Source organism: Micromonospora sp. NPDC126480 (genome assembly GCF_040302465.1).
In the GTDB taxonomy this organism is placed as follows: domain Bacteria; phylum Actinomycetota; class Actinomycetes; order Mycobacteriales; family Micromonosporaceae; genus Micromonospora.
In genome coordinates, this window is the sequence record NZ_JBEORU010000015.1 from 56,795 (window position 1) to 154,978 (window position 98,184).

A 98,184-nucleotide genomic window follows, 5' to 3' on the forward strand; every position below is an offset into this window, starting at 1 on the left:
CCGCAACCGCCGCGGCGGGCCACCGCGCTGATCCGGCCTCCGCCGGGCGTGCCGCGGCCGGCGGCTCCGGCCGGCCTCCGCGGTGGACCACCGGCGCGGGCCGTACGCGGGCCGCGTGGTGTACTAGGGCGCGTGGAACTTCTGCACTCGGGCAAGGTCCGGGACGTCTACGCCGACGGCGACGACCTGATCCTGGTCGCCTCCGACCGCATCTCGATCTATGACGTGGTGCTGCCGACGCCGATCCCGGACAAGGGCAAGCTGCTCACCGCGCTCTCGCTGTGGTGGTTCGAGCAGCTCGCCGATCTGGTGCCGAACCACGTGATCTCGGGGACCGACGTGCCGGCCGAGTTCGCCGGCCGGGCGATCCGCTGCCGGCGGTTGGAGATGGTCCCGGTGGAGTGCGTCGCCCGGGGTTTCCTGGCCGGCGGTGGCCTCGTCGAGTACCAGCACACCGGCACCGTCTCCGGCGTGGAGTTGCCCCGCGGTCTGGTCGAGGCGTCGATCCTGCCCGAGCCGATCTTCACGCCGTCCACCAAGGCGCCGGTGGGGGAGCACGACCAGCCGATGACCTTCGCCGAGGTGGTGGACAAGGTGGGGCTGGAGACCGCCGAGCGGCTGCGCCGGATCACCCTGGACCTCTACCGGCGGGGCGCCGAGCTGGCCGCCGACCGGGGCATCCTGATCGCCGACACCAAGATCGAGCTGGGCTGGGCGGCCGACGGCACCCTTATGGTCGGGGACGAGCTGCTGACGTCCGACTCGTCCCGGTTCTGGCCGGCCGAGTCGTACCAGCCGGGGCGTGCCCAGTTCTCCTACGACAAGCAGTACGTCCGGGACTGGGCCACCGCGAGCGGATGGGACCGGCAGGGGCCGGCGCCGGAGGTGCCGGCCGAAGTGGTCGAGGCCACCCGCGCCCGCTACGTCGGCGTGTACGAGAAGCTCACCGGCAACCGCTGGGCTTGACGTAGTGCGCCGACCGGGCGTCCGCTGATCCGTACGATGTCCAGACGTGCGTGACATCGCCGTCTTCAGTGGAACCGCCCATCCCGAACTCGCCGCCGAGATCTGCACCCACCTCGGCGTGCCGCTGTACCCGGTCCGCGTCTCCCGGTTCGCCAACGACTGCCTCGAGGTGCAGCTACAGGCCAACTGCCGGGAGCGGGACGTCTTCCTGATCCAGCCGCTGGTGCCGCCGGTGCAGGAGACCCTGGTCGAACTCCTGCTCATGATCGACGCGGCCCGGGGCGCGTCGGCCGGCCGGATCACGGTGGTGCTGCCGCACTACGCGTACGCCCGGTCGGACAAGAAGGACGCGCCGCGGATCTCGATCGGCGGCCGCCTGGTCGCGGACCTGCTCACGTCGGCCGGCGCGGACCGGGTGCTGACGATGACCCTGCACGCGCCGCAGGTTCACGGTTTCTTCAGCGTTCCGGTCGACCACCTGCACGCGCTGCGCGAGCTGGCCGACCACTTCCGGGGTCAGGATCTGGGCAACAGCGTGGTGGTCTCGCCGGACCTGGGCTACGTCAAGGAGGCGGCGGCGTTCGCCCGGCGACTCGGTACCCCGGTGGCGGCCGGGACCAAGCAGCGCCTGGGTGACGACCGGGTGCGGATCAGCGCGGTCATCGGCGAGGTGCGGGGCCGCGACGTGATCGTGCTGGACGACGAGATCGTCAAGGGCAGCACGGTGGTCGAGCTGATGGGGCACCTGCGCGAGCAGGACGTGCGCTCGATCCGACTGGCCTGCACGCACGGCCTCTTCTCCGGCGACGCGTTGCAGCGGCTGAGCGGTCAGGAGGAGGTGCTGGAGATCGTCTGTACGGACACCGTGCCGATCCCGCCGGAGAAGCGTGTCGAGAAGCTCAAGGTCCTCTCGGTGGCGCCCGCCCTCGCCGAAGCCGTGCGGCGCATCCACAACGGCGAGTCGGTCAGCGCCCTCTTCAGCTGACCCCCGGTCCCATCCCCAGCGCTTAGTCGTGGGTGGGGGTGGGGTGAGGGGTCAGGGCTGTCGTGATGCGGACGACGGTGCCGGCGGTGCTGGTCTCGACGTCCATGGCGTCGCTGAGTTCGCGGGCCAGCCACAGGCCCCAGCCGCCGGCCGTGTCCGGCGCCGGGCGGCTGCGGTCGGTGAGCCGTTGGGCGCTGATCCCGTGCCCGTGATCGGAGACCTCACAGACCAGCCCGCCCCGCTGCCGCCACATCCGCAGGGAGCCCCGGCCGCCCCCGTGCCGGACCGCGTTGGTGATCAGCTCGTTGACCGCCAGCACGAAGTCGTCCAGCCGCTGCCCCCGGAGCCCGGCGGCACGCGCGCAGGAGGTGACCGAGTGCCGTAGCTCGGTCACCTGAGCCTGGTCGAAGGCTTCGGTGATCAGCAGGGAAGGTTCGATGGGCACAACCGTACGCGGTGCGTGCGGTTCCGCATTCGTCATGGCCCCTTCCGGCGACGACTCGCAGTGGTTTACGCGGCATTTCCACCGTACGTCAGGGTTCTCTGACCCGCACCCGCCGGACCGGCGGGTCGCCGCCGCTGTGGCATCGTGTCGACGTGCCCACGTCACCCGGTGGTTTCGAGGTCCCGCTGTGGCGGGCCATCGCCGTGTTCCGGGTGGCCTCCCTCGCGTACGTCTGCGTGGTCGCCGTGCGCCACGCGGACCGGTACGCGCACCCGCTCGCCGCCGCCGGCCTGGTCCTGGCGATGGCGGCCTGGACGGCCGCGGCGGCGATCGGGTACGCGCACCCGGCGCGACGCGGCTGGCCGCTGCTCCTGGCCGACCTGGGCGTCGTCATCGGCGTCGTGCTCGCCACCCCGTGGGCGGTCGGGCGGGAGGCGCTCGCCGCGGGCGTGCCCACCCTCGCGGTGGCGTGGCTGGCGGGCCCGGTCCTGGCCTGGGCGGTCTCCGGCGGTCGGCGGCGGGGCACGGTGGCCGCGCTGGCGCTCGGCGCCGCGGACCTCGCGACCCGGGAGCGGATCGGCGAGTCCTCGCTCACCGGCGTGATTCTGCTGCTCCTCGCCGGTGTGGTGGTCGGGCACGTGGCCCGCCTCGCGGTGACCGCGGAGGAACGGCTCCAGCGGGCCGTCGAGCTGGAGGCGGCCACCCGGGAGCGGGAACGGCTCGCCCGCCACATCCACGACTCGGTGCTGCAGGTCCTCGCGCTGGTACAGCGGCGCGGCGCGCACCTGGACGGCGAGGCCGGCGAACTGGCCCGGCTCGCCGGTGAGCAGGAGGCGGCGTTGCGCGCGCTCATCGCCGGCGCGGCACCCGCCCCGGCCGACGGGCCGGCGGATCTGCGCGCGCTGCTCGGGCGGTACGCCTCGCCGACGGTCTCGCTGTCGGCCCCGGCCGACCCGGTGCCGTTGCCCGGCCCGGTCGCCCGGGAACTGGCCGCCGCGACGGCCGCCGCGCTGGACAACGTGGCGCGGCACGCCGGCGGCCGGGCCTGGGTGCTGATCGAGGACGAGGAGGCCATGGTGACCGTGTCCGTTCGCGACGAGGGCCCGGGCTTCGCCGACGGCCGCCTGGCCGAGGCGGCGGCCCAGGGCCGGCTGGGGGTGGCCCGCTCCATCCGGGGCCGGATCGCCGATCTCGGCGGGACGGTCACCATCACCTCCGCCCCGGGTGCCGGGACCGAGGTGGAGCTGACCGTGCCCCGGCAGCGGCGGTGAGCCGGGCCGCCGTCGAGCCACCGGCCGGCGCGGCGCTGGCTCAGGGCGGCGCGGCGCTGGCTCGGGCCGGCGGATCAGCGAAGGAGGAGACGTGGCGCGGGTGATGGTGGTCGACGACCACCCGATGTGGCGGGAAGGGGTGGCCCGCGACCTGACCGAGGCGGGCCACGAGGTGGTGGCCGCCGCCGGCGAGGGGCGGCAGGCCGTCCGGATCGCGGCCGCCGCGCGGCCCGACGTGGTCGTCCTCGACCTGCAGCTGCCGGACGTCTCCGGGGTGGAGGTCATCCGGGGGCTGCGCGCGGCGCTGCCCGAGGTCCGGGTGCTGATGCTGTCGGCCAGCGGTGAGCAGCAGGACGTGCTGGACGCGGTCAAGGCGGGCGCCACCGGCTACCTGGTGAAGTCCGCCGCCCCGGCGGAGTTCCTGGACGCGGTGCGACGGACGGCGGCGGGGGAGCCGGTCTTCACGCCCGGGCTGGCGGGCCTTGTGCTCGGCGAGTACCGGCGCCTGGCGGCCGGGCCGGCCGCCCCCGAGCGGGACGGAGCACCCCGGCTCACCGAGCGGGAGACCGAGGTGCTGCGTCTGGTGGCGAAGGGGATGTCGTACAAGCAGATCGCCGAGCGCCTGGCGATCTCGCACCGGACCGTGCAGAACCACGTGCAGAACACGCTGGGCAAGCTCCAGCTGCACAACCGGGTCGAGCTGACCCGGTACGCGATCGAGCAGGGCCTCGACGACTGAGTCGACCGGGTCAGACCGAGTGGGGCGGGCGCGTCTCGTGGATCGCCAGCTCCTCGGCCGACGCGCCACCGCCGGCCGAGCCGGCGTCGTACGCGACCGAGTCGGTCTCCTGGTCGGTGTGCGCGCCCTCGTCCGGCTCGACCAGCCGGCCCACCTGGGCGTCGGTCACGCTGCCGAGCTGCCCGTGGTCGTAGAGCGAGACCGGGGAGTTCGGGTCGGAGGTCGGTCCCGGATCGATCACGTCGGCGTCGAGCTGGGCCTGCGCGGCCTGCTCCTCGCTGTCCGCCTCGGCCGCGATGTCCGGGTCGACCGGGCCGGCCAGCGGGTCGTCCGCCGGACGCTCGTACTGCTCCCGGTCGAGCTTGTAGTCCAGCGACTCCCCGTCGAGCTGCTCGTCGGCGGTGGTCCCGAACCGGTCGACCGCCACCGGCGTGCGGTCCCCGGGCAGCTGCGCCGGCTCCGGGCCGTCCGCCTCCCGCCCGGTCAGGACGTCGTCGTTGGCGGTCGAGTCGTCGTCCGCGGTGTCGGGCAGGCCCTCCGCCTCGGGATCGGACACGGGGGTCGGGTACTCGTCGTCGCGCATACCGCTGCTCTACCCCTGCCACGTGCCCCGTAACCGTCGGCGGGGGCGGTCAGGTCTGGTCGTCGGGGTGCAGAACGCACCAGACGACCTTCCCGTCCGGTACCGGAGTGGCACCCCACCGTCGGGCGACGGTGTCGATCAGGAGCAGGCCCCGGCCGCCGGCGGTGTGCAGCGGCGCCAGCCCGGTGAAGGCCGGCAGCCGCGACGAATGGTCGCGGACCGCCAGGTGCAGGGTGCTGTCGCGGGGCGCCAACCGGACCGTCATCGGGGTCCGGGCGTGGGCGACCGCGTTGTTGACCAGCTCGGTGACCGCGATGCAGCCCGGCTCGGTCAGCTCGGCGACGCCCCACCGGGCGCAGCCGTCGCAGACCAGTTGCCGGGCCTGGCGGGCGCTGCCCACGACCGGGGGGAGGTCGACGGTGAGCACTGCGGCCAGCGGCGTGGCGGCGAGGGCGGCCAGCGCGCCGTCCAGGGTGGGCCAGGCGGGAGCGCCGGAGACCGCGCCGGTGGGGTCGCAGAGCAGCAGGTCGGCGGCGGGCCAGTCGTGAACGGCCCGGCGCACCTCGCCGAAGACCTCCCACAGCGCCGGGTCGGTCACCCGCAGGCCGGTCAGGTCGGCCACCAGCGGGCCGGGCCGGTCGACCAGGCGGCCGAGCAGCGCGTCCCGCACCCGGCCGGTGCCCGGCGGGTCGAGCACCCCGCTCAACCGGACCACCCCGGACGACTCGTCCGTCTCCACGAGGCAGCGCACGTCGGTCGGCAGGACGGCCCGCCTCTGCCCGCCGCGCGACGCCCCCGCACCCGGCCGGTCGGCCCGATCCATCAGAAACCCGCCCGTCCCCGCCGGGTCATCGCCGCGACCGTCCCGACCGCCGTACCGGCGGCGGCCAGGCCGAGGGCGGTGCCCATCCGGACCAGGTGGCGCCGCCGCCCGTGCCAGCCGCCCTCGTGTTCCGCGGCGGCGTCCGGCGTGAAGACGTTCCCGCTGCTGTCGAGGCGGGCGGCCGGGCCGAACTGGGTGCGGTGGGCGTACCAGCCGAGGACCCGTTCGGCCAGTGCCGGGGCGACCCGCCACTGAAGGCCGATGAGACGGGCGGCGCCACCGGCGTACGCCTCGCGGCGCGGCCGCCGCAGCATGCGGACGATGGTGTGCGCCACCACCTCCGGCGGGTAGACCGGGGGCGGCGGGGTCAGCTCCCGTCCGCTGTGGTTGGCGGCGTGCCGGTAGTACGGCGTGTCGATCGTGGCGGGCAGCACCGTGCAGACGGAGATGTCGCCCCGGCCGGTCACGCGCAACTCCTGGCGGATCGTGTCGGCCAGTCCGCGGATCCCGTGCTTCGTGGCGTTGTACGCCGACTGGTACGGCATGGCCACCTCGGCCAGGACCGAGGCGTTGTTGACGATCACGCCGCCACCGGCCGCGGCGAGGTGGGGCAGGGCCGCCCGGATGCCGTACGCGGTGCCGAGGAGGTTGACCTCCAGCACCCGGCGGAACTCCTCGACCGGGATCTCGTCGAACAGCCCGACGGCGGCGACGGCGGCGTTGTTGACCCAGCCGTCGAGGTGGCCGAACTCCTCGGCGGCGCGCGCGGCGAGCCGTTGCACCGCCGCCGGATCGGTCACGTCGGTCGGTACGACCAGGGCCCGCCCGCCCAGCTCGCGGCAGCGCTGGGCGACCTGCCGCAGGGCGGGGTCGCTGCGGGCGGCGAGGACGACGGCGGCGCCCCGACTGGCGAGCGCGTACGCGGTCGCGGTGCCGATCCCGCTGGAGGCACCGGTGACCACCACGACGGCGTCGGCGAGGTTGCGGGTGAGAGGCATTCTCCGCCGGTACCCCGGCCCGGAGGGGTCATGCGGACAATTTCCGGCTCCGATCCGCGGCCCACCCGTTTCTTGCCTGAGGGCAACTGTCCGCGGCACCCGTCAGGCTCCTTCCGATCTGCCAGGTTTCGGCTCCCGGACCCCGGGTTAATGGGACCCTCTGACCGGGAGGACCACCGCTGAGAGAACCGCCTGGAGGTGACCATGCGCGTCGGCCTCGTCTGCGCGCACGCCGACCCGTCCCGGCGCGCCGGTGGCCCGGCCGTCGGCACCCATCAGCACATCGCCCGGGTGGCCGCCGAACTGGCCGGGCGGGGCCACGAGGTGCGGCTGTACGAGCGCCGCGACGCCCCGGACCTGACGGCGACGGAGACGATCGACGGTTACCTGGTCGAGCGCGCCCCGATCGGTCCCGCCGCCAGCATCCCCACCGCCGAGCTGGTCCCGTTCGTCGCCGAGTACGGTCGCTGGCTGGCCGACCGGTGGGCGGGGGAGTGGGCGCCGGAGGTGGTGCACGGGCACTACTGGGTCGGCGGGCTCGCCGCGGCGCACGCGGTCCGGGAAACCGACATCGCGGTCGTCCAGACCTTCCACTCCCTCGGGGTGGAGCAGCTGCGTCACCTGGGCGCCCGCTACGACGCGCCGGACGAGCGGATCCCGCTGGAGCGGGCCCTCATCCGCGCGGTGGACATCGCGGTGGCCCAGTCCAACGACGAGGTCGACGAGCTGACCCGGATGGGCCTGCAGCGCACGTCGGTGGCTCTGGTGCCGCCGGGCGTGGACACCGGGCAGTTCCATCCCGACGGGGAGGCGGCGCCGCGCGAGGCGCGACCGCGGATCCTCTCCGTGGCGGCGCTCGCCGCCGGCCACGGCCAGGAGGACCTGATCCGCGCGATGCGGCTGGTCGGCGGCGACGCGGAGCTGGTGATCGCCGGCGGCCCGCCCGCCGAGCAGCTCGCCCGGCACGCCGAGGCCCGCCACCTGCGCGAGCTGGCCGAACGCAACGGGGTGGCCGACCAGGTGACCCTGGTGGGTGCGGTGCCGCACGAGCAGATGGCCACCTGGTACCGCTCGGCCGACGTGGTGGCCTGCACCCCGCACTACTCGACCGCCGGGCGGGTGTCACTGGAGGCGATGGCCTGCGGCGTGCCGGTCGTCGGCTACGCGCTTGGCGGGATCGCCGACGCGGTGGTCGACGAGGTCACCGGGCGGCTCGTGCCCCCGGGCGACGTGCGCACCCTCGGGGTGACGCTGCGCCGCCTCATCGCGGACAACGCCGGGCGGTTCGCGTACGGGCACGCGGCCGTGGACCGGGTGCGCTGCAGCTACACGTGGGACCGCACCGCCGGCGCGCTGGAACGGCTCTACGAGCGGGTCGTCCGCCGCCGGCGGCCGGTGGAGGCCGCCTGACGGCCGGGCCGGGCGTCAGTCCGACGGCCGGGCCGCCGCGCGCCGCTCGGTCGGCACGGCCGCGCTCAACCCGGGCGGGCCGGCACCGACCATCGCCCGCGCCCGTTCCCGCTCGCCGGCGACGGCGTGGTGGTGCTGCGGCTCCGCGTACCGGGTCAGGCCGATCACCGCGGCGAGGGTGACCAGGAAGCCGATGGCGGCCAGCCACTCCCGCCCCGGCCAGATCTTGTCGTTGAGCAGCAGCAGACCCACGATCGCCGCCGGCACCGCCCCGGCGGCGTCCATCGCCGCCACGGCCGCCGTGGTCGATCCGCGCTGCATCGCCAGACCGAGCAGCAGTTGGCCGACGATCGAGTGGGCGACAAGCAGGTAGAGCAGCGGGTCGCCGACGAACGCCTCGACCGAGTGCGCGGACGCCAGCGGCCGGGCCGCCACGGCCGCCGCCGAGAACGCCAGCCCGGCCAGCGAGCCGAGCGCCACCGAGCCGGGCGCGCCGTGCAGGCGGACCGCGAAGAAGCCCAGCACGGCGATCACGCCGAGCGTGGCCGCCAGGGCGACCAGACCGGCGGTGCCGAGCTGCCGGGAGGGCGCCGGTCGGGCCGACAGCACCAGGCCGGCGATCCCCGCGAAGAGGAGCACCAGCAGGGCGATCTCGGCGGCGGGCAGCCGCCACTTGAGCACCAGCACCCCGAGCAGCGCGGTCACGCCGAGGCCGGCGGCCACGCTGGCCTGCACGAGGAAGAGCGGCAGGTCCCGCCGGGCCAGGAAGGCCAGCACGAAACCGCCGACCTGGCAGCCCAGGCCGACCAGGTACGTGCGGTGGCCGGCGAGCCGCAGCAGCAGCCCCGGATCGAACGAGTGGTGCACGGTGGTGCGCGCCGCCGCGACCGACTGGAGCAGGTTGGCGATGCCGTACGCGACGATCATCGACGCGAGGAAGCACCAGCCGGAGGAGACCACCTGGCGAGGATAGAGGTTGACGAAGGTCAGCGCGCGGACGGCCGACCCAGGCGGGCGAGGATGTCGGCGTGCAGCGGGCCGTTCGTGGCGATCGCGCTGATCTCGCCGGAGGCGGTGCCACCAGGGGCGGGCCGCCCCGACAGACCGGTGAACGTGCCACCGGCCTCGGTCACGATCGGCACCAGCGCGGCGATGTCCCACAGGGACAGCTCCGGCTCCACCATCACGTCCAGTGCGCCCTCGGCGAGCAGCATGTAACCGTAGAAGTCGCCGTACGCCCGGCTGCGCCAGGCGTCCCGCATGATCTGCAGCACGGCCGGCAGCCGGCCACGCTCCTCCCAGCCGGTCAGCGAGGAGTAGCAGAAGCTCGCGTCGGCCAGGTCGGTCACCGCCGACACCCGGATCGGCGTGCCGGAGGCCAGGTCCGGCCCGGCGTACGCGCCCGCACCGAGCGCCGCCCACCACCGCCGGCCCAGCGCCGGGGCGGAGACCAGCCCGACGACCGGTCGGTCGCCCGCCAGCAGCGCGATGAGCGTCGCCCACACCGGCACACCCCGGATGAAGTTCTTCGTGCCGTCGATCGGGTCGACGACCCAGCGCCGCCCGTCCTGGCCGGTCGCGGGCTGCTCGCCGTACTCCTCGCCGAGCAGGCCGTCGCCGGGCCGGTGCGCGGCCAGCAGCGCGCGGATCTCGCGCTCCACGGCGGTGTCCGCGTCGGACACCGGGGTGAGGTCGGGCTTCGCGTCCACCCGCAGGTCCAGCGCGCGGAACCGCGCGGTGGAGACCGCGTCGGCGGCGTCGGCGAGCCGGTGGGCGAGGGCGACGTCGTCGGCGTACCCGGTCATGCCGCTGACAGTAGCGCCGCCCGGTTCAGGCGCCGGCCGGCGGGTCGCCCGGATTCCGGGGGTCGGGCTCGCCGCGCGGGTCGCCCTCCCCGGCGCGGGAGGCGAGCAGCCGGCGGTACGACGCCAGCCGGCGCGGGTCGGCCCTGCCGGCGGCCACCCACGCGTCCAGCCCGCAGGCCGGCTCCTCGGCGGTGTGCGGGCAGTTCGCGGGGCAGTCGACCGTGCCCTCCACCAGGTCCGGGAAGCCGTGCAGGAGGCTGTCGGCGGAGACGTGCGCCAGCCCGAAGCTGCGTACGCCCGGCGTGTCGATGATCCAGCCCTCGTCGTCCGCGCCGGCGACCGGCGGCAGCCGGAGCGCCACCGCGCTTGTCGACGTGTGCCGGCCCCGACCGATGGCGCTGACCCGGCCGACCGCCCGGGCGGCGTCCGGGACGAGGCGGTTGACAAGCGTCGACTTGCCCACCCCGGAGTGCCCCACGAGCACCGAGATCCGCCCGGCGAGGAGGCTGCGCAGGGCGTCGAGGGCCGAGTCCGGGCGGATCAGCACGTACGGCAGCTCCAGCTCGGCGTAGTACCCGAGCACCGCCTCCGGCCCGGCCAGGTCGGCCTTGGTGAGGCAGAGCAGCGGCTCGACGTCGGCGTCGTACGCCGCCACCAGGCACCGGTCGATGAACCCCGTCCGGGGCGGCGGGTCGGCCAGCGCGCTGACGATCACCAGCTGGTCGGCGTTGGCGACTACGACCCGCTCCAGGCGTCCCTCGGCGGTGGTGGCGTCGTCCTCGGCGGTGCGCCGCAGCACCGAGCTGCGGTCGGCGATCCGGACGATCCGGGCCAGCGCCCCGGGGGCGCCGGACGTGTCGCCCACCAGCCCGACCCGGTCGCCGACCACGACCGACTTGCGGCCCAGCTCCCGGGCGCGCATCGCGGTCACCGCCGGCGCGTCGTCGGCGGCGCCGGGCAGTACGCAGGTGTAGCGGCCCCGGTCGACGGCGGTGACGAACCCCTCCACCGCGTCGGCGTGCCGCGGGCGGGTCCGGGTACGCGGGCGCGAGGACTTCCCGGGCCGGACCCGTACGTCGTCCTCGTCGTACTCCCGCCGTCTCGTCGCCAGGACCTGCCCCCTCAGCTCTTCCCGGTCACCATCGCTGACCATAGCGCCGGAAACTCCGGCATCGTCTTCGAGGTGCAGGCGACGTCGCTCAGCTCGACGCCCGGCACGGCCAGGCCGGCGATCGCCGCGGCGTGCGCCATGCGGTGGTCGTGGTACGTCTCGAACACCCCGCCCCGCAGCGGCCGGGGGCGGATCTCCAGCCCGTCGTGGGACTCGGTGAGATCGGCGCCCAGGGCGACGAACTCGCGGGCGAGCGCCGCGATGCGGTCCGTCTCGTGGCCCCGGATGTGGGCGACGCCGGTGAACCGCGACGGGGAGTCGGCGAGCATCGCCAGCGCGGTCAACGCCGGGGTCAGCTCGCTCACGTCGGACAGGTCGGCGGTGAGGCCGTGCACGGCGCCGGTGCCCCGGACGGTCAGCCCGGCGGTGGACAGCGTCACCTCGCCGCCCATCGCCTGCAGCAGCGTACGGAGCCGCTCGACCGGCTGGGCGCTGCCGCGCGGCCAGCCCCGGACGGTCACCTCGCCGCCGGTGACCAGGGCGGCGGCGAAGAAGGGCACCGCGCCGGACAGATCCGGCTCGATCTCCCAACCGCGGCCGGTGAGCGGGCCCGGCTCGACCGTCCAGACGTCCGGGGTGCTGTCGTCCACCGCGGCGCCGGCGGCCCGCAGCATCTGCACCGTCATCCGCAGGTGCGGCGCGGACGGCACCGGCGGGCCGACGTGCCGGACCACCACGCCCCGGTCGAAGCGCGCCGCGGCCAGCAGCAGCCCGGAGACGAGCTGACTGGACGCGGAGGCGTCGATCACGACCTCGCCGCCGGTCACCCGCCCGGTGCCGAGGACGGTCAGCGGCAGGCTCCCGGTGGGCGGCATGTCGACCCGGACGCCGAGGCGGCGCAGGGCGTCGATGAGCGGACCGAGCGGGCGGACCCGGGCCTGCGGGTCGCCGTCGAACGTGATCCGCCCGTCGGCGAGACCGGCGACCGGGGGCAGGAAGCGCATCACCGTGCCGGCCAGGCCGACGTCGACGTGCGCCGGCCCGACCAGCGGGTGCGGCCGGACCAGCCAGCGCTCGTCGTCGCTTATCGACATGTGCGCGCCCATCGCCCGCAGCCCGCCGGCCATCAGCTCTGTGTCCCGGGCCCGCAGCGGGCCGGCCAGCGTCGAAGGGCCGCTGGCCAGTCCGCTGAGCACCAGGGCCCGCGCGGTCAGCGACTTGGAGCCGGGCAGGCGCAGCGTCGCCGAAACCGGGTCCGAAGCGGTCGGAGCGGTCCACGGCCGCAGCGGCCGGGTCGCGGTCAGATTCCCCACGGTTACATTCTGCCGCCTCCGCCGCCCGGTGCCGCCGTCCACCCGGCCGTACTCCCGGTCAGCGGGACAGCCGGGCGGCGCGCCGCGGGTTAGCGTGTGCGGCATGTGCGGGAGGTACGCGACGACCCGGTCCTCGGGCGATCTGAGCGCGCTGTTCGAGTCGTACGACGAGACGGACGGCCGGCTCGGCCCGGACCACAACGTCGCGCCGACCGACCCGGTGCCGCTGGTCCGGGTCACCGCGGAGGGTCACCGCGTGCTGTCGCTCGGCCACTGGGGCCTCGTCCCGGCCTGGTCCCGGTCCCCGGCGGGCGCCGCCCGCATGATCAATGCCCGCGCGGAGACGGTGGCGACCAGCCGGGCGTACGCCCGCGCGTTCGCCCGCCGCCGCTGCCTGGTGCCGGCGGACGGCTGGTACGAGTGGGTCCGCCGTCCGGGCGGGAAGCAGCCGTACTTCATGACGCCCCGGGACGGCTCGGTGCTCGCGTTCGCGGGCATCTGGTCGGTGTGGGACGGCCCCGGCGGCGCGCTGCTGACGTGCAGTGTCGTGACCACCGCCGCCCTCGGCGACCTGGCCGACGTGCACGACCGGATGCCCCTGCTGCTGCCGGCGGACCGGTGGGGCGCCTGGCTGGGGTCGACCGACCGGCCCGAGGGTCTGCTGGTCCCGCCGTCGCCGGAGTGGCTGGCCGGGCTGGAGATCCGGCCGGTGGGGCCGGCGGTCGGCGACGTCCGCAACGACGGTCCGCATCTCGTCGAGCGGGTCGCCGCGCCGCTGCCGCGTGCCCGTGCGGTCGAGCCCGAGGAGATGACGCTCTTCTGATCTGCGGGCGGTGGTGCGGAGCGTGATTTGCCGGGGTTCCGGCTGAAACGTCGCTGCGTTGTTCGCCCATGTTCCCGCTTACCCCTTGTATTGACGTCGGGAAGTGCGATACAACACAGCGCCGGTGGTGGGCGTCGATTCGCACGGGGCGGATGGTGTCCATCGATCTTGCCGGTCCCACGGGGGAGGTGGGTGGATGACCCGGGCACGTATGCCCCGTCCACACGAGGTGGCCGCCGCACGACGAGACCCGCGCCTGCTGCGCGCGCTCCGTGAACGTCACCAGGACGAAGCATGGCGAACCAGAGGCACCTGTCAGAGCGTCGATCCGGAGACGTTCTTCCCGGCGCCCAACGAGCCGGCCGACGCGGCCGTGGCGCTCTGCCGCTCCTGTGACGTGCAGGGCTCCTGCCTCGCCTGGGCGCTGGAGGTCGGCGACTGTCACGGCGTCTGGGGCGGCACCACGCCGCGCGAGCGCCGGGCGATGCTCGTCGCCTGGCGCAGCGAGGTGCAGCCCGACCCGGACGCCGCCGACGAGGCCGGCCCGCCGGTCCGGGACCGGCTGCTCACCCTGGTGCCGTTGAGCCGCTGAGCCGGGTGCGCGACGTGCCGCACGGCTGATCCGGCGGCGCGTCCCGGGCGGGCGGCGAGGCGGCCCCAGAATGGCTTCGTGGCACTGACCGAGGAGATCCCCACCCCACGCGGGCCGGCCCGGGTGGACGTCGACCTGCCGGCCGGGTCGCCCGTCGGTCTGTTGGTGCTCGGGCACGGCGCGGGCGGCGGAGTGGACGCACCCGATCTGGTCGCGGTCCGCGACGCCGCGGTGGCCGCCGGGCTGGTTGTCGCGCGGGTGACGCAGCCCTACCGGGTGGCGGGCCGGCGCGCGCCCGCACCGGCGGGGCAGCTCGACGAGGCCTGGACGGCCGTGGTGTCCGCGCTGCGGGAGCGCTGGCCAGGCGTACCCCTGGTGGTCGGGGGCCGGTCCAGCGGCGCCCGCGTGGCCTGCCGCACCGCGCCGGCGGTCGGCGCCGTGGCCCTGGTCGCCCTCGCGTTCCCGCTGCATCCGCCGGGCCGTCCCGAGCGCTCCCGGGCCGACGAGTTGGTGACCGGCCTGCCGACGCTTGTGGTCAACGGCGATCGCGACCCGTTCGGGGTGCCGGCGGCGGGGCCGGCGGTACGCGTGGTGACCCGCCCGGGGGAGCGGCACGACCTGCGTAAGGACCCGGCCGGCACGGCGGCCGTGGTGATCGACTGGCTCCGCGCACACGGCTGGACGACCCCCTGAAGGCCGTCCCCGCGCCGGTCCCCGGCATCGGGCGGTCGGGTGGACCTGCCCGATGAGGCGTGACCGGGGTGGGAAAACCTCGTTGCTCCGGATGGTGCCGTATGCCCCACTTCGGGGAGCGGTACCGGTCCTCCCAGGCCCTTCCTGGTCCCAGCGTCGGTCTCCGCCGAGGTCGAGCCGGGACCAGGAACGGGGCCCGCGGCCGGAATGTCCCGCCCGGCGGTACGCGTTACACCCGGCGGACGACTTTTCCGACGAGGGGGGTGACCGGTGCCGACCGAGACGCAGGCCCGGGAACGGGACGAGCGCGGCGCGCGGCAGCTGCGCGAACTGCTGAACGGCCCGGAATGGCCGGCGGTGAGCGCGGGCACACCCGGCGGAAGTGAATCTGCCGTTGAGCGGGTACACGTATCCTCGGCGGGGAAGCATCCGACGCGAGGGGATGTGCGGTTGACCACCGAGAAGACGGACGAACGCAGGGCCCGTTTCGAACGGGACGCGATGCCCTTCGTCGACCAGCTCTACGCTGCCGGCCTGCGGATGACCCGCAACCCGGCGGATGCCGAGGACCTGGTCCAGGAGACGTACCTGAAGGCGTACGCGGCCTTCCACCAGTTCGAGCAGGGCACGAACCTGAAGGCCTGGCTGTACCGGATCCTGACCAACACCTACATCAACTCCTACCGTCGCCGGCAGCGGCAGCCGATCCAGGCGCCGACCGACGAGATCACCGACTGGCAGCTCGCCGAGGCGGAGTCGCACACCTCCAGCGGGCTGCGCTCCGCCGAGACCGAGGCGCTGGACCGGCTTCCGGACAGCGACGTCAAGGAGGCCCTCCAGGCGCTGCCGGAGGAGTTCCGGCTGGCCGTCTACCTGACCGACGTCGAGGGCTTCTCCTACAAGGAGGTCGCCGACATCATGGGGACGCCGATCGGCACGGTGATGTCGCGGCTGCACCGCGGGCGTCGTAATCTGCGCAAGCTGCTCGAGCAGTACGCGGCGGAGCGGGGCTTCACCTCCGCGTCGTCGGCCAAGGGCTCGACCGCCGCTGCCGGCCGGGAGGTGTGACGTGAGCTGTGGAGAGCCGCACGAGACGGACTGCCGTGAGGTGCTGGCGGAGGTCTACCTCTACCTGGACCTGGAGTGCGCCGAGGAGCGCCGTACGTTGATCCGGCACCACCTCGACGAGTGCGGGCCGTGCCTGCGCGAGTACGGCATCGAGCAGGAGGTCCGGGCGCTCGTGGCCCGCTGCTGCGGCAACGAGACGGCCCCCGAGCAGCTGCGTGAGCGGCTGCGGGTCAAGCTCACCGAGCTGGTGGTCTTCGAGACGCGCGAGTCGCGCGAGCTGGCCGACTGACGAACGAGACGTACGCGGGCCCGGGTCGTCGACCCGGGCCCGCGGCACGTCCGGCTCAGGAGTTGGGGCGCTTGCCGTGGTTGGCGGCGCTCTTCTTACGAGCCTTCTTCTTGCGAGCCTTCTTCGCCATGGCGACCTCCTCGTGATGGCCGTACCCGTCACCGGCGCCCGGTACGCGCGGCGTCCGGCCCGGTCCGACCCGCTGATGCTAGTGCCGCCACGGCCGGGTGCCGCCCTGCGGGGCCGTCGCCGGTACGCCGCGCCGGCCGACACGCCGCTGCGGCGGGCGCGGCCCACCCACCCGCTCCGCGCCCATCGTGCCCAGCCTCATGATTGGATACGTCGGCAGGCAGTCGCGAGAGGGAGGGCCGGGAGATGGCCGAGGAGATCCGCGCCGAGATGGTGGCGAACGTCTGGAAGGTCGTCGCGTCGGCCGGGGACACCGTGTCCGAGGGTGACACGCTTGTGATCCTGGAGTCGATGAAGATGGAGATCCCGGTCGTCGCCGAGTCCGACGGGGTCGTTAAGCAGCTCGCGGTCAACGAGGGCGACGTCGTGCAGGACGGCGACCTGATCGCGGTGATCGATTGAGTGTCCGGGTTCGTCCCGCCGGGCCGGCCGACCACGCGGCGGTGGCCCGGCTGACGGTCGCCGCGTACGAGGCCGACGGGCAGCTCAAGGGCGAGAACGGGTACGCGACGGTCCTCGCGGACGTGGCCACCCGCGCCGAGCACGGCGAGGTGCTGGTGGCCGTGGACGAGGCCACCGACGCGGTCCTCGGCTCGGTGACGTTCGTGCTGCCCGGCACCCGGTACGCCGAGCTCTCCGCCCCGGGCGAGGCGGAGTTCCGGATGCTCGCGGTGGATCCGGCCGCCCAGGGCCGCGGCGTCGGCGCGATCCTGGTGGAGGCTTGCGTGGCGCGGGCGACCGCGCTGGGCTGCTCAGCCGTGGTGATCTGCGTCCGGGACGGCTTCGCCGCCTCGGCGCAGCGGCTCTACGAGCGGCGCGGGTTCGTCCGTTCACCGGAGAAGGACTGGTCGCCGCTGGCCGGCGTGCGCCTGCTCGGCCTGCGGCTGGACCTCGCCGCCTGAGCGTGCGGTGCCGGCCCGTGCGGCCCGGCCGCCGCCGGCCCCGCCGGGGGACGGGTGTCAGGCCGGCTCGCCGTCGGCCCGGGAGCCGATGCCGGCGAGCAGCTCGTCGGCGACCTCCAGCGAGAGCCGCCGCCGCTCGGCGTCCGACACCTCGGGCGCCCGCAGCGCGAACCAGCTGCTGTGCACGGCGAAGAGCGCGAGAACGGCCCGGAGCTGAGCCTTCGGCGAGGTGTCGCCGCCGCAGAGGACGTTGGCCAGCCGGAACATCCGCTCCCGCATCCGCTGGCCCGCGGCGAGGCTCTTGAGCACCGTCTGGTTCTGCTCGAAGAAGCGCATCACCGACGGCAGTTGCCCGGTGAACATGGTGTCCGCGTAGCGGGCGAGCACCGCCCGCCGGGTGGCCAGGGTGTCGGGCTGCGCCTCGGCCCAGGCGACGAGGTCGTCCATCTGGTCGAGGCGGTCCTCGACGAAGCTGCTGACGATCTCGTCCTTGCTCTTGAAGTGGTAGTAGAGCGCCGCCTTCGTCACGTTGAGCCGCTCGGCGATCTCCCGGAGCGAGGTCTTCTCGTACCCCTGCTCGGTGAAGAGCTCCAGCGCGACGGCCTTGATGCGCTCGCGCGTGCCGCCTGTGCTCTCCCTCACCCTCACCACCCGATCCGCTTGACGGCTGTTGGATACCCAACTTACCGTCCGGCTAGTAAGCTGGCTAGCCGGTCGGCAAGTAAGCTGCAGTTGATCTCGGGGGGAGCCTACCCATGGCCCAGGCAGCCCAGGCGCCGGCACGACCGAACGTTCGGATCGTGCTCTTCGGCCTCATGATCGCCATGATGCTGGCGATGCTCGACAACATGATCGTCAGCACCGCCCTGCCGCGCATCGTGGGGGAGTTCGGCGGGCTCGACCACTTCACCTGGGTCGTCACCGCGTACGTGCTCGGCACCACGGTCTCCACCCCGATCTGGGGCAAGCTCGGAGACCTCTACGGGCGCAAGCCGATCTTCCTGACGTCGGTGGTGATCTTTCTCGTCGGGTCCGCGCTCTGCGGGATGGCGGGCTCGGCCCTCCTCGGCGGTCCGAACGACGGGATGGTCGAGCTGATCGCGTTCCGGGCCGTCCAGGGCCTCGGCGCCGGCGGCCTGATGGTCGGCGTGATGGCGATCATCGGCGACCTGGTCCCGCCGCGCGAGCGGGGCCGCTACCAGGGCATGATCGCCGGCATCATGGCCATCGCCATGGTGGCCGGCCCGCTGGTCGGCGGTTTCATCACCGACCACCTCTCGTGGCGCTGGGCGTTCTACGTGAACCTGCCGCTCGGCGGCGTGGCGCTGGCCGTGCTGGTGGCCACCCTGCACCTGCCCCGGCACCGCACCGAGCACCGGATCGACTGGTTGGGCGCCGCGCTGCTCTCCGTCGGCATCACCGCCGTCGTGCTGATCACCACGTGGGGCGGCAACGAGTACGACTGGGGCTCCCCGCAGATCCTCGGCCTGGCCGCGCTCGCCCTGGTCGCGCTCGTCGCGTTCGGTCTGGTCGAGCGGCGGGCCGCCGAGCCGATCCTGCCGCTCGGGCTCTTCGCCAACCGCAACTTCGCGCTGATCTCGGTGATCGGCTTCCTGCTCGGGTTCGCGATGTTCGGTGCGATGAACTTCCTGCCGCTCTACCAGCAGACCGTGCAGGGCGCCTCGGCCACCAACTCCGGCCTGCTCCTGCTGCCGCTGATGTTCGGCATGCTGGTGGTCTCGCTGGTGGTGGGCCGGACGATCACGAAGACCGGCCGCTACCGGGCGTTCCCCATCGTCGGCGGGGTCGTGATGACCGCCGGCATGGCTCTGCTGACCCGCCTCGACCTGCACACCGGCAAACTCGAGTCCTCGCTCTACATGGTCGTGCTCGGCGTCGGCATGGGCTTCCTCATGCAGACCTCGATGCTCATCGCGCAGAACAGCGTCGAGCAGCGCGACCTGGGTGCGGCGAGCGGGGCGGCGACGTTCTTCCGCTCGATCGGCGGCTCGTTCGGCATCTCGCTCTTCGGGGCCGTCTTCGCCAACCGGCTGGCCGACTCGTCGGCCGGCGGGTCCTTCGGCAGTGGCGGCGAGGCGGGCGCGGCCATGGACCTGGAGCGGCTCCGGGACCTGCCGGCCCAGGCCCGGGACCTCGTCCTCGGCGGCCTCGCCGATTCGATCTCGCACGTGTTCGTGTGGGCGGTGCTGTTCACCGTCGCGGTGCCGGTACTCGCCTGGTTCATCAAGGAGATCCCGTTGCGCACCGCGAACACCCCGCCCCCGGCACCGGCCGACGAGGCGGAGACCGCCCTGGCCAAGGCCCCGACCCCCTGACCTGACTGTGAGGCCGCAACTGGCCTCGTCGCCCGTGTGGGTGCGGGCGGGTCAGTGGCGGCGCAGGAGGGTGACCAGGCGGTGCCAGAGGCGGCGCAGGCCACCGGGGGCACGCTCGCCCGGTGGCGGGGCGCCGACCAGTCGGTAGGCGAGCGTGCGCGCCGCCGTGGGCAGGTCGGGGGTGGCGAGCGCCAGGTGGCCCAGGGACGCGGCGATCGGGACCGGTCGCGTCCGGGCCACCTCGGCCGCGTCCGCGAGCCGCTCGGCGACCACCGCGGCGACGTCGCCGCGCACGGCCGGGTCGACCCAGGCGGCGGTGACCAGGGCGAACGCCGCGGCCTCGGTGGTCCAGTCCTCGATTCCCCAGACCAGATCCAGCAGCACCGCCCGGCGGGTGGACGTCGGCCACGGTTCGTCGGTGCGGTGGTGCAGCAGCCCCAGGCAGGTCCACACCTGCACGCTGCGGACCCACAGTGCCGGGTCCTGGTCGTCGAGGACGCGGCCGAGTCCGGTCGGCGGGGCCGCCGGCGGGTGGGCCAGCAGGCCGAGCAGTTCCGCCAGGTCCAGGGTGGCCAGGGCGACGGCCGCGTCGTACGCCGCCGGCGGGTGGGGCCACGCCGGGTGCACGAACTGTCGCAGATGCTCGGCCGCCTCCGGCGACGGCGGCGCGACGGCGGGCGTGACGGCCGTGCCGTCGTACCGCCACAGCCGGTGGGTGGTCGCGCGCCGGGGTTCCCGCGGGTCCGGGCCGGGTCCGCCGGTCACCTCCACCCGCAGGTCGGGCACCGCCCCGGCGAGGGTACGCAGCGCGCTCGGCGGCGTGGGCGACGCCGACCGGAGGGTGCCACCGGAACCGTCGGCGGCCCGCAACGCGTCGGCGAGCGGGCCGACGGCCGGCGTCACCTGCCCGAGCCACGGCCGGCCGGCGCAGGACTCGGCGAGATCGGCGTGCTCGTGGGAGTCGTCCGGGTGCTCCCTGGCGAAGTCGGCGAGGGCGACCAGGTGCGCCACGTCGCCGTCGCGGCGGAAGCGCAGCCGGTGCGCGGTGTGCACCGCACAGTCGAAGGACGGGTCCCGGGCCAGGGCCCGGTCGATCCAGGCGAGGGCGTCGTCCAACCGCCCGTGGTCGGCGAGCGTGCCCGCGATGTCGGCGTAGACGGCCAGGTCGTCCGGGTCGTGGGCGACCGCCCGTTCGAGCGCGGCGAGCGCGTCCCGGATCCGGCCCGCGCTGCGGTACGCGTACCCGAGCCACACCTCGCCGATCTTCGACGGCTCGGTGCGTACGCCCCGGGTCGCCCAGCGGACGGCCAGCGCGACCTCGCCGATCCGGCGGGCCAGCGCGGAGGCCGCGCCGAGCAGGAGGGCGTGCTCGGGGTGGACGGTCACCGCGTTGCGGGCCAGCGCCAGGTACGGCGTGAGGGCCGCCCGGCCGGCCCGGGGCACCGGGTCGGGAGTGGCGGCGCAGATCTGCATGAGGATCCGGGCGGTGCGGTCCGGGTCGAGGCGCTCGGCCAGGTCGGGAGCGGTCACCCAGGGCACCTCCGCCCACGGGGTGGTGGGCGCGTGGCCGGTGGCCGCGACGAGCAGGTCCAGCCCTTCGGCGGGTCGGCCGGCGGCGGCGAGCAGGTGGGCCCGGGCCACCACGGTGCCGACGAACACGTTCTGGTGCAGCGGGAAGAGGTCGAGACCGCCGTCGCCGGCCGCGGCCAGCCGGGCGAGGAGTTCGTGCGCCTCCGGCAGGGTGGGTGCCTGCGCCAGGGCGCCCGCGACGTGGGTGGCGGCGTGCGCCAGGTCGCCGTCGGCCAGGGCGAGCCGGGCCAGGGCCAGTTCCTCCGTCGCCGGCAGGTCTTGCTCGTCCGGGGACACGGCGTCCTCTCGCGTCGGTGCTCTCGGGGGTCGGGTCAGCGTAGGTGATGTTGAGGATTCTTTGTGATCGTCTGCGCAATGCTGCTCGTTGCGTTGCTCGGCATCGGAGAAACGTGCAAGACTGAGCAGGAAACGCGCGGCAATCGCGCACTGGGAGGAGTTTCCGTGACGCGTCCAGGGGCCGGCATGGCCGCCGACATCGACGAGCAGCCGGCGGGGTACGCGCGGCTGGTCTCCGCCGAGCACGCCGGGGCGATCGCCCGGGTCGCCGCGGCCGTCGCCGACCGCCGACCGCGGCACGTGGTGTTCACGGCACGCGGCACCTCCGACCACGCCGCGCTCTACGGGGCGTACCTGGCCGAGATCCGGCTCGGCCTGCCGGCCGGGCTCGCCTCGCCCAGCTCGGTCACCGTGTACGGTGCGCGACCGGACCTCTCCGACGCGCTCGTCGTCGGGGTCAGCCAGAGCGGCGGATCACCCGACCTCACCGAGGTCCTGCGAGCCGCCCGCGCCTCGGGCGCGCTCACCCTCGCCGTCACCAACGCGCCCGACTCGCCGCTCGCCGAGATCGCGGAGCTGAGCGTCGACATCGCCGCCGGGCACGAACGGGCGGTCGCCGCCACCAAGACGTACACCGCCGAACTGCTCGCCCTGCTGATGCTGGTGGAGGGGATCCGGGCCGGTGACGGCACGCTCCCGGCCGAGGAGCGGGCGGCCCTCGACGCACTGCCCGAGCTCGCCACCCGCACCCTCGCCGACGAGACCCCCGCCCAGCTCGCCCCGCGGTACCGGTTCGCCGCGCAACTCGTCACCACCGGCCGGGGGTACGCGTACCCCACCGCCCGGGAGGCCGCTTTGAAGCTGATGGAGACCTCCTACCTGCCGGCGCTCGCCTTCTCCGGCGCGGACCTGCTGCACGGCCCGCTCGCCATGACCGACCCGGACGTGCCGGTGCTCGCCGTGGTCGGCTCCGGCCCTGGCGGCCGGGCGATGGGAGAGGTGCTGCCGCGGCTCGGCGAGCGCCGGGCGGACGTCGTGGTGGTCGGATCGGCGGACGTGCCGGGCGCGACGCGGATCGCCGTTCCCGAGGTCGACGAGCGGTACGCCCCACTGCTGGACATCCTGCCGCTGCAACGCCTGGCGCTGGCGCTCGCGCTGGCCCGGGGCGAGGACCCGGACGCGCCGCGGGGCCTCAAGAAGGTCACCGCGACGATGTGAGTGCCGGCGTGGCAGGCTGGTCTGCGTGTCCACGCTGCGCGACCTCGCCGAGGAGCACACCCAGCTCCGCCCGGCCGACATCGACCACCTGCACCGGATCGCCGGCGACTGGCAGCTGCTCTCCGACCTCTCCTTCGCCGACCTGCTGCTCTGGGTGCCGGTGGACGGGGACGGGACGTTCCTGTGTGTGGCCCAGGTACGGCCGACGACGGCGCCGACGGCGTACCAGGACGACCAGGTGGGGCGGATCATCGGCGGGCCGGAGGTGGCCCACCTGGAGGTCGCCTACCGGCAGGGCCGGATCTGGCGGGAGGGCGACCCGGTCTGGTACGGGGACGTGCCCGCGCGGCACGAGGCGATCCCGGTGCGGCTGCGGACGACCGACGGCGAGCACGGTGAGGTGATCGCAGTGGTCGGGCGGGACACCAACCTGTCGACCGCGCGGACCCCCAGCCAGCTGGAGCTGAACTACCTGACCACCGCGGACGACCTGGCGCAGATGGTCGCCGACGGCACCTTCCCGCCGGCACGGCACCCGGGGGAGACCACCTCGGCCCCCCGGGTCGGCGACGGGCTGGTCCGGCTGGACGCGAGCGGCAAGGTGACGTACGCGAGCCCGAACGCGCAGTCGGCGTACCGCCGCCTCGGCTACGCCGCGCACCTGGTGGGCGAGGATCTCGCGGCCCTGCACCGCCGGCTCGCCGCGGATCCGCTGGAGGGCACCGACGCGGCCAACGGGGTACTCGCCGCCCTGCGCGGAGAGGCCCCGCCGCGCCGCGAGATCGAGGCCCGCGGGGCGACCATGCTGACCCGGTCGCTGCCGCTGATGCCCGCCGGGGTGCCCATCGGCGCGCTGGTCCTGGTCCGTGACGTCACCGAGGTCCGTCGTCGCGACCGTGCCCTGATGACGAAGGACGCCACCATCCGGGAGATCCACCACCGGGTGAAGAACAACCTCCAGACGGTCGCCGCGCTGCTGCGGCTGCAGGCCCGCCGGGTGGGCATCCCGGAGGCCCGGACCGCGCTGGAGGAGTCGGTACGCCGCGTCGCCTCCATCGCGCTGGTGCACGAGACGCTCTCCATGTCCAGCGACGAGGTGGTCGAGTTCGACGGGATCGTCGACCGGGTGGCCAGCGCGGCGACCGAGGTGGCCGCCACCGAGTCGACGGTCCGGATGCGCCGGCAGGGCAGCTTCGGCGTGCTCCCCGCCGAGATCGCCACGTCCCTCGTGATGGTCCTCAACGAACTCCTGCTGAACGCCGTCGAGCACGGCTTCCCGGCCGGCGGCGACGCCCCGGCGGAGGACCGGCCCGGGACCGGCGGGTCGGCACCGGAGGTGGTGCTCTCGGCGCACCGGTTCCGCAAGATGCTGCACGTCTCGGTGGCCGACAACGGCAGCGGCCTGCCGCCGGACTTCGACGCGGAGCGCGGTGGCAACCTCGGTCTGCAGATCGTCCGCGCGCTGGTCACCGGTGAGCTGCGGGGCACGATCGAACTGCGTGCGTGTGCCAGCGGGGGCACCGAGGCGATGCTTGTCGTCCCGCTCGTCCGGCCGTAACGCCGCGCCCGTCCGCCCCCCGGCCCCCCGCCGCCACCCCTCGCCGCCGCGATCTTGCACTTCTGGCCCTCGTTACGCGCCCTTCGCCCCCTTTGCCGGGGCCGAAAGTGCAAGATCGCGGGGGTTAGCGGGGGGTCAGCAGGGCTGTGGTCAGGCCCGGGTGGGGCCAGACCTGGTCGGTCGTCCAGCCGGCGCGCAGCGCGGCCCCCTTCGCGCCGGGCACGGCGGTGAGCGGGTCGGCGTGCCGACCGGCGACCACCAGCCAGACCCGGCCGGCGCCGGCCAGGCACTCGGCCGGGCGCGCGCACTCGGCCGCCCACAGGTCGGCCCGGCGGGCCTGATCGGCGGTGACCAGCACGTCCCGTGGGCGGTGGTCGCCGAGGTGGTACTCCAGACCCAGATCGAGGAAGAGCCAGCTCCCGCGGGGCGAGTAGACGACCGCGTCGCCCGGCCGCTGCTCGGCGGCCACGACCCGGGCGGCCCCCGCGTAGTCGACCGACGCGGAGCGGGGCCACTCGTGCGTACGACGCAGCGCCGCCTGATCGGGCAGGCCGAGCGCGCCGGCCAGCGCCACCACGCCCAGGGCCGGCAGCAGCGGGACACCGGCCAGCGCCGCGCCGGCCAGCAGGCACCCGAACGGCACCACGAAGACGAGGTAGCGGGGCACCCACAGCGGGACGAGCAGGCCGGCGGCGAAGACCAGCAGCACCGGCAGGACCACGGCCGCCCCGGGCAGCAGCGCCCGCCGTCCCAGCCGGGCGGCGCCGAGCGCGGCCAGCCCGACCAGCACCCCGCCGACCACCCCGCTCTGCGCCACCCCGCCGGCCAGGCCGGTCAGGTCCTCCGGGCGCGCGGCGTCCACCCAGTCGAGCTGGCGGGCGCGCTGCCCCCGGGCGACCAGCAGCAGCGGCCCGACCAGCAGCACCGCCGGCACGAGCGCCAGCAGCCAGGCCGCGACGCCCCGCCGACCGTGCCGCCGGGCGGCGGCGAGCACCACCACCCCGTGCGCCGCCAGCAGCGTGAGCGCGACCAGGTGGGTCAGGCCGAGCGCGGCCACCGTGACGGCGTACCCGGCCCAGCGTGCGGCGCGGCGCGCCGGCCGGGTCCCCGGTGGCGGGTCGAGGGCGGCGACGAGCAGCAGGGTGGCCAGCACCGCCAGGGCGGTGGCCAGCGCGTACGGGCGGGCCTCCTGCCCGTACCGGGAGGTGCCGGGGAGCACCGCGAAGAGCAGACCGGCGAGCAGACCGGCGGACCGGCCGGACAGCCGCTCGCCGAGCACCGCGGTCAGGGCGGCGGCCCCGGTCATCGCGAGGGCGGCCGGCAGCCGCAGCGCGGCCGTCGAGTCGCCGGCCACGGCCACCCAGGCGTGCATGAGCAGGTAGTACGGCCCGGTCGCCGCGTCGATGGTGTCGGCCAGCCGGAGCAGGTCGCCGACCGGGCGGGTGGCGGCGCTCCACGTCGCCAGCTCGTCCCGCCAGAGCTGTGCCCGGTCCAGACCGGCGAGCGTGACCGCGAGCGTCAGCAACGCCGGCGGCACCCACACCGGCAGGCGCCGCAGCACGGACAATCCGCCCACATCGCCGAGCCTTGCACGGCGTCCGCGCCCGGCGGGGCCGGTTCCGGCGACCACCCGCCCGTGATGTGGGATGCCGCACGCACACGTTGGCCGGCGCTGTGACGGTGTGGCAGCATGACGTCATGACCGCCGCTGTCGTCCGCCGCTTCGTGGCCCGCCGCCACGTCGATTACGGCCGCGTGCGCAGCGCGATCTGTCCGGCCCACTGACGACGCCCGACCCATCCGTCTCGGGCGCTGCGCGCCGGCTGTTCCGACACCGTTGTCTCCAGCCCGTTCCACACGGGTAGGCCGCTGCGCCCGCGCTTCCACGAGCCACACCAGACAACGGAGGACGCCGCGATGGCGGTCAGCAGCATTCCGGCCCGGCCCGAGGACCCGACGGCCCGACCGGTCCGGGCCCCCCGCCGGCCGCGCGGGGAGGGCCAGTGGGCGCTCGGCCACCGCGAGCCGCTCAACCCCAACGAGCGGATCAAGAAGGACGACGATCCGTTGAACGTCCGGGCGCGGATCGAGAACATCTACGCGCACCGGGGCTTCGCCTCGATCGACCCGCAGGACCTGCGCGGCCGGTTCCGCTGGTGGGGCCTCTACACCCAGCGCAAGGCGGGCATCGACGGCGGGCGCACCGCCGTGCTGGAGCCGCACGAGCTGGAGGACGAGTTCTTCATGCTCCGGGTACGGGTCGACGGCGGCCAGCTCAGCCTCGCCCAGCTCCGGGTGATCGCCGACATCTCCCGCGAGTTCGCCCGGGACACCGCCGACATCACCGACCGGCAGAACATCCAGTACCACTGGATCCGCGTCGAGGACATGCCGGAGATCTGGCGCCGGCTGGAGTCCGTCGGCCTGCAGACCACCGAGGCGTGCGGTGACTGCCCCCGCATCGTGCTGGGCAGCCCCGTCGCCGGTGTCGCCCGGGACGAGGTGCTCGACCCGACGCCCGCGATCGACGAGATCGTCCGCCGGTACGTCGGTGACAAGCAGTTCTCCAACCTGCCCCGGAAGTTCAAGTCCTCGATCTCCTGGCTCGTCGACACCCCGTACGAGGCGAACGACATCGCGTTCCTGGGCGTCGAGCACCCCGAGCACGGCCCCGGCTTCGACGTCTGGGTCGGCGGCGGCCTCTCCACCAACCCGATGCTCGCCAAGCGGCTGGGCGTCTGGGTGCCGCTGCACGAGGTGCCGGACGTGTGGGCGGGCGTGGTCGGCATCTTCCGCGACTACGGCTACCGGCGGCTGCGCAACCGGGCCCGGCTGAAGTTCCTGGTCGCCGACTGGGGTGTGGCGAAGTTCCGGGAGGTGCTGGAGAAGGAGTACCTGGGCCGCGCCCTGCTGGACGGGCCGTCGGCGCAGCTGCCCGCGAAGCCGATCGACCACATCGGCGTGCACGAGCAGCGCGACGGGCGCAACTACGTCGGCGCCGCCCCGGTGGTCGGCCGCGTCTCCGGCAGCCAGCTGGCCCGCCTCGCCGACGTCGTCGAGGCGCACGGCAGCGACCGGGTCCGGCTCACCCCGTACCAGAAGCTGCTGGTGCTCGACGTCGCGCCGGAGCGGACGGAGTCCCTGGTCGAGGCGCTGCGCGGGATCGGGTTGGAGGCACGGCCGTCGGCCTGGCGGCGCGGCACCATGGCGTGCACCGGCATCGAGTACTGCAAGCTGGCCATCGTCGAGACCAAGGCGCGCGGCGAGGAACTGGTGGCCCGGCTGGAGGAGCGGCTGCGCGACTTCGACGCCGACATCTCCATCCACCTCAACGGCTGCCCGAACGCCTGCGCCCGCACCCAGGTCGCCGACATCGGCCTCAAGGGTCAGCTGGTGGTCGGCCCGGACGGCCGCCAGGTGGAGGGCTTCCAGGTGCACCTCGGCGGTGGCCTCGGCATGGCGCAGGGGCGGACCGCCGGGTTCGGCCGCAAGCTGCGCGGTCTGAAGACCACCGCGGAGGAGCTTCCGGAGTACGTGGAACGGCTCGCCCGGCGGTACCTCGCCGGCCGCACCGAGGGTGAGGCGTTCGCCAACTGGGTGATCAGGGTCGACGAGGAGGAACTCAGATGAGCGAGTCCAGGTCCGTGCCGCTGTACTGCCCGTACTGCGGGGAGGAGGACCTGCGGCCGAGCGCGACCGGCCACGGTGCCTGGGAGTGCCACGCCTGCGCCCGGGTCTTCACCGTCAGGTTCACCGGCCTGCTCGCGAAGGTGGTGGCGCGATGAGGCTGGAGTCCGCCGCCGGCCTGGGCCTGGTCGGCACCGGTGGGCCGGCCCCCGCCGAGCCGGGGCGTCGTGACCCGCGGGAGCTGCGCGCGCTGGCCGAGGAGGCCGGCCGGGAGCTGGAGGGCGCCCCGGCGCTGGAGATCGCGCGCTGGGCAGCGGAAACCTTCGGGGACCGCTTCTGCGTCACCAGCTCCATGGCCGACGCCGTCCTGGCCCACCTGGTCTCCCGGGTCGCGCCCGGCGTCGACGTGATCTTCCTGGACACCGGGCTGCACTTCCCGGAGACGCTCCGGGTCCGCGACGAGGTGGCCCGGACCCTGCCGGTGAACGTCCGGTCGATCCGCCCCCGGCTGACCGTCGGCCAGCAGGACGGCGAGTACGGTCCGCGCCTGTTCAACCGGTCCCCGGACGACTGCTGCCAGCTGCGCAAGGTGGAACCCCTGGAGCGGGGGCTCGCCGGGTACGACGCGTGGGCGGCCGGGCTGCGCCGGGACGAGTCGCCGACCCGGGCGAACACGCCGGTGGTGACCTTCGACGCCCGTCGCGGCAAGGTGAAGGTCAACCCGATCGCGGCGTGGACGCAGGCCGACGTGGACGCGTACATCTCGCGGTGGAACGTGCCGGTCAACGAGTTGTTCAACCGCGGCTACGGCTCGATCGGCTGCTGGCCCTGCACCCGCCGCACCAAGGCGGGAGAGGACCCGCGGGCCGGCCGCTGGGCGATGTTCGAGAAGACCGAGTGCGGGCTGCACGTGTGACCGGCGCGCCGGACCCGGTCGTCCTGGTCGCCCACGGCAGCCGGGATCCGCGCGCCGCCGACGCCACCCGGGCACTCGCCCGGGCGGTGTCCGCCGCCCGGCCGGGCCTGCGGGTGCTGCCCAGCTGGCTGGACCACACCCGCCCCGGGCCGGCCGAGGTGCTGCGGGAGTTGGCCGCCGCCGGGCACTCCCGGGTGGTCCTCGTGCCGCTGCTGCTGACGGCCGCGTACCACCGGCGGGTGGACATTCCGGAGGCGGTTGCGGCGGCTCGCGTGACGGCGCCCGAGCTGACGGTCCGGGTGACCGATGTGCTCGGTCCGGGGCCGGTGCCGATGTCACGACCGCACCGGCCGGACCTCGCCGGCACCTCGGCGGTGGCCCTGCGGGCCGTGGACCGGGCGCTGCTGGCCGGCCTGCGGCGACGACTCGCCGAGGCGGAGCCGGACGGCTACGACGGGCTGGTGCTGGCCGCGGCGGGCACTCGGGACCCGGCCGCCCGGGCGTCGGTGGGACGCGTCGCGGCCGCCCTGGGGACGGCACTCGCCACCCCGACCCGGGTCTCGTACGCCTCCGCCGCCCCGCCGGGCGCCGGCGCGGCGGTGGCGCGGCTTCGGGCCCGGGGCGCGCGACGGGTGGCGGTGGCCGCGTACTTCCTGGCGCCCGGGCTGTTCCACGACGCGGTGGCCGCGTCGGCCCGGGACGCCGGCGCGGTGGCGGTCGCCGCCCCGCTGACGGACGCCCCGGAACTTGTCGACCTGGTCCTCCGCCGCGTCGCCGCGGTGCAAGGAAGGGCCCCTTCTTAACGTCTCCGGTAGTGGAGGGGCCCCCTGTTAACACCTGTTCCGGGGCAGCAGAACGCCCCGGCGGCTGAGCCGACCGGGGCGTGGTGCTTTCGGTTGGTGGTCAGGCGGTGTGAGCGCGAAGCACCCGGAGGCCGCCGCGACGCTTGACGGCGCGCCGCTCCTCCTCGCTCATCCCGCCCCAGACGCCAGCGTCCTGACCGGACTCGAGGGCCCACTGCAGGCACTGGTCGGTCACCGGGCAGCGCCGGCAGACAGCCTTGGCCTGCTCCACCTGCAGGAGGGCCGGACCGGACGTCCCGATCGGGAAGAACAGCTCCGGGTCCTCGTCGCGGCAGACAGCATGGTGACGCCAGTCCATGGCGGCAACACTCCTCATTCTGGATGGGTGGCAGATGTTGCAGTGGTGCTTTTCCTATATGCGTCCGCAGCACCGGCCGTAACGGTTCGCATACGGCTATCCGGCAGTGCGTGAGCAGGCTGTTGGCCCCGTGGACCTGCTGGAACAGCTCAACCTGCCGAGCATATCCAGGCAATGTCCCGGTAACTCAAGTTCGCTTGTGAATACTTTCACGAACGCTCGCGATGTCAAGGGTGACGCTCGGAAAAACTCCGCGCGGTGAGCAAGCCCACAACCCATTTGTCCGTATTTGCCGGGGATCCGGTTACCCGGAGTGCCACAGCCGAGGATCAATATAGTACGGTCCGCGTGACGTTGCTGACATTTCAGGCACTCGCCCCCGGTGTGGCGCCCACCGTTTCCGGTTACGGTGAGCCGTCGTCAACCAACGGGAGTACCCGAGACCTAGCAGATTACTCTCAGCGCGGCGGGCACGGAGGTAAATCTGACTTTCTCCCGCTCGCCCAGGTACTCGCCGTCCAGCTGGAAGGCCTGCGGGCTGCGGGCGACCAGGGTGAACTCGGCCACGTCGTGGAGCCGCAGCACCTGCTTGCCGTGCGGATCCGCCTCCCGGGAGAAGAACTGCGTGACCGTCCGTGTCGTGCTGGCGACGCGCAGCTGCCGCAGGGCCAACACGTCCAGGCCCAGGTCGAACGACGCCTCCGGGTTCGGGTTGACCTCCCGGTCGCCGAGGTACGTCCAGGGGGCGGTGTTCTGGATGATGACGGTGGCCAACTGCTCCTCGGCCGGCTCGCCCGGCCGCTCGAGCGCGATGGCCGGATGCCGCCGGTCCGAGCCGAGGAAGTACTGGGCGACGGTCGACCGGAAGTAGAGCGCGGGCGTCGAGACCCGACCCCGCCGGCGAGCCCGCTCCACCCGGTGGATGACGGCGGCGTCGATGCCGAAGCCGGCGCAGAAGGTGAAGTAGCGGTCGTCCGCCCGGCCCAGCCCGATCGTGCGGTGCCGGCCCAGCCGCAACCCCTCCAGGATCATGCTGGTGCCGTCCGGCCACTCGCGGGGCAGCCCCAGGGCGCGCGCGAAGACGTTCGTCGAGCCGCCCGGCACGGTCGCCAGGGCGGGCAGCCGCTCGGCCGTCGACGCGCCCGTCGGCACCGTCGACGGCTGCGCCGACATCAGGCCGTTCACCACCTCGTTGACTGTGCCGTCGCCGCCGAGCGTGACGACCACGTCGACGCCCTCCTCGGCCGCCTCCCGGGCCAGCGTGGTGGCGTGACCGCGCCGCCGTGTGTACCGCACCGAGAGGTCGACTTCACTGCGCAGCGCCCGGACCAGCACGTCCCGGCTGCGCTCGCTGGTGGTGGTGGCCTTGGGGTTGACCACCAGGACGGCCCGCATGGGCGGCACTGTACCGCGCCGTGCCACGGGTATCGTGGCGCGCGTGACGATCGCCTCCGACCCGATCCCCGGCCCGCTCCGGACGGCAGTCCTGCTGCTTCGCGGCGAGGCGGTCGCCCTCGGCCTGGTCACCCTCTGGCTGCTGTGGGCCGACGTCACGGCACCCTCCGTCGACCTGGCGTCGGCCCTGCTGGTGACGGCGTTCGCGGCGGGGGCGGCGGCGGCGCTCTGGGCGCTGGCCGGAGGGCTCACCCGGCGGCGGGCCGGAGCGCGGGCGCCGGCGATCGTGCTTCAGCTCATGCTGCTGCCGATCGGATGGTTCATGATCCAGGGTGGACTGGGCTGGCTCGGGGTGCCGTTGATCGCGCTGGGGCTCGGCGTCACCGCCCTGCTGCTGAGCAACCCGACCACCCGAGCGCTCGGCTTCGAGTGACCGCGGCCCGGCCTCAAAAGGTCGAGGCGCGGCGGGTCAGCAGCGAGATGGTCGCGCGGCCGTCGACGGCGGTCGCGGACGCCGAGGTGGTCAGCGCGGTCAGCACCTTCCAGGCGAAGGACGACTCGGCCGGCAGCTTGGCGCCCCGGACGGTCGGCACTGTCACCTCCACGGTGAGCGCGTCGTCGGTGACGGCGAACCGGCAGTCCAGCTCGGCGTCCCGGGTGGCGATCGCGAGCAGCATGGCGCACGCCTCGTCGACCGCGATGCGCAGGTCCTCGATCTCGTCGAGGGCGAACTGCAGCCGCGCGGCGAGCCCGGCGGTGGCCGTACGCAGCACACCGAGGTAGCCGCCGTCCGCGGGCACCGTCAGGTGCACCACGTCGTCGTCGATCGCCGGCCGGCCGGTCGTTGGAGTCACGCGTCATCCCCCCGGTCGGGGACTCTACCCGGTGCCGTCGAAGGGCGGGCGGGGGCGATGACGGCGGCCAGATCGCGGTAGAAGCCGGCGGCCGGACCGAGGTGGATGCCGTGGACGCCGGTCCAGGTGGAGTCGGGCGCGCGTTCGTACGCGGCCAGCTCGTGCACCATCGCGACGATGGCCGGCACGTCCTCGCGACGTGCCGGCCGGATCGTCGGTGCCGGAGCGTCCGGCGTCACGCCTGCTTGGTCTCCCAGAAGATCTTGGCGATCTCGTCGATCTTCTGGAGGAGCTCGTCGGCCTTGGACGGGTCGGTCGCGCCCTTGGCGCCGGCGGCGCCGGCCAGCTTGGTGGCCTCGTTGAAGAGCTGGTGCAGGTGCGGGTACTTCTCGAAGTGGGCCGGCTTGAAGTAGTCGGTCCACAGCACCCACAGGTGGTGCTTCACCAGGTCGGCGCGCTGCTCCTTGATCAGGATGGCGCGGGTGCGGAACTCCGGGTCGGTGTTGGCCTGGTACTTCTCACAGATCATTTTCACCGACTCGGCCTCGATCCGGGCCTGCGCCGGGTCGTAGACGCCGCACGGCAGGTCGCAGTGGGCGCTGGCGGTCACGCGGGGCGTAAGGATGCGCGGAAGTCGCATCAGGATCCTCCTGGGAAGTTTGCGATGATCCAAGACGACATTACTCCTGGAGCGGGTACCCGGTGGAGGTGAATCCGATGCGCGCGCAGTCGCCGGGGACGGGACACCGGCCGCGGTGGCCGCTGTCGGCCGTACTCGTGACGGGTCCGTCCATGTCGCCCACGTTGCGGCACGGCGACGCGGTGCTGGTGCGGCGCGGAGACCGCCGCGTCCGCGTCGGGGACGTGGTGATCGGGGTCTTCCGCAGTCGGCCGGACCTGCTGGTGGTCAAGCGCGCGGTGCGCCCCGCCGACGGCGGCTGGTGGCTGGCCGGGGACAACCCGCTGGTCGCCGACGACTCCCGGGCGTACGGGGTGGCGGAGGTGCGGGGACGGGTGGTGGCCCGCTACTGGCCGCGCCCCCGGCTCTTCAGCCGCGGTCGAGTATGACCCTACTCACACCCGATGTGCGCGCTCGACACTATGCTCGGCAGGTGTCCGGGTGACCCCCCGCACCTCGCACCGCCGCTCGTCGCCTCACCTCGCGCCCCGACCGGCTGGTCCGTCTGCATCGACAGATCCTGGAGTCACCAATGTCATCGTCCACCGTGGACCCTGCTGATCCCGTCTTCCGGCTGCACCGTGGCGGCAAGATGGCCGTCGCCTCGACGGTCCCGCTGACCAGCCGGGAGGACCTCTCCCTCGCGTACACCCCGGGTGTGGCCCGGGTGTGCGAGGCGATCGCCGCCGACGCGCGCCTCGCCGACGACTACACCTGGACCGGTCACACCGTCGCGGTCGTCACCGACGGCTCCGCCGTACTCGGTCTGGGCAACATCGGTCCGCGCGCCGCGCTGCCGGTGATGGAGGGGAAGGCCGTGCTGTTCAAGCAGTTCGGCGGGGTGGACGCGGTACCGGTCTGCCTGGACACGCAGGACGTGGACGAGATCGTGGCGGTGGTGCGGGCGCTCGCGCCGTCGTTCGGCGGCATCAACCTGGAGGACATCAGCGCGCCGCGCTGCTTCGAGATCGAGCGGCGCCTCGACGAGGCGCTGGACATCCCGGTCTTCCACGACGACCAGCACGGCACGGCAATCGTCGTGCTCGCCGCGCTGCGCAACGCGGCGACGCTGCTCAACCGCAAGCTCGGCGACCTGCGGGTGGCGGTCAGCGGCGCGGGCGCCGCCGGGGTCGCGGTCACCAAGATGCTCGTCGCCGGCGGGGTGAACCCGGAGCAGGTGGTGGTCTGCGACTCCCGGGGCATCATCGGGCGGCACCGCGACGGGCTCACCGGTACGAAGGCCGAACTGGCGGAGCTGACAAACGCCGACGGCCGGCAGGGCGACATCGCCGAGGCGCTGCGCGGCGCCGACGTGCTGATCGGAGTCTCCGGGGGCCAGATCCCGGAGGCGGCGGTGGCCGGCATGGCGTCCGGCGGGATCGTCTTCGCGCTGGCCAACCCGACGCCGGAGGTGCACCCGGAGGTGGCGGCCCGGCACGTGGCGGTGGTCGCCACCGGCCGCAGCGACTACCCGAACCAGATCAACAACGTGCTCGCCTTCCCGGGCGTGTTCCGCGGTGCGCTGGACGCGCGGGCGACCCGGATCACCGACGGCATGAAGGTCGCCGCCGCCGACGCGATCGCCGGGGTGGTGGCCGAGGCGCTGACCCCCGAGGCGATCGTCCCGTCGCCGCTCGACCCGCGGGTCGCCCCCGCCGTCGCGGAGGCGGTCGCCGAGGCCGCCCGCCGCGACGGCGTGACCCGCTGACGGAGTAAGGAAGGGCCCCTTCTTATCGCATTTCGCACAGGAAGGGGCCCTTCTTAACACCCGCTGAGCTTGTTACCGTGCCGATCATGCGTGCCGCCTTCGCCTCCCGTTTCGACGACGACAACCCGCTCGCCGCGCTCTCCGTCGGCGAGCGGCCCGAGCCCGCGCACCCGGCCGACGACTGGGTGACGATCCAGGTCACCGCCAGCTCGCTCAACCACCACGACCTGTGGTCGCTGCGCGGCGTCGGGCTGCGCGAGGAACAGCTGCCGATGATCCTGGGCTGCGACGCGGCCGGCGTCGACCCGGACGGCAACCAGGTGGTCGTCTACCCGGTGATCCCCACCCCGGGCGACCCACGCGGCGTCTCGATCCTCTCCGAGCACTTCCCGGGCACGCTGGCCGAGCGGGTCGCCGTACCCCGGGCGAACCTGCTGCCGCTGCCGGCGGGCCTGGCGGCGACCGATGCGGCGTGCCTGCCCACGGCCTGGCTGACCGCGTGGCGGATGCTCACCACCAAGGGCCGGGTGGACGAGGCCGACGCCGTGCTGGTGCAGGGCGCGGGCGGCGGCGTGGCCACCGCGGCCGTCGCGCTCGCCGCCGCGATGGGCAAGCGGGTGTACGCGACCAGCCGCGACGCGGCCAAGCGGGAGCGCATCGGGGCCCTCGGCGCGACCGCCGTCGAGCCGGGCGCCCGGCTTCCGGAGCGGGTCGACGTGGTCATCGAGACCGTCGGCGCCGCCACGTTCGACCACTCGCTGAAGTCCGCCGCGCCGATGGCCCGGATCGTGGTGTCCGGTGCCACGGCCGGGCACGAGCCGAAGGTCAACCTGCGCCGCGTCTTCGCCATGCAGCTGGAGATCCTCGGTACCTCCATGGGCACCCCGGACGAGCTGACCGCCCTGCTGGCCTTCTGCGCGGAGCGGGGCGTGCGCCCGGTGGTGGACAGCGTCGTGCCGTTCTCGAAGGTCGAGGACGCGTTCGCCCGCCTGCACTCCGGTGACGTCTTCGGCAAGGTGGTCGTGGACCACGCGGCCTGACTCCGTTAAGAAGGGGCCCCTTTACAACGCCAGGCGTTAAGAAGGGGCCCTTCCTTACAGGTGGTTGTCGAGGACGGCGATGTCGTTGCGGGCGGCGCCGGCGGGGATGCGGCGCTTGGCGGCCTGGTCGCCGTAGAGCGTCCAGCGCAGGAAGTCGACCGTGGTGTCGGAGACCACGCCGAGGGAGACGCCGTCGCTGAGCAGGCCGCGCCCGTGGTCGCCCTTCGGCAGGCTGAGCATCGCCTTCGGCCACGGCACCTTGTCGTAGACGGCCTTGCCGTCGGCGTACTCGACGACCTCGTCCGCCTCGCCGTGCACGAACAGCTGCGGCGCGGCGGCGCCGGCGAACGCCGTGCCGACCCCCAGGGCGGTGCCGGCGAAGACGACACCGGCGTCGAGCCGCTCGTCCCGGCCGGTGGTGAACAGCCCGATGGTGGTCACGCCACCGGCGGAGTGGCCGGCCGCCGCGACCCGGTCGGTGGCGAGCCGGCCCTGCAACGGATCGTCGCTGCGCTGGTCGAGGGCGAGCACCTGGGTGAGGGCGTAGGACACGTCGGCGGGCTGGTTGAGCACGTCGAGCACGTTGCCGTCCCCGCCCCGCGCGGTGTGCGGGAACGTCGGCGCGGCCACCACGAACCCGGCCGCCACCCAGCGGGTCAGCAGCGGCGCGTAGTCGGCCGGCCGCCCGCCCAGACCGTGGCTGAACATGACGACCGGGAAGCGGCCGGACGCCGCCGGCAGGGACCGGCGCGGCTGGTCGCCCGGCTCCCCGGCCGCCGGGTACCAGACGGTCACCGGCAGCTTCCGGGTGCCGTCGCGGTTCAGGTCGAGCTGGCGTACGCCCACCGCGAAGCGCTCCTGCGGCGCGCTGCCCGGGAGCGCCGTGGACGCGCCGCTCGGGGCGCTGCTCGGGGTGCCGGTGCCGGTGGCGGTGGGCGGTCCGGTCGGGGCGGCGGCCTGCCGGCCGGTGTCCGTGGAACAGCCGGCGAGGCCGGCCGCGACCAGGGCGCCGGCGAGCAGGGCAGGGGTGAGACGACGCGACATGGCTCCGATTGTCCCTCGCCGGTGGGCAGGATCCGGCACGGACGGGTGCGGGCGCTCCTCGGCGAGCGGGGCCGGTCCGGCGCGCTCGCGGGGGCGTCCGGGGAACGGATGATGGTCAGCCGGGCGATACGCCGGCACATTCCCGGCTGACCATCATCCGTCGGGGCGGGTCCGGGGCGGGTGGCCCTGTTGGTCGGGTCGCTAAGCGCTCAGGGGACGGTGCGCTCCTCGAAGGTCGTCACGCCGGGGGAGCGGGCGACGGTCGGGAGGCGGCGGCGGGCGTCCGGGTCGCCGTAGAGGGTCCAGCGGAGGAACTCCGTCGTACCGGCCAGGACCTGGTCGAAACCGGGCCGCCCGGGCGCCAGGTACGCGCCGTGGCCCTGGCCGAGCAGGCTCAGGAAGGCCGCCGGGCCGGGGGCCCGACCGTAGGCGGCCCGCCCGACCGCCAGCGGCACGACCCGGTCCGCCGTTCCGTGCACGAAGAGCACCGGCGCGGGCGGCCCGGCGAAGCCACCGGCCATGCCGCCGCCGGCGATGACGATGCCGGCGCGCAGCAGCGCCGCCGGTCCGCCCGGGCTGGACCGGCCGGCCATGGTGAACATGCCCGCCGTGGTGAAGCCGCCCGCCGAGTGGCCCGCCGCGGCGACCCGGGTCACGTCCAGGTGCCCGGCGAGCGGGTCGCCGCGCCGGGTGTCGAGGCGCGCCAGGTGGCGGATCACCCGCCAGCCGTCGGCCGGCTGGTGGCGTACGTCGGCGCGGTCGAACCGCCGCGCGTCGCGGCGGGTGTGCGGGTAGGCCGGCGCGGCCACCACGAAACCAGCGGACGCCCAGCGGCTGGTGAGCCCGGCGTGCAGCGCCGGCAGGCTGTGCAGCCCGTGGCTGTAGACGACGACCGGGAACCGCCCGTCGGCCACCGCGCCGCCGTCGGCCGGGTACCAGACGGTCACCGGCAGGGGCCGCGCCGACGCGGGATCGACGGTGAGCGTACGCACGCCGACGGCGTACGCGGCCTCGGGCGCCCGGCGCGCCGGCGGCGGCCCCCCGGTGGCGGCGGTGGCCGGGGCGCAGCCCGCCAGCAGCGCCGTCAGCACGGCGGCGACCAGGGTGCCCCGCCCCGACCTCACCCCCACGGTTCCACGGTAGGTGTCCGGGCCGCCCGGCCGGTCCCGCCGACCGGTCCGGGAGCACGCGCCACCCGGACGGATGACGTCCACCGGCCGGCTCGACCTGCGGGCGCCGCGCCGGCCGGGGACCGTGCGTGTCGACGCCCTTCGCTATGGTCTGCGGCATGGCTGAGAACTACTCCGACCCGAGCGGCAACACCGAGGCCTTCCGCGCCTTCGCGAGCACGCCCGAGCCCGCTGCGCCGGCCGCCAACCGGACGCCCCTGCTCATCGGTGCCGCCGCGGTCGTGCTGGTGCTGGCCGTCCTGGTCGCCTGGCTCGCCCTGGGCTGAGCCGCCTACGACCGGGGACGGCGCGGCGTCAGGCTGCGCCCGCCACCTCCCGCGCCGCCCGGGCGATCTCCCGCTCCTCGTCGGTGCCCACCACGCAGACCGCCACCTCGGTGCCGTCCGGGGAGATGACGCGGTCGCCGCTGCCGGCGTTGCGCTCCGGGTCGACGGCGATGCCCAGTCGCTCCAGCCCGGCCAGCGCCGCCTCCCGGACCGGCGCGGCGTGCTCGCCGACACCGGCGGTGAAGGTGACCGCGTCGACCCGGCCGAGCAGCGCGTAGTACGCGCCGACGTAGGCGGTGATCCGGCGGCAGTACACGTCGAAGGCGAGCGTGGCGGCCCGGTCGCCGTCCGCCCGGCGGGCCAGCACCTCGCGCATGTCATTGGCGCCGGTGAGCCCGAGCAGGCCGCTGCGGTGGTTGAGCAGGTCGTCGATCTCGTCGATGTCCATCCCGCCCTCCCGCCGCAGGTGGAAGATGACCGTCGGGTCCAGGTCGCCGCTGCGGGTGCCCATCACCAGGCCCTCAAGCGGGGACATGCCCATCGAGGTGGCCACGCTCCGCCCGCCGGCGACGGCGGTCGCGCTCGCGCCGTTGCCCAGGTGCAGCGTGATGGTGTTGATCTCGTCGTACGGGCGGCCGAGCAGCTCGGCCGTGCGCCGGGAGACGTACGCGTGGGACGTGCCGTGGAAGCCGTACCGGCGGACGCCGTACCGGGCGGCGATGTCCCGGTCGATGGCGTAGGTGGCGGCGGCCTCGGGCAGCGTGGTGTGGAAGGCGGTGTCGAAGACCGCGACGTGCGGCACGTCCGGCAGGGCCGCCCGGGCGACCTCGATGCCGACCAGGTTGGCGGGATTGTGCAGCGGGGCGAGCGGCACCAGCTCCCGGATCGCGGCGAGCACCTCGTCGTCCACCAGGACCGGCTCGCCGAAGCGCCTCCCGCCGTGCACCACCCGGTGCCCGACGGCGGCCAGCCCGGCCAGGTCGAGCCCGCCGAGGATCTGGCGGACGGCGGTCTCGTGGTCGGCCGGGCCGCCGCCGGGCTCACCGACCCGCTCCACGGTGCCCTTGTCGACGATCTCGTCGCCGTCGTACAGCCGCCACTTCACCGACGACGACCCGCAGTTGAGCACCAGTACCCGCTCGCTCATGAGTCGGCCTCCCCGGCCTGGATCGCGGTGATCGCCACCGTGTTGACGATGTCGGGCACGGTCGCGCCCCGGGACAGGTCGTTCACCGGCCGGCGCAGGCCCTGCATGACCGGCCCGACCGCGACCGCCCCGGCCGACCGCTGCACCGCCTTGTACGTGTTGTTGCCGGTGTTCAGGTCCGGGAAGATGAAGACCGTCGCCCGGCCGGCCACCGCGCTGCCGGGCAGTTTCGTCGCCGCCACCGCCGGGTCGATCGCCGCGTCGTACTGGATCGGGCCCTCGACCAGCAGGTCCGGGCGGCGTTCCCGGACCAGCAGCGTGGCCGCCGCGACCTTCTCCACGTCGGCGCCGGCGCCGGAGCTGCCGGTGGAGTACGACAGCATCGCCAGCCGTGGCTCGATGCCGAACCGGGCGGCGGTGTCGGCCGACGAGATCGCGATGTCGGCGAGCTGGGCGGCGTCCGGGTCCGGATTGACCGCGCAGTCGCCGTACACCAGCACCCGGTCGGCGAGCAGCATGAAGAAGACGCTGGAGGCGACCGACACCCCCGGCACGGTCCGGATGATCTCGAACGCGGGCCGGATGGTCGCGGCGGTGGTGTGGGTGGCTCCGGAGACCATGCCGTCGGCGTACCCGGTCTGCACCATCATGGTGCCGAAGTAGTTCGGCTGGGCCACGATGTCGTGGGCCAGGTCCAGCGTGACGCCCCGGTGTGCGCGCAGCTTCGCGTACGCGGCGGCGAACTCGTCGCGCCACCCGCTGCTGACCGGGTCGACCACCTGCGCGCCGGAGATGTCGACGCCCAGTTCCCGGGTGCGCCGTGCGACGTCGTCGGGCCGGCCGAGCAGGGTCAGGTCCGCCACGTTCCGGCGCAGCAGGATCTCGGCGGCCCGCAGGATCCGTTCCTCGGCGCCCTCGGGCAGCACCACGTGCCGGCGCTGCGTCCGGGCCCGGTCGATCAGGTCGTACTCGAACATCAGCGGGGTGACCCGCTCGGAGCGGCTGACCCGCAGCCGGCGGGCCAGGTCGTCGGTGTCGACGCAGCGTTCGAACGCGCCGAGTGCGGCCTCCACCTTGCGCGGGTTGCCGGCGCTGGGCCGGCCCTCGATCCGGCTGGACGCGGAGACCGTGTCGTAACTGTCGCTCGGCACGGAGAGCACGGCCAGGCCCGGCTTCATCCGCTCCACCAGCCGCATCGCGCGCGGGTCCGGCTGCACGCCGAGGGTGAGCACCAGCCCGGACAGGGCCACCTGACCGGCGACGTGCGCGGCGCTCGTGGCGACCAGGAGGTCGTCGCGGTCGCCCGGCATGATCACCAGGGCGCCCTCGGTCAGGTGGTCGAGCAGCGTCGGCACGTGGGCCGCACCGACCACGTAGTCGAGCACGTCGCGGCTGAGCGCGGCGTCGTCCCCGCTGAGCAGCGTGGCGCCGAGCGCCGCCGCCACCTCGGCCACCGTCGGCGCCGACACGCTCGGCACCTCCGGGATCGCGTACGTGGGCACCGGCAGGTCGGGCAGCGTCAGCGGCCCGGGCACCCGGTTCGCGACGACCGCCAGCACCGTCGCGCCGAGGTCCTCCAGATCGTGGTACGCCCCGCGCGCCGCCGCCGCGATGGCAACCGGCTCCTGCCCGTACCCGTCGACGACCGGGACCACGACGCTGCCGAACTCGGTGGCGAGCCGGGCGTTGAAGGCCAGCTCCCGCGGGCCGGCGCCGTCGCCGCCGTCGGCGAAGTCGCTGCCCACCACGACGACCGCGGGGCAGCGCCGTTCGACGTCGCGGTACCGCTCGACGATGTCGGAGATCAGCCGTTCCCGCCGCCCGTCGGCGACCATCGCGGTGGCCCGGCCGTACGTCGTTCCGGCCAGGTCCCCGATCGGCAGCTCGACGCGGTAGCGCTCGCTGAGCAGGGCGAGGATCGGGTCCGGCACGGCGTCTCGGACCAGCGGGCGGAACACCCCGATCCGGCCCACCTGCCGGGACAGCAGCTCCGCCAGCCCCAGCGCGACGGTCGACTTGCCCCCGCCGGATCCCACACTGGTCAGGTACACACTCCGCGCCACGAGATCCACCCTAGGAGATCACCGGGGCGGCCGCCCGGGTCCTCCGCCCCCACCCCTCGCGTTGATCATGAGGTTATCGCCGTTCCGCTCGGCGTGTCGCCGCTACAACTTCATGATCGACGGGGAGTTGGGGAGGGTCAGTCGTCGTCCTCGTCGTCCAGGCGGGCCAGGTAGGTGGCGAGGCGTTCGACGGGGGTCTCGAACTCGGGGTTCAGGTCGACGAAGTCGCGCAGGCGCTCGGCCAGCCACTCGATGCTGACCTGCTCGTCGCCCCGGCGTTCGACCAGTTCCTCGATGCCGCGGTCGGTGAAGTACATGTCCGGTTCCTCGTTCGTCGGTGTCGCGACGGCGGCGGGGCAGGGACGTGACGTCCCTGCCCCGCCGGTCGTGCGCGGTGCGTTACGGGCGCGGGAGGGCTGCCTCGATCAGGGCGGACTGCTCGACGTCGTGCATCTTGGCCGAACCGACCGCCGGGGCGGCCGCCGCCGGGCGGGAGATGCGGCGCAGCCGGACACCGTCCAGGTGCTCCAGCATGTTCAACGCGACGAACGACCAGGCGCCCTGGTTGGCCGGCTCCTCCTGGACCCAGGCGAAGTCCTCGGCGTTCGGGTACGCCGCCAGGGCGGCGCGGATCTCCTCCACCGGGATCGGGTACAGCTGCTCGACCCGGATGATCGCGGTGTCGGTGACGCCGCGCTCCTGCCGGGCCTGGAACAGGTCGTAGTAGACCTTGCCCGAGCAGAGCAGCACCCGCTTCACCTGCTCCGGCGCCGGGGCGCCGCCGTCGGGCAGCACCGGCTGGAAGGTGCCGGTGGTGAAGTCCTCGACCTGGGAGATGCAGAGCCGGTGCCGCAGCAGCGACTTCGGCGTGAACACCACAAGCGGCTTGCGCTTCGGCGACAGGGCCTGGCGGCGCAGCAGGTGGAAGTAGTTCGCCGGGGTGGTCGGGATCGCCACCCGCATGTTGTCCTCGGCGCAGAGCTGGAGGAAGCGCTCCGGGCGGCCGGACGTGTGGTCCGGGCCCTGGCCCTCGTGGCCGTGCGGCAGCAGCAGCGTGACGGCGGAGCGCTGACCCCACTTCACCTCGCCGGAGGAGATGAACTCGTCGATCACCGACTGGGCGCCGTTGACGAAGTCACCGAACTGCGCCTCCCAGCAAACCAGCGCGTTGACGTTCTCCACCGAGTAGCCGTACTCGAAGCCCATCGCCGCGTACTCGCTGAGCAGCGAGTCGTGCACGAAGAACCGGGACCGCTCCCCGTCGCCGGTGAGCGAGGTCAGCGGGATGTAGTCGTCGCCGGTCTCCGAGTCGACCACCGCGGCGTGCCGCTGCACGAACGTGCCGCGGCGCGAGTCCTGCCCGGCGAGCCGGACGGTGACCCCGTCGTGCAGCAGCGAGCCGAGCGCGATGATCTCGCCGAAGCCCCAGTCGATGTTGCCCTCGACGGACATCTTGGCCCGCCGGTCGAGCAGCTGCTGGATCCGCTTGTGCGGGGTGAAGCCCTCCGGCAGGTTGACGTGCGCCTCGCCGATGGCCTTCACGATCGCGGCGTCGGTCGCCGTGTCCACCTGCGGCTCCGGCTCGTCCTCCCGCTTCGGGCGGCTGAGCTGGCGCGGCGTGGTGGCGGCGTCGCGGGTCGCCTTGAAGACCCGCTCCAGCTGGGCCTGGTAGTCGCGCAGCAGCTCTTCCGCGTCCTCCACGGTGATGTCGCCCCGCCCGATCAGCTCCTCGGTGTAGAGCTTCCGGACCGACCGCTTCGAGTCGATGATCTTGTACATCTCCGGGTTGGACATCGACGGGTCGTCGCCCTCGTTGTGCCCGCGTCGCCGGTAGCAGACCATGTCGATCACGACGTCCTTGTTGAACGCCTGCCGGTACTCGAAGGCCAGCCGGGCGACCCGGACCACGGCCTCCGGGTCGTCGCCGTTCACGTGGAAGATCGGCGCCTGGATCATCCGGGCGACGTCGGTGCTGTAGAGGCTGGAGCGGCTGTACTCCGGCGCGGTGGTGAAGCCGACCTGGTTGTTGACCACCACGTGCACCGTGCCGCCGGTGCGGTAGCCGCGCAGCTGCGACAGGTTGAGCGTCTCGGCGACCACGCCCTGGCCGGCGAAGGCGGCGTCACCGTGCACCGCCAGCGGCAGCACGGTGTAGCCCTCCAGCTTGAGGTCGATCCGGTCCTGCTTGGCCCGGACGATGCCCTCCAGCACCGGGTCGACGGCCTCCAGGTGCGAGGGGTTCGCCACCACCGAGACCTTGACCGCGTGCTCGCCGTCCGGCGTGGTGAACTTGCCGTTCTGGCCCAGGTGGTACTTCACGTCGCCGGAGCCCTGCGTGGAGCGCGGGTCCAGGTGCCCCTCGAACTCCGAGAAGATCTTCTCGTACGGCTTGCCGACGATGTTGGCCAGCACGTTCAGCCGGCCCCGGTGGGCCATGCCGATCACGACCTCGTCCAGGCCGCTCTCGGCGGAGGCCTCCAGCACCTCGCCCAGCAGCGGGATCAGCGACTCGCCGCCCTCCAGCGAAAAGCGCTTCTGCCCGACGTACTTGGTCTGCAGGAAGGTCTCGAACGCCTCGGCCGCGTTGAGCCGGTTGAGCACGTGCTTCTGCTCGTCCGGCGACGGCTTCTCGTACTTGCGCTCGATCCGCTCCTGGAGCCAGCGCCGCTCCTCCGGGTCCTGGATGTGCATGTACTCGATGCCGACGCGACGGCAGTACGAGTCGCGCAGCACGCCGAGGACCTCGCGCAGCTTCATCCGCTGCTTGCCGGCGAAGCCGTTGACCGGGAACTGGCGGTCCAGGTCCCACAGGGTCAGCCCGTGCTGGAGGACGTCCAGGTCCGGGTGCTTGCGGATCTTGAACTCGAGCGGGTCGGTGTCGGCCATCAGGTGGCCGCGCACCCGGTACGCGTGGATCAGCTCGTGCACCCGCGCGGTCTTGTTGATCTGGCCCTCGCCGTCGATGGCCACGTCGCGCATCCAGCGCACCGGCTCGTACGGGATGCGCAGCGAGGTGAAGATCTGGTCGTAGAAGCCGTGCTCGCCGAGCAGCAGCTCGTGCATCACCTTCAGGAACTCGCCGGACTGCGCGCCCTGGATGATCCGGTGGTCGTAGGTGCTGGTCAGCGTGATGACCTTGCTGACCGCCAGCTCGGCGAGGGTGGCCTCGCTCATGCCCTGGTACGGCGCCGGGTACTCCATCGCGCCGACGCCGATGATCGCGCTCTGGCCCTGCATGAGCCGGGGCATCGAGTGCACCGTGCCGATACCGCCCGGGTTGGTGAGCGAGATCGTGGTGCCGGAGTAGTCCTCCATGGTCAGCTCGTTCTTGCGGGCACGCCGGACCACGTCCTCGTACGCCTGCCAGAACTGCCGGAAGTCCATCTGCTCGCAGCCCTTGATGGAGGGCACCACCAGGTTGCGGCTGCCGTCCGGCTTGACCAGGTCGATGGCGATGCCCAGGTTGACGTGCTCCGGGCGGACCACGGCCGGCTTGCCGTCCACGAGGGCGTACGAGTTGTTCATCTCCGGGTGCGCGACCAGCGCGCGGACCAGCGCGTACCCGATCAGGTGGGTGAAGCTGACCTTGCCACCGCGCCCGCGGGCGAGGTGGTTGTTGATCACGATGCGGTTGTCCACCAGCAGCTTCGCCGGGACGGCGCGCACGCTGGTCGCGGTCGGCACGCTCAGCGACGCGTCCATGTTCTGGACGATCTTGGCGGCGACGCCGCGCAGCGGCGTGGTCTGCGGGCCGGCGGCGGTCGGCGCGGCAGCCTTGGCGGCGGGCTTCGCGGCGGCCGGCTTCGCCGGGGCCTCCTTGGCGGGCGCCGCCTTCGCCGGAGCCTCCTTGGCCGGCGCCGGCTTCGGCGCGGGCTTCGCCTCCGGCTGCTTCGCCGCCTTCGGGGCGGGCTGCCGAGTGGCGGCGGCCGCCTCCGGCTGGCCGTCCGGCTGCGGCTCGGCCGGTGCGGCGGCCTTACCGTCGCCGCGCGGCGCGCCCGCGCCCGGCGCGGGGCGGTAGTCGGCGAAGAAGTCGTGCCAGGCCGGGTCGACGCTGGTGGGGTCGCTGAGGTACCGCTGGTACATCTCCTCGACGATCCACTCGTTCGGGCCGAAACCCGCCAGTGGGTTCTCCTGCGAAGTCTGCTGGGTCGACACGGCCGGTAATCGCCTCTTTCACGCGAGTTCGTTGTCACGCCGTGCGCCGATCCTCGGGCGCGCGCGAGTCGGGTCCAAGGCTACGCCGTACCGAACCGGCAGGCATTTCCGCCTCCGTCGCGTGGTCGGTTTCACAGAAGATGCCAGAAGTTCGGCAAACGCTGCGTACGGCACCGATGACTGCTATGCGGGCTGAGTACCCGTACGGATGCCGTACCGCCGTAGAGCCGGCAGGATCGACGCCCATGGACGCCACGGGGGTACGCGGCCGGTACGGCCGCAGTCTGCTTGTCGCAACGGGTTGGTACGCGACGGTGCTCGCCGCGCTCACGGTGGGCACGCTGAGCGTGCCGCAAGCCCCCCGGACCGACTGCTCGGCGATGTTCAGCTGCCTGTCGCCGGCGGAGTCGCTCGCGCTGGCCGGGGTGGTGTGGGGGCTGCCGGCGCTGTTGGCGCTGACGGTGGTGACCCTGGTGGTCAACGCGCTGGTCGTCCGCTTCGTCCGGTCGGTGGTCGCGGCCGGCACGCTGGCCGCGGCGGTCGCCGTCGCGGTCGGCGCCGTCGCGGCAGCGGCCCTCGGGGTGGGGTCGTGAAGCGGTTCGGCCTCGGCGCGATCTTCTTCGCCTGGCTCTACGGCGTCCCGTTCCTGCTGCTCACCGGCCTGGTCCGGCGGGCGTCGGACCCGTACGCCCCGACCCGGGAGGCGGCGCGGGCATTCGGCGCGACCACGGACGCGTTGCTGATCACCGGGCTGGTGCTCAACGCGGCGCTTCCGCTCGCGGGACTGCTGCTCGCCCGGCCCGCGCGGGACGGGTACTGGCAGCGGCACTTCGCCGGTGCGGTCGCCGGACTGGTGGTGATCTACCTGGCCGTGGCGCTGGCGAGCAGCATGGTGAGCACCACGCTGATCGGCCACACCCCCGCGGACGAGGAACCGGCGCCCCGCGTGACCCAGTGCATCCCGGTCAGCGGCGGCCGGGGCTGCCCGGGCGGCTGACGCGGGAAGGCGGCCGGGGCTGCCCGGGCGGCTGACGCCGGGCGGTGGTTCGGTGCCGCGCGGTCGGCGGCGAACCGACCGGCGGGTGGCCGGCGACGACGTCACCGGCCACCCCACGGCTCAGGAGATGTCGCGCTTGCGGGTCAGCATGATCCCGATGGTCCCGGTGACGATCGCGTACCCGATCAGCACGAGCGCGCCCACCCACCAGTCGGGCGTGAACTCGGTGGCCTCGCCCGCGATCATGACCTGCGACGCCACCGCCGGCCAGATGACCTGCCACTTGATCACGGCCTGGCTGTTGAGCAGGTTCGACAGCAGCAGGAACAGCAGCCCGATCACCTGCGTACCGATCAGGTACAGCACCGCGGCCGTGATCACCGCGCCGAGCTGATTCGTGATCAGGGTGCCGATTCCCACCCCGAGGATGGTCCAGATCGCGTACGCGAGCAGGTTGAACAGCAGGGCCCGCTGTACGGCCCACTCGCCGAGCTGAGGGCCCTGGTCGACGGCGGCCAGGAAGATGGCGCCGGCGGCCAGGTCGATGACCGTGGTGGCGAGCCAGAAGAGGAAGCCCAGGATGCTCGCCGCCACCAGCTTGCTGCCGATCACCTTGGTACGGCGCGGCGTCGCCAGGAAGGTGCTCGTGGCGGTCTGGTGGAAGAACTCGTTGGTGACCATCAGGATGCCGATGAGCATCACGAACATCAGGCCGAGGAACTGCCCCGACGTGTAGATGTTCGCTGCCTGCGCCGCTGCCGTCGCCTGGTCCGCCGTGTAGCCGTACTCCTCGCCCCTGCCATCGAACACCTCGGTGGCGAGCCAGGCGTTGAAGGCGAACGCGATGGCTATGGACAGGAACGCGCCGAGGGCCAACCACCACCAGGTGCTGGTGGTGCGGATCTTGAGCAGCTCGGCCCGGACGAGGTTGGTCATCGGATGTCCGCCTTTCCGGCCGTCAGCTCCAGGAAGACCCGTTCCAGGTCGGGGCGTTCCGTGGTGAGTTCGTGCAGTTCCACACCGGCGCTCAGGGCCGTCCGACCGACCGTCGGCGCGTCCACGCCGCCGATCAGCAGCGCCCCGTTCTCGTCGACGTCCACGGTCGCCGAGGCGTCCTTCAACGCGGTCGTCAGCACGTCGGCCTGCGGCGTACGCACCCGTACCCGTGCGCCCTGCGCCATCGAGCCGATCACCTGGTCCACCGGGCCCTGCCGGACCAGCCGGCCGGCGGCGATGATCACCACGTCGTCGGCGAGGAGCTGCATCTCCGACAGCAGGTGGCTGGAGACCAGCACGGTGCGCCCCTCGGCGGCCAGGTTCTTGAGGAAGCCGCGCATCCACCGGATGCCCTCCGGGTCGAGCCCGTTCGCCGGCTCGTCCAGGATCAGCACCCGCGGGTCGCCGAGCATCGCGGCGGCGATGCCGAGCCGCTGCTTCATGCCCAGCGAGTAGCCCTTGAACTTGCGCTTCGCTGCCGGCGTCAGGCCAACCATCGCCAGCGCCTCGTCCGCGCGGGTGCGCGGCAGCCCGGCCGCCGCGCAGATCACCCGCAGGTGGTTGACGCCGGTGCGGCCCTTGTGCGCGCTGGACGCCTCCAGCACCGCCCCGACGTGCCGCAGCGGGTCGGTCAGGTCCGCGTACCGGCGGCCACCGATGGTCGCCTGGCCGCCGGTCGGGGTGACCAGGTTCAGCAGCATGCGCAGCGTGGTCGTCTTGCCGGCGCCGTTCGGACCGAGGAAGCCGGTGACCCGGCCCGGCTCGACCGTGAACGAGAGGTCGTCGACCGCGCGGACGTTGCGGTAGACCTTCGTCAGGCCGGACACCACGATCTGGCCGTCGCTGGTGGGGCTTCGCTGCCCGTCAGTCATTCTTCTCCCATCGTGTGGTGGCGTCGGGGTACGCCGTTGCACAGCGTGGCCGCCTGGCGCAACCAGGTCAATCAGGCGTGATCCGTAGCCGCGTCTCCGTCTCGCGCAGGAGGGACTCCCCCTGAGGAATGATCCGCCAGGATGTTAAGAAGGGGCCCCTTCACCTCGGAATCCGTTAACAAGGGGCCCTTCCTTACGCCTGGACGGCGATCCAGGTGGCGCGGGCCCAGGCGAGCCGGGTGCCGTCCGGGGCGTACAGGCTGGTGTGCACCCGCGCCTTGCGGCCCTCCGCGCCGGCCGTCACGCCGGTCACCACGCACTCGTCGCCCGGCCGGGGGAGCGCTTCGACCACGGCGGCGATCCGACCCAGCACGTACGGCCGGCCGGGAGCGATCACCGACCACCCGCCGGGGCAGTCCAGCGCCGCCCAAACGGTGACGGTGTCCACTCCGTCCGGCACCCGGAACGGGGCGGCGGTCCGCCCGCCCGGCAGCGGCCCGGGGAAGATCCGCAGCCCGTCGGCCCGGTCCGGGCCGCACACGAAGCAGCCGGGGAACGGGTGGTCCACCAGCCCCGGGTACGCGGCCGACGCGGCCCGGGCGGTCGCCAGGTCGACCGGCTCCGCCACCGCCGGGAAGCCGGAGACCGCCGCGACCTGGGCGACCAGGTGCCCGTCCGGGTCGCGGACCTCGCCCGCGTCCAGGGTCAACGGCGTGGCCAGCGGCGGTGGCCGGCGCAGCGTCACCTCCACCGGCCCGGGCACGTCCGGTCCGGCGTGGGCCGCCGCGGCGAAGGTGCCGGCGCTCCAGCCACCGTTGCCCGAGCCCGGTGGGCCGTTGTACCGCGAACCGATGATCATCTGGGTACCTCCGGTCGGTGGGCCGGCCCCGTCGCCGCCCGCCCGGGCAGCCTGCCACGTCGCCCGGCGGAACGGCGGGGGCGGTGACCGCCGCGCGGCGGACGGCCCGGACGCGGATGACCGGACCCGCCCACCGGCGTTCACCCGGTCGACACTCCGCACCACCGCGACCGGCAACCCGAGGACCCTACACAGGACGCATGGCCGTTCTGCCCACCACTGGCGCGCCGCTGACCACCAGCGGATACACGCTGTCGATCGCCGACGACCCGACCCAGGTCGCGGCCGCGCAACGCCTCCGTCACGAGGTCTTCGCCGCCGAGCTGGGCGCCACCCTGCGCCCCGGAACCGGCGGGCTCGACGTGGACGACTTCGACCCGTACTGCGACCACCTGATCGTCCGGCAGGAGAGCACCGGCACGGTCGTCGGGACGTACCGGCTGCTGCCGCCCGGCCGCGTCGACCGCCGGTACGCCGAGGGCGAGTTCGACCTGGCGGCGCTCGCACCGCTGCGCGACGACCTGGTCGAGGCCGGCCGCTCCTGCGTGCACCCCGAGCACCGCACGGGCGCCGTGATCAACCTGATGTGGGCCGGCATCACCCGGTACCTGCACCTGCGCGGATCCCGCTGGCTCGGCGGCTGCGCCTCGGTCCCGGTGGCCGACGGCGGGCGGGCCGCTGCCGAGGTGTGGGCGCTGGCCCGGGTCCGGCACCTCGCACCGCCGCCGCTGCGGGTACGCCCGCTGCGCCCCTGGTTCGGCGAGCCGGACGTGCCGTCACCCGCGAGCGCGACCGGTGGTGCGGCGGCACGCGCGCTGGTACCGCCGCTGCTCCGCGGCTACCTGCGGCTCGGCGCCTGGGTCTGCGGCGAACCGGCGTACGACCCGGACTTCGGCGTGGCCGACTTCTACCTGCTGTTCGCACTGGACCGGATGAACCCGCGCTACCTGCGGCACTTCCTCGGCGGGGCGGAGCGATGACCGCGTACGACCTCTGGCGGCCGGCGTCCGGTTGCGGGCCGGCGTGCCTGCCCGGTGCGGTGCCGGCGGTCCCGACCGTCCGGCGGGCGGCCCGGCTGGCCGCCGGGCTCGGGATGCTGCTCGCCGGGGCGGCGCTGGCCGTGCTGCTCCCGCTGCTGCCGGCGCGGGAGCGGCGGGCCCTGCTGCGGGGCTGGGCGCGGACCACCGCCCGCGCGCTCGGCGTGCGCCTGGTGGTCCGGGGCCGGCTGCCGCGGCGACGCGCGCTGCTGGTCGCCAACCACGTCTCCTGGCTGGACATCCTGGCGGTGCTGGCGGTGGCCCCGGCCCGCCTGGTCGCCAAGCGCGAGGTACGCGCCTGGCCGCTCATCGGTCAGCTCGCCGCCGCCGCCGGGGCCGTCTTCGTCGACCGGTCGCGCCCCCGCGACCTGCCCCGCACGGTCGCGCGGGTGGCCGGCGCGCTGCGGGCCGGACGGCCGGTCGCCGTGTTCCCGGAGGGCACCACGTGGTGCGGGGACGCGGCGGGCTGCCGGCCGGGCGGCGGATTCCGGCCGGCCCTGTTCCAGGCCGCGATCGACGCCGGAGCGCCGGTGGTGCCGCTGCGCATCGGCTACCGCTGCGCGACGACCGACGCCGCCACCACCGCGGCGGCGTTCCTCGGCGACGAGACCCTGTGGCGGTCGCTGCGGCGGGTGCTGGCCGCGCGCGGGCTGGAGGTGTCGGTGGTGGTGACGGCCGCCCTGCATCCGGCGCCCGGTGCGGACCGGCGGGCGCTGGCCCGGGCCGCCGAGTCGGCCGTCCACCTGGTGCCGGCGGCCCGCCCGGCGGCGGCCCGCCCGCGCGCCGTCCCGCCGCTGCTTGCCGAACGGGACCTCGACCTGGCCGCCTGAGCGGCGCCTCACAGGCTCTTTTCAGGAACCGCCCAGGCCCGATGCAGCCTGGGCGCGGATGATGGGCCACATGGCGGCTACCCAGACCGAGGCTCGACTGCTCGTCGTCGAGGACGATCCCAACATCCTCGAACTGCTCTCCGCGAGCCTGCGGTTCGCGGGCTTCGACGTGGCGACCGCGACCAGCGGCAGCGCCGCGCTCAACGCCGCGAAGGACCACCGCCCCGATCTGGTCGTGCTGGACGTCATGCTGCCCGACCTGGACGGGTTCGAGGTCATCCGGATGATGCGCGAGGGCGGCACCCGTACCCCGGTGGTCTTCCTGACCGCGCGGGACGCCACCGACGACAAGATCCGCGGGCTCACCCTGGGCGGCGACGACTACGTCACCAAGCCGTTCAGCCTGGAGGAGCTGACCGCCCGGATCCGGGCGGTGCTGCGCCGCACCAGCACCGGCGAGCAGGCGCCGTCCCGGCTGACCTTCGCCGACCTGGAGCTGGACGAGGAGACCCACGAGGTGTACCGGGCGGGGCAGCGGGTGCAGCTGTCGCCGACCGAGTTCAAGCTGCTGCGCTACCTGATGTTGAACGCCAACCGGGTGCTCTCCAAGGCGCAGATCCTCGACCACGTGTGGAACTACGACTTCCGGGGCGACGACAACATCGTCGAGTCGTACATCTCGTACCTGCGGCGCAAGGTCGACAACAGCCAGCCGCGGCTGATCCACACCCTGCGCGGGGTCGGGTACGTGCTGCGCAAGCCGGCGGCGTGAGCGTCGTCGTCCAGGCGAAGGCGCAGCTGCGCAGCGTCCCGCTGCGGGTCAAGCTGGTCGCGGCGGTTCTCGCCCTGGTCGCCCTGGCCCTGCTCGTGATCAGCTCGCTGACCACGTACTTCCTCCGCGACTACCTGGTCGGCCAGGTCGACTCCCAACTGACCGGTTCGGCGCGCAACATCCAGGCGGCGGTGATCGAGGAGCAGTCCGGCAAGTTCGGCATCCCGACGGACTACCTGCTGGTGGCCGAGGACTCCCGGACCGGCGAGCTGGTCGCCGTCTTCGACGAACAGCGCTTCACCACCGCCGACCTGCCACGGCTGCCCGCGCAGGCCGAGGAGTTCGCGCGGCTCGCCGGTGAACCGCACACCGTCCGGGCGCAGAACGGCCACGTGCGGTGGCGCATCCTCTACACCGAGCTGCCCGGCGGCAAGTGGATGGCGATCGGTCAACACCTCACCGACGTCGACCTGGCCGTCAAGCGGCTGGTCTGGATAGACCTGCTGGTCGGCGGTGCGGTGCTGATCCTGCTCGCCTCGATCGGCGCGGCGATCGTCCGGACCAGCCTGAAGCCGCTCGTCGAGATCGAGCAGACGGCGGCGGCCATCGCCGGCGGCGACCTGACCCGCCGGGTGCCCGATCCCGAGGCGGGACAGGAGTGCCCGACCTCGGAACTCGGGCGGCTGTCCCGGGCGCTCAACGCGATGCTCACCCAGATCGAGGCGGCGTTCACCGCCCGCGCCGCCTCGGAGGCCGCCGCTCGCGCGGCCGAGTCCGCGGCCCGGGACGCCGCGGCGAACGCCCAGGCGTCCGAGGCCCGCGCCCGGCGGTCGGAGGAGCGGATGCGGCAGTTCGTCGCGGACGCCTCGCACGAGCTGCGTACGCCGCTGACCACCATCCGCGGCTTCGCCGAGCTGTACCGTCAGGGGGCCGCCACCGCTCCCGAGCAGACCGCCGACCTGCTGCGCCGGATCGAGGACGAGGCGGCCCGGATGGGCCTGCTCGTGGAGGACCTGTTGCTGCTCGCCCGGCTCGACCGGGAGCGCCCGCTCGCGCCGGCCCCGGTCGAGCTGCCGGTGCTGGCCACCGACGCGGTGGAGGCGGCGCGGGCGGTGGCCCCGGACCGGCGGATCGAGCTGGACATCGTGCCGGGTTCCGGGCCGCTTGTCGTGTACGGCGACGACGCGCGGCTGCGGCAGGTGATCGGCAACCTGATGACCAACGCCCTGACGCACACCCCGCCGGAGGCGTCGGTGACCCTGCGACTGCGGTCCGAGCCCGGCAACCTGGCCGTGGTGGAGGTCGCCGACACCGGGCCGGGACTCTCCCCGGACCAGGCCGAGCGGGTCTTCGAGCGCTTCTACCGGGCGGACGCGGCGCGGACCCGCCGGGCCGGCGGCAACACCGGGACCGGCCTGGGGCTGGCGATCGTCGCGGCGCTGGTGGCCGCGCACCACGGCACGGTCGAGGTGGCGGAGACCCCGGGCGGGGGCGCGACGTTCCGGGTCCGGCTGCCGCTGGCACCGGAACCGGACGACGACGAAGTATGACTTTCAGCCAACCCTCAGGTGGGTTACAGGCTGGTCGAAGTGGCAGGGAAGAAGGTGGATCCATGACCGAGTACGAGTCCGACCCGCAGCGCCGGCCGGCCCCGACCGACGCCGAGCCGTCGCACCCCACCGCCGAGCTGCCTCCCGTCGAGCGCGCGCAGTCCGACTCCCCGACCGCCACCGCGTCCGCGCCGGCCGGCGGCACCGAGCCCGCGCCGGAGGCCACCTCCGCCCCGCCGGCCTCGGCGTCCGCCACCGGCGGCCGGGGCGCACCGCCCGCCGCCACCCCGACCTACCCGGGCGCCGCGCCGTACGGCGGGCACCCGTACGGGACGCCGGGTTATCCGCAGCACCGCTACCCGAACACGCCCTGGTACGGCGGGCAGCAGCCCGGCTGGAGTGGGGGCCAGCCGGGCGGTCCCGGCCAGCCGCACCACCCGGGCCAGCCGCACCACCTGGCCGGGCAGCCGATGCCGCCGTGGGCGGCGCCGCAGGGCGGCCCGGCGGGCCCACGCCCGGGACGCGTCGCGAAGTTCGCCGGTGCGGGTGTCCTCGTGCTGGCGCTGATGTTCGGCTCCGGTGTCACCGGCGGCGCCCTCGCGCTCGCTCTGGGCGGCGACTCCGGCCCCACCCGCACGTACTCCGCCGCACCGGTCCTCGACGGCGCGGACCTGCCGCGCATCGCCGCCTCGGTGCAGCCGAGCGTGGTGTCGATCACCACCGGCAACGGTGAGGGCTCGGGCGTGATCCTCAGCGCCGACGGTTACGTGCTGACCAACAACCACGTCATCGCCTCGGCGAGCGGTGACGTCGTGCGGGTGATCTTCGCCGACGGCGAGACGGCCCAGGCGCGCATCATCGGCACCGACCCGAAGACCGACCTGGCCGTCGTGAAGGCCTCGGGGGTCAGCGACCTGAAGCCGGCGACGTTCGGCGACAGCGACGCCATGCAGGTCGGCGACCAGGTCCTCGCCCTGGGCAGCCCGCTGGGCCTGCAGGGTTCGGTGACCGCCGGCATCCTCAGCGCCCGGGACCGGACGATCCAGGCCGGCAGCTCCCAGCCGGTGCCGGGCCAGGGGGTCTCGTCGATTGCGGGTCTGCTCCAGACCGACGCGCCGATCAACCCCGGCAACTCCGGCGGCGCGCTCGTCAACACGCGCGGCGAGGTGATCGGCATCAACACCGCCATCGCCACCAGCGGCCAGGGCAGCACCGGCAACATCGGTGTCGGGTTCGCCATCCCCAGCAACAAGGCCAAGGACGTCGCCGAGAAGCTCCAGCGCGGCGAGAAGGTCAGCCACCCGACGCTCGGCGTCAGCGTCAACCGCGCCGAGGGCGGCGGGGCGCTGGTCGCCGCCGTGACGCCGGGCAGCGCGGCCGAGAAGGCCGGCTTCCAGCGTGGCGACGTCATCATCCGCTTCGGCGACAAGGTGATCAACGACTCGGACGACCTGGTCGGCGCGGTCCAGGCCGGCAAGGTGGGCGACCGGGTCGAGGTGACGTACAAGCGAAACGGCGCCGAATCCACGGCAACCGTGACGCTCGCCGAAGCGTCCTAACGAGGTACGGACTTTCCTCCTCCCTCCTGCGGCGGGTGGTGGAGCCAAGGGGGTTGGCTCCGCCACCCGCCGCGCCTCTCTCCGACGGCGGTTCACCCGGACCGGGTGAACCGCCGTCACCCGTGTGCCGGGCACCGTCGGACGTCCGGGAACCGAGGTGTACGGAGGGAAGCGATGACGACCACGGCCGTCCGCACCGACGCGCAGATCCAGCGGGACGTGCTGGAGGAACTCGCCTGGGATCCCCGGGTCGAGCCGCAGGAGATCGGGGTCACCGTCGACGACGGCGTCGTGACCCTGACCGGCTGGGTGGACGGGTACGCCCGGAAGTGGGCGGCGCACCGCTGCGCGCAGCGGGTCCGGGGCGTCCGTGCGGTCGCCGACGACCTGGAGGTCCGGCTCCTCGGCACCGAGCAGTACACCGACGGGGAGATCGCGATCGCGGTGAGCCGGGCGCTGGAGTGGGACAGCTTCGTGCCGGCGGAGCGGCTCGATGTCACGGTCGCCAACGGGTGGGTGATGCTCCGCGGCGAGGTGGAGTTCGGCTGGCAGCGGCGGACGGCGGAGGCCGAGGTACGGCGGCTGCGCGGCGTACGCGGCGTGACGAACCTGGTGGCGGTGCGGCCCGCCGGCCGGCCGGACACCGAACGCATCCGGCGGGACGTGCAGCGGGCCCTGCTGCGCGGGATCGGCACCGAACGGGTGACCGTCGAGGTGGAGGGGGACACCGTGGTCCTCGGCGGGGTGGTCCGGTCGTGGTGGGAACGGGACCAGGCCGAGCGGGTGGCGTGGTCGGCGGAGGGGGTCCGGGCGGTCCGGGATCACCTGCTGGTAGGCGGCTGAATGGCCGGTCTGTCCGGTTTAGCCGGGTCGTCACCGGGAAACCGCCACCGACCGCCCGGGGCGACAGCGGCCGGCGGCCAGGCACCGAGGGGGAGGACTCGTGGCGGTGAACCACCCGGACGGCGGCTCGGCTGAGCGGCGGCTGCGGATCGCCATGGTGGTCCCGCCGTGGTTGTCGGTGCCGCCGCCCGGCTACGGCGGGCTGGAGCACGTCGTCGCCGGACTGGTGGACGGGCTCGTCGCCCGTGGCCACGCCGTCACGCTGTTCGGGGCGGGCGAGGGGACCGGCACCGCCGCCCGCTTCGTGTCGACCGTCCCGCAACTGCAGTACGACCGGCTCGGCGAGTCCCTGCCCGAACTGGCCCACCTCGCTCAGGTGAACCACCTCATCGGCCCGGACGACTTCGACGTCATCCACGACCACACGACCATCGGCCCGCTGGTGGCCGGGCGACGGGCGGTGCCGACGGTGGCCACCGTGCACGGCAACCCGGTGGGGGAGTACGGCACGGTGCTCAGCGACACCGACCGTGGCGTCGGCCTGGTCGCAATCTCCCACGCCCAGCGGCGGCTCAACCCGGGGCTGCCGTGGGTCGGCACCGTGCACAACGCGCTCGACGTCGAGGGCATCCCCCACAAGCGGGTCCCCGGCCGGGGACCGGTGCTCTGGCTGGCCCGGTTCAGCCCGGACAAGGGGCCGGACGTCGCCATCCGCGCCTGCCGCGCGGCGGGCCTGCCGCTGGTCCTCGCCGGCAAGTGCAACGAACCCGCCGAGCACCGCTACTACCAGGAGGTGGTCCGCCCGATGCTGGGCGACGACGTCACGGTGGTGCTCGACGCCGACCGGGCGGCCACGTACCGGCTGCTCCTCGACGCCCGGTGCCTGGTCATGCCGATCCAGTGGGAGGAACCGTTCGGGATGGTGATGCTGGAGGCGATGGCCACCGGGACCCCGGTCGTGGCGTTGAACCGCGGCTCGGTGCCGGAGTTGGTCGAGCCCGGCCGCACCGGCTTGATCTGCGCGGGGGCGGACGAGTTGCCCGCGGCGCTGCGGGCGGCGACCGGGCTGGACCCGGCGGCCTGCGTCGCCCACGTCGCGGAGAACTTCTCCACCGCGCGGCTGACGGAGGGCTACGAGGCGGTCTTCCGGCGGTTCGTCGCCGAGGCCGCCGCCCCGGTCCGCGAACCGGCCCGCGTCGCCGCCCGCTGAAGCCAGCCGGCCGATCAGGCCCGGGCCACCGCGAGGGCGGCGACGGCGCTGTCGAGCTTCGCCGCGTACGCCTCGGTGATCGCGCCGTCGCGCAGGCGGACGGCGACCTTGTCGCGCAGCCGGGCCACCCGCTCGGCGAGGTCGTCCTGGCCGGTGCGGGCGGCGTCGGTCAGGTTGCGCAGCTCGTTGCGGAAGTCCACGCCGACGTCCGAGCGGATGCCACCGTCGCTGAGCCCGGCGCCGATCACCCCGTCCAGCCGGTTGACCGCGGCCACCAGGCTGTCGCCGTCCGGGCTGGGCGCCGGCACCGGGGTGCCCGTGGTGGGCGCCGGCCGGCCGCTCGGCGTCGCCACCACGTCCGGCGCGCCGGACGGGGACGGGTCGACCGGCCCGGCCGAGGGCTGTGACCGGGGCGGGGAGGCTTCCTCCTGCCGCAGCGCCGGCACTGCCACCGCGGCGCCGACGACCAGCACGATCGGGGCGACCAGCACGGGCCGCAGCCGGCGACGTCGCCCTCGCTCCGTCGCGGGCGGCGCGGTGGTCGTACCGGGATCCGCCTGCCTCGGCGGGTGGTCCGCGCCCTCCGGGTCGACCGGCCCCCGACCCGTGTCGGCCGGGTCCGGCTCCGCGGCGGTCGGGTCCCGGTCCGTGGCGGTCTGCGGCGGCTGGCCGGCCGGCGCGCCGAGCGCGGGCAGGGTGAGGGTCGGGGCGAGCATCGTCGCGGCCTGCGGATCGGCGGGGAGCATCTGGTCGCGCAGCACCGTGGCGACCTGCCGGGCGGTCGGCCGCGCGGCCGGGTCCCGCGCCAGGCAGCGCAGGCACACCCGGGCCACCTCCGGCGGCAGGCCCGGCACGTCGCCGAGCGTGGGCGCGGCGCCCTCGACCAGCGCCGAGCTGAGCTGCTCCCAGGTGTCGGCCGGGTACGGCACCCGCCCGCTCAGCGCCTCGAACAGCAGCACGCCGAGGGAGTAGACGTCGGTGGCCGGCTGGGCGGGCGCGCCGTCCAGGCGTTCCGGAGCGACGTACGCGGGGGTGCCGAAGGTGCCGCCGTCCTCGTCCTCGTCCGGTGCGCCGATCCGGGTGGCGATGCCGAAGTCGAGCACCTTGGCGCCGGTCCGGGTCATCATCACGTTGGCCGGGGTGACGTCCCGGTGCACGATGCCCAGCCGGTGCGCGGCCGCGAGCGCGTCGGCCACCTGTGCGCCGATCTCGACCGCCTCCGCCCAGGGCAGCGGGCCCTCGGTCAGCCGCAGCTCCAGCTCCTCGCCGGCCAGCAGCTCCATCACCACGTACGAGGTGATCGTCCCGTCCGGGGCGACCGTCTCGCCGTAGTCGTGCACCGACGTCACGTGCGGGTGGTCCAGCTGGGCGGCGGCGCGCGCCTCCTCCCGGACCATGTCCCGGAACCGGGCGTCGGCGGCGAGGGACGGCACGAGGACCTTCAGGGCGACCACCCGGTCCAGCACCTCGTCGTGTGCCCGCCAGATCACCGACATGCCGCCGGCGCCGATCTGGTCGATGAGCCGGTACCTGCGGGACAGCAACCGGCCGGGATGCAGTGCCGGCTTCACGGATCGCACCTGCCTCGGGGTGGGAGCGCTATCAGGTTGCGTGAATGTTTCCCACCTGTCAACGGTCCCCCCGTAACACCTGGAACGGGCGTGCGGCGCGGCCGTGCCAGGATGAGGAGCATGGGGCGGGGACCGGTGGCGTTCGTGCTCGGGGGCGGCGGCGTCCTCGGCGCGGTCGAGGTGGGCATGCTGCGGGCGCTGTTCCGCGCCGGCATCCAGCCCGACCTGGTGCTCGGCACGTCGATCGGCGCGGTCAACGGCGCCCTGGTGGCCGCCGATCCCACCGAGGCGGTCACCGACCGCCTGGTCCGGCTCTGGGCCTCGCCCGAGGCGAGCGAGGTGTACGGCGACTCGGTGGCCCGGCAGCTGCGCCGGTTCGCCGCGCGTACCCACCTGCACTCGCCACGCCCGCTGCGCAAGTTGCTGGAGAGCGAACTCGGCGCGGACACCACCTTCGAGGACCTGCGGGTGCCGTTCCGCTGCTGCGCGGCGAACATCGAGCGCGCCGCCGAGTACTGGTTCGACAGTGGGCCGGTGGTGCCGGCCGTCCTCGCCAGCGCCTCCGTGCCGGGGCTGCTGCCCCCGGCCCGCATCGGCGGCCAGCACTACATCGACGGGGGCATCGTCAACTCGATCCCGATCGGCGAGGCGGTGGCCGCCGGGGCGGCGCGGATCTTCGTACTCCAGGTGGGCCGGATCGAACGGGAGCTGAGCCCGCCCCGGCGGCCCTGGGAGATCGCCCAGGTCGCGTTCGAGATCGCCCGCCGGCACCGGTTCGCCCGGGAGCTGGCGGCCGTGCCCCTCGGGGTGGAGGTGCACGTGCTGCCGACCGGAGGGCTGCGGCCCCGCGACGACACGCCGTGGGCGTACCGGGACATGGCGGCGGTGGGCCGGCGGATCAGCCGGGCGTACACGGCCACCCGGCACTACCTGGCCCAGTTGGAGCGCTGATGCCGCTACCACCCCGGTGGCTGCGCCGGCTGCTCCTCGCACCGGGCGTGGTGCTGCTCGCCGTCCTCATGGTGACGACGGTGCCCGTCTGGGCCCTGCTCGCCCTGGCCGTCTCGCCGTTCGTCCCGGGCCGGCTGCGGCCGCTGCGGCTGTTCTGGATCGGTGTGGTCTACCTGATCTGGGACGCTGCGGCCCTGATCGCGCTCTTCGCGCTCTGGGTGGCCTCCGGTTTCGGCTGGCGGGTGCGGTCCCCGGCCTTCCAGCGGGCGCACTACGTGCTCGCCGGCTGGTTCCTGCGGGTGCTGTTCTGGCAGGCCCGGTGGACGCTGCGACTGTCCATCGAGGTGGCCGGCGCGGACCCGGACACCGCCCTGCCCGGCCGGCCGGAGCTGGTGGTGTGCCGGCACGCCGGACCCGGCGACTCGTTCATCCTGATCCACGCCCTGGTCAACTGGTTCCGCCGGGAGCCGCGGATCGTGCTCAAGGACAGCCTCCAGTGGGACCCGGCGATCGACGTGCTGCTCAACCGGCTGCCGAGCCGCTTCATCGCACCGGGCCCGGACGGCCGCGGCACGGTCACCGAGCAGATCGGGTACCTGGCCACCGGCCTGGACGACGACGACGCCTTCGTGATCTTCCCCGAGGGCGGCAACTTCACCCCGAAGCGCCGGCTCCGGGCCATCGAGCGGCTGCGCGAGTTGGGCCACGACCTGATGGCGCTGCGGGCGGAACGGCTGCGGCACGTGCTCGCCCCGCAGCCGGGCGGGCTGCTCGCCGCGCTGGAGGCCGCTCCCGACGCCGGCGTCATCTTCGTGGCGCACACCGGCCTGGACCGGATGCTCACCGTCGCCGACGTGTGGCGGGAACTGCCCATGGACAAGCGGATCGTGATGCGCTTCTGGTCCGTGCCGCCGGAGGAGGTGCCGGCCGGCAAGCAGGAGCGCATCGACTGGCTCTTCGACTGGTGGGGACGCATCGACGCGTGGATCGCGGCCAACCGGGACGGCGCCGCGTAGGGTGCGCTCGTGGACCAGATCTGCGTGGTGACGACGGTGGTGGACGCACGCTCGGTCGCTGACGTGCTCGCGGCCGCGGCCGTGGCCGGCCGGCTGGCGGCCTGCGCCCAGGTTGGCGGCCAGGTGGACAGCACCTACTGGTGGCGGCAGGGTGTGGAGACCAGCACCGAGTGGTCCGTGCAGTTCAAGACCGCGCCCGACCGGGTCGGCGCGCTGGTCGAGCAGATCAAGGCCAGCCACCCGTACGAGGTACCGGAGATCCTGGTGTCCCGGGTGGACAGCGGCAACCCCGACTACTCCGCCTGGGTGTACGAACACACCCGCCCGTAGGTCCACGCGGCTCTCCGGGATGGTCCGCGCCACCTGTCGGGCGTGTCGTCGGGCGAACTGTGGTCGCTCACGTGCGGTATTCCTCTCCGGCATAAATATGCCGGAGAGGAATACCGCCGCAGTGCGATGTTCCTTCTCCACGCGACACGCCGGTGCCGGGCCGCCCACCCCGCCAGGCCCAGCTAGCGGGCTCGGGCCCAACCCGTGAAGCGTTCGGCCAGGCACCCCGGCGGCGGCACGTCACCGAGCCCGGCCAGCTGGCGGGCGGCTTCTTCCTGGCAGGTGGCGAGGTAGACCAGGAGAGCGGTCCGATCGTTGCGGTACTCGCCCAGCAGGCGCAGCTTCGCCGGCGAGCAGGGCCAGGCGATGCCGCACGCCCGGCAGCGCCACGTCGGGCGGGACGGCACGTGCTCGGTCCTGCGCCGGTGCCTCACCGCACCCGCACCGGCTCGATCTCAGTGACCAGGTCGAGCCGGACCTCGGCAAATCGCTCCCGGGGCGCCACCGACCAGTCGGGGCGGATCTCGCGGCCCTTGAGCCGGACCCACACCTTGCCGTCAGCCACCTCGCTCGCGACGACCTCCGTGATGGTCAGGGTCAGCGGGCCGGTGCCGAACCGGTAGCCCTGCTCGGGAACGCGGATCGTCGTGTTCGGGGCGAGGTTGATCGGGCGCACGGCGGCCTCCTTCGGGTCGTGGAGGGGGCCGCCCCGGGTGCTCGATCAGGGGGCGGCCCCGACAGCGCGACCGGCGGGTCTCGGGTCCACCACCGGCTCACACCGTCCTCTTCAGACCAACTTGCCGTTTGCGGTCGGACAACTACACCCCGTAGCGATATGGTCGCCAGAAATCCAGGACATCTGATGGAGGGCCGATGAACGACGCACTTCGGGCTGCCCTGAACGAGACCGGCCACACCACGGAATCGCTCGCGGAACGGGTGGGTGTCGACCCGAAGACGACCTCCCGCTGGCTCGCCGAGGGTCGCATTCCGCACCCGAGGCACCGGGCGGCGGCTGCCGAGGTCCTCGGTCGGGACGTGGCGGACATATGGCCGGACACTTCGAGACGTCGAGATCTGACCTGGTTCCGTCCGTGGCAGGAGATTGAGCGCGAGGCAATCTCGCTGCGCTGGTTCGAGGCAAACGTCCTGCCCGGGTTGCTCCAGACGGAGGGTTACGCCCGCGCGGTGCTGACCGCCGCCGGCCGGCACGCTCCCGGCGACATCGAGCGGCTGGTGGCCGGGCGGCTCGCCCGCCAGGGCATCCTCCGCCGGGACGATCCTCCACAATTCACCGCCGTGGTGGACGAGGCCGTGCTGCGGCGGCCGGTCGGTGGCCGGGAGACCATGCGGGAGCAGTTGCGCGCCCTGGTCGCCGCGTGCGCGGCACCGCACGTGCGGCTGCACGTCGTGCCCGCCGCGGTCGGCGCGTACGCCGGGCTGAACGGGCCGTTCGTCATCGCGGCCAGTGCCGACCACCGGATGGCCGGCTATCTGGACACTCAGTTGCAGGGGCAAGTGGTTAGCGATCCCGCAGACATCGCGGCGATACTGGCAGCGTGGGAGAACGTGCGGGGCGAGGCGCTGTCCCACTGGCAGTCAGTCGACCTGATCGCGGAAGTGGCGGAGTCATGGACCTGAATGGTGCCCGGTGGCGCAAGAGCAGCCGCAGCAGCGGCAACGGTGGGGCCTGCGTCGAGGTCGCCGACAACCTGCCCGGTGTCGTGGGTGTCCGCGATTCGAAGGACCCGGCCGGGCCGGCCCTGGTCTTCACCCCGGACGCCTGGCGGGCCTTCGTCGGCCGGGTCGCCGGGGCGGAGCCGATCGGACACCCGTCCCGGTGACCGACCCGTACGCGGGCCTCGCCGACGTCGAGGTCGCGGTGACCGCCGCCCGTGCCGGCGCCGACGTGGTACGCGAGCTGTACGGGAGGCGCCTCGATCGCGTCGACAAGGGCGGCGGGGACTTCGCCACCGTCGCCGATCTGGCGGCCGAGCGGAGGATCCTCGACGTTCTTCGCGCCGCGCGGCCGGACGACGGGGTGCTCGGCGAGGAGGGCGGACGGCAGGGCGGGGCCGACGCCGCACGCCAGTGGCTGGTCGACCCGCTGTGCGGGACGCTGAACTACGCCGCCGGCAGCATGCTGGTGGCCGTCAACGTGGCGCTGCGCGAGGGGCCGGCGGCGGTGGCGGATCCGTTCAACCGCGAGATCTTCCACACCGACGGTACGACCGCCCGGCTCCGGCAGGACGGTGTGGACTCGCCGTTGACGCCCGCCCCCGACACCCGCCTGGTCGACGTCAACCTCGATCCGCCGTTCCCGAGCGCACCCGCGTTCCGGGCCGTGGACCTGCTGGCCCATCCCCGGTTCGTCGAGCGGTTCCGGCCGCGGGTCGTGTCGACGACGCTGGCGCTGGCCTGGGTCGCGGCCGGCCGGCGTGCCGCGTACGTCACCGACGGCGGTGACCTGTCGGGGAGCGTGCACTTCGCCGCCGGCATCGCGCTGTGCCGCGCCGCCGGTTGCGTGGTCAGCGGGATCGACGGCGGTCCGGTCGGGCCGGCGGGCCGGGGGCTCGTGGCGGCCGCCGACGCGGAGACCCACGAGCTGCTGCTGTCGATCATCAGTCGGGACTAGGTACGCGCACTCTGGTCCGATGATCTCCGCTGGCCGAGGATGGCCGCGTGGAGAACTCCGCCTACCCCTGTCCCGCCTGCGGTGCGCCGGCCGATCTCGGCACCGGCTGCTCCGGGTGTGGCCGCCCGCCGTACCCGCCGGCGGCCGAGGTGATCCGGCTCGACCGGGAGATCGTCACCCTCGCCGCGGAGGTGGAGCGGGCGCGCCAGGCGTACCAGCAGGTCGCGGACCGGCTGGGTGCGGCCCGGCAGCGTCGGACGGCGCTGGCCGCCGCGATCCGCGCGGAGTTCCCGGCAGCGGTTCCCGCGCGACCCTCGGCGCCGGGCCGTCCGGCCGCGCTGCCGGTGGCCGGGCCGGTGCCAGCGCGGCCCGGCGGCGCGGAGACCTCCACCCGCACGGTGCAGGGCGTGCTGTTCGTCCTCGGCGGACTGCTGCTCGGCACCGCCGCCGTCGTCTTCACCGCGGTGGCCTGGGCGACCGTCGGGGTCGTCGGCCGGGCGCTGATCCTGGCGGCGGTCACCGCGCTGTTCCTGGCCGTGCCGCTGGTGGCGGTGCGGCGCGGGCTACGGGGGACCGCGGAGACCATCGCCGCGGTGGGCCTGCTGCTGGTGCTCCTCGACGGGTACGCCGCCTGGGCGGTAGACCTGGGTGGGGTGACCGGCTGGCCGGGCACCCGGTACGCCGCGCTGGTCGGGGGGGCCGGCGCGGCGGTCGCCGCCGGGTACGCCCGGCTCAGCCGGCTCACCGTGCCCTGGTTCGCCGCCCTGCTGACGGTGCAGCCGGTGCTGCCGCTGGCCGCGGCCGAGTTCCGGCCGTCGGCGGGCGGCTGGGCGGTGGTGCTGGTCGGCGTGGCCGTCGTGAACCTGCTGGTGGCGGTTCCGCTGCGTGCCGGCGGGGGGCCGGTCGTCCTGGCCGGGCTCGTGGTCGCCTGGCTCGGGTACGCCGCCGCGCTGGCCGTCGCGGCCGGCTGCGCGCTGGTGCCGCTGGCGGCCGGGCGGTTCGCCGGTACGCCGGTGCTGGCCGGGCTTCCGCTGCTGCTGGTGGCGGCGACCCTCCTCGCGGCGGCACTGCTCGCCGGCGGGCCGGTGTTCCGGCGGGTGGCGGGCGCGCTGCTGGTGCCGGTGCTGGCGGCCACGATGCTGCGGCCGGTCGCCGAGCTGCGCGAGGGCCTGCTGCTGGTGCTGTCGGCACTGGTGGTGCTGCTCCTCGCCGGGGCCGTCCGGTCGCTGCCGGCCAGGTGGCGGACCGGCCCCCTGGTCGGGGCGCTGGTGGTGACCGGCGTCCTGGCGCAGGTCGCCGCGGTGGCGGTGGTGACCGTGGCCGGGGGCGCGGTCGTCCGCTCGCTGCCGCCGTGGCAGGACGCCGGGCCGGGGCCGGTGCTCGACTGGGGGTGGCAGCTCCCGGTCGCGGTGGCGGCCGTCGTGGCCGCCGCCACCCTGCTGCTGCCCCGGACCGTACGGCTCCCGCTGACCGCGGCCGGCGCCGGGGCGACCGTGCTCGCCGTGCCGGCCGGGTGGGCCGCGCCCTGGCCGGCGGTGGTGGCGCTGGACCTCGTGGCGGCGGTGGCGCTGCTCGGGTTCGCGGTAGGTCGCCGGCCGGCCCGGTCCGCGCCGGTCCTCGCGTCGGCGGTGACCGGGGCCGCTCTGCTCGGGCACGGGCTGCTGGTCGGTCTCGCCGCGCCGGCCGGTGCCGGAGCGGCGCTCGCGGTGGCCGGTCTGGCCGGGCTCGTCGTCGCCGCGCTCGGCCGGCGGGGCAGTGGTGTGCAACGCGGCGTGGCGGGCGGCGGGCTCGCCGCCGTCCTGCTTGTCGTGCCGGCCGGTGCCACCCTCGCGACGTTCGCCGGGGGCGCGCCGGAGTGGTGGCAGGCCCGGGCCGCGCTCGCCGCCGCCGCGCTGCTGCCGGCAGGCCTGCTCGCGGTCCGTCGACACTGGCCGGACCTCACCCGGTACGCGTCGACCGCGCTCGCCGTGGCGCTCGTGCCGGTCGGCCTGGCGCCGGTGGCGGTGGCGGGCGACGAACCGGTGACGCTGTACGCCGCCCTGACGGTCCTGCTCGCCGCGTTCGGCCTCGTCGTCGCGGGCAGCGGTCCCGTCCTGGTCACCGCCGGCGTCGGCCTGTCGGCGGTGGCGGTGGCCGCTCTCCTGCCGGTGGTGCTCACCGCGCTGCTCGGCCCGTACGGCGACGTGCCGGCCTGGTCGGGGGTGCCGGCGGTCGAGGCGGTGCCGGGTGACGTGCCCGCCGGGCTGGCGCTGCTCGCGCTGGCGGCCGCCGCCCCGCTGACGGTCCTCGCGACGGCGCTGCCCGGTGATGGCCGGTCGACCGGCGCGGAACGCGGCATCCCGGGGTCACCGGACGGCGGGACCGCCCCACCTGCCGCATCCCGGGTCGACCACCCGGCCGGCCGCCGGTGGCGGGCCGCCCTGGTCGCGGTGCCGTTCCTGGCGGCGGCGCTTCCGGTGCTGCTCCGGGCGGCGGGTACGCCATGGCCGGTCCTGCCGGCCGCGACCCTGCTGCTCGGCCTGGTCGCCGTGCTGGCCGCCGCCCTGCCCGCCCCGCGCCCGCTGCTGGTCCCGGTCGTCCTGCCGCTCGGGCTGGTGTTCACCGGCGCCGGGCTGTCGGGTCTGCTGGCCACCAGGGCCGGCACCCTGACCGGCCTCGCCGCGCTCGTGGTGACCGGCACCGTCATCGGCGTGGTCGGTCGGCGGGCCGTCGCCCGGCTCGCCGGGGCGCTCGCGGCGGTCGTGGCGGTGACCGCCCTCGCGATCACCGCGTCGCTGGCGGCGGGCCTGCCGTTGCGGGCGGCGGCGTTCTCGGTGCTCGCCGTCGCGGTGCTCACGCTCGCCGTCGCCGCCGCGCTGCCGCCTCCGCTGCCGGCCCGGCCGGCTCCGGCGGACGCCGCCCGCCGCGCGCAGGACACCCCGGCCGGTCACGGTGCCGCCGCCCCGGCCGTGCCGGCCCCGGCCGTCGCGGCGGGCGGCAGCTCGTGGGCGACCGTGACGACGCGACAGGCTCTGGACGCGGCCGCGCAGGCCGTCGCGGTGGTGGCGTTCCTGCTCGCCGTGGAGTCGCTGCGGCACGTGGCCGCCGTCTGCGTGCTGTGGGGTGCGGCCGTCGGGCTGCGCCTGCTGCGCCGGGGCGAGCCGGTCGAGTCGCGCTGGCTGTTCGCCGCCGTGGCCGGGGGCAGCGAACTGCTCGGCACCTGGCTGCTCCTGGCCGCCGGCGACGTCGCGGTGCTGGAGGCGTACACGCTGCCGGCGGCGGCGCTCGCCCTGGTCGCCGGGGCGGTGGCACTGCGGACCCGGCCCGGCCTGACCAGCTGGCTGGCCATCGGGCCGGGCCTCGCCGCCGGGTTGCTGCCGACCCTCGCGTCGGTGCTGGTCGCCGCCGATCCGCAGCCGCTGCGGCGGCTCCTGCTCGGGCTCGCGGCACTCGCGGCGGTGCTCGCCGGTGCCATCCGGCGCTGGCAGGCGCCGGTCGTACTCGGCGCGCTGACGCTCACCCCGCTCGCGCTTCATGAACTGGCCCGCACCTGGGACCTGCTGCCCCGGTGGATCTTCCTCGCGGCCGGTGGGCTGGCGCTGATCGGCCTGGCCGCCACCTACGAGCGGCGGCGGCGGGACCTGGCCCGGCTGCGGTCCGCCGTCGGCCGGATGAGCTGACCGGCCGGGCCGGCAATGGTGGTGGCTCCCCGGTGCCGGTAGGGCGTGCCCTACCGCCGATCCGGGGGCGTGTGGGATTACCCAGAGCAACCGATCCCGGAAGACTCAGGGACGGGGGTCGGGCGGATCGGCGCGACCGGGACCTAGATAGGAGGCGGTGCAGCATGCTGGAAGTCGTGACGGATCGACCGGTGCGGCAGGGCAGCGACTACGCCGAGTTGTCCCGGCGGATCCGGTCGGCGGGCCTGCTGGACCGCCGGCCGGCCCGGTACGCGGCCCGGATCGCGCTGACCGCCGGGCTGTTCGCCGTCACCTGGGTCGCGGTCGCCCTGGTCGGCGACTCGTGGGCCCAGGTGGCGGTCGCCGTCCTGATGGCGGTGGCCAGCACCCAGGTCGCCTTCCTCGGTCACGACGCCGGGCACCGGCAGATGTTCCGCCGGCGCGGGCCGAGCGAACTGGTCGGCCTGCTCGCCGGCAACCTCGCCGTCGGGCTCAGCTACGGCTGGTGGGTCGACAAGCACAACCGGCACCACGCCAACCCCAACCACGCCGACGAGGACCCGGACGTCGGGGCCGGTGCGCTGGTTTGGACCGAGGAGCAGGCCCGGGCCACCCGGGGCTTCGCCCGGTGGCTGGCCCGCCGGCAGGCGGTGCTCTTCTTCCCGATGCTGCTGCTGGAAGGGCTGAACCTGCACGTGGCCAGCCTGCGGGCGGTGCTCGGCCGGGATGCGGACGGGCGGTTCCGTACGCCGATGCGGCACCGGACCGCCGAAGGGGCGCTGCTGGCCGCGCACACCGTCCTCTACGCCGGCGGCCTGCTGCTGGTGATGTCGCCGGTGAAGGCGCTGGTCTTCGCCGCCGTTCACCAGGGGCTGTGGGGGCTGTACATGGGCTGCTCGTTCGCGCCGAACCACAAGGGCATGCCGATGCCGTCCGCCGACGACGACCTGGACTTCCTGCGCAAGCAGGTGCTGACTGCGCGCAACGTGCGGGGCGGGCGGATCGTCGACGCGGCGCTGGGCGGCCTCAACCTCCAGATCGAGCACCACCTGTTCCCGAACATGCCACGCGGCAACCTGCGCCGGGCCCGGCCGGTCGTCCAGGCGTACTGCGCCGAGCGGGGCGTCCCGTACGTCGAGGTGGGGCTTGTCGAGTCGTACCGGCAGGCGCTGGCGCACCTGCATGAGGTCGGCCGCCCCCTGCGCACCGGCTGACGGCGACCCGCCGCTGCTGGTCAGCGTGCCGGTTGAGGCTGCCGGTAGGGTCTCCCCATGGCAGAGGCGCTCACCGCGGAGGCGGTACGAGACGAGCTGAGCGGGCTGCCCGGCTGGTCGGGAGACCAGGCCGGCATCACCCGCACCGTGGAGCTGGCGAGCTTCCCGGAGGCCATCGCACTGGTGGACCGGGTGGCTGTGGTGGCCGAGGAGGTCGACCACCACCCCGACATCGACATCCGCTGGCGGACGGTCACGTTCCGCTGCGTCACCCACTCGGTCGGCTGCGTCACCGAGCGTGATCTGGACCTGGCCCGACGGATCGACGGCATCGTGGGGGAGCTCCGATGAGGTTCGAGATCAGCAAGGTGCTGGACGCCATCGAGGGCCGGGTCTGCACGGACCCGTCGCTGGCCCGGGCGGTGCTCGACCTGGCCGAGGTGATCCGCTACCAGGACATCGACGGCGGCCGGCCGGCCAGCCTGCTCCGGCTCGGCATGGTGATCGACGCCCTGGCCCGTCACCTGGAGGAGGACAGCGTCCCCGTCTACGCGGTGGTGCACCGGGCGATGCTGTCCGACGCCGACCTCACCTCGAACGAGCGCATGGTGGTGCGCCGGTGGGCTGACGACGGCCTCGTCGAGGTGCTCGACAACCCGGGCGACCGGATGCTGGAGGTGGCCGATCTGCTCGGCCTGCCGGTGCTCAGCCGGGCCCGGTTCGACGGGCTGCGCGGGCGCTACCCGTGGGTCACCGACGAGCCCGGCCGGGTGCTGGCCGCGGTGCCGGGGCAGGGCGGCCCGATGTTCGTCGCCCACGTCGGCGGCGGGGACACCCCGGTCGCCGGGGAGCGGTCGCCCGCGGGGGGCAAGCTGCTGGCCCGGCTCTGGCGCTGCCCGGAGTCCCCGTGCGCGCTGTTCGGCCAAGGCGGCGGGGGCGGCGCGTTCGCCGACCTGGCCGCGGTGACCGACCGCAGCCCGGTGACCCAGCCGCCGCCGAGCCTGCGCGGTGGCGTTCCGACCTGCCCCCGGCACGGCACCCGGCTGAGCGACGCGGGGCCGCGCCCCCGGTCGGCGGTTCTCGCGGTACGCATCGGTGGGCTGATCCGCCGCCGGTTCGTGCTCACCGAGTCCGAGCCGGTGCTTGTCGGCCGCGCGCCGGACACCGACGGCGGGATCGTGCTCGGCCAGTGGCTCAACGACGAGGCCCGCCGCTGGATCAGCCGCAGCCATCTGGAGCTGGAGCTACGGGTTGGCGAGATCATCGTGACCGACATCAGCACCAACGGTTCCGGCGTCCGGCCCGGCGGCTCGATGGCGGAGGCGGACCGGATCCCGCTCAAGCCGCGGCAGTCCCGGGTGCTGGCCGAGGGCGACATGGTCGAGCTGTACCCGGGCGTGCAGGTCGGCCGCCCGGACGAACTGCCGGCCGGAGCCCCGTACACGCCCGCGTCGGTGATGGCCGAGGCGCCGACGATGGCGATGCGCCTGCCGCGCTGACCAACGGAGAAGCGCCGGGACCGAACGGGCCCGGCGCTTCTCCGCGTACGAGTGCTCAGCCGGCCAGGACGGCGGCGAGCTGCGCCACCGCGTGGTCGATCTCCTCCTCGGTGATGACCAGCGGCGGGGCGAGGCGGATGGTCGAACCGTGGGTGTCCTTGGCGAGGACGCCACGCTCCATCAGCCGCTCGCAGGCCTCCCGGCCGCTCATCAGCGCCGGGTCGATGTCCAGGCCGGCCCACAGGCCCCGGCCCCGCACGGCGAGCAGACCCTTGCCGACAAGCGCCTGGAGGCCGGCGTGCAGCCGGGCGCCCAGCTCGGCGGAGCGGCGCTGGAACTCACCCGTGGCCAGCAGCCGGACGACCTCGGTCGCCACCGCGCAGGCGAGCGGGTTCCCGCCGAACGTCGAGCCGTGCTGGCCGGGCTTGAGCACACCGAGCACCTCGGCGTCCGCCGCGACGGCCGACACCGGGACGATGCCGCCGCCGAGCGCCTTGCCCAGCAGGTACATGTCCGGCACGACACCCTCGTGCTCGCAGGCGAACGTCGCGCCCGTGCGGCCCAGGCCGGACTGGATCTCGTCGGCGATGAACAACACGTTCCGCTCGGTGCACACGCGGCGTACGCCGGGCAGGTAGCCCTCCGGCGGCACGACGACGCCCTGCTCGCCCTGGATCGGCTCGAGCAGCACCGCGACCGTGTTCTCGTCGATCGCGGCGGTCAGCGCGGCCAGGTCGCCGTAGGGCACCACCGTGAAGCCCGGCGTGTACGGTCCGAAGTCGGCGCGCGCGTCCTCGTCGGTGGAGAAGCTGACGATGGTCGTGGTGCGGCCGTGGAAGTTCCCCTCGGCCACCACGATGTTCGCCTGGCCCGGTGCGACGCCCTTGACCTGGTAGCCCCACTTGCGGGCCACCTTGATGCCGGTCTCCACGGCCTCGGCGCCGGTGTTCATCGGCAGCACCAGGTCCTTGCCGCAGAGCTCGGCCAGCTCCCGGCAGAAGTCGGCGAACTGGTCGTGGATGAAGGCGCGGCTGGTCAGGGTCAGCTTGTCCAGCTGGGCGTGCGCGGCCCCGATCAGGGCCGGGTGGCGGTGGCCGAAGTTCAGCGCCGAGTAGCCGGCCAGGCAGTCGAGGTAGCGACGGCCGTCCACGTCGGTCAGCCAGGCGCCCTCGGCCGAGGAGATCACCACCGGCAGCGGGTGGTAGTTGTGCGCGGTCCACCGCTCCGCGTCGCGGACCGCATCCGGCGTCCGCAGCTTGTCCTCGATCACTTGCTCGCCTTTCCCTGACGGAGTCGCAACGTGCAGCACTTCGGGCCACCGCCGGCCTTGCGCAGCTCGGACAGGTCGATCCCGATTGTCTCGTAACCCCGGTCCCGCAGCTTCGCGGCCAGGTCGGTGGCCTGCGCCGGCAGCACCACGTGCCGGCCGTCGCTCACCGCGTTGAGGCCCAGCACCTCGGCGTCGGCCATGGTCGCGTGGACGGCGTCCGGGAAGAGCCGCCGCAGCACGGCCTGGCTGCCGGGGGAGAAGGCCTCCGGCAGGTACGCGACGGTCCGCTCGTCGAGCACGGTCAGCGCGGTGTCCAGGTGGTAGAAGCGCGGGTCGACCAGCTGCATGGTGATCACCGGGTAGCCGAAGACCTCCTGCAGCTGCGCGTGCGAGGCGTGCGCGGTGCGGAACCCGGTGCCGGCCAGCAGGTGGTCGCCGGCCAGCAGGACGTCGCCCTCGCCCTCGTTGACGTGCTTCGGGTCGTACAGCTCGAAGCCGGCGGCCTCGAACCAGGCGCGGTACGCGGGCGCCTCGTCGGCGCGCTGCGGGTCCCGGAACTGCACGGCCATGGCCCTGCCGTCGATGACCGTGCCGCCGTTGGCCGCGAAGACCATGTCGGGCAGGCCGGGCAGCGGAGTGATCTCCTCGACGGTGTGGCCCAGGTCCCGGTAGATCTGGCGCAGTTGCTCCCACTGCCGGATCGCCAGGTCGGCGTCCACCGGCGCGGTCGGGTCCATCCACGGGTTGATCGCGTAGTCGACGGCGAAGTACGTCGGCCGGCACATCAGGAAGCGCTGGCTGGTGGCGTCCATCGTCATTGTCCTGCTCCCAGGGGTCGGGCGCGCCCGGCCACCTTCGGCCCGCGGGCTGGCGCCGTTATCCAACGGTATGTGGCGCGAGCCGGCAGGATCCACCGCAGGACCTTGCACAAGCCGTCGGATCGTTGCTTCTGACCCTGGTTCGGCGGCATTTCGTTGCGTCCAGGCCCGGACACACTTCGGGGGCGGCGAACCGCCGCCCCCGAATCGGGTGTCGCCCGACTGGTGAACCACCAGTCTGGTCGGGCTCGTGCCGGTGAACCACCGGCGTCGCCGGCGCACCACCGGCGGCCCGGACAGTGCCCGCTAGAAGCGATCCACAAACTGTGAGTCGAGCCACTCCCGGAACCGCGTCACCCAGTCGCCGTCGGTGGTCGGCCAGTCGAACTGGCCGGTCATCGCCAGGACGCCGAGGACCACGGCGCCGAGCCCGGCCACGATGCCCAGCAGGGCGTCCGTCGTACCCGCGACGTGCCGCCGCCGCGTGGCCATCAGGCCCAGGACGGCGAGGACCGCGCCAGCGGTGCCGAGCCCGATCCCGTACCCGGCCAGCGCGCCGGTGAGCACGAACAGCAGACCGGCGACCGCCGTGATCAGCCCGATCGTGGCGAGCAGGCTGGCCCGCGGCTTCGGGCCGGCGACCACCGGCCGCTCCGCCCGGTCCGGCACGCCGTCGCCGTCCCGGTCGGCCCGCGTCGCGGTGTCGTCCCGGTCGGCCCGCGTCGCGGTGCCGTCCCGGTCCAGGTCCGTGGTCCGGCCGTCGAGCGTCCGCTCGGTCGCGGGGTCGGCCGCGGTGCGCGTACCCGGGGCCTCCCGGCCGGATCGGGTGGCCGCGCGTGCCGCGGCGGCCCGGTCGGCGGCCCGGCGGTCGGCGTCGCCGTCCCGCCCGTCGGCTGCGCCGCGATGGGTGCCGGGTCCGTCGGTGTCGTCGCGGACGGCGGTGTCGTCGCGCGCCGGTTCCGTCCGGCGCGACAGGGAAGGAATTCTCACCATTTCACACCTCCTGATCGATGCGCCGGCAGCCGGTGGAGCGGGTGGCGCCCGCGCGGTAACGGTTTGGAGGTACCCAGACGTCACGATCGCGACACTCTCGCCGGCCGCGGAGGGCATCTCGCCGGACAGCACTATTCCTGACCGGCATATTCATGCCCGTCAGGAATAACGCCGAATCGCGACCGGGCCTCCCGGACGGGACAGTGGCCCGGACGGCGACCGGCGGCACCGGCGGTGGGGTGGCAGGCGCCGCCGTCCCGTCCGGCGCAGGTCGAGTGCCGGTGCCGACGCGGCTGGCTACGCTTGGCACCCGTGCCAGAGGGTCACTCCATCCACCGCCTCGCAGCCCGGCACGCCGAGCTGTTCGCCGGCGAGAAGCTGCAGGCCGCGAGCCCGCAGGGCCGTTTCGCCGAGGGCGTCGCGCGCCTGAGCGGGTCCGTCCTGGAGGCCACCGAGGCGTACGGCAAGCACCTGCTGCACCACTACGGCGGCGAGTTGACCCTGCACGTCCACCTCGGGCTGTACGGGAAGTTCACCGACGGGCCCGGTGAGCCGCCGGAGCCGGTCGGCCAGGTCCGGCTGCGCCTCGTCAGCGACGGCCACTGGCTGGACCTGCGCGGCCCGACGGCCTGCGAGCTGCTCACCCCGCCCGAGCTGGCCGCTCTGCGCGGGCGGCTCGGCCCGGATCCGCTGCGCGAGGACGCCGACCCGCAGCGGGCGTACGCCCGGATCTCCCGCAGCCCGACCCCGCTCGCAGCGCTGCTGCTCGACCAGTCGGTGGTGGCCGGCACCGGGCTGATCTTCGTCACCGAGGCGCTGTTCCGGGCGGGACTGCCGCCGACGATGCCCGGCCGGGGGCTCACCCGGGACGGCTGGGAGCTGCTCTGGCACGACCTGGTGGCCCTGATGCGGCAGGCGGTCGAGCGCGGCCGGATCGACACCGTCCGCGACGAGCACCTGCCCGAGGCGATGGGCCGGGCCGCGCGTGTCGACCGGCACGGAGGCGAGGTGTACGTCTACCGCCGCCCCGGCGCGCCGTGCCACGGCTGCGCCACCCCGGTCAGCCGGGGCGACCTCGCCGGCCGCAACCTGTACTGGTGCGCCACCTGCCAGGATTGAAGGAAGGGCCCCTTGTTAACGCCTCGGGTAGAACAAGGGCCCCTTCTTAACAGCCGTCGGCCAGCCAGCGGACGACCTCGACGTGGTCCGGGAAGACGGTTCCGGCGTCGATGCTCCAGGCCAGGGTCTGGACGACCGTCCAGGCGCGTACCCGGTCGCGGTCGAGCCCCAGCCCGGCGCTGAGCCGGTCGAGCCGCCGGAGCACGGCCGCCGGCGAGTGCCCCAGCTCCTTGCCACGGATCATCGGGACCACGCTGAACTCCCGTTCACCGGCCAGCGGCTTCGGGTCGATCACCAGCCACGGCTCGCGGGTCGCCCGCAGCACGTTGCCGGCGTGCAGGTCCTGGTTGACCAGCACCTGCACTCCCTGGCTCGACACCAGGTCGGCGGTCAGCCCGAGTGCGACCTCCAGCAGCCGCCGCTCGTACGGGCGACCGGCCCGCTCCCACTTGCCCGGCATCCGGTCGGCCCAGCCGGCCGCCTCCTCGGCGAGCGGGGTGAACGGCGGACCGGCCGGCACCCAGAGCCGGGGGATCAGCTCGACGACCGCGTCCAGCGCCGCCTCCATGGGCAGGTCGTGCAGCGGCGATCCGGGAACACACCGCTCGACCAGCAGCGCCCGGCGTTCCGGGTCGTGCGCCAGCAGCCGGACCGCGCCGTGGCCGTTCCACCGGGCGAGAGCGGTCGCCTCGTGGGCGCTCTCCGCGTCCGGATATTGAATCTTGAGTACGGCGGGAGCGCCGTCCGGCAGTTCGGCGGGCAGCGCCAGCGAGGCGAAGGCGTACGCGAAGGGCGGCCCCAGCCGCAGCGACCACCGCGCGGCGCACTCGTCGCGGAGCCCGGGCAGCGCGGCCAGCCACTCCGGCCCGCCCGCCTTGTTCCGTACCCAGCCCAGCCCTTCGGGGATCGTCACGCCGCCATCCTGCCGGGCCCGGTGTTAAGAAGGGGCCCCTGCTATGCACGAGGCGTTAACAAGGGGCCCTTCCTTTCAGCGGCCGGAGGCGGCGAGGGCGTCGACGGCCTTGCGGGCGGCGATGAGGATCGGGTCCCAGACCGGCGCGAACGGCGGGGCGTAGCCGAGATCGAGCGCAGTCATGTCGTCCACCGTCATCTTGTTCCACAGCGCCACGGCCAGGGCGTCGATGCGCTTGGCCGCCTCCGACCAGCCGACGATCTGGGCGCCGAGCAGCCGGCCGCTGGGCTTCTCGGCGATCAGCTTGACGGTCATCGGGCGGGAGCCGGGGAAGTAGCCGGCCCGGTTGGTGGACTCGGCGATCACCGACACGAACTCGAACCCGGCCGCGACCGCGTCCCGCTCGCGCAGCCCGGTGCGGCCGACCTCCAGGTCGCAGACCTTGGTCACGGCGGTGCCGATCACGCCGGGGAAGGTGGCGTACCCGCCGCCGATGTTGATGCCGGCGACCCGGCCCTGCTTGTTGGCGTACGTGCCCAACGGGATGTTCACCGGCATCCCGCTGACCCGGTGCAGGCTCTCGACGCAGTCGCCGGCCGCCCACACGCCGTCCACCCCGGGTACGCGCATGCGCCGGTCCACCCGGAGCGCGCCGCTCGGCCCGATCGGTAGCCCGGCCGCCTCGGCCAGTTCGACGTTGGGGCGTACGCCGAGACCGAGGACGACCAGGTCGGCGGGGATCGGCCCCTCCGTCGTGTGCACCGCGGACACCCGCCCGTCCCGCTCCGCCAGGCCGGTCACCCGCAGGCCGGTGCGGACCTGCACCCCCAGACCGCGCATCGCGTCGGTCGCCAGCTCGGCCATGTCCGGGTCCACCGTGGACATGGGCTGTTCGGCCTGCTCGACGAGGGTGACCGTGAGGCCGCGCCGGATCAGCGCCTCGGCCATCTCGACACCGATGTAGCCGCCGCCGACCACCACCGCCCGCCGGGGCTGCGGGTCGGCGTCCAACCAGTCGCGCAGGGCGGCACCGTCGTCGAGGGTCTGTACACCGAACACGCCGCCCACGTCGGCGAGTGCCCAGTCCGGCTGCACCGGGGCGGCGCCGGTCGCGTACATCAGGATGTCGAACCGCTCGCGGACCTCACCGCCGCGGTCGAGGTCCCGGGCGACCACCTCGCGCCGGCCCAGGTCGATGGCGGTGACCTCGTGCCGGAGCCGCACGTCGACGTGGAACTTCTCCCGGAACGTCGCCGGGTCGCGGGCGACCAGTTGGTCCCGCTCGGGCACGACGCCACTGATCCAGTACGGGATGCCGCACGCCGAATACGAGGTGAAGTGCCCCCGCTCGAACGTGACGATCTCCAGGTCGTCGGGGCCGCGGCGGCGTCGGGCCTGGGACGCCGCCGCCATGCCGGCGGCGTCGCCGCCGATGACGATCAACCGTTGCGTCACGCGTTCATCCTGTCACGGATCGATCCCGGCCACGGGTCTGCCGGGCGACGTCCTCCACCACGGCCAGCAGCTCACCGGTGCGCGCGAAGACCGCCCGCTGCCGCGCGGCGCCGCTGCCGTGCCGGCGCAGCCCGGCCAGCAGCCGGTTCACCTCGTCGAGGTCGCCGTGCCGGTCGAGCGCCGGGCGCAGCCGCGCGACCAACTGGTCGAGCAGTTCCCAGGCGGGGCGCAGCTCGCCGTCGGTGAGGTCGACGCCCTCGCCCTCCAGGCCGTCGTGGGCGGCCCGCCAGTGGGCGGCGACGAGCAGGTGGTGGTCGGTGGGGATGGGCGGGCGGCCGGCGGCGATGTCGTCCATGGCGGTGGCCACCATGCCCCGGACCAGCGCGGCCACCAGCACCGAGTCGTCCACCGACGGGCAGACGTCGCCGATGCGGATCTCCACGGTCGGGTACTTCGCCGACAGCCGGGCGTACCAGTAGAGCATTCCCTCGTCGAGCATCACGCCGCTGGCGATCAGCTGCCGGATCAGCCGCTCGTAGTGCTCGTGGGACGCGAGGAACGGCGTCGGCGCCACCGACGGCCAGCGTTCCCACTCCACCGAGCGCCAGCTCGCGTACCCGGAGTCCGCTCCGCGTGCGAACGGGGAGTTCGCGGTCACCGCCTGCAGTACCGGCAGCCAGGGCCGGACGTGGTTGAGCACCTGGACGCCGGTGTCCGGGTCCGGCACGCCGACGTGCACGTGCATGCCGTTGTTGCCGGGTCCGGGCACCAGCAGCCGGAAGCGCTCCAGCATCCGGTCGAAGCGGGGCTTGTCGACCACCGGCGGCACCGGGCCGTCGACCGGGCCGGTGCCGATCGCGAGCAGCCGGACGCCGGCCCGCTCGGCGGCGTCGGCGAGGGCGGCCCGCAGTACGCCCAGCGAGTGGCGGATCGAGCTCAGTTCCAGGCCGGGCGGGCTGCCGATCTCGATCTGGCTGGTCTGGAACTCCCGCTCGACCTGGCCCCGCAGCTCGGCGGGGACCTGGTCCATGACCAGGTCGACGGCCGGCACGGCGACCCCGGTGTGCGGGTCGACGAGCAGGAACTCCTCCTCGACACCCACGGTGAGCAGGTCGGTCCCGTCGGCCGTGCGCTCCGGCGCCGCCACCACCTGACCGGTCATCAGGAATCACCGTCCGTCTCGGCCGGTCGCGGTCCGTCCGCGCCGGGTCGGTGCAGTCGTTACCCACGGTGCTGTCCGCGGGAAACGCGGCGTCGGCGTGTCGTCGTCACAAAGGGTGACGTGACAGTACCCCTTAGCGTGGGCGACGTGGTCGGGACTCTGGTCGGCTGGTGGGCTGCCGCGCTCACCGGGCTTAGCGTGTTCACCGACCGCCCCGCCGAGTTGCTCGCCGGCGCGGCACTCGTGCTCCTCGCCGTGCTCCTGGCGGTCCGTCTGGTCGCGGTGCCGGCCAGCCGCGCGCCCCGCGAGGGCTGCGCGCTCCGGGCGCGGGCCCGGACCCGCCGGGTGCCACGCCAGGTCGATCCGGATGCGCCCGGCCGGCCGCGCCCCCGCGCACCCGGCTACCACCCCTCGGCCGCATAGCCATCAGGTGACGCGGCCGGTTCCGGTCGGCACGCGCGCCGTCGCGGCGTGCCGGTTCCGTTGTCCTCGCGCGCCCCCGCCGGCGCGCATCCGGAATCGCACCGAGGGGTCTTATCATGCTCGCCTTCACGCCACTTCAGGACGCCGTCGGCGCGGCCGGCGCCGTCGTCGCCGGGCTCGCCGCCGGGTTGGAACCGCTCGCGGGCGGTGGCGCCACGGCCGCCGCCATCGTCGTCTTCACCATTGCCGTTCGTCTGTTGATCGCCCCGTTGACCGTCGCGCAGGTCCGCGGGGAGCGGCGTCGCGCGGCGCTCGCTCCCCGCGTCCGTGAGCTCCAGCGGCGGTACGCGGACGATCGCGCCCGCCTCCAGGCGGAGTTGTTCGCGCTCTACCGCTCGGTCGGGGCCAACCCGCTCGCCGGATGCCTGCCACCGCTGCTCCAGGCACCGTTCCTGTTCGTGGCGTACCGCCTGTTCACCACCGACGAGGGCGGCACCGGGCTGCTCGCCGAGCGGCTCGCCGGTGTGCCGCTCGGGCACCAGCTCGGCGACGGTCTGGCCGGTGCGGTGGTGCCGCTGTTCGGTTTCCTGCTGGTGGCGCTGCTCGCCGTGGCCTGGTTGACGGCCCGCCGGATGCGCCGCCTCGCCGCGGCCGGCCCGGACGGTGCCTCGGGGGCGCTGGCCCGGCTCCTGCCGCTGCTGCCGTACGCGACCGTGCCGGTGGCGCTGGTGCTGCCGCTGGCCGCGGTCATTTACCTGGTCACCACGACCGCGTGGGCGGCGCTGGAACAGGCGGTGCTGCGCCGGTCCCCGGACACCGTTACAGATCGACGTTGACAACTAGGTGAACGACACGTACAACTCGTGTGAGAGCGCTCTCTCGACCCGTCCCCGCAGAGAGGCACACCCCATGCAGACGCCACCCGGGGCGCCCGACGCCCTGCCCGCGCGACGCCGGTCACGACTGGCGTTGGCGCTGCTCACCGCCGTCACCACCACCGCGGTCGCCGGCCTGACCGTCACCGCGAACGCCGCCGTGCCGCCACCGCCGTCCGGCTGGAGCCTGGTCTGGAGCGACGACTTCACCGGCGCGGCCGGCACCCTGCCGTCCTCGGCCAACTGGATCATCGACACCGGCACCAGTTACCCCGGCGGCCCGCCCAACTGGGGCACCGGCGAGATCCAGACGTACACCAACAGCACCGCGAACGTCAGCCATGACGGTTCCGGAAACCTGCGGATCACGCCGTTGCGCAACGCGTCCGGCCAGTGGACCTCGGCCCGGATCGAGACCGTCCGCAGCAACTTCAAGCCGCCGTCCGGTGGCGTGCTGGCGATCGAGGGCCGGATCCAGATGCCGAACGTGACCGGCACGGCGGCGCTCGGCTACTGGCCGGCGTTCTGGGCCCTCGGGTCGCCGTACCGGGGCAACTACCAGAACTGGCCGGGCATCGGCGAGTTCGACGTCATGGAGAACGTCAACGGGATCAACTCGGTCTGGGGCGTGCTGCACTGTGGCGTTGCGCCCGGCGGGCCGTGCAACGAGTTCAACGGTCTCGGCGCCTCCCGGGCCTGCCCGGGCAGCACCTGCCAGTCGGCCTTCCACACCTACCGGTTCGAGTGGGACACATCCGTCAGCCCGCAGCAGCTGCGCTGGTACGTCGACGGGCAGGTCTACCACACCGTCACCCAGAGCCAGGTCGGCGAGCCGTACTGGACCCAGATGACGTCGCACGCCGGCTACTTCCTGCTGCTGAACGTGGCGATGGGCGGCGGCTTCCCGAACGGGGTGGCCGGTTTCACCACGCCCACCGCCTCGACGGTCCCCGGCCACCCCATGATCGTCGACTACGTGGCCGTCTACAGTCGGGGCGGTGGCACCACCACCCCGCCGACCACGCCGCCCCCGACGACCCCGCCGCCCGGTGGGGTGCGGGACGCGTACGCGACGATCCAGGCCGAGTCGTTCAACGCGCAGAACGGTGTGGGGACCGAGACCTGCTCCGAGGGCGGGCAGAACATCGGCTGGCTGCGCAACGGAGACTGGGCGCGGTACGACAACGTCGAGTTCGGCGCCACCCCGCCGCGCGACTTCGTCGCCCGGGTCGCCTCCGGCGCGGGCGGCGGCGTGAGTGGCCTGGTCGAGGTCCGGTTGGACAGCCCGACCAGCCCCCCGATCGGCAGCTTCGCCATCGGTGACACCGGCGGCTGGCAGACCTGGCGCTCGGTGCCCGGCAACGTCGCCGGACCCACCGGCCGCCGGACGGTCTACCTGACCTTCACCAGCGGCCAGCCGAACGACTTCGTCAACGTCAACTGGTTCATCTTCCGCCGCTGACGTGCAAGGAAGGGCCCCTTATTAACGCCTCGCGTTGTAGAAGGGGCCCTTCTTAACACCCACCCCACCCCTGAACAGAAACAGTTAACAGTCTTAATAATAAGCGCCAACGTAGACGACTGTAGATGCCGTCCGGGTGTGGAGGGTCGCATGAAGCGTTCCAGATCCCTTGTCCTGTCCCTGGTCACCGTGTTGACCGCCGCTGTCGGTGCGGCCTGGGTGGCGATGCCGGCGTACGCGGCCGGCCCGACCGCGACCTTCGTCAAGACCTCCGACTGGGGCAGCGGGTGGGAGGCGAAGTACACGATCACCAACGGGGGCACCACCACGATCAACGGTTGGACCCTGACGTTCGAGCTGCCGGCCGGCACGTCGGTCGGCACCTACTGGGACGCGCTGCTCACCTCGTCCGGCCAGCGGTACACGTTCACCAACCGGTCGTGGAACGGCACCATCGCGCCGGGAGCCTCGGTCTCCTTCGGCTTCCTCGGCAGCGGCCCCGGCTCGCCGGCCAACTGCCAGCTGAACGGCGCGGCGTGCGGCGGCGGCACCCCACCCACCACGGCACCGCCCACCACGGCACCACCCACCACGGCGCCACCGACCACGGCACCGCCGACCACGGCACCGCCGACCAGCCCGCCCCCGGTGACCGGCCTGCCGAAGCACATCCTCACCGGGTACTGGCACAACTTCGACAACCCGGCGGTCGAACTGCGCCTGCGCGACGTGCCCGCCGAGTACGACGTGGTGGCCGTCGCCTTCGCCGAGGCGACGGCGACCCCCGGTGCGGTGACCTTCGCCGTCGACCCCGGGCTCTCCGCCGCGCTTGGCGGCTACACCGACGCCGACTTCTCCGCCGACGTCCGTACCCTCCAGAGCCGCGGCAAGAAGGTCATCATCTCGGTCGGCGGCGAGACCGGCCGGGTCGCCGTCAACGACGCGGCCTCCGCGGTGGCCTTCAGCGACTCGGTGCACGCGCTCATCCAGCGGTACGGCTTCGACGGCGTCGACATCGACCTGGAGAACGGCCTCAACCCGACGTACATGGGGCAGGCGCTGCGCTCGCTGCGCGCCAAGGTCGGCTCCCGCCTGATCATCGCGATGGCGCCGCAGACCATCGACATGCAGAACCCGGCCACCAGCTACTTCAAGCTGGCGCTGGACATCAAGGACATTCTCACCGTCGTGAACACCCAGTTCTACAACTCCGGCTCGATGCTCGGCTGCGACAACAACGCCGCGTACAGCCAGGGCACGGTGAACTTCATCGTCGCGCTCGCCTGCATCCAGCTGGAGGCGGGGCTGCGGCCGGACCAGGTCGGGCTCGGCCTGCCGGCCGGTGCCGGGGCCGCCGGCGGCGGGATCGTCGCGCCCAGCGTGGTCAACGCCGCGCTGGACTGCCTGACCCGGGGCACCAACTGCGGTAGCTTCCGGCCCCCGCGCACCTACCCGGGGCTGCGCGGCGCGATGACCTGGTCGGTGAACTGGGACGTGACAAACGGCAACAACTTCGCCCGTACCGTCGGCCCGCACCTGGACACGCTGCCCTGATCCGTACGGCGCCGGGCCGCGTACCCGAGGGTGCGCGGCCCGGTCACCGCCCGGCGCCGACCGACTCGCGGTCGCGCCGCCGGCGGATCTTCTTCACCGCCCAGCTGACGATCAGGACCGCGAAGACCGCGTAGATGGCGTAGTTGAACCAGTCGCTGTACCGGTCGACGTCCTCCCAGCGGGTGCCGAGCGTGTACCCGAGCCCGACGATAAGGGTGTTCCAGACGCCGCTGCCCAGCGTGGTGAAGGCGACGAACTCGGCCAGCGGCATCCGGTTGGCCCCGGCGGGCACGGACACCAGGCTGCGGACCACCGGGACCAGGCGGCCGAACAGCACCGCCCACCGGCCGTGAAGCTCGAACCAGCGGTCCGCCCGCTCCAGGTCGTCGAGGTCCACCAGCGGCAACCGGTCCAGCCACCGTTTCAACCGGTCCTCGCCGAGGACGGCGCCGACCCAGTAGAGCGCGAGGGCGCCCGCCAGCGAGCCGACCGTCGCCGCGACCACGATCAGGACGACGTTGAAGCGGCCCTCGCCGGCCAGGTAGCCCGCCATCGCGAGGACGATCTCGCTCGGGATCGGCGGGATGATGCTCTCGAGCGCGACCAGCAGGGCCACGCCGGCCGCCCCGAGCGAGTCGAGAACGCCGGCCACCCATCCGGTGAATCCCCCGAACTGCTGCGGGTCGACGTCCTGGGCGAGTGCCATCGCGATCCTTCCGCTGCGATAGGGGGATCGGAAGGAGGTACCCGGCGGGCAGGCGGTTACACGCAGGCGTGGCGCGGGCCTCAGTGCAGCGCCGCGTCGGCCGGGCCGCGCCGCCAGGCGGTGAAGCGGATCCGCAGGCCGCCGCGGGTGGGGGAGCAGCAGTACGGCCCGGCGAGCGTGACCGCCTCCGGCGGCAGCGGCGCGAGCCGGACCAGCCGCCACGGCTCGGTCCCGGTGCGGGCCCGGACGGTCAACGCGTCCCCGGCCCGGCTGACCCGGACCGTCACGTCCCGGCCGACCCACTCCGGCACCGGCGCGACCGACCAGTCGGAGAATTCCCGGGTCACCACGGCGCCGACCTGCGGCTGGCCGTCGCTGATCTCGACGCCCGCCTTGATCCAGGTGCGCTCGTCCACCCGGACCAGCGCGCCCGCCTGATCGAACTGCGCCGTGTAGTCCAGCCGGAAGGTCACCTCCACGGCGCTGCCGACGGGGAAGGGCGCGAGCAGCGCCGGTGCGTCGTCGTGCACGAAACCGTACGACGTGTGCCGCCACAGGTCGCTGCCCTCGGCGGGCTCGACCACCAGTTCGCCCCCGGGCCCCTCCTCGACGTGGACGGGCGGGCGCAGCCAGGTGCCGTTGAACCAGCCGACGGCTTCGGTACTCATGACGGGGACCGTACCCGTCGCGTTTGGGGCGCGGCGACACCGGAGACATAACCGGGGCATGGGTGACCGTTGGTACTCCGAGGCCGTCGTCTACTGCCTCGACATCGACACGTTCGCGGACTCCGACGGCGACGGCGTCGGGGACATCCGGGGTCTGCTCGGCCGGCTCGACTACCTGGCGCGGCTGGGCGTGAACTGCCTCTGGCTGCACCCGATCCATCCGTCACCCAACCGGGACGACGGGTACGACGCCACCGACTTCTACAACGTGGACCCGCGCTTCGGGACGCTCGGCGACTTCGCGGAGCTGCTGCACCAGGCACGCAACCTCGGCATCCGGGTGATCATCGACCTGGTCGTCAACCACACCTCGGACGAGCACCCGTGGTTCGTCTCCGCCCGGTCCTCGCCGGACTCGCCGTACCGCGACTGGTACGTCTGGTCGGACCACGAGCCGGACGACCGCTACCAGGGCATGGTGTTCCCCGGCGAGCAGCACGAGACGTGGACGTACGACCGCACCGCGAAGGCCTGGTACTACCACCGCTTCTACAAGTTCCAGCCGGACCTCAACGTCAGCAACCCCGAGGTGCGGGCGGAGATCAAGAAGATCATGTCGTTCTGGCTCCAGCTCGGCGTCGCCGGCTTCCGGATGGACGCGGTGCCGTTCATCATCGAGCAGACCGAGCCGGGCAACCCGTCCTCGCCCAAGGACTTCGAGTTCCTCACCGACCTGCGGCAGCACGTCCAGTGGCGGCGCGGGGACGCGGTCCTGCTGGCCGAGGCCAACGTGGAGCCGGACCAGTTGCCGCAGTTCTTCGGCGACAGCGGCGGGTCGGGCAACCGGCTGCACATGCTCTTCGACTTCATGCTGAACGGCCGGCTGATGCTCGCCCTGGCCCGGCAGGACCCGGAGCCGGTGATCGAGGCGCTGCGGGACACCCCGGCGTTGCCGACCGGCGGGCAGTGGGCGACCTTCCTGCGCAACCACGACGAGATCGACCTGTCCCGGCTCACCGCCGAGCAGCGCAACGAGGTGTACGCGCAGTTCGGTCCCGAGGAGCACATGCGGATCTACGACCGGGGCATCCGCCGCCGGCTCGCCCCGATGCTCGGCAACGACCGGCGCCGCATCGAGCTGGCGTACTCGCTGCAGTTCTCGCTGCGCGGCACGCCGGTGCTGCGCTACGGCGAGGAGATCGGCATGGGCGAGGACCTGTCGCTGCCCGGCCGGCACGCGATCCGTACGCCGATGCAGTGGTCGTACCAGCCGAACGCCGGCTTCTCCACCGCGGACCCGGAGAAGCTGGTCCGGCCGGTGCTCGACAAGGGCGAGTTCGGCTACGACCGGGTCAACGTCACCGCCCAGCGGCGTGACCCCCGGTCCCTGCTGGCCTGGTTCGAGCGCATGATCCGTACGCTGCGCGAGGCACCCGAGATCGGCTCCGGCTCGACCACCCACATCGACGTACCCACCCCGCCCGGCGTGCTGGCGCACCGGGCCGACGGCCCGAGCGGCACGATGGTCTTCCTGCACAACCTCGGCACCGACGACGCCGAGGTGGACCTGAGCCATCTCGCGCCGGAGGCCGACCAGCCGATCGACGTGCTTGTCGACCAGAACTACGAGCCGGTGGGCAAGCTCGACCGGCTCAAGCTGGCCGGCTACGGCTACCGCTGGATCCGCCTGTGCCGGGGCCGCTCCTTCTAGGCCGGGTGGTGCCGCCGTACCCCTGGGTTAAGCTCCTTCGATCGAGCGAAGTTACCGGGAGGTAGGCATGTCGGAGGAGCAGCGGGTCGCCATCGTGACCGGTGCGGCGCGGGGCATCGGGGCGGCCACCGCGAAGCGTCTGGCCGCCGACGGGCTGGCCGTGGCCGTGGTGGACATCGAGGAGGCCGCGACCAAGGAGACCGTCGACGCGATCGCCGCCGCCGGCGGCCGAGCACTGGGCGTCGGCGCCGACGTCGCCGACCGGGCCCAGGCCGAGGCGGCCGTCGAACGGGTCGCCGCCGAACTGGGCGCGCCGACCGTGCTGGTCAACAACGCCGGCGTCCTGCGGGACAACCTGCTGTTCAAGATGACCGACGCCGACTGGGACACGGTCCTGGGCGTGCACCTGCGGGGCGCGTTCCTGTTCAGCCAGGCGGCCCAGAAGCACATGGTCGAGCGGAAGTGGGGCCGGATCGTCAACCTGTCCAGCACCTCCGCCCTCGGGAACCGGGGGCAGGCGAACTACTCGGCTGCCAAGGCCGGCCTGCAGGGCTTCACGAAGACCCTGGCCATCGAGCTGGGCCCGTTCGGCGTGACCGTCAACGCGGTCGCGCCCGGCTTCATCGTCACCGACATGACGGCCGCGACCGCCGCCCGGATGAAGGTCGACTTCGAGGCGCTGCAGAAGCACGCCGAGGCGGAGATCCCGGTCCGCCGGGTGGGCCGCCCCGAGGACGTCGCGCACACCATCTCGTTCCTGGCCAGCGAGGGCGCCTCGTTCGTCTCCGGTCAGGTGATCTACGTGGCGGGCGGCCCGAAGGACTGACCCGCTCGGGCGGCGGGCGGGTTCACGCGGGGTCGGTGCGGGTGCGCCAGAGCCAGAGCAGGCCGAGGACCGGCAGGACCAGCGGGATGTAGCCGTACCCGCTGCCGAACTCCGACCAGACCGTCTCGTCGGGAAAGAGGTCCGGCCGGGCCAGGCTGAACGCGCCGACCCCGAGCACGCCCACCAGCTCCACCGTGCAGCAGGCCAGGGCGACCCGCCGGCCGGCGTGGCCGGCCCGGGCCAGGCCCACCGCCGCCACGATGTAGATGGCGGCGGCGAGCGCGGAGAGCAGGTACGCCAGCGGCGCCTCGTCGAACCTCGTGGCGATCTGGAGCCCGGCCCGGCTGGTGGCGGCGATCGCGAACAGCAGGTACACCGCGATCAGCAGGCGGCCCGGGCCGGCGTTGGTCCGCTTCCGTTGCGGCGCGCGTACGTCAGCCACCGAGCACCTCCCAGGTCTGTTGCAGCCGGACCACCACCACGGGGGTGACCAGGCAGACCGCGCAGACGATTGCCGAACCCCACCGGGTCGGCTCCATCCGGGCCAGCACCCAGGCCAGCGGCGGCAGGCAGACCAGCGTGGCCAGGTAGCCGAAGAACGCGCCCGGCTCACCCGGCCGCTCCCCGCCGCCGAGGGCGACCAGGGCGACCACCGCGAGCACCAGCAGGGCCACCTCCAGCACCGCCAGGCCGGCGAACTGGACCCGGTCCGGCGCGCGGTGCCGCAGCGTCGTCACCAGGGCCCACACCGCGACGAGGAGCGACAGCACGATCGGAACGGTCGCGAGGACCCCGTCCACCGGGGAGTTGGCCGCCGCGCTGGTCATCGCGCTCGCTACATTCACCGGCACACTCTACTAATCGCTGTAGTACACGCGTGCCGGCGGTCTCGCGGGGGAGTCGCGGGCGGCCGGTGGGACGGCCCGATAGCGTGACCCGAGGAGCCGCGGGCGTGCCGCGGCGCGACGACGGCATGGGGGTTCTCGTGGTGCGGTTCGGGTTGTTCGGCACCGGGCACTGGGCGGGCGAGACGCACGGCGCGGGGCTGGCCGCCCATCCGCGTACCACCCTCGCCGGCGTCTGGGGACGGGACCCGGCGAAGGCCGCGGCGCTCGCCCAACGGTACGGGGTGCCGGCGTTCGACGACGTCGACGCGCTCATCGAGGCGTGCGACGCCGTGGCGATCGCCCTCCCGCCCGACGTGCAGGCCGAGATCGCGACCCGGGCGGCCACCGCCGGCCGGCACCTGCTGCTCGACAAGCCGCTCGCGCTGACGCTCGCCGACGCCGACCGGGTGGTGGCCGCGGCCGGGGCCTCGGGGGCGGCGTCGGTGATCTTCTTCACCCAGCGGTACCACCCGAACGTCACGACGTTCCTCGCCGCGACCGCCGCCGACGGCGGCTGGCACCACTGCGACGCGACCTTCTTCGCCTCGATCTACCAACCCGGCAACCCGTACGGGACGTCGGTCTGGCGGCGCGAGCACGGCGCCCTCTGGGACGTCGGCCCGCACGCCCTGTCGATCATCCTGCCGGTGCTCGGCCGGGTGACCCGGGTCGCCGCGATGGACGGCCCCCGCGGCATGACCCACCTGCTGCTCACCCACGACGGCGGCGCCACCAGCAGCGTCTCCCTCACCCTGGACGCGCCCGGCGACGCCGTCACCCGCGACGTCGTCTTCTACGGCGACAGCGGCATCGAGACCGCCCCGCTGGGCAAGGGCACGGTCGCGGACGCGTACGGGACGGCGATCGACCAGCTGCTGGAGGAGATCGATTCGGGTATTCGGGACCACCGCCTCGACGTCCGCTTCGGCCGCGAGGTGGTGGCCGTCCTCGCGGCGGCCGAGACCGCCCGGGCGGAGTCCCGCACCGTCGACGTGCCGGCCTGAGGTCGGCCCGGCCGTCCACTCCACGTCGATCAAGAGATTTTCGTCGACTTCCACGGCGGTTCGCGACCAGAACCTCTTGATCAACCTCGGGGAGGAAATCGGTGGAGTGGGGGATTTGCGGGCCTTAGGGTTCGCACATGCCCACGTACACGCTGATCAAGGGGGCCGCAACGTCGGCCGCCTTCGGGCCGCTGCTGGTGGCCCGCCCGCGCGTCCGGCGTCCGGCCCTGGCCGGCGCGCCCCGCGACTGATCCGACCCGCGCACCGCGCGCCCGCGCCCAGGGCCGTCCGAGTCCCGATCCACTCGGACAGGCCCGATCTCCGGCCGCCTGTCCATCCCGTCGCCGCACGGCGACAGACAGGACGACGACCCGTGGCGCCCCGCCGTACCCGAGCAACCGAACGCGACCGGTCCCGTCGCGTCCTCTCCCAGAATTTCCTCGCCGACCCGGCCTCGATCGAGCGGATCGTCCGGGCGGCCCGACCCGACCCGGACGGCCTCCTGCTGGAGGTGGGCGCCGGGCGCGGCCAACTGACCCGTCCGCTCGCCGCACGCTGCCGTCGCCTCGTTGCGTACGAGGTTGACCCGGCCGCCGGCGCCCAACTGGCCCGGGCCTGCGCGGACCTGTCCACGGTGACGTGCCGGCAGGCCGACTTCCTGGCCGCCGAGCCACCCCGCACGCCGTTCGAGGTGGTCGGCAACATCCCGTGGTCACTGACCTCCGCCGTGGTGCGCTGGTGCCTCGCCGCGCCCGCCCTGCGCGCGGCGACCCTGCTGACCCAGCTCGAGTACGCCCGCCGGCGCAGCGGCGACTACGGGCGGTGGACGAGGCTGACCGTGCTGACCTGGCCCGAGTTCAGCTGGCGGTTCGCCGGGCGGGTACCCCGGACCGCGTTCCGCCCGGTGCCCCGCGTGGACGCCGGCATCCTGCGCGTGGAGCGCCGGGCGGAGCCGCTGCTGCCGGCGGCGGCGCTGCCCGCGTACCGCCGGATGGTGGAGCTGGGCTTCGACGGTGCCGGCGGTTCGCTCGCGGCCTCGCTCGGCCGCCGGCACGCCCCGGCGCGGCTGGCGGCGGCCCTGCGCGCGACCCGCCTCGACCCGGCCACGCCGGTCGGGCACGTGTGGCCCGAGCAGTGGCTGGTCCTGTTCCGCCTGCTCCGGATGTAAGGAAGGGCCCCTTGTTATCGCCTCGGGTTGTACAAGGGCCCCTTCTTAACACTCAGGAGAGCGTGTTCAGCGCCTCGGCCAGTTCGGCCGCCGAGTCGAAGCTCTCCGGCTGCAGCGCCTTCAGCACCTGGAGCGCCTCCGTGCTCAGCCCGTTCTCCTGGCCCCACCGGACCAGGTCCTCCCGGGAGACCGGGTAGTCGAGCCCGGCCAGGTACTCCTGCAACTGCACCCCGGTGACGGTCATGCGGCCGGCTACCCGCTCCGCGCGTCGCCACACCGGTTTGCCCACCGGCCCGCCGGGTAGCCGCCCGGCATGCTGGTTCAGCGGCTCGGCGCGCCGAGCGACTTCGACCCGTTGCTGGAGCGCGTCCGGGACGCCCGGATCGTGATGATCGGGGAGGCGACGCACGGCAGCTACGACTACTACCGGCTGCGGGAACAGCTGACCCGGCGGTTGATCGCCGAGTGCGGCTTCTCGTTCGTGGCGGTGGAGGGGGACTGGCCGGACTGCGACCGGGTGAACCGGGCGGTCACCGCCGCCCCGGGAGGCGCCGTGGAACCGCAGGCCGCCCTCGAACGGTTCGAGCGCTGGCCCACCTGGATGTGGGCGAACGCCGAGGTGGCGCGCTTCTGCCGCTGGCTGCGCGCCTGGAACGTGGAACGGCCCGAAGGGCAGCGCGCCGGCTTCCACGGCCTGGACGTCTACAGCCTGTGGGAGTCGATGCAGGCGATCTTCGACTACCTGGGCGAGGAGGACCCGGCGTCGCTGGAGGCCGCGCAGGACGCGTACCGGTGCTTCGAGCCGTACGGCAAGCGGGTCGAGGAGTACGGCGCGGCCAGCCGGTTCGTCTCGGCGCGCTGCGAGGAGGAGGTGGTACGCCTGCTCGCGCGTACCCGGGAACACGCCGCGACGGACGGCGCGGGCGCCTTCTCGGCCTGGCAGAACGCGGAGGTGGTGGCCGGCGCGGAGCGGTACTACCGGGCGATGGTCGCGGGCGGACCGGAGTCCTGGAACGTGCGTGACATCCACATGGTCGACACGCTGGACCGGCTGCTGGAGCGCTACGGGCCGGCGGCGCGCGGGGTGGTCTGGGCGCACAACACCCACGTCGGCGACGCGCGGGCGACCGACATGGCCGCCGACGGCATGGTCAACATCGGCCAGCTGGCCCGCGAGCGGCACGGCCGCGAGGACGTCGTCCTGGTCGGGTTCGGCAGTTACCGGGGTACGGTGATCGCCGCGCCGCGCTGGGGCTCGCCGGCCGAGGTGATGATCGTGCCGCCGGCGCGGGACACGTCGGTCGAGGGGCGGTTGCACGAGCTGATGCCCGAACGGGCGGTGCTGATCTTCGGCGGCGATCAGCCGGGCTGGGTCACCGAGCCGCTCGACCACCGCGCTGTCGGTGTCGTCTACGACCCGTCGTTCGAGTCGTGGGGCAACTACGTGCCGACCCGGCTGGGGGAGCGGTACGACGCGTTCATCTGGTGCGACGAGGCGACCGCCCTGCATCCGCTGCCCGCGTTGACCGCTCCGGGCGAGATGGAGACGTACCCGGCGGGCGTGTGAGTGGGCCTTGTTAAGAGGGGCCCCTTGTACAACGCCAGGCGTTAACAAGGGGCCCTTCCTTACACACCTCAGGAGTGGGCGGGCTCCTTCTCCGCCAGGTGGGCGCGCAGGCCCTCACCCTCGACGTCCACATTCGGCAGCGCCCGGTCGAGCCAGCGGGGCAGCCACCAGGCCGCGCGGTCGAGCAGCGACATGACCGCCGGAACGATTGTCATCCGGACGACGAACGCGTCGATCGCCACGCCGACCGCGAGCGCGAAGCCCATCGACTTGATGATCGGGTCCTCCATGAACACGAAGCCGCCGAAGACCGAGATCATGATGAGCGCGGCGGCGGTGACCACGCGGGCGCCGTGCCCCATCCCGTTGATGGTGGCCTGGTGCGCGGTGTCGCCGTGGACGAAGTCCTCCCGCATCCGGGACACCAGGAAGACCTCGTAGTCCATCGCCAGGCCGAACAGGATGCCGATGAGCAGGATCGGCAGGAAGCTGACCAGCGGGCCCGGGGTGTCCAGGCCGACCAGGTCGGCGAGGCGGCCCTGCTGGAAGACCGCGACGGTGAGCCCGAAGGTGGCCGCCACGGTGAGCAGGAAGCCGAGCGCCGCCTTCACCGGCACCAGCAGGGAGCGGAACACCAGCATCAGCAGCAGCACCGAGAGCCCGACCACGAGCAGCAGGTAGACCGGCAGCGCGTCGGAGAGCTTCTCCGAGACGTCGATGCCGATCGCGGTCACGCCGGTGAGCAGCACGTCCGCGCCCTGGATGCCGTCGACCGCGCCGCGGATGTCGTCCACCACCGTCTCGGTGGCCGCGTCGGTGGGCCCGGTCTTCGGAACCACACCGAGCAGGGCCGTCCGGCCGTCCGGGCTGAGCTGCGGCGGGGCCACGGCGAGGACGTTCTCGGTGCGCTGGACCAGGGCGGTGACCTGCGGTACGGCGGCGGCGGTGGCCTCCGGGCTGTCCCCGGCCACCACGACCGCCAGCCGGCCGGTGAAGCCGGGCCCGAAGCCCTCGCTGATCAGGTCGTTGGAGACCCGGGCCGGCGACCCGACGGGCGCGGTGCCCGGGTCCGGCAGCGCCAGCCGCATGTCGGGGGTGGGCAGCGCGAGCACGCCCAGCCCGACCAGGCCGACCAGGATGACCGGCAGCCGGAAGCGGGTCACCAGGCGGGCCCAGCGGAACCCGAAGCCGGAGCGGTCCTCGGCGGGCGGCGTGCCCTCCACCGGCGCCACGGCCCGGCCCTCGTCGAACGTGCCGCGCAGCTTGCGCGGGAGCACCCGGCGGCCGGCGAAACCGAGCAGCGCCGGCTGCAGCGTCAGGGCGACCAGCACGGCGACGGTGACCGTGCCGGCGGCGGCGAGACCCATGACGGTGAGGAACGGGATGTTCACCACGGCCAGGCCGGCCAGTGCGATGACCACGGTCGCGCCGGCGAAGAGTACGGCGGAGCCGGCGGTGCCGACCGCCCGGCCGACCGCCTCGTCCCGGGGCAACCCTTCGAGCAGGTTCTGTCGGTACCGAGAGGTGATGAACAGCGAATAGTCGATGCCGACCGCGAGGCCGAGCATCAGGGCGAGGATGGGCGCGGTGCTGGTCAGCTCGATGACGCCGCTGAGCGCGAACAGGCCGGCCATCCCGACACCCACGCCGATCAGCGCGTTCAGCATGGTCATCCCGGCCGCCACCAGCGAGCCGAACGTGATCACCAGGACGATCGCCGCGATCGCCACACCGATCGCCTCGGTCGAGCCGACCTCCGGCTCGGTGTTGAGGACCTCGCCGCCGGGGGCCACCTGCCAGCCCTGCGCCTCGGCCGCGGCACCGACCTTCTCGTACGCCTCCCGCTGTTCGTCGGTGACCTTGTCCGCGCCCTCGGCGAACTGGACCTGGATCAGCCCGTACCGCCCGTCGGGTGTGACGGCCTGCGCGGTGAGCGGGTCGACGGCGCCGATCACGCCGGGCAGCGTCGCGGCCTCCTGGGTGAGCTGCCCGACCACCGCCTGGCCCTGCGGTGTGCCGAGCAGCCCGGGTTCCGGAGCCTTGACCGCGATCGTGCCGGTGGCGCCGCTGGCCGCCGGGAACTGCTCGGCGAGCAGGTCCTGCGCCCGCTGGGACTCGGTGCCGGGCATGCTGAAGTCGCTCGCCGTCGGGGCGCGCAGGGTCAGGGCCGCCAGGCCGAGCCCGACGAGTACGACCAGCCAGAGCGCGGCGACGAGGCGCCGTCGGCGCATCGAGCCGCGGCCGAGCCGGTAGAGCAGGGTCGCCATTGGTTTCGGTGTCCCCTCGGTCGTGTTGGTTGGGTCAGTCGACGGGCTCGAGTGCCCGGCGTACCAGCGCCAGTAGCGCGGGACGCAGTTCCCCGTCCGGCACGTCGACGAACTTGCCGCACGTCTCGGCGATGCCGGCGAGCACCACCAGTGCGGCGATCCGGGCCGCCGGGCGCTCGGAGTGCCCGGCGAACGCGTCGATGAGCCGTTCGGAGATCTGCTGGATGTGGACGAAGGCGGGTTCCTGGAGCAGCTCCGCGAACTCACCGCGCAGCAGCGCGATCTCCCGCCGGAACCGGACCGCCAGGTCGACGAAGCCCTCCGCCGCGACGCGCTGCGCCTCGGCGGGGCCGCTCGCGGCGACGATCCGCTCGTCCAGCTCCCGCAGGACGGCGATCGGCCGGGCCATCAGCTCGGTGAGGATGGCCTCCTTGTTGGCGAAGTGGTAGAGCACCGCCGCCTTGGAACAGCCGACGTCGCGGGCGATCTCCTGCAGTGACGTGCCGCGGTAGCCGGTCAGCGCGAACCGTCGCCCCGCCGCGGCGAGGATCTCGCCGTGCGTCTCGGGTACCACCCGTGCCATGCCGGTCCCACCTCCTCGACCAGCATGCCTGACCGATCGGTCAGGTGCTGACCGATCGGTCAGATCGGTTCGGTGGCGTTCGCCACACGGCCGTGCGACCGGTCGTACGCGGCCCGGGCGGCGGCGATCTCGGCGCGGTGCCGCTCGGCCCACTCGGTGAGGGCGACAAGCGACTCGTACAGCTCGAGGGCGATCGGGGTGGCGGTGTACTCGACCTTCGGCGGCACGGTGGGGTAGACCGTGCGCCGCAGCAGGCCGTCCCGTTCCAGGTTGCGCAGGGTCAGCGTCAGCATCCGCCGACTGATGCCCTCGACGCAGCGCTCCAGCTCGGTGAAGCGCACCGGGCCCCGGGAGGCGGCCACCAGGATGCCGATGCTCCACTTGCCGCCCACCCGGTCGAGCACCTCGCGGACCGTGCAGGCCTTCGCCTGGCCGGGCGTGAACAGGCCGCCGTCGCAGCCGGCCTCGGGCACATCGCTGTTCCCCTGGGACATGAAAGTGCCTCCTTACGCTCCGCCTGATGGTCACAGAGGATGGCGTCGGTAACAAAGCATGCACCTAGGAGGGCTTCCTCATGCCGACCCGTACCCGACCGTCCCGCCTGCTGGCGCTGCTCGTGCTCTGCGCCGGCAGCCTCATGGTCATCCTCGACGGCAGCGTCGTCGCCATCGCCCTCCCGGCCATCCAGCGTGACCTCGGCTTCTCCGCCGCCGGGCTGGCCTGGGTGGTCAACGCGTACCTCATCGCGTTCGGCGGGCTGCTCCTGCTCGCGGGACGCCTCGGCGACCTGCTCGGCCGGCGGCGGGTGTTCCTCGCCGGCGTCGCGCTCTTCACCGCGGCGTCACTGCTCTGCGCCGTGGCGGCCACCCCCGCCGTGCTGGTGCTCGCCCGCTTCCTCCAGGGCGCCGGCGGGGCGGCCGCGACGGCGGTGAGCCTCGGGATGATCGTGCGGCTCCATCCCGAGCCCGCCGCCCGTACCCGGGCCATCGCCGTGTTCAGCTTCACCGGGGCCGCCGGGTCGTCGATCGGGATGCTCGCCGGCGGGGTGCTCACCGGTGCCGCCGGCTGGCCGGCCATCTTCCTCGTCAACGTGCCGATCGGGCTGCTGGTCCTGCTGGTCGCCGGCCGCGTACTCGCCGCCGACCGGGGTCTCGGCCTCCGCGCCGGTCTGGACGTCCCCGGCGCGGTGCTCGGGACCTCCGGGTTGATGGCGGCGGTCCTGGCGATCGTCGGGACCGCCGAACACGGCTGGACCTCGGCCCGTACGGTCGGCGCCGCGCTGCTCGCCGCCGTACTGCTCGGCGCGTTCGCCCACCGGCAGCGGGTGGCCGCGACGCCGCTGCTGCCGTCCCGGGTGCTGCGCACCCCCGACCTGGTCGCCGCCAACGCCGTGCAGTTCCTGGCGGTCGCCGCGTTCTTCGGATTCCAGTTCCTGCTCGCGCTGGCGCTCCAGCTCGTGCTGGGACTCGACGCCACCGCCGCCGGGCTGGCCTTCCTGCCCACCCCGGTGGCCATCGCGGTGGTCTCGCTGGGATTCGCCGGCCGGCTGGCGGCCCGGTACGGCGCCCGGCCGGTGCTGCTCGCCGGGCTCGGCCTCGCCGTGGTCGGCTTCCTGCTCCTCGCCCGTCTCCCGGCCGACGGCGGCTACCTCGCCGACGTGCTGCCGGCGGTGCTGGTGTTCGGCGTCGCCGGGGGTCTGGTCCTGCCGTCGGTCACCGCCCTGGCGATGGCCGGCGCCGACCCGGCCGACGCCGGGCTGGCCTCCGGACTGGTCAACACGACCCAGCAGGTGGGCGGCGCGCTCGGGCTGGCCGTGCTCGCCACACTTGCCGCAAGCCGTACCGGATCGCTCCGGGAGGCCGGCTGGACCGGAACCGCGGCCCTCGCCGCCGGGTACCGGACCGCCTTCGCCGTGGCCGCCGCGCTGGTCGTCGCCGCACTGGTGCTGGCCGCGGCCACGGTGGGCCGACGACCGGTCGCGGACCGGGCGGTCGCCCTGGCGCCCGCCGAGCCGGCGGGCCGCACCGGCGGGTGATCGAGGGGCACCGGTCGCCCGTCTGGCCAGCGGGCGGACCACGGCCGACGGATTGGCGCTCGGGGCGGAGCGGCGCCGGCCGGAAGATCCAGGTATGGATCTCTCCGACCACGCGGCCACGCTCCGGGCGCTGCACCGCCCCGGCGACCCGCTAGTGCTGCCCAACGCCTGGGACCCCGGCTCCGCCCGGGCGGTCGCCGAGGCGGGCTTCCCGGCCGTCGCGACAAGCAGCGCGGCGGTGGCCGAGTCGCTCGGCCACGCCGACGGCGAGGCCACCCCGGCCGACGAGATGTTCGCCGCGGTGGCGCGCATCGCCCGTGCGGTCGCCGTTCCCGTCACCGCCGACCTTGAGCGGGGGTACGGGCTGCGCCCCGTCGAACTGGTCGAGCGGCTGCTCGCCGCCGGGGCGGTGGGGCTCAACCTGGAGGACTCCGACCCGCGTACCGGTGTGCTGGTCGATGTCGCCGAGCAGGAGGACCTGCTGGCCGGCGTCCGGGCCGCCGCCGGGGCATCGGGCGTGCCGGTGGTGCTCAACGCCCGGGTGGACGTCTTCCTGCACTCCACCGGAGACCCGACCGAGCGACTCGTCGTGGCCGTCGACCGGGCCCGGCGCTACCTCGCGGCCGGTGCGGACTGCGTCTACCCGATCCTGCTCGCCGACCCGGCGGCGCTGCGGTCCCTGGTGGACGCGGTGGGCGCCCCGGTGAACGCGCTCGCCCGCCCGGGCGCGCCCGGCGTCGCGGAACTCGCGGCCCTCGGGGTGGCCCGGGTCAGCTTCGGCTCCGGCGTCTACCGGGCCAGCCGGGCTCGTGTCACGGATCTGCTCGCCGCCGTACGGGCCGGGCGGGACCCCTTCGCCGTGTCCGGTTGACCGCCACCGCGGCGGGGGGCAGGGTGATCGGATGGGTGGGGCCGAGGAGACCCGGGACGGGGTCGCGCTGACCAACCTGGACCAGCCGCTGTTCGACGGGGCCGGGGCGACCAAGCGTGACCTGGTCGACTATCTGGACGCGGTGAGCGCGCGCATCCTGCCGGCGCTGCGGGACCGGCCGCTGTCGGTGGTGCGGGTGCGCCCCGGCCAGCCCCCGTTCATGCAGAAGAACCTCCCGAGGTACACCCCCGACTGGGTCCGCCGCGTCGGCGTGTGGGCGGAGGCGTCGCACCGGGAGATCTCGTACGCCCTCTGCGACGACCGGCGCACCCTGCTCTGGTTAGCCAACCAGCGGGCGGTGGAGTACCACCCGACCCTCGCCGCCGTGGCCGACCTGCACCGCCCGACCCACCTCGTACTCGACCTCGACCCACCGGAGGGCGCGCCGTTCGAGGTCGCGGTGGCCGCCGCGCTGCTGGTCCGTCGGGCTCTCGTCGACGCCGGGCTGGCCGGCGCGGCGAAGACGAGCGGGGCGAAAGGCGTCCACGTGTTCGTTCCGGTCGCGGGCGACGCGACCGCGGCGGACCTGGCCGCCGCCACCCGGGCGCTCGCCGCCCGGGCCGCCCGCCTCGACCCGGCTCTCGCCACGACCGCGTTCATCCGGGAGGACCGGGGCGGCAAGGTCTTCATCGACTCGACCCGGGCGGGCGGGGCGACCGTGGTGGCCGCGTACAGCCCGCGGCTGCGGCCGGGCGTGCCGGTCTCGTTCCCGGTGGCGTGGGCGGACCTGCCCTCGGTCACGCCGGCCGACTTCACGATCCGCACCGCGCCGGCGCTGGTCGCCGCGCATGATCCGTGGGCGGACGCGATGCCCCCGCCGCAGCGGCTCCCCGACGACCTGGTCGCCGAGGGGCACACCATCCCGGTGGCCCGGGTGCAGGCGATGCACGAGGGGAAGCGCCGGGCCCGCGCCCGCCGGGCCGACGGCTGAGGACGGAACCGTACGGTTGAGGTGCCCCCGGCAGGATTCGAACCTGCGCTCCCGCCTCCGGAGGGCGGTGCTCTATCCCCTGAGCTACGGGGGCTCAGCGACCCGAGAAGATTAGCAAACGCCCCCCGCGATCGCCGAATCGGTATGCCGGTGCCCCCGGAGTGTCGACGCGGATGCTCAGGCTGCGACGGCGCGACCGCAGCTCGGCAGCGGGTGCAGCACGATGCGACGGGGCAGCCGGCGCGGCCACTCGTTGCGTGGCCAGGACCCGTCCACGATCAGCTGTACGGAGCGCTGCTCCGCCCCGCTGAGCCGGAGCACGAAGTCCCGGGGCAGCGGCGGGTCGACCGACGGTGTGGTGATCATGAACCGGACCCGGCCGCGGGACGAGACGGCGGAGATCACGTCGGCCGCCGGCATGGTGCCGCGCAGGCGGACCCGCCCGATCCAGTACACCTCCGCCAGGTGCTCCTGGGCGGCTCGGGTGATCGCCGGGTACTCGGTCCGTACCCACCGCTCGACCGCGCCGACGCACAGGCCGCAGGCGCGCTCGCGGGGCTCGCGCGGACCCAACCCCCAGGCCCGCAGGTACGCCCCGACCGCCCCCGCGTCGAGCGGCAGGTCGAACCGGCTCTGGATGAGGGTGTGCAGGCTCTGTCGCGTCCAGAGCTCCTCGTCCAGGCCGAACGCGTCGGGGTAGCTGCCTCGCAAAGTGTCGATCAGTTCGAGTTCCTGCTCGCGGCTGAGCGTTCCCGGCTCGCCCTGCCGTGCTCCGCGACGGACGGCCGCCACCGCCCCGTCACCGCCGATGGTGTGGCGTCGGCACCAGCTGGTGACCGACCGCCGCGCGTCTCTCAGTGCAACCCCCACGTCCTGCGCAACGAGCCCGAATCGCAACTGGTCACGATATGTGTGGAGAAACTTCTCTTAGTGATGGATTCGGTCGGACTTCACAGACGGTGCGAATCGGTCATTCGTGTGTCACGGCCCGCTTGGCCACCGCCAAAGATCGCGCTGCGACGCAGATGTAGTGGCCTCCCAGCGCGCAGCAGGCCACTACATCTGCCATCCAGCGTGATCGCCGCTGCCTGCCCGGGTGGCGGTGTCCCGCTCTGCGTCGGGTGTCCGGTTCCGGGGTGTGGTCGGGGGCACCCGGTCGGCGGAATGATGCGGGGCTCGGGGTGGTTACATCACGTGGACGATCGAGTAGGACCGCGTGGGCTTCGGC

The 98,184-nt window shown here is 73.9% G+C and carries 100 protein-coding genes, 1 tRNA gene and 1 pseudogene (1 of these 102 running past the window's edge); 57 read left to right on the forward strand and 45 right to left on the reverse strand.

Annotated features, from left to right (window positions below):
* The 3 genes from ABTW87_RS16065 to ABTW87_RS16075 form a co-directional block, all read left to right on the forward strand.
* Positions 1–31, forward strand: partial view of a hypothetical protein gene (locus ABTW87_RS16065; protein WP_350651580.1) — the 3' portion only. Its footprint begins 221 nt before the window's first position; 31 of the gene's 252 nt are visible here — the last part of the coding sequence; the start codon falls outside the window, past its left edge; the stop codon is at positions 29–31.
* Positions 32–132: 101 nt separating this feature from the next.
* A complete protein-coding gene (locus ABTW87_RS16070; protein ID WP_350651581.1) occupies positions 133–966 on the forward strand; it encodes a phosphoribosylaminoimidazolesuccinocarboxamide synthase in 834 nt (277 codons plus the stop codon).
* 46 nt (positions 967–1,012) lie between these two features.
* Complete coding sequence (locus ABTW87_RS16075; protein ID WP_350651582.1) at positions 1,013–1,951, forward strand: ribose-phosphate diphosphokinase; 939 nt, start codon at positions 1,013–1,015, stop codon at positions 1,949–1,951.
* 22 nt (positions 1,952–1,973) lie between these two features.
* Here ABTW87_RS16075 and ABTW87_RS16080 read toward each other — a convergent pair whose 3' ends face one another.
* Positions 1,974–2,432 carry an ATP-binding protein gene (locus ABTW87_RS16080; protein WP_350651583.1) on the reverse strand — a complete coding sequence of 153 codons (459 nt, stop codon included), beginning with the start codon at positions 2,430–2,432 and terminating at the stop codon, positions 1,974–1,976.
* A gap of 116 nt (positions 2,433–2,548) precedes the next feature.
* Between ABTW87_RS16080 and macS the strand changes: the two genes are divergently transcribed.
* On the forward strand, positions 2,549–3,667 hold the full coding sequence (gene macS, locus ABTW87_RS16085; protein WP_350651584.1) for a MacS family sensor histidine kinase: 1,119 nt from the start codon (positions 2,549–2,551) through the stop codon (positions 3,665–3,667).
* Between the two features lie 103 nt (positions 3,668–3,770).
* On the forward strand, positions 3,771–4,406 hold the full coding sequence (locus ABTW87_RS16090) for a response regulator (protein WP_350651675.1): 636 nt from the start codon (positions 3,771–3,773) through the stop codon (positions 4,404–4,406).
* A gap of 10 nt (positions 4,407–4,416) precedes the next feature.
* Here ABTW87_RS16090 and ABTW87_RS16095 read toward each other — a convergent pair whose 3' ends face one another.
* The 3 genes from ABTW87_RS16095 to ABTW87_RS16105 are packed head-to-tail and all read right to left on the reverse strand — an operon-like array spanning position 4,417 to position 6,810.
* Positions 4,417–4,989 (reverse strand): DUF5709 domain-containing protein, encoded by a 573-nt coding sequence (locus ABTW87_RS16095; protein WP_350651585.1) that lies wholly within the window; start codon positions 4,987–4,989, stop codon positions 4,417–4,419.
* 49 nt (positions 4,990–5,038) lie between these two features.
* Positions 5,039–5,812 carry an ATP-binding protein gene (locus ABTW87_RS16100; protein ID WP_350651586.1) on the reverse strand — a complete coding sequence of 258 codons (774 nt, stop codon included), beginning with the start codon at positions 5,810–5,812 and terminating at the stop codon, positions 5,039–5,041.
* Positions 5,812–6,810 (reverse strand): SDR family oxidoreductase, encoded by a 999-nt coding sequence (locus ABTW87_RS16105; RefSeq protein ID WP_350651587.1) that lies wholly within the window; start codon positions 6,808–6,810, stop codon positions 5,812–5,814. Before ABTW87_RS16105 ends, ABTW87_RS16100 begins: the two co-directional genes overlap by 1 nt.
* Positions 6,811–7,014: 204 nt before the next feature.
* Here ABTW87_RS16105 and ABTW87_RS16110 point away from each other — a divergent pair, with 204 nt between their 5' ends.
* Positions 7,015–8,220 carry a glycosyltransferase gene (locus ABTW87_RS16110; RefSeq protein WP_350651588.1) on the forward strand — a complete coding sequence of 402 codons (1,206 nt, stop codon included), beginning with the start codon at positions 7,015–7,017 and terminating at the stop codon, positions 8,218–8,220.
* 15 nt (positions 8,221–8,235) lie between these two features.
* Here the strand turns inward: ABTW87_RS16110 and ABTW87_RS16115 are convergent, their stop codons facing one another.
* From ABTW87_RS16115 to aroA, 4 genes are read right to left on the reverse strand one after another with little or no spacing between them, the layout of a single operon-like run.
* Entirely contained in the window at positions 8,236–9,180 is a 945-nt protein-coding gene (locus tag ABTW87_RS16115) for a DMT family transporter (RefSeq protein ID WP_350651589.1), read from the reverse strand.
* 26 nt (positions 9,181–9,206) lie between these two features.
* Positions 9,207–10,025, reverse strand: coding sequence for a histidinol-phosphatase (gene hisN, locus ABTW87_RS16120; RefSeq protein WP_350651590.1), 819 nt, complete (start codon positions 10,023–10,025; stop codon positions 9,207–9,209).
* Positions 10,026–10,050: 25 nt separating this feature from the next.
* Positions 10,051–11,178 (reverse strand): ribosome small subunit-dependent GTPase A, encoded by a 1,128-nt coding sequence (gene rsgA, locus ABTW87_RS16125; protein WP_350651591.1) that lies wholly within the window; start codon positions 11,176–11,178, stop codon positions 10,051–10,053.
* Positions 11,148–12,449 carry a 3-phosphoshikimate 1-carboxyvinyltransferase gene (gene aroA, locus ABTW87_RS16130; RefSeq protein WP_350651592.1) on the reverse strand — a complete coding sequence of 434 codons (1,302 nt, stop codon included), beginning with the start codon at positions 12,447–12,449 and terminating at the stop codon, positions 11,148–11,150. Before aroA ends, rsgA begins: the two co-directional genes overlap by 31 nt.
* A 103-nt stretch (positions 12,450–12,552) precedes the next feature.
* Between aroA and ABTW87_RS16135 the strand changes: the two genes are divergently transcribed.
* The 5 genes from ABTW87_RS16135 (at position 12,553) to rsrA (ending at position 15,914) form a co-directional block, all read left to right on the forward strand.
* Positions 12,553–13,272, forward strand: a complete 720-nt coding sequence (locus tag ABTW87_RS16135; RefSeq protein ID WP_350651593.1) for an SOS response-associated peptidase — start codon at positions 12,553–12,555, stop codon at positions 13,270–13,272.
* A gap of 196 nt (positions 13,273–13,468) precedes the next feature.
* Complete coding sequence (locus ABTW87_RS16140; protein WP_350651594.1) at positions 13,469–13,864, forward strand: WhiB family transcriptional regulator; 396 nt, start codon at positions 13,469–13,471, stop codon at positions 13,862–13,864.
* Positions 13,865–13,942: 78 nt separating this feature from the next.
* Positions 13,943–14,557: an alpha/beta hydrolase family protein gene (locus ABTW87_RS16145; protein WP_350651595.1), complete on the forward strand. Its 615-nt coding sequence runs from the start codon at positions 13,943–13,945 to the stop codon at positions 14,555–14,557.
* 270 nt (positions 14,558–14,827) lie between these two features.
* Positions 14,828–15,625 (forward strand): sigma-70 family RNA polymerase sigma factor, encoded by a 798-nt coding sequence (locus ABTW87_RS16150; protein WP_350651596.1) that lies wholly within the window; start codon positions 14,828–14,830, stop codon positions 15,623–15,625.
* A gap of 1 nt (position 15,626) precedes the next feature.
* Positions 15,627–15,914, forward strand: coding sequence for a mycothiol system anti-sigma-R factor (gene rsrA, locus ABTW87_RS16155; protein WP_350651597.1), 288 nt, complete (start codon positions 15,627–15,629; stop codon positions 15,912–15,914).
* A 55-nt stretch (positions 15,915–15,969) separates the two neighbouring features.
* Here the strand turns inward: rsrA and ABTW87_RS30230 are convergent, their stop codons facing one another.
* Positions 15,970–16,044, reverse strand: coding sequence for a 50S ribosomal protein bL37 (locus ABTW87_RS30230; RefSeq protein WP_370461611.1), 75 nt, complete (start codon positions 16,042–16,044; stop codon positions 15,970–15,972).
* 245 nt (positions 16,045–16,289) lie between these two features.
* Here ABTW87_RS30230 and ABTW87_RS16160 point away from each other — a divergent pair, with 245 nt between their 5' ends.
* Entirely contained in the window at positions 16,290–16,505 is a 216-nt protein-coding gene (locus ABTW87_RS16160) for a biotin/lipoyl-binding carrier protein (protein WP_088973021.1), read from the forward strand.
* Positions 16,502–17,005, forward strand: a complete 504-nt coding sequence (locus ABTW87_RS16165) for a GNAT family N-acetyltransferase (protein WP_350651598.1) — start codon at positions 16,502–16,504, stop codon at positions 17,003–17,005. The genes ABTW87_RS16160 and ABTW87_RS16165 overlap by 4 nt, the downstream gene beginning before the upstream one ends.
* Before the next feature lie 57 nt (positions 17,006–17,062).
* Here ABTW87_RS16165 and ABTW87_RS16170 read toward each other — a convergent pair whose 3' ends face one another.
* Positions 17,063–17,647, reverse strand: a complete 585-nt coding sequence (locus ABTW87_RS16170) for a TetR/AcrR family transcriptional regulator (RefSeq protein ID WP_502891593.1) — start codon at positions 17,645–17,647, stop codon at positions 17,063–17,065.
* 113 nt (positions 17,648–17,760) lie between these two features.
* Between ABTW87_RS16170 and ABTW87_RS16175 the strand changes: the two genes are divergently transcribed.
* Positions 17,761–19,341: an MDR family MFS transporter gene (locus tag ABTW87_RS16175; RefSeq protein ID WP_350651600.1), complete on the forward strand. Its 1,581-nt coding sequence runs from the start codon at positions 17,761–17,763 to the stop codon at positions 19,339–19,341.
* A 51-nt stretch (positions 19,342–19,392) separates the two neighbouring features.
* Here ABTW87_RS16175 and ABTW87_RS16180 read toward each other — a convergent pair whose 3' ends face one another.
* On the reverse strand, positions 19,393–21,207 hold the full coding sequence (locus tag ABTW87_RS16180; protein WP_350651601.1) for a tetratricopeptide repeat protein: 1,815 nt from the start codon (positions 21,205–21,207) through the stop codon (positions 19,393–19,395).
* A gap of 186 nt (positions 21,208–21,393) precedes the next feature.
* Here ABTW87_RS16180 and ABTW87_RS16185 point away from each other — a divergent pair, with 186 nt between their 5' ends.
* Together ABTW87_RS16185 and ABTW87_RS16190 are read left to right on the forward strand one after the other, a co-directional pair.
* Positions 21,394–22,425: an SIS domain-containing protein gene (locus tag ABTW87_RS16185; protein ID WP_350651676.1), complete on the forward strand. Its 1,032-nt coding sequence runs from the start codon at positions 21,394–21,396 to the stop codon at positions 22,423–22,425.
* 25 nt (positions 22,426–22,450) lie between these two features.
* Positions 22,451–23,983 (forward strand): histidine kinase N-terminal domain-containing protein, encoded by a 1,533-nt coding sequence (locus ABTW87_RS16190; protein ID WP_350651602.1) that lies wholly within the window; start codon positions 22,451–22,453, stop codon positions 23,981–23,983.
* A 124-nt stretch (positions 23,984–24,107) separates the two neighbouring features.
* Here the strand turns inward: ABTW87_RS16190 and ABTW87_RS16195 are convergent, their stop codons facing one another.
* Positions 24,108–25,550, reverse strand: coding sequence for a glycosyltransferase family protein (locus ABTW87_RS16195; protein WP_502891594.1), 1,443 nt, complete (start codon positions 25,548–25,550; stop codon positions 24,108–24,110).
* A 350-nt stretch (positions 25,551–25,900) separates the two neighbouring features.
* On the opposite strand from ABTW87_RS16195, the gene ABTW87_RS16200 reads away from it, so the two are divergent.
* Genes ABTW87_RS16200 through ABTW87_RS16215 form a run of 4 tightly spaced genes read left to right on the forward strand, consistent with a single transcriptional unit; the run spans position 25,901 to position 29,329 of the window.
* Complete coding sequence (locus ABTW87_RS16200; protein ID WP_350651604.1) at positions 25,901–27,613, forward strand: nitrite/sulfite reductase; 1,713 nt, start codon at positions 25,901–25,903, stop codon at positions 27,611–27,613.
* Entirely contained in the window at positions 27,610–27,768 is a 159-nt protein-coding gene (locus ABTW87_RS16205) for a hypothetical protein (protein ID WP_350651605.1), read from the forward strand. Before ABTW87_RS16200 ends, ABTW87_RS16205 begins: the two co-directional genes overlap by 4 nt.
* Positions 27,765–28,526 carry a phosphoadenylyl-sulfate reductase gene (locus ABTW87_RS16210; RefSeq protein WP_350651606.1) on the forward strand — a complete coding sequence of 254 codons (762 nt, stop codon included), beginning with the start codon at positions 27,765–27,767 and terminating at the stop codon, positions 28,524–28,526. Before ABTW87_RS16205 ends, ABTW87_RS16210 begins: the two co-directional genes overlap by 4 nt.
* The gene (locus tag ABTW87_RS16215) at positions 28,508–29,329 is read left to right on the forward strand and encodes a sirohydrochlorin chelatase (protein WP_350651607.1); all 822 of its coding nucleotides are present in this window, start codon (positions 28,508–28,510) and stop codon (positions 29,327–29,329) included. The genes ABTW87_RS16210 and ABTW87_RS16215 overlap by 19 nt, the downstream gene beginning before the upstream one ends.
* A gap of 100 nt (positions 29,330–29,429) precedes the next feature.
* Here ABTW87_RS16215 and ABTW87_RS16220 read toward each other — a convergent pair whose 3' ends face one another.
* Together ABTW87_RS16220 and ABTW87_RS16225 are read right to left on the reverse strand one after the other, a co-directional pair.
* On the reverse strand, positions 29,430–29,687 hold the full coding sequence (locus ABTW87_RS16220; protein WP_025616811.1) for a WhiB family transcriptional regulator: 258 nt from the start codon (positions 29,685–29,687) through the stop codon (positions 29,430–29,432).
* Between the two features lie 444 nt (positions 29,688–30,131).
* Positions 30,132–31,082 (reverse strand): diacylglycerol/lipid kinase family protein, encoded by a 951-nt coding sequence (locus ABTW87_RS16225; protein ID WP_350651608.1) that lies wholly within the window; start codon positions 31,080–31,082, stop codon positions 30,132–30,134.
* A 43-nt stretch (positions 31,083–31,125) separates the two neighbouring features.
* Between ABTW87_RS16225 and ABTW87_RS16230 the strand changes: the two genes are divergently transcribed.
* Positions 31,126–31,515 (forward strand): hypothetical protein, encoded by a 390-nt coding sequence (locus tag ABTW87_RS16230; RefSeq protein ID WP_350651609.1) that lies wholly within the window; start codon positions 31,126–31,128, stop codon positions 31,513–31,515.
* 13 nt (positions 31,516–31,528) lie between these two features.
* On the opposite strand, the gene ABTW87_RS16235 is transcribed toward ABTW87_RS16230, so the two are convergent.
* The 3 genes from ABTW87_RS16235 to sodN are packed head-to-tail and all read right to left on the reverse strand — an operon-like array spanning position 31,529 to position 32,576.
* Positions 31,529–31,936, reverse strand: coding sequence for an ATP-binding protein (locus ABTW87_RS16235; RefSeq protein WP_350651610.1), 408 nt, complete (start codon positions 31,934–31,936; stop codon positions 31,529–31,531).
* The gene (locus tag ABTW87_RS16240; protein ID WP_350651611.1) at positions 31,933–32,175 is read right to left on the reverse strand and encodes a hypothetical protein; all 243 of its coding nucleotides are present in this window, start codon (positions 32,173–32,175) and stop codon (positions 31,933–31,935) included. The genes ABTW87_RS16235 and ABTW87_RS16240 overlap by 4 nt, the downstream gene beginning before the upstream one ends.
* Complete coding sequence (gene sodN / locus ABTW87_RS16245; RefSeq protein ID WP_130320217.1) at positions 32,172–32,576, reverse strand: superoxide dismutase, Ni; 405 nt, start codon at positions 32,574–32,576, stop codon at positions 32,172–32,174. The genes ABTW87_RS16240 and sodN overlap by 4 nt, the downstream gene beginning before the upstream one ends.
* Before the next feature lie 62 nt (positions 32,577–32,638).
* Between sodN and ABTW87_RS16250 the strand changes: the two genes are divergently transcribed.
* From ABTW87_RS16250 to ABTW87_RS16260, 3 genes are all read left to right on the forward strand, one after another.
* Complete coding sequence (locus ABTW87_RS16250; RefSeq protein ID WP_350651612.1) at positions 32,639–33,004, forward strand: S24 family peptidase; 366 nt, start codon at positions 32,639–32,641, stop codon at positions 33,002–33,004.
* 143 nt (positions 33,005–33,147) lie between these two features.
* Entirely contained in the window at positions 33,148–34,323 is a 1,176-nt protein-coding gene (locus ABTW87_RS16255) for an NAD(P)-dependent malic enzyme (protein ID WP_350651613.1), read from the forward strand.
* A 77-nt stretch (positions 34,324–34,400) separates the two neighbouring features.
* Positions 34,401–35,363 carry a zinc-binding dehydrogenase gene (locus ABTW87_RS16260; protein WP_350651614.1) on the forward strand — a complete coding sequence of 321 codons (963 nt, stop codon included), beginning with the start codon at positions 34,401–34,403 and terminating at the stop codon, positions 35,361–35,363.
* A 54-nt stretch (positions 35,364–35,417) separates the two neighbouring features.
* On the opposite strand, the gene ABTW87_RS16265 is transcribed toward ABTW87_RS16260, so the two are convergent.
* Both ABTW87_RS16265 and ABTW87_RS16270 read right to left on the reverse strand, forming a co-directional pair.
* Positions 35,418–36,407: an alpha/beta hydrolase family protein gene (locus ABTW87_RS16265; protein ID WP_350651615.1), complete on the reverse strand. Its 990-nt coding sequence runs from the start codon at positions 36,405–36,407 to the stop codon at positions 35,418–35,420.
* Between the two features lie 209 nt (positions 36,408–36,616).
* Positions 36,617–37,531, reverse strand: coding sequence for an alpha/beta hydrolase family protein (locus ABTW87_RS16270; RefSeq protein ID WP_502891595.1), 915 nt, complete (start codon positions 37,529–37,531; stop codon positions 36,617–36,619).
* A 164-nt stretch (positions 37,532–37,695) separates the two neighbouring features.
* On the opposite strand from ABTW87_RS16270, the gene ABTW87_RS16275 reads away from it, so the two are divergent.
* Positions 37,696–37,863, forward strand: a complete 168-nt coding sequence (locus tag ABTW87_RS16275) for a hypothetical protein (RefSeq protein ID WP_350651617.1) — start codon at positions 37,696–37,698, stop codon at positions 37,861–37,863.
* A 28-nt stretch (positions 37,864–37,891) separates the two neighbouring features.
* Here the strand turns inward: ABTW87_RS16275 and ABTW87_RS16280 are convergent, their stop codons facing one another.
* The 4 genes from ABTW87_RS16280 to ABTW87_RS16295 form a co-directional block, all read right to left on the reverse strand.
* Positions 37,892–39,010 carry an acetate kinase gene (locus ABTW87_RS16280; protein ID WP_350651618.1) on the reverse strand — a complete coding sequence of 373 codons (1,119 nt, stop codon included), beginning with the start codon at positions 39,008–39,010 and terminating at the stop codon, positions 37,892–37,894.
* Positions 39,007–41,082, reverse strand: a complete 2,076-nt coding sequence (pta, locus tag ABTW87_RS16285) for a phosphate acetyltransferase (protein ID WP_350651619.1) — start codon at positions 41,080–41,082, stop codon at positions 39,007–39,009. Before pta ends, ABTW87_RS16280 begins: the two co-directional genes overlap by 4 nt.
* Before the next feature lie 128 nt (positions 41,083–41,210).
* Positions 41,211–41,390, reverse strand: a complete 180-nt coding sequence (locus tag ABTW87_RS16290; protein WP_350651620.1) for a DUF6104 family protein — start codon at positions 41,388–41,390, stop codon at positions 41,211–41,213.
* Positions 41,391–41,472: 82 nt separating this feature from the next.
* Complete coding sequence (locus ABTW87_RS16295) at positions 41,473–45,228, reverse strand: multifunctional oxoglutarate decarboxylase/oxoglutarate dehydrogenase thiamine pyrophosphate-binding subunit/dihydrolipoyllysine-residue succinyltransferase subunit (RefSeq protein WP_350651621.1); 3,756 nt, start codon at positions 45,226–45,228, stop codon at positions 41,473–41,475.
* A 245-nt stretch (positions 45,229–45,473) separates the two neighbouring features.
* On the opposite strand from ABTW87_RS16295, the gene ABTW87_RS16300 reads away from it, so the two are divergent.
* Together ABTW87_RS16300 and ABTW87_RS16305 are read left to right on the forward strand one after the other, a co-directional pair.
* Complete coding sequence (locus ABTW87_RS16300) at positions 45,474–45,821, forward strand: hypothetical protein (protein ID WP_350651622.1); 348 nt, start codon at positions 45,474–45,476, stop codon at positions 45,819–45,821.
* Positions 45,818–46,225, forward strand: coding sequence for a hypothetical protein (locus ABTW87_RS16305; RefSeq protein ID WP_350651623.1), 408 nt, complete (start codon positions 45,818–45,820; stop codon positions 46,223–46,225). The genes ABTW87_RS16300 and ABTW87_RS16305 overlap by 4 nt, the downstream gene beginning before the upstream one ends.
* Before the next feature lie 120 nt (positions 46,226–46,345).
* On the opposite strand, the gene ABTW87_RS16310 is transcribed toward ABTW87_RS16305, so the two are convergent.
* The 3 genes from ABTW87_RS16310 to ABTW87_RS16320 all read right to left on the reverse strand — a co-directional run bounded on the left by ABTW87_RS16310 (position 46,346) and on the right by ABTW87_RS16320 (position 48,952).
* Complete coding sequence (locus ABTW87_RS16310) at positions 46,346–47,161, reverse strand: ABC transporter permease (RefSeq protein ID WP_350651624.1); 816 nt, start codon at positions 47,159–47,161, stop codon at positions 46,346–46,348.
* On the reverse strand, positions 47,158–48,093 hold the full coding sequence (locus tag ABTW87_RS16315; protein WP_350651625.1) for an ABC transporter ATP-binding protein: 936 nt from the start codon (positions 48,091–48,093) through the stop codon (positions 47,158–47,160). Before ABTW87_RS16315 ends, ABTW87_RS16310 begins: the two co-directional genes overlap by 4 nt.
* A 193-nt stretch (positions 48,094–48,286) precedes the next feature.
* Positions 48,287–48,952, reverse strand: a complete 666-nt coding sequence (locus ABTW87_RS16320; RefSeq protein WP_350651626.1) for a hypothetical protein — start codon at positions 48,950–48,952, stop codon at positions 48,287–48,289.
* Positions 48,953–49,152: 200 nt separating this feature from the next.
* Here ABTW87_RS16320 and ABTW87_RS16325 point away from each other — a divergent pair, with 200 nt between their 5' ends.
* From ABTW87_RS16325 to ABTW87_RS16355, 7 genes are all read left to right on the forward strand, one after another.
* Complete coding sequence (locus ABTW87_RS16325; protein ID WP_350651627.1) at positions 49,153–49,932, forward strand: GNAT family N-acetyltransferase; 780 nt, start codon at positions 49,153–49,155, stop codon at positions 49,930–49,932.
* On the forward strand, positions 49,929–50,819 hold the full coding sequence (locus ABTW87_RS16330; protein WP_350651628.1) for a lysophospholipid acyltransferase family protein: 891 nt from the start codon (positions 49,929–49,931) through the stop codon (positions 50,817–50,819). The genes ABTW87_RS16325 and ABTW87_RS16330 overlap by 4 nt, the downstream gene beginning before the upstream one ends.
* A gap of 70 nt (positions 50,820–50,889) precedes the next feature.
* Positions 50,890–51,591 carry a response regulator transcription factor gene (locus ABTW87_RS16335; RefSeq protein ID WP_350651629.1) on the forward strand — a complete coding sequence of 234 codons (702 nt, stop codon included), beginning with the start codon at positions 50,890–50,892 and terminating at the stop codon, positions 51,589–51,591.
* On the forward strand, positions 51,588–53,141 hold the full coding sequence (locus ABTW87_RS16340) for a sensor histidine kinase (protein ID WP_350651630.1): 1,554 nt from the start codon (positions 51,588–51,590) through the stop codon (positions 53,139–53,141). Before ABTW87_RS16335 ends, ABTW87_RS16340 begins: the two co-directional genes overlap by 4 nt.
* Before the next feature lie 62 nt (positions 53,142–53,203).
* Positions 53,204–54,700 carry a S1C family serine protease gene (locus ABTW87_RS16345; protein WP_350651631.1) on the forward strand — a complete coding sequence of 499 codons (1,497 nt, stop codon included), beginning with the start codon at positions 53,204–53,206 and terminating at the stop codon, positions 54,698–54,700.
* Positions 54,701–54,874: 174 nt separating this feature from the next.
* Positions 54,875–55,543 (forward strand): BON domain-containing protein, encoded by a 669-nt coding sequence (locus tag ABTW87_RS16350; protein WP_350651632.1) that lies wholly within the window; start codon positions 54,875–54,877, stop codon positions 55,541–55,543.
* A 154-nt stretch (positions 55,544–55,697) separates the two neighbouring features.
* Positions 55,698–56,753, forward strand: coding sequence for a glycosyltransferase family 4 protein (locus ABTW87_RS16355; protein WP_350651677.1), 1,056 nt, complete (start codon positions 55,698–55,700; stop codon positions 56,751–56,753).
* A gap of 14 nt (positions 56,754–56,767) precedes the next feature.
* Here ABTW87_RS16355 and ABTW87_RS16360 read toward each other — a convergent pair whose 3' ends face one another.
* The gene (locus ABTW87_RS16360; protein WP_350651633.1) at positions 56,768–58,324 is read right to left on the reverse strand and encodes a serine/threonine-protein kinase; all 1,557 of its coding nucleotides are present in this window, start codon (positions 58,322–58,324) and stop codon (positions 56,768–56,770) included.
* Between the two features lie 120 nt (positions 58,325–58,444).
* On the opposite strand from ABTW87_RS16360, the gene ABTW87_RS16365 reads away from it, so the two are divergent.
* The 3 genes from ABTW87_RS16365 to cutA are packed head-to-tail and all read left to right on the forward strand — an operon-like array spanning position 58,445 to position 60,621.
* Entirely contained in the window at positions 58,445–59,275 is an 831-nt protein-coding gene (locus ABTW87_RS16365; RefSeq protein WP_350651634.1) for a patatin-like phospholipase family protein, read from the forward strand.
* Positions 59,275–60,291, forward strand: a complete 1,017-nt coding sequence (locus ABTW87_RS16370; RefSeq protein WP_350651635.1) for a 1-acyl-sn-glycerol-3-phosphate acyltransferase — start codon at positions 59,275–59,277, stop codon at positions 60,289–60,291. Before ABTW87_RS16365 ends, ABTW87_RS16370 begins: the two co-directional genes overlap by 1 nt.
* A gap of 9 nt (positions 60,292–60,300) precedes the next feature.
* Complete coding sequence (cutA, locus tag ABTW87_RS16375; protein WP_350651636.1) at positions 60,301–60,621, forward strand: divalent-cation tolerance protein CutA; 321 nt, start codon at positions 60,301–60,303, stop codon at positions 60,619–60,621.
* Positions 60,622–60,803: 182 nt separating this feature from the next.
* Here cutA and ABTW87_RS16380 read toward each other — a convergent pair whose 3' ends face one another.
* Both ABTW87_RS16380 and ABTW87_RS16385 read right to left on the reverse strand, forming a co-directional pair.
* Positions 60,804–61,028 carry a flavin reductase gene (locus tag ABTW87_RS16380; protein ID WP_350651637.1) on the reverse strand — a complete coding sequence of 75 codons (225 nt, stop codon included), beginning with the start codon at positions 61,026–61,028 and terminating at the stop codon, positions 60,804–60,806.
* A gap of 23 nt (positions 61,029–61,051) precedes the next feature.
* A complete protein-coding gene (locus ABTW87_RS16385) occupies positions 61,052–61,297 on the reverse strand; it encodes a hypothetical protein (RefSeq protein WP_350651638.1) in 246 nt (81 codons plus the stop codon).
* A 197-nt stretch (positions 61,298–61,494) separates the two neighbouring features.
* Here ABTW87_RS16385 and ABTW87_RS16390 point away from each other — a divergent pair, with 197 nt between their 5' ends.
* From ABTW87_RS16390 to ABTW87_RS16420, 7 genes are all read left to right on the forward strand, one after another.
* On the forward strand, positions 61,495–62,262 hold the full coding sequence (locus tag ABTW87_RS16390) for a helix-turn-helix domain-containing protein (RefSeq protein ID WP_350651639.1): 768 nt from the start codon (positions 61,495–61,497) through the stop codon (positions 62,260–62,262).
* Complete coding sequence (locus tag ABTW87_RS16395) at positions 62,253–62,465, forward strand: DUF397 domain-containing protein (protein ID WP_350651640.1); 213 nt, start codon at positions 62,253–62,255, stop codon at positions 62,463–62,465. Before ABTW87_RS16390 ends, ABTW87_RS16395 begins: the two co-directional genes overlap by 10 nt.
* On the forward strand, positions 62,462–63,256 hold the full coding sequence (locus ABTW87_RS16400) for an inositol monophosphatase family protein (RefSeq protein ID WP_350651641.1): 795 nt from the start codon (positions 62,462–62,464) through the stop codon (positions 63,254–63,256). The genes ABTW87_RS16395 and ABTW87_RS16400 overlap by 4 nt, the downstream gene beginning before the upstream one ends.
* A gap of 47 nt (positions 63,257–63,303) precedes the next feature.
* Positions 63,304–66,915 carry an SCO7613 C-terminal domain-containing membrane protein gene (locus ABTW87_RS16405; RefSeq protein ID WP_350651642.1) on the forward strand — a complete coding sequence of 1,204 codons (3,612 nt, stop codon included), beginning with the start codon at positions 63,304–63,306 and terminating at the stop codon, positions 66,913–66,915.
* Positions 66,916–67,079: 164 nt separating this feature from the next.
* Complete coding sequence (locus tag ABTW87_RS16410; RefSeq protein WP_350651643.1) at positions 67,080–68,129, forward strand: fatty acid desaturase family protein; 1,050 nt, start codon at positions 67,080–67,082, stop codon at positions 68,127–68,129.
* Between the two features lie 57 nt (positions 68,130–68,186).
* A complete protein-coding gene (locus tag ABTW87_RS16415) occupies positions 68,187–68,480 on the forward strand; it encodes a 4a-hydroxytetrahydrobiopterin dehydratase (RefSeq protein WP_350651644.1) in 294 nt (97 codons plus the stop codon).
* Positions 68,477–69,628, forward strand: coding sequence for an FHA domain-containing protein (locus tag ABTW87_RS16420; RefSeq protein WP_350651645.1), 1,152 nt, complete (start codon positions 68,477–68,479; stop codon positions 69,626–69,628). The genes ABTW87_RS16415 and ABTW87_RS16420 overlap by 4 nt, the downstream gene beginning before the upstream one ends.
* Positions 69,629–69,683: 55 nt before the next feature.
* On the opposite strand, the gene rocD is transcribed toward ABTW87_RS16420, so the two are convergent.
* The 3 genes from rocD to ABTW87_RS16435 form a co-directional block, all read right to left on the reverse strand.
* A complete protein-coding gene (gene rocD / locus ABTW87_RS16425; protein ID WP_350651646.1) occupies positions 69,684–70,898 on the reverse strand; it encodes an ornithine--oxo-acid transaminase in 1,215 nt (404 codons plus the stop codon).
* Positions 70,895–71,710, reverse strand: coding sequence for a dimethylargininase (gene ddaH / locus ABTW87_RS16430; protein ID WP_350651678.1), 816 nt, complete (start codon positions 71,708–71,710; stop codon positions 70,895–70,897). The genes rocD and ddaH overlap by 4 nt, the downstream gene beginning before the upstream one ends.
* Before the next feature lie 312 nt (positions 71,711–72,022).
* Entirely contained in the window at positions 72,023–72,706 is a 684-nt protein-coding gene (locus tag ABTW87_RS16435; RefSeq protein WP_350651647.1) for a DMT family transporter, read from the reverse strand.
* 315 nt (positions 72,707–73,021) lie between these two features.
* Here ABTW87_RS16435 and ABTW87_RS16440 point away from each other — a divergent pair, with 315 nt between their 5' ends.
* Positions 73,022–73,828 carry an Fpg/Nei family DNA glycosylase gene (locus ABTW87_RS16440; RefSeq protein WP_350651648.1) on the forward strand — a complete coding sequence of 269 codons (807 nt, stop codon included), beginning with the start codon at positions 73,022–73,024 and terminating at the stop codon, positions 73,826–73,828.
* Between the two features lie 46 nt (positions 73,829–73,874).
* Here the strand turns inward: ABTW87_RS16440 and ABTW87_RS16445 are convergent, their stop codons facing one another.
* The 3 genes from ABTW87_RS16445 to ABTW87_RS16455 form a co-directional block, all read right to left on the reverse strand.
* The gene (locus tag ABTW87_RS16445) at positions 73,875–74,741 is read right to left on the reverse strand and encodes an aminoglycoside phosphotransferase family protein (protein WP_350651649.1); all 867 of its coding nucleotides are present in this window, start codon (positions 74,739–74,741) and stop codon (positions 73,875–73,877) included.
* 75 nt (positions 74,742–74,816) lie between these two features.
* Positions 74,817–76,196 (reverse strand): FAD-dependent oxidoreductase, encoded by a 1,380-nt coding sequence (locus ABTW87_RS16450; protein ID WP_350651650.1) that lies wholly within the window; start codon positions 76,194–76,196, stop codon positions 74,817–74,819.
* Between the two features lie 4 nt (positions 76,197–76,200).
* A complete protein-coding gene (locus ABTW87_RS16455; RefSeq protein ID WP_350651651.1) occupies positions 76,201–77,358 on the reverse strand; it encodes a carboxylate-amine ligase in 1,158 nt (385 codons plus the stop codon).
* Positions 77,359–77,478: 120 nt separating this feature from the next.
* Between ABTW87_RS16455 and ABTW87_RS16460 the strand changes: the two genes are divergently transcribed.
* From ABTW87_RS16460 to ABTW87_RS16475, 4 genes are all read left to right on the forward strand, one after another.
* Positions 77,479–77,781, forward strand: coding sequence for a DUF6412 domain-containing protein (locus tag ABTW87_RS16460; RefSeq protein WP_350651652.1), 303 nt, complete (start codon positions 77,479–77,481; stop codon positions 77,779–77,781).
* Positions 77,782–77,897: 116 nt separating this feature from the next.
* A complete protein-coding gene (locus ABTW87_RS16465) occupies positions 77,898–78,617 on the forward strand; it encodes a YidC/Oxa1 family membrane protein insertase (RefSeq protein ID WP_350651653.1) in 720 nt (239 codons plus the stop codon).
* Positions 78,618–78,690: 73 nt separating this feature from the next.
* Positions 78,691–80,118: a glycoside hydrolase family 16 protein gene (locus ABTW87_RS16470; protein ID WP_350651654.1), complete on the forward strand. Its 1,428-nt coding sequence runs from the start codon at positions 78,691–78,693 to the stop codon at positions 80,116–80,118.
* Between the two features lie 150 nt (positions 80,119–80,268).
* Entirely contained in the window at positions 80,269–81,672 is a 1,404-nt protein-coding gene (locus tag ABTW87_RS16475) for a chitinase (protein ID WP_350651655.1), read from the forward strand.
* 43 nt (positions 81,673–81,715) lie between these two features.
* Here ABTW87_RS16475 and ABTW87_RS16480 read toward each other — a convergent pair whose 3' ends face one another.
* Complete coding sequence (locus tag ABTW87_RS16480) at positions 81,716–82,378, reverse strand: DedA family protein (protein WP_350651656.1); 663 nt, start codon at positions 82,376–82,378, stop codon at positions 81,716–81,718.
* Between the two features lie 80 nt (positions 82,379–82,458).
* Entirely contained in the window at positions 82,459–83,046 is a 588-nt protein-coding gene (locus tag ABTW87_RS16485) for a DUF1349 domain-containing protein (protein WP_350651657.1), read from the reverse strand.
* 58 nt (positions 83,047–83,104) lie between these two features.
* Between ABTW87_RS16485 and ABTW87_RS16490 the strand changes: the two genes are divergently transcribed.
* Both ABTW87_RS16490 and fabG read left to right on the forward strand, forming a co-directional pair.
* Complete coding sequence (locus tag ABTW87_RS16490) at positions 83,105–84,757, forward strand: alpha-amylase family protein (protein ID WP_350651658.1); 1,653 nt, start codon at positions 83,105–83,107, stop codon at positions 84,755–84,757.
* A gap of 67 nt (positions 84,758–84,824) precedes the next feature.
* A complete protein-coding gene (gene fabG, locus ABTW87_RS16495) occupies positions 84,825–85,583 on the forward strand; it encodes a 3-oxoacyl-ACP reductase FabG (RefSeq protein ID WP_350651659.1) in 759 nt (252 codons plus the stop codon).
* Here fabG and ABTW87_RS16500 read toward each other — a convergent pair.
* Together ABTW87_RS16500 and ABTW87_RS16505 are read right to left on the reverse strand one after the other, a co-directional pair.
* A pseudogene (locus ABTW87_RS16500) lies at positions 85,556–86,025 on the reverse strand (hypothetical protein). The gene fabG and the pseudogene ABTW87_RS16500 overlap by 28 nt on opposite strands.
* Positions 86,018–86,434, reverse strand: coding sequence for a hypothetical protein (locus ABTW87_RS16505; protein ID WP_350651661.1), 417 nt, complete (start codon positions 86,432–86,434; stop codon positions 86,018–86,020). The pseudogene ABTW87_RS16500 and the gene ABTW87_RS16505 overlap by 8 nt, the downstream one beginning before the upstream one ends.
* Before the next feature lie 134 nt (positions 86,435–86,568).
* On the opposite strand from ABTW87_RS16505, the gene ABTW87_RS16510 reads away from it, so the two are divergent.
* Both ABTW87_RS16510 and erm read left to right on the forward strand, forming a co-directional pair.
* Positions 86,569–87,474: a Gfo/Idh/MocA family protein gene (locus ABTW87_RS16510; RefSeq protein WP_350651679.1), complete on the forward strand. Its 906-nt coding sequence runs from the start codon at positions 86,569–86,571 to the stop codon at positions 87,472–87,474.
* A gap of 373 nt (positions 87,475–87,847) precedes the next feature.
* The gene (erm, locus tag ABTW87_RS16515; protein WP_350651662.1) at positions 87,848–88,642 is read left to right on the forward strand and encodes an ErmE/ErmH/ErmO/ErmR family 23S rRNA (adenine(2058)-N(6))-methyltransferase; all 795 of its coding nucleotides are present in this window, start codon (positions 87,848–87,850) and stop codon (positions 88,640–88,642) included.
* A 52-nt stretch (positions 88,643–88,694) separates the two neighbouring features.
* On the opposite strand, the gene ABTW87_RS16520 is transcribed toward erm, so the two are convergent.
* On the reverse strand, positions 88,695–88,886 hold the full coding sequence (locus tag ABTW87_RS16520) for a DUF2795 domain-containing protein (RefSeq protein WP_350651680.1): 192 nt from the start codon (positions 88,884–88,886) through the stop codon (positions 88,695–88,697).
* Positions 88,887–88,955: 69 nt separating this feature from the next.
* On the opposite strand from ABTW87_RS16520, the gene ABTW87_RS16525 reads away from it, so the two are divergent.
* Positions 88,956–90,209, forward strand: coding sequence for an erythromycin esterase family protein (locus tag ABTW87_RS16525; RefSeq protein WP_350651663.1), 1,254 nt, complete (start codon positions 88,956–88,958; stop codon positions 90,207–90,209).
* 68 nt (positions 90,210–90,277) lie between these two features.
* Here the strand turns inward: ABTW87_RS16525 and ABTW87_RS16530 are convergent, their stop codons facing one another.
* From ABTW87_RS16530 to ABTW87_RS16540, 3 genes are read right to left on the reverse strand one after another with little or no spacing between them, the layout of a single operon-like run.
* Positions 90,278–92,476, reverse strand: coding sequence for an MMPL family transporter (locus ABTW87_RS16530; protein WP_350651664.1), 2,199 nt, complete (start codon positions 92,474–92,476; stop codon positions 90,278–90,280).
* Between the two features lie 34 nt (positions 92,477–92,510).
* A complete protein-coding gene (locus ABTW87_RS16535; RefSeq protein ID WP_350651665.1) occupies positions 92,511–93,059 on the reverse strand; it encodes a TetR/AcrR family transcriptional regulator in 549 nt (182 codons plus the stop codon).
* Between the two features lie 59 nt (positions 93,060–93,118).
* A complete protein-coding gene (locus ABTW87_RS16540) occupies positions 93,119–93,553 on the reverse strand; it encodes a winged helix-turn-helix transcriptional regulator (protein ID WP_350651666.1) in 435 nt (144 codons plus the stop codon).
* Positions 93,554–93,633: 80 nt separating this feature from the next.
* On the opposite strand from ABTW87_RS16540, the gene ABTW87_RS16545 reads away from it, so the two are divergent.
* The 3 genes from ABTW87_RS16545 (at position 93,634) to ABTW87_RS16555 (ending at position 96,956) form a co-directional block, all read left to right on the forward strand.
* On the forward strand, positions 93,634–95,094 hold the full coding sequence (locus ABTW87_RS16545) for an MFS transporter (protein WP_350651667.1): 1,461 nt from the start codon (positions 93,634–93,636) through the stop codon (positions 95,092–95,094).
* Between the two features lie 94 nt (positions 95,095–95,188).
* Complete coding sequence (locus tag ABTW87_RS16550) at positions 95,189–95,965, forward strand: isocitrate lyase/PEP mutase family protein (protein WP_350651668.1); 777 nt, start codon at positions 95,189–95,191, stop codon at positions 95,963–95,965.
* 31 nt (positions 95,966–95,996) lie between these two features.
* Positions 95,997–96,956 (forward strand): DNA polymerase domain-containing protein, encoded by a 960-nt coding sequence (locus ABTW87_RS16555; RefSeq protein WP_350651669.1) that lies wholly within the window; start codon positions 95,997–95,999, stop codon positions 96,954–96,956.
* A gap of 22 nt (positions 96,957–96,978) precedes the next feature.
* On the opposite strand, the gene ABTW87_RS16560 is transcribed toward ABTW87_RS16555, so the two are convergent.
* Both ABTW87_RS16560 and ABTW87_RS16565 read right to left on the reverse strand, forming a co-directional pair.
* Positions 96,979–97,050: transfer RNA gene (locus tag ABTW87_RS16560), tRNA-Arg, on the reverse strand.
* A gap of 83 nt (positions 97,051–97,133) precedes the next feature.
* Positions 97,134–97,826: a winged helix-turn-helix domain-containing protein gene (locus ABTW87_RS16565; protein WP_350651681.1), complete on the reverse strand. Its 693-nt coding sequence runs from the start codon at positions 97,824–97,826 to the stop codon at positions 97,134–97,136.
* Positions 97,827–98,184 lie beyond the last annotated feature (358 nt).

Coding starts and splice junctions, on each gene's coding strand:
- ABTW87_RS16300 (WP_350651622.1), top strand. CDS start 45,474: ATGGACGCCACGGGGGTACGCGGCCGGTACGGCCGCAGTCTGCTTGTC.
- ABTW87_RS16200 (WP_350651604.1), top strand. CDS start 25,901: ATGGCGGTCAGCAGCATTCCGGCCCGGCCCGAGGACCCGACGGCCCGA.
- ABTW87_RS16225 (WP_350651608.1), bottom strand. CDS start 31,082: ATGCGGGCCGTCCTGGTGGTCAACCCCAAGGCCACCACCACCAGCGAG.
- ABTW87_RS16280 (WP_350651618.1), bottom strand. CDS start 39,010: ATGAGCGAGCGGGTACTGGTGCTCAACTGCGGGTCGTCGTCGGTGAAG.
- ABTW87_RS16545 (WP_350651667.1), top strand. CDS start 93,634: ATGCCGACCCGTACCCGACCGTCCCGCCTGCTGGCGCTGCTCGTGCTC.
- ABTW87_RS16330 (WP_350651628.1), top strand. CDS start 49,929: ATGACCGCGTACGACCTCTGGCGGCCGGCGTCCGGTTGCGGGCCGGCG.
- hisN (WP_350651590.1), bottom strand. CDS start 10,025: ATGACCGGGTACGCCGACGACGTCGCCCTCGCCCACCGGCTCGCCGAC.
- ABTW87_RS16315 (WP_350651625.1), bottom strand. CDS start 48,093: ATGACTGACGGGCAGCGAAGCCCCACCAGCGACGGCCAGATCGTGGTG.
- ABTW87_RS16455 (WP_350651651.1), bottom strand. CDS start 77,358: ATGACCGGTCAGGTGGTGGCGGCGCCGGAGCGCACGGCCGACGGGACC.
- ABTW87_RS16110 (WP_350651588.1), top strand. CDS start 7,015: ATGCGCGTCGGCCTCGTCTGCGCGCACGCCGACCCGTCCCGGCGCGCC.
- ABTW87_RS16100 (WP_350651586.1), bottom strand. CDS start 5,812: ATGGATCGGGCCGACCGGCCGGGTGCGGGGGCGTCGCGCGGCGGGCAG.
- ABTW87_RS16555 (WP_350651669.1), top strand. CDS start 95,997: ATGGGTGGGGCCGAGGAGACCCGGGACGGGGTCGCGCTGACCAACCTG.
- ABTW87_RS16535 (WP_350651665.1), bottom strand. CDS start 93,059: ATGGCACGGGTGGTACCCGAGACGCACGGCGAGATCCTCGCCGCGGCG.
- ABTW87_RS16210 (WP_350651606.1), top strand. CDS start 27,765: ATGAGGCTGGAGTCCGCCGCCGGCCTGGGCCTGGTCGGCACCGGTGGG.
- ABTW87_RS16185 (WP_350651676.1), top strand. CDS start 21,394: ATGGCCGCCGACATCGACGAGCAGCCGGCGGGGTACGCGCGGCTGGTC.
- ABTW87_RS16420 (WP_350651645.1), top strand. CDS start 68,477: ATGAGGTTCGAGATCAGCAAGGTGCTGGACGCCATCGAGGGCCGGGTC.
- ABTW87_RS16550 (WP_350651668.1), top strand. CDS start 95,189: ATGGATCTCTCCGACCACGCGGCCACGCTCCGGGCGCTGCACCGCCCC.
- ABTW87_RS16135 (WP_350651593.1), top strand. CDS start 12,553: ATGTGCGGGAGGTACGCGACGACCCGGTCCTCGGGCGATCTGAGCGCG.
- ABTW87_RS16160 (WP_088973021.1), top strand. CDS start 16,290: ATGGCCGAGGAGATCCGCGCCGAGATGGTGGCGAACGTCTGGAAGGTC.
- ddaH (WP_350651678.1), bottom strand. CDS start 71,710: ATGGACGCCACCAGCCAGCGCTTCCTGATGTGCCGGCCGACGTACTTC.
- ABTW87_RS16485 (WP_350651657.1), bottom strand. CDS start 83,046: ATGAGTACCGAAGCCGTCGGCTGGTTCAACGGCACCTGGCTGCGCCCG.
- ABTW87_RS16365 (WP_350651634.1), top strand. CDS start 58,445: ATGGGGCGGGGACCGGTGGCGTTCGTGCTCGGGGGCGGCGGCGTCCTC.
- ABTW87_RS16265 (WP_350651615.1), bottom strand. CDS start 36,407: ATGTCGCGTCGTCTCACCCCTGCCCTGCTCGCCGGCGCCCTGGTCGCG.
- ABTW87_RS16520 (WP_350651680.1), bottom strand. CDS start 88,886: ATGACCGTCACCGGGGTGCAGTTGCAGGAGTACCTGGCCGGGCTCGAC.
- ABTW87_RS16310 (WP_350651624.1), bottom strand. CDS start 47,161: ATGACCAACCTCGTCCGGGCCGAGCTGCTCAAGATCCGCACCACCAGC.
- ABTW87_RS16320 (WP_350651626.1), bottom strand. CDS start 48,952: ATGATCATCGGTTCGCGGTACAACGGCCCACCGGGCTCGGGCAACGGT.
- ABTW87_RS16140 (WP_350651594.1), top strand. CDS start 13,469: ATGACCCGGGCACGTATGCCCCGTCCACACGAGGTGGCCGCCGCACGA.
- ABTW87_RS16350 (WP_350651632.1), top strand. CDS start 54,875: ATGACGACCACGGCCGTCCGCACCGACGCGCAGATCCAGCGGGACGTG.
- ABTW87_RS16475 (WP_350651655.1), top strand. CDS start 80,269: ATGAAGCGTTCCAGATCCCTTGTCCTGTCCCTGGTCACCGTGTTGACC.
- ABTW87_RS16255 (WP_350651613.1), top strand. CDS start 33,148: ATGTCATCGTCCACCGTGGACCCTGCTGATCCCGTCTTCCGGCTGCAC.
- ABTW87_RS16335 (WP_350651629.1), top strand. CDS start 50,890: ATGGCGGCTACCCAGACCGAGGCTCGACTGCTCGTCGTCGAGGACGAT.
- ABTW87_RS16390 (WP_350651639.1), top strand. CDS start 61,495: ATGAACGACGCACTTCGGGCTGCCCTGAACGAGACCGGCCACACCACG.
- ABTW87_RS16090 (WP_350651675.1), top strand. CDS start 3,771: ATGGTGGTCGACGACCACCCGATGTGGCGGGAAGGGGTGGCCCGCGAC.
- fabG (WP_350651659.1), top strand. CDS start 84,825: ATGTCGGAGGAGCAGCGGGTCGCCATCGTGACCGGTGCGGCGCGGGGC.
- ABTW87_RS16490 (WP_350651658.1), top strand. CDS start 83,105: ATGGGTGACCGTTGGTACTCCGAGGCCGTCGTCTACTGCCTCGACATC.
- ABTW87_RS16105 (WP_350651587.1), bottom strand. CDS start 6,810: ATGCCTCTCACCCGCAACCTCGCCGACGCCGTCGTGGTGGTCACCGGT.
- ABTW87_RS16480 (WP_350651656.1), bottom strand. CDS start 82,378: ATGGCACTCGCCCAGGACGTCGACCCGCAGCAGTTCGGGGGATTCACC.
- ABTW87_RS16080 (WP_350651583.1), bottom strand. CDS start 2,432: ATGACGAATGCGGAACCGCACGCACCGCGTACGGTTGTGCCCATCGAA.
- ABTW87_RS16470 (WP_350651654.1), top strand. CDS start 78,691: ATGCAGACGCCACCCGGGGCGCCCGACGCCCTGCCCGCGCGACGCCGG.
- ABTW87_RS16540 (WP_350651666.1), bottom strand. CDS start 93,553: ATGTCCCAGGGGAACAGCGATGTGCCCGAGGCCGGCTGCGACGGCGGC.
- ABTW87_RS16370 (WP_350651635.1), top strand. CDS start 59,275: ATGCCGCTACCACCCCGGTGGCTGCGCCGGCTGCTCCTCGCACCGGGC.
- ABTW87_RS16410 (WP_350651643.1), top strand. CDS start 67,080: ATGCTGGAAGTCGTGACGGATCGACCGGTGCGGCAGGGCAGCGACTAC.
- ABTW87_RS16220 (WP_025616811.1), bottom strand. CDS start 29,687: ATGGACTGGCGTCACCATGCTGTCTGCCGCGACGAGGACCCGGAGCTG.
- sodN (WP_130320217.1), bottom strand. CDS start 32,576: ATGCGACTTCCGCGCATCCTTACGCCCCGCGTGACCGCCAGCGCCCAC.
- rsgA (WP_350651591.1), bottom strand. CDS start 11,178: ATGGTCAGCGATGGTGACCGGGAAGAGCTGAGGGGGCAGGTCCTGGCG.
- ABTW87_RS16355 (WP_350651677.1), top strand. CDS start 55,698: ATGGTGGTCCCGCCGTGGTTGTCGGTGCCGCCGCCCGGCTACGGCGGG.
- ABTW87_RS16325 (WP_350651627.1), top strand. CDS start 49,153: ATGGCCGTTCTGCCCACCACTGGCGCGCCGCTGACCACCAGCGGATAC.
- ABTW87_RS16175 (WP_350651600.1), top strand. CDS start 17,761: ATGGCCCAGGCAGCCCAGGCGCCGGCACGACCGAACGTTCGGATCGTG.
- ABTW87_RS16415 (WP_350651644.1), top strand. CDS start 68,187: ATGGCAGAGGCGCTCACCGCGGAGGCGGTACGAGACGAGCTGAGCGGG.
- ABTW87_RS16275 (WP_350651617.1), top strand. CDS start 37,696: ATGGCTGAGAACTACTCCGACCCGAGCGGCAACACCGAGGCCTTCCGC.
- ABTW87_RS16095 (WP_350651585.1), bottom strand. CDS start 4,989: ATGCGCGACGACGAGTACCCGACCCCCGTGTCCGATCCCGAGGCGGAG.
- ABTW87_RS16530 (WP_350651664.1), bottom strand. CDS start 92,476: ATGGCGACCCTGCTCTACCGGCTCGGCCGCGGCTCGATGCGCCGACGG.
- ABTW87_RS16205 (WP_350651605.1), top strand. CDS start 27,610: ATGAGCGAGTCCAGGTCCGTGCCGCTGTACTGCCCGTACTGCGGGGAG.
- ABTW87_RS16525 (WP_350651663.1), top strand. CDS start 88,956: ATGCTGGTTCAGCGGCTCGGCGCGCCGAGCGACTTCGACCCGTTGCTG.
- ABTW87_RS16290 (WP_350651620.1), bottom strand. CDS start 41,390: ATGTACTTCACCGACCGCGGCATCGAGGAACTGGTCGAACGCCGGGGC.
- ABTW87_RS16345 (WP_350651631.1), top strand. CDS start 53,204: ATGACCGAGTACGAGTCCGACCCGCAGCGCCGGCCGGCCCCGACCGAC.
- ABTW87_RS16395 (WP_350651640.1), top strand. CDS start 62,253: ATGGACCTGAATGGTGCCCGGTGGCGCAAGAGCAGCCGCAGCAGCGGC.
- ABTW87_RS16465 (WP_350651653.1), top strand. CDS start 77,898: ATGCTCGCCTTCACGCCACTTCAGGACGCCGTCGGCGCGGCCGGCGCC.